The organism is Paenibacillus sp. DS2015 (assembly GCF_050433705.1).
Taxonomy (GTDB): Bacteria; Bacillota; Bacilli; order Paenibacillales; family Paenibacillaceae; genus Paenibacillus_AQ.
The window spans coordinates 1-115,343 of record NZ_JBNPWS010000012.1 but is presented as its reverse complement, the minus strand read 5'-3'; the positions used below and the strand labels follow the sequence as shown (position 1 = coordinate 115,343).

Annotated in this window: 88 protein-coding genes, 1 tRNA gene and 3 pseudogenes (1 of these 92 running past the window's edge); 12 read left to right on the top strand and 80 right to left on the bottom strand. The window is 40.2% G+C overall.

Features of this window, described 5'->3' with window-relative positions:
• Positions 1-465 carry the 5' portion of a CPBP family intramembrane glutamic endopeptidase gene (locus J2T13_RS12640; RefSeq protein ID WP_429371711.1) on the bottom strand. It extends 147 nt beyond the left edge of the window, so only the first 465 of its 612 coding nucleotides appear in the window; it begins with the start codon at positions 463-465; the stop codon falls past the left edge of the window.
• A gap of 315 nt (positions 466-780) precedes the next feature.
• On the opposite strand from J2T13_RS12640, the gene J2T13_RS12635 reads away from it, so the two are divergent.
• Both J2T13_RS12635 and J2T13_RS12630 read left to right on the top strand, forming a co-directional pair.
• Positions 781-2,022 carry a hypothetical protein gene (locus J2T13_RS12635; protein WP_429371709.1) on the top strand — a complete coding sequence of 414 codons (1,242 nt, stop codon included), beginning with the start codon at positions 781-783 and terminating at the stop codon, positions 2,020-2,022.
• Positions 2,023-2,222: 200 nt separating this feature from the next.
• Positions 2,223-4,028 carry an LTA synthase family protein gene (locus J2T13_RS12630; RefSeq protein WP_429371707.1) on the top strand — a complete coding sequence of 602 codons (1,806 nt, stop codon included), beginning with the start codon at positions 2,223-2,225 and terminating at the stop codon, positions 4,026-4,028.
• Positions 4,029-4,362: 334 nt separating this feature from the next.
• Here the strand turns inward: J2T13_RS12630 and J2T13_RS12625 are convergent, their stop codons facing one another.
• The 3 genes from J2T13_RS12625 to J2T13_RS12615 all read right to left on the bottom strand — a co-directional run bounded on the left by J2T13_RS12625 (position 4,363) and on the right by J2T13_RS12615 (position 8,753).
• Positions 4,363-6,648, bottom strand: a complete 2,286-nt coding sequence (locus J2T13_RS12625) for a sulfatase-like hydrolase/transferase (RefSeq protein ID WP_429371705.1) — start codon at positions 6,646-6,648, stop codon at positions 4,363-4,365.
• Positions 6,649-6,687: 39 nt separating this feature from the next.
• Positions 6,688-7,641 carry a formylglycine-generating enzyme family protein gene (locus J2T13_RS12620; protein WP_429371703.1) on the bottom strand — a complete coding sequence of 318 codons (954 nt, stop codon included), beginning with the start codon at positions 7,639-7,641 and terminating at the stop codon, positions 6,688-6,690.
• Positions 7,642-7,856: 215 nt separating this feature from the next.
• Entirely contained in the window at positions 7,857-8,753 is an 897-nt protein-coding gene (locus J2T13_RS12615) for a TauD/TfdA dioxygenase family protein (RefSeq protein WP_429371701.1), read from the bottom strand.
• Positions 8,754-9,366: 613 nt separating this feature from the next.
• Between J2T13_RS12615 and J2T13_RS12610 the strand changes: the two genes are divergently transcribed.
• Together J2T13_RS12610 and J2T13_RS12605 are read left to right on the top strand one after the other, a co-directional pair.
• On the top strand, positions 9,367-10,134 hold the full coding sequence (locus J2T13_RS12610) for an ABC transporter ATP-binding protein (protein ID WP_429371699.1): 768 nt from the start codon (positions 9,367-9,369) through the stop codon (positions 10,132-10,134).
• 35 nt (positions 10,135-10,169) lie between these two features.
• A complete protein-coding gene (locus J2T13_RS12605; protein WP_429371697.1) occupies positions 10,170-11,000 on the top strand; it encodes an ABC transporter permease in 831 nt (276 codons plus the stop codon).
• 60 nt (positions 11,001-11,060) lie between these two features.
• On the opposite strand, the pseudogene J2T13_RS12600 reads toward J2T13_RS12605, so the two are convergent.
• From J2T13_RS12600 to J2T13_RS12540, 13 genes and pseudogenes are all read right to left on the bottom strand, one after another.
• Positions 11,061-12,619, bottom strand: a pseudogene (locus J2T13_RS12600) (IS3 family transposase).
• Between the two features lie 309 nt (positions 12,620-12,928).
• Positions 12,929-13,561, bottom strand: coding sequence for a DUF6037 family protein (locus J2T13_RS12595; RefSeq protein WP_429371695.1), 633 nt, complete (start codon positions 13,559-13,561; stop codon positions 12,929-12,931).
• A 331-nt stretch (positions 13,562-13,892) separates the two neighbouring features.
• Complete coding sequence (locus J2T13_RS12590; RefSeq protein ID WP_429371693.1) at positions 13,893-14,801, bottom strand: AlbA family DNA-binding domain-containing protein; 909 nt, start codon at positions 14,799-14,801, stop codon at positions 13,893-13,895.
• Positions 14,798-17,902, bottom strand: a complete 3,105-nt coding sequence (locus J2T13_RS12585; RefSeq protein WP_429371691.1) for a sacsin N-terminal ATP-binding-like domain-containing protein — start codon at positions 17,900-17,902, stop codon at positions 14,798-14,800. The genes J2T13_RS12590 and J2T13_RS12585 overlap by 4 nt, the downstream gene beginning before the upstream one ends.
• 32 nt (positions 17,903-17,934) lie before the next feature.
• A complete protein-coding gene (locus J2T13_RS12580; RefSeq protein ID WP_429371690.1) occupies positions 17,935-19,833 on the bottom strand; it encodes a hypothetical protein in 1,899 nt (632 codons plus the stop codon).
• Positions 19,833-20,336: an ABC-three component system middle component 2 gene (locus J2T13_RS12575; protein ID WP_429371689.1), complete on the bottom strand. Its 504-nt coding sequence runs from the start codon at positions 20,334-20,336 to the stop codon at positions 19,833-19,835. Before J2T13_RS12575 ends, J2T13_RS12580 begins: the two co-directional genes overlap by 1 nt.
• The gene (locus J2T13_RS12570; protein WP_429371687.1) at positions 20,333-21,427 is read right to left on the bottom strand and encodes an ABC-three component system protein; all 1,095 of its coding nucleotides are present in this window, start codon (positions 21,425-21,427) and stop codon (positions 20,333-20,335) included. The genes J2T13_RS12575 and J2T13_RS12570 overlap by 4 nt, the downstream gene beginning before the upstream one ends.
• A gap of 698 nt (positions 21,428-22,125) precedes the next feature.
• Positions 22,126-22,389, bottom strand: a complete 264-nt coding sequence (locus J2T13_RS12565; protein ID WP_429371685.1) for a hypothetical protein — start codon at positions 22,387-22,389, stop codon at positions 22,126-22,128.
• A gap of 278 nt (positions 22,390-22,667) precedes the next feature.
• Positions 22,668-22,847 (bottom strand): hypothetical protein, encoded by a 180-nt coding sequence (locus J2T13_RS12560; protein ID WP_429371683.1) that lies wholly within the window; start codon positions 22,845-22,847, stop codon positions 22,668-22,670.
• A gap of 213 nt (positions 22,848-23,060) precedes the next feature.
• Positions 23,061-23,345, bottom strand: coding sequence for a hypothetical protein (locus J2T13_RS12555; RefSeq protein WP_429371681.1), 285 nt, complete (start codon positions 23,343-23,345; stop codon positions 23,061-23,063).
• A gap of 112 nt (positions 23,346-23,457) precedes the next feature.
• Complete coding sequence (locus J2T13_RS12550; protein ID WP_429371791.1) at positions 23,458-23,769, bottom strand: DUF305 domain-containing protein; 312 nt, start codon at positions 23,767-23,769, stop codon at positions 23,458-23,460.
• A gap of 137 nt (positions 23,770-23,906) precedes the next feature.
• Entirely contained in the window at positions 23,907-24,902 is a 996-nt protein-coding gene (locus J2T13_RS12545) for an aliphatic sulfonate ABC transporter substrate-binding protein (protein ID WP_429371679.1), read from the bottom strand.
• Between the two features lie 40 nt (positions 24,903-24,942).
• Positions 24,943-27,180: a sulfatase-like hydrolase/transferase gene (locus tag J2T13_RS12540; RefSeq protein ID WP_429371677.1), complete on the bottom strand. Its 2,238-nt coding sequence runs from the start codon at positions 27,178-27,180 to the stop codon at positions 24,943-24,945.
• Positions 27,181-27,868: 688 nt separating this feature from the next.
• On the opposite strand from J2T13_RS12540, the gene sstT reads away from it, so the two are divergent.
• Positions 27,869-29,101 (top strand): serine/threonine transporter SstT, encoded by a 1,233-nt coding sequence (gene sstT / locus J2T13_RS12535; RefSeq protein WP_429371675.1) that lies wholly within the window; start codon positions 27,869-27,871, stop codon positions 29,099-29,101.
• Positions 29,102-29,434: 333 nt separating this feature from the next.
• On the opposite strand, the gene J2T13_RS12530 is transcribed toward sstT, so the two are convergent.
• The 6 genes from J2T13_RS12530 to J2T13_RS12505 form a co-directional block, all read right to left on the bottom strand.
• A complete protein-coding gene (locus J2T13_RS12530) occupies positions 29,435-30,310 on the bottom strand; it encodes an amidohydrolase family protein (protein ID WP_429371673.1) in 876 nt (291 codons plus the stop codon).
• Positions 30,297-33,467 (bottom strand): GNAT family N-acetyltransferase, encoded by a 3,171-nt coding sequence (locus J2T13_RS12525; protein WP_429371671.1) that lies wholly within the window; start codon positions 33,465-33,467, stop codon positions 30,297-30,299. Before J2T13_RS12525 ends, J2T13_RS12530 begins: the two co-directional genes overlap by 14 nt.
• A gap of 298 nt (positions 33,468-33,765) precedes the next feature.
• Entirely contained in the window at positions 33,766-34,884 is a 1,119-nt protein-coding gene (locus J2T13_RS12520; RefSeq protein WP_429371789.1) for a sugar ABC transporter permease, read from the bottom strand.
• Between the two features lie 69 nt (positions 34,885-34,953).
• On the bottom strand, positions 34,954-36,474 hold the full coding sequence (locus J2T13_RS12515) for an ATP-binding cassette domain-containing protein (protein ID WP_429371669.1): 1,521 nt from the start codon (positions 36,472-36,474) through the stop codon (positions 34,954-34,956).
• Positions 36,475-36,570: 96 nt separating this feature from the next.
• Positions 36,571-37,638 (bottom strand): sugar ABC transporter substrate-binding protein, encoded by a 1,068-nt coding sequence (locus J2T13_RS12510; RefSeq protein ID WP_429371787.1) that lies wholly within the window; start codon positions 37,636-37,638, stop codon positions 36,571-36,573.
• A gap of 251 nt (positions 37,639-37,889) precedes the next feature.
• Positions 37,890-39,362 carry a stalk domain-containing protein gene (locus J2T13_RS12505; protein WP_429371667.1) on the bottom strand — a complete coding sequence of 491 codons (1,473 nt, stop codon included), beginning with the start codon at positions 39,360-39,362 and terminating at the stop codon, positions 37,890-37,892.
• 493 nt (positions 39,363-39,855) lie between these two features.
• Between J2T13_RS12505 and J2T13_RS12500 the strand changes: the two genes are divergently transcribed.
• Positions 39,856-40,479 (top strand): M23 family metallopeptidase, encoded by a 624-nt coding sequence (locus tag J2T13_RS12500; protein ID WP_429371666.1) that lies wholly within the window; start codon positions 39,856-39,858, stop codon positions 40,477-40,479.
• 125 nt (positions 40,480-40,604) lie between these two features.
• On the opposite strand, the gene J2T13_RS12495 is transcribed toward J2T13_RS12500, so the two are convergent.
• The 6 genes and pseudogenes from J2T13_RS12495 to J2T13_RS12470 all read right to left on the bottom strand — a co-directional run bounded on the left by J2T13_RS12495 (position 40,605) and on the right by J2T13_RS12470 (position 45,109).
• On the bottom strand, positions 40,605-41,063 hold the full coding sequence (locus tag J2T13_RS12495) for a hypothetical protein (protein WP_429371664.1): 459 nt from the start codon (positions 41,061-41,063) through the stop codon (positions 40,605-40,607).
• A gap of 400 nt (positions 41,064-41,463) precedes the next feature.
• The gene (locus J2T13_RS12490; RefSeq protein ID WP_429371662.1) at positions 41,464-41,934 is read right to left on the bottom strand and encodes a GNAT family N-acetyltransferase; all 471 of its coding nucleotides are present in this window, start codon (positions 41,932-41,934) and stop codon (positions 41,464-41,466) included.
• A 50-nt stretch (positions 41,935-41,984) separates the two neighbouring features.
• Positions 41,985-43,001 (bottom strand): phosphotransferase, encoded by a 1,017-nt coding sequence (locus J2T13_RS12485; RefSeq protein ID WP_429371660.1) that lies wholly within the window; start codon positions 42,999-43,001, stop codon positions 41,985-41,987.
• Positions 43,002-43,278: 277 nt separating this feature from the next.
• Positions 43,279-43,753, bottom strand: a pseudogene (locus tag J2T13_RS12480) (EVE domain-containing protein).
• A 38-nt stretch (positions 43,754-43,791) separates the two neighbouring features.
• Positions 43,792-44,334 (bottom strand): DinB family protein, encoded by a 543-nt coding sequence (locus J2T13_RS12475; RefSeq protein ID WP_429371785.1) that lies wholly within the window; start codon positions 44,332-44,334, stop codon positions 43,792-43,794.
• A gap of 238 nt (positions 44,335-44,572) precedes the next feature.
• Positions 44,573-45,109, bottom strand: a complete 537-nt coding sequence (locus J2T13_RS12470) for a PadR family transcriptional regulator (RefSeq protein WP_429371658.1) — start codon at positions 45,107-45,109, stop codon at positions 44,573-44,575.
• Between the two features lie 226 nt (positions 45,110-45,335).
• On the opposite strand from J2T13_RS12470, the gene baiCD reads away from it, so the two are divergent.
• The gene (gene baiCD / locus J2T13_RS12465) at positions 45,336-47,261 is read left to right on the top strand and encodes a bile acid Fe-S flavoenzyme BaiCD (RefSeq protein WP_429371656.1); all 1,926 of its coding nucleotides are present in this window, start codon (positions 45,336-45,338) and stop codon (positions 47,259-47,261) included.
• A gap of 203 nt (positions 47,262-47,464) precedes the next feature.
• On the opposite strand, the gene J2T13_RS12460 is transcribed toward baiCD, so the two are convergent.
• The 7 genes and pseudogenes from J2T13_RS12460 to J2T13_RS12430 form a co-directional block, all read right to left on the bottom strand.
• Complete coding sequence (locus J2T13_RS12460) at positions 47,465-48,442, bottom strand: ring-cleaving dioxygenase (protein WP_429371654.1); 978 nt, start codon at positions 48,440-48,442, stop codon at positions 47,465-47,467.
• A gap of 179 nt (positions 48,443-48,621) precedes the next feature.
• Positions 48,622-48,816 (bottom strand): hypothetical protein, encoded by a 195-nt coding sequence (locus J2T13_RS12455; protein WP_429371652.1) that lies wholly within the window; start codon positions 48,814-48,816, stop codon positions 48,622-48,624.
• 91 nt (positions 48,817-48,907) lie between these two features.
• Positions 48,908-49,147, bottom strand: coding sequence for a hypothetical protein (locus J2T13_RS12450; protein WP_429371651.1), 240 nt, complete (start codon positions 49,145-49,147; stop codon positions 48,908-48,910).
• Between the two features lie 947 nt (positions 49,148-50,094).
• Positions 50,095-50,382 carry a hypothetical protein gene (locus tag J2T13_RS12445; protein ID WP_429371649.1) on the bottom strand — a complete coding sequence of 96 codons (288 nt, stop codon included), beginning with the start codon at positions 50,380-50,382 and terminating at the stop codon, positions 50,095-50,097.
• Between the two features lie 14 nt (positions 50,383-50,396).
• A complete protein-coding gene (locus tag J2T13_RS12440; RefSeq protein ID WP_429371647.1) occupies positions 50,397-50,645 on the bottom strand; it encodes a hypothetical protein in 249 nt (82 codons plus the stop codon).
• 10 nt (positions 50,646-50,655) lie between these two features.
• Positions 50,656-51,303 carry a hypothetical protein gene (locus J2T13_RS12435; RefSeq protein ID WP_429371645.1) on the bottom strand — a complete coding sequence of 216 codons (648 nt, stop codon included), beginning with the start codon at positions 51,301-51,303 and terminating at the stop codon, positions 50,656-50,658.
• 189 nt (positions 51,304-51,492) lie between these two features.
• Positions 51,493-52,290: pseudogene (locus J2T13_RS12430) on the bottom strand (YeiH family protein); the annotation flags it as partial.
• A 196-nt stretch (positions 52,291-52,486) separates the two neighbouring features.
• On the opposite strand from J2T13_RS12430, the gene J2T13_RS12425 reads away from it, so the two are divergent.
• The gene (locus J2T13_RS12425; RefSeq protein WP_429371643.1) at positions 52,487-53,386 is read left to right on the top strand and encodes a LysR family transcriptional regulator; all 900 of its coding nucleotides are present in this window, start codon (positions 52,487-52,489) and stop codon (positions 53,384-53,386) included.
• Positions 53,387-53,599: 213 nt separating this feature from the next.
• Here J2T13_RS12425 and J2T13_RS12420 read toward each other — a convergent pair whose 3' ends face one another.
• The 7 genes from J2T13_RS12420 to J2T13_RS12390 form a co-directional block, all read right to left on the bottom strand.
• Complete coding sequence (locus J2T13_RS12420; protein ID WP_429371641.1) at positions 53,600-53,857, bottom strand: hypothetical protein; 258 nt, start codon at positions 53,855-53,857, stop codon at positions 53,600-53,602.
• Positions 53,858-53,921: 64 nt separating this feature from the next.
• The gene (locus J2T13_RS12415) at positions 53,922-55,145 is read right to left on the bottom strand and encodes a hypothetical protein (protein ID WP_429371639.1); all 1,224 of its coding nucleotides are present in this window, start codon (positions 55,143-55,145) and stop codon (positions 53,922-53,924) included.
• Between the two features lie 8 nt (positions 55,146-55,153).
• On the bottom strand, positions 55,154-55,981 hold the full coding sequence (locus J2T13_RS12410) for a hypothetical protein (RefSeq protein WP_429371637.1): 828 nt from the start codon (positions 55,979-55,981) through the stop codon (positions 55,154-55,156).
• Entirely contained in the window at positions 55,978-56,667 is a 690-nt protein-coding gene (locus J2T13_RS12405) for an ATP-binding cassette domain-containing protein (protein ID WP_429371635.1), read from the bottom strand. Before J2T13_RS12405 ends, J2T13_RS12410 begins: the two co-directional genes overlap by 4 nt.
• On the bottom strand, positions 56,660-57,091 hold the full coding sequence (locus tag J2T13_RS12400) for a GntR family transcriptional regulator (protein WP_429371633.1): 432 nt from the start codon (positions 57,089-57,091) through the stop codon (positions 56,660-56,662). Before J2T13_RS12400 ends, J2T13_RS12405 begins: the two co-directional genes overlap by 8 nt.
• Positions 57,092-57,303: 212 nt before the next feature.
• Complete coding sequence (locus tag J2T13_RS12395; protein WP_429371632.1) at positions 57,304-58,830, bottom strand: prenyltransferase; 1,527 nt, start codon at positions 58,828-58,830, stop codon at positions 57,304-57,306.
• 298 nt (positions 58,831-59,128) lie between these two features.
• Positions 59,129-60,262 carry a polysaccharide deacetylase family protein gene (locus tag J2T13_RS12390; protein ID WP_429371630.1) on the bottom strand — a complete coding sequence of 378 codons (1,134 nt, stop codon included), beginning with the start codon at positions 60,260-60,262 and terminating at the stop codon, positions 59,129-59,131.
• A gap of 438 nt (positions 60,263-60,700) precedes the next feature.
• On the opposite strand from J2T13_RS12390, the gene J2T13_RS12385 reads away from it, so the two are divergent.
• The gene (locus tag J2T13_RS12385) at positions 60,701-60,853 is read left to right on the top strand and encodes a DUF1540 domain-containing protein (RefSeq protein WP_082063047.1); all 153 of its coding nucleotides are present in this window, start codon (positions 60,701-60,703) and stop codon (positions 60,851-60,853) included.
• Positions 60,854-61,028: 175 nt separating this feature from the next.
• On the opposite strand, the gene J2T13_RS12380 is transcribed toward J2T13_RS12385, so the two are convergent.
• Positions 61,029-63,044: a methyl-accepting chemotaxis protein gene (locus J2T13_RS12380; RefSeq protein WP_429371627.1), complete on the bottom strand. Its 2,016-nt coding sequence runs from the start codon at positions 63,042-63,044 to the stop codon at positions 61,029-61,031.
• A 639-nt stretch (positions 63,045-63,683) separates the two neighbouring features.
• Positions 63,684-65,177, bottom strand: a complete 1,494-nt coding sequence (gene araA / locus J2T13_RS12375) for an L-arabinose isomerase (RefSeq protein ID WP_429371626.1) — start codon at positions 65,175-65,177, stop codon at positions 63,684-63,686.
• 324 nt (positions 65,178-65,501) lie between these two features.
• Here araA and J2T13_RS12370 point away from each other — a divergent pair, with 324 nt between their 5' ends.
• Positions 65,502-66,365, top strand: a complete 864-nt coding sequence (locus J2T13_RS12370; protein WP_429371624.1) for a class I SAM-dependent methyltransferase — start codon at positions 65,502-65,504, stop codon at positions 66,363-66,365.
• Positions 66,366-66,542: 177 nt separating this feature from the next.
• Here J2T13_RS12370 and J2T13_RS12365 read toward each other — a convergent pair whose 3' ends face one another.
• From J2T13_RS12365 to J2T13_RS12350, 4 genes are all read right to left on the bottom strand, one after another.
• On the bottom strand, positions 66,543-66,761 hold the full coding sequence (locus tag J2T13_RS12365) for a hypothetical protein (protein WP_429371622.1): 219 nt from the start codon (positions 66,759-66,761) through the stop codon (positions 66,543-66,545).
• 61 nt (positions 66,762-66,822) lie between these two features.
• A complete protein-coding gene (locus tag J2T13_RS12360; RefSeq protein WP_429371620.1) occupies positions 66,823-67,575 on the bottom strand; it encodes a hypothetical protein in 753 nt (250 codons plus the stop codon).
• Positions 67,576-67,900: 325 nt separating this feature from the next.
• On the bottom strand, positions 67,901-69,559 hold the full coding sequence (locus J2T13_RS12355) for a DUF4179 domain-containing protein (protein ID WP_429371619.1): 1,659 nt from the start codon (positions 69,557-69,559) through the stop codon (positions 67,901-67,903).
• A complete protein-coding gene (locus J2T13_RS12350; RefSeq protein WP_429371617.1) occupies positions 69,516-70,073 on the bottom strand; it encodes an RNA polymerase sigma factor in 558 nt (185 codons plus the stop codon). The genes J2T13_RS12355 and J2T13_RS12350 overlap by 44 nt, the downstream gene beginning before the upstream one ends.
• Before the next feature lie 245 nt (positions 70,074-70,318).
• On the opposite strand from J2T13_RS12350, the gene J2T13_RS12345 reads away from it, so the two are divergent.
• Positions 70,319-70,525 carry a hypothetical protein gene (locus tag J2T13_RS12345; RefSeq protein ID WP_429371615.1) on the top strand — a complete coding sequence of 69 codons (207 nt, stop codon included), beginning with the start codon at positions 70,319-70,321 and terminating at the stop codon, positions 70,523-70,525.
• Positions 70,526-70,632: 107 nt separating this feature from the next.
• Here J2T13_RS12345 and J2T13_RS12340 read toward each other — a convergent pair whose 3' ends face one another.
• The 7 genes from J2T13_RS12340 to J2T13_RS12310 all read right to left on the bottom strand — a co-directional run bounded on the left by J2T13_RS12340 (position 70,633) and on the right by J2T13_RS12310 (position 79,889).
• Positions 70,633-71,853, bottom strand: coding sequence for an MFS transporter (locus J2T13_RS12340; RefSeq protein WP_429371613.1), 1,221 nt, complete (start codon positions 71,851-71,853; stop codon positions 70,633-70,635).
• A 76-nt stretch (positions 71,854-71,929) separates the two neighbouring features.
• Positions 71,930-72,340 (bottom strand): MarR family winged helix-turn-helix transcriptional regulator, encoded by a 411-nt coding sequence (locus J2T13_RS12335; RefSeq protein ID WP_429371611.1) that lies wholly within the window; start codon positions 72,338-72,340, stop codon positions 71,930-71,932.
• A 202-nt stretch (positions 72,341-72,542) separates the two neighbouring features.
• On the bottom strand, positions 72,543-74,975 hold the full coding sequence (parC, locus tag J2T13_RS12330) for a DNA topoisomerase IV subunit A (RefSeq protein WP_429371609.1): 2,433 nt from the start codon (positions 74,973-74,975) through the stop codon (positions 72,543-72,545).
• Between the two features lie 11 nt (positions 74,976-74,986).
• Positions 74,987-76,969 (bottom strand): DNA topoisomerase IV subunit B, encoded by a 1,983-nt coding sequence (parE, locus tag J2T13_RS12325; RefSeq protein WP_429371607.1) that lies wholly within the window; start codon positions 76,967-76,969, stop codon positions 74,987-74,989.
• Between the two features lie 80 nt (positions 76,970-77,049).
• Complete coding sequence (locus J2T13_RS12320; RefSeq protein WP_429371605.1) at positions 77,050-78,039, bottom strand: ABC transporter permease; 990 nt, start codon at positions 78,037-78,039, stop codon at positions 77,050-77,052.
• A complete protein-coding gene (locus J2T13_RS12315) occupies positions 78,032-79,000 on the bottom strand; it encodes an ABC transporter ATP-binding protein (RefSeq protein WP_429371603.1) in 969 nt (322 codons plus the stop codon). Before J2T13_RS12315 ends, J2T13_RS12320 begins: the two co-directional genes overlap by 8 nt.
• A gap of 28 nt (positions 79,001-79,028) precedes the next feature.
• A complete protein-coding gene (locus J2T13_RS12310) occupies positions 79,029-79,889 on the bottom strand; it encodes a GDSL-type esterase/lipase family protein (RefSeq protein WP_429371602.1) in 861 nt (286 codons plus the stop codon).
• Positions 79,890-80,110: 221 nt separating this feature from the next.
• Between J2T13_RS12310 and J2T13_RS12305 the strand changes: the two genes are divergently transcribed.
• Positions 80,111-80,183, top strand: a tRNA-Lys gene (locus J2T13_RS12305).
• Positions 80,184-80,378: 195 nt separating this feature from the next.
• Here J2T13_RS12305 and J2T13_RS12300 read toward each other — a convergent pair.
• The 24 genes from J2T13_RS12300 to J2T13_RS12185 form a co-directional block, all read right to left on the bottom strand.
• Positions 80,379-81,185: a CAP domain-containing protein gene (locus J2T13_RS12300; RefSeq protein WP_429371783.1), complete on the bottom strand. Its 807-nt coding sequence runs from the start codon at positions 81,183-81,185 to the stop codon at positions 80,379-80,381.
• Positions 81,186-81,432: 247 nt separating this feature from the next.
• Entirely contained in the window at positions 81,433-82,479 is a 1,047-nt protein-coding gene (locus J2T13_RS12295) for a galactose ABC transporter substrate-binding protein (protein WP_429371600.1), read from the bottom strand.
• 180 nt (positions 82,480-82,659) lie between these two features.
• Positions 82,660-83,637, bottom strand: a complete 978-nt coding sequence (locus tag J2T13_RS12290) for a substrate-binding domain-containing protein (RefSeq protein WP_429371598.1) — start codon at positions 83,635-83,637, stop codon at positions 82,660-82,662.
• Between the two features lie 26 nt (positions 83,638-83,663).
• Positions 83,664-85,355, bottom strand: coding sequence for a histidine kinase (locus J2T13_RS12285; RefSeq protein WP_429371781.1), 1,692 nt, complete (start codon positions 85,353-85,355; stop codon positions 83,664-83,666).
• A gap of 79 nt (positions 85,356-85,434) precedes the next feature.
• Entirely contained in the window at positions 85,435-87,129 is a 1,695-nt protein-coding gene (locus tag J2T13_RS12280) for a response regulator (protein WP_429371596.1), read from the bottom strand.
• A 271-nt stretch (positions 87,130-87,400) separates the two neighbouring features.
• Positions 87,401-87,859: a GNAT family N-acetyltransferase gene (locus tag J2T13_RS12275; protein ID WP_429371594.1), complete on the bottom strand. Its 459-nt coding sequence runs from the start codon at positions 87,857-87,859 to the stop codon at positions 87,401-87,403.
• On the bottom strand, positions 87,852-89,039 hold the full coding sequence (gene purT / locus J2T13_RS12270; RefSeq protein WP_429371779.1) for a formate-dependent phosphoribosylglycinamide formyltransferase: 1,188 nt from the start codon (positions 89,037-89,039) through the stop codon (positions 87,852-87,854). The genes J2T13_RS12275 and purT overlap by 8 nt, the downstream gene beginning before the upstream one ends.
• A 181-nt stretch (positions 89,040-89,220) precedes the next feature.
• Positions 89,221-91,041 carry an ABC transporter ATP-binding protein gene (locus J2T13_RS12265; protein ID WP_429371777.1) on the bottom strand — a complete coding sequence of 607 codons (1,821 nt, stop codon included), beginning with the start codon at positions 91,039-91,041 and terminating at the stop codon, positions 89,221-89,223.
• A gap of 32 nt (positions 91,042-91,073) precedes the next feature.
• Entirely contained in the window at positions 91,074-92,846 is a 1,773-nt protein-coding gene (locus tag J2T13_RS12260) for an ABC transporter ATP-binding protein (RefSeq protein ID WP_429371592.1), read from the bottom strand.
• A 415-nt stretch (positions 92,847-93,261) separates the two neighbouring features.
• Positions 93,262-96,912 carry a dynamin family protein gene (locus J2T13_RS12255; protein WP_429371590.1) on the bottom strand — a complete coding sequence of 1,217 codons (3,651 nt, stop codon included), beginning with the start codon at positions 96,910-96,912 and terminating at the stop codon, positions 93,262-93,264.
• 361 nt (positions 96,913-97,273) lie between these two features.
• Positions 97,274-98,521, bottom strand: a complete 1,248-nt coding sequence (locus J2T13_RS12250) for a stalk domain-containing protein (RefSeq protein ID WP_429371589.1) — start codon at positions 98,519-98,521, stop codon at positions 97,274-97,276.
• A 260-nt stretch (positions 98,522-98,781) separates the two neighbouring features.
• Positions 98,782-99,648: a copper amine oxidase N-terminal domain-containing protein gene (locus J2T13_RS12245; RefSeq protein WP_429371587.1), complete on the bottom strand. Its 867-nt coding sequence runs from the start codon at positions 99,646-99,648 to the stop codon at positions 98,782-98,784.
• Between the two features lie 488 nt (positions 99,649-100,136).
• Complete coding sequence (locus J2T13_RS12240) at positions 100,137-100,409, bottom strand: NAD/NADP transhydrogenase alpha subunit (protein WP_429371775.1); 273 nt, start codon at positions 100,407-100,409, stop codon at positions 100,137-100,139.
• Between the two features lie 34 nt (positions 100,410-100,443).
• The gene (gene nth / locus J2T13_RS12235) at positions 100,444-101,118 is read right to left on the bottom strand and encodes an endonuclease III (protein WP_429371585.1); all 675 of its coding nucleotides are present in this window, start codon (positions 101,116-101,118) and stop codon (positions 100,444-100,446) included.
• An 85-nt stretch (positions 101,119-101,203) separates the two neighbouring features.
• A complete protein-coding gene (locus tag J2T13_RS12230) occupies positions 101,204-103,879 on the bottom strand; it encodes an S-layer homology domain-containing protein (RefSeq protein ID WP_429371583.1) in 2,676 nt (891 codons plus the stop codon).
• Positions 103,880-104,012: 133 nt separating this feature from the next.
• Positions 104,013-104,696: a GerMN domain-containing protein gene (locus J2T13_RS12225; RefSeq protein WP_429371581.1), complete on the bottom strand. Its 684-nt coding sequence runs from the start codon at positions 104,694-104,696 to the stop codon at positions 104,013-104,015.
• A gap of 26 nt (positions 104,697-104,722) precedes the next feature.
• Positions 104,723-106,108, bottom strand: coding sequence for an N-acetylmuramoyl-L-alanine amidase (locus J2T13_RS12220; protein ID WP_429371773.1), 1,386 nt, complete (start codon positions 106,106-106,108; stop codon positions 104,723-104,725).
• Positions 106,109-106,436: 328 nt separating this feature from the next.
• Positions 106,437-107,147: a GerMN domain-containing protein gene (locus J2T13_RS12215; protein ID WP_429371579.1), complete on the bottom strand. Its 711-nt coding sequence runs from the start codon at positions 107,145-107,147 to the stop codon at positions 106,437-106,439.
• Positions 107,148-108,572: an N-acetylmuramoyl-L-alanine amidase gene (locus tag J2T13_RS12210; RefSeq protein WP_429371577.1), complete on the bottom strand. Its 1,425-nt coding sequence runs from the start codon at positions 108,570-108,572 to the stop codon at positions 107,148-107,150.
• Between the two features lie 371 nt (positions 108,573-108,943).
• The gene (locus J2T13_RS12205) at positions 108,944-109,972 is read right to left on the bottom strand and encodes an ABC transporter substrate-binding protein (RefSeq protein ID WP_429371575.1); all 1,029 of its coding nucleotides are present in this window, start codon (positions 109,970-109,972) and stop codon (positions 108,944-108,946) included.
• 303 nt (positions 109,973-110,275) lie between these two features.
• Positions 110,276-110,878: a 3-isopropylmalate dehydratase small subunit gene (gene leuD / locus J2T13_RS12200; RefSeq protein WP_429371573.1), complete on the bottom strand. Its 603-nt coding sequence runs from the start codon at positions 110,876-110,878 to the stop codon at positions 110,276-110,278.
• Between the two features lie 26 nt (positions 110,879-110,904).
• A complete protein-coding gene (gene leuC, locus J2T13_RS12195) occupies positions 110,905-112,326 on the bottom strand; it encodes a 3-isopropylmalate dehydratase large subunit (protein WP_429371571.1) in 1,422 nt (473 codons plus the stop codon).
• Between the two features lie 166 nt (positions 112,327-112,492).
• Entirely contained in the window at positions 112,493-114,325 is a 1,833-nt protein-coding gene (locus tag J2T13_RS12190; protein ID WP_429371569.1) for an alpha/beta fold hydrolase, read from the bottom strand.
• A gap of 67 nt (positions 114,326-114,392) precedes the next feature.
• Positions 114,393-114,968 carry a TetR/AcrR family transcriptional regulator gene (locus tag J2T13_RS12185; RefSeq protein ID WP_429371567.1) on the bottom strand — a complete coding sequence of 192 codons (576 nt, stop codon included), beginning with the start codon at positions 114,966-114,968 and terminating at the stop codon, positions 114,393-114,395.
• Positions 114,969-115,343: the final 375 nt, after the last annotated feature.

Below are 115,343 nucleotides of genomic sequence, written 5' to 3'. Positions count from 1 at the left end.
CATAGCACCCAATAATCCTGCTACGGATAGAAACATTAACCCATGCATAAGCCCAAACAATAAACCCTGTATCCCATTACCGATTTGAAAGCCAAACTTATGTACCAACCTTTTGGTCAAAAAACCTCTAAAAAACAATTCTTCAGAAAAACCAGTTTGTAAAAAACCGTATATCAAAGCTGGAATGAATGCAGACATTCCTTGCCCAATAAATTGGGACGTTGCCATCGCAGATTTATCTACAAAAAGTGGAACTATTGTAAATGATGGTATTAACAAAAGAATCATCGTAGCTACAAAAGTAATTGAATATTTAGTTTTATTCTTAACCACAGGTCTTTTTAAGCCTAACCAGTTCAAAAAGCTAGATTCTTTTCTGCCACTAATCAACCACCAAACCATGGGAATCGTTGCGAGTAGTATGGCTTGTAAAATGGCGCTAAATAGTAAATTGATAGTTTGCATATTAACCGCCCTTTCTCCTATCAGACACCACCCAATATACCGTGAATGCTCCGAACCAATAAACTTGAAATATTAGCTATATCATATCTAGAGGCACTCCCCCTCCTATGCAACCATCATATTCAACCACAATTTCCCATATTGCATTAATCCAATGGTATAATATTTCTTTCGGAAATTGCAATGATATTCATCAATAGGGTAACTTATAGGTACTACGCAACAATACACGCCTCTCTTACGTTAAAACATAAGAAGGAATTTGATATATGTAACAGGCTATTATTGATTCCGATTATAAGTGGGGGTGTTTCAATGCGAATGGGATGGATGATCTATCTTATAATCATGACTATTCTAGTATCTGGGTGCAATAATACAACACAAGAAAATGATTATACACTTCTAAATCCACCGGTAGAGATAGATGAAAATGATGATCAGATGTTAGAGGATATAACAAACCATAAATTGATTGTTCACAGCAGAGGTAACATTGAAGCTGAGTATGAACCATACCACGTGATATTAGATCCAGAGTCGGTAGCAACAGTCCATCGAATCATCAATCAAGGCAACTGGACGAAAGTGAAATTCGAGATGTCCAGACCCGCTGATTATCGTATTTCCTTTCAACCTACACAAGGTCCTCACACAGAGAAAATATCCTATGAAGTTTGGATAACCAATGGTTATGCAGAACTATATATTCAGGAGCTCCAATCTTACAAGAAGTTAGCTAAGATAGATTCAGATGTTTTGAGCACCATCATGATCCAATCGATTTCTTCGGCGAAGGAATATACAGCGCTTCTATCAGCCACCCTCCCTTCACTCACTACAGCACAAGCTGATATTAAACTTATGGAATTGGAGGAGTTCTACCGAATAGATCTACGTAAAGTTCATGCCTCCTTTCTGGATGAAAGCACAATATCCGCATTCAAACATCTCCAGAACCCGATAACTTTGGAAGTTGTAGCGCAAGTTCCCGATCATGACGCTAAACAGTTGGCCATGGATGCATTTGAAGGTAAATATAAGCTCATAGAGGGGGAAGGTGTCGTAGTTCCGATTATCGACTATCGCGCGCTTCTAAGTTATACCAGCCGCTTGAGTCCAGCTATGGTTGCGTATTTAGAACTCATGGCAGTAGGGTCTGATAACCCAATGAAAGCCGATGGTGGTATTATTATTGAATGGGATGAGATAGCCCGCAGGGCATTACAGGCCGAAGCTTATTTAACAACTTATCCTCAGTCTCCACGTTATGATCAGGTTGAATTGGAATTTCACAAAAACTTGCTTAGTTTCTTTATCGGTTCAAGCAATACCCAAATATTCGAATCTGATAGGACTCTTAGACCCGACGTGAGGACGGCATTCGATCAAGTTATCGCTACTCACGGGGATAAGTTAACAGGTAAGCTAACAGAAAAATTTTCTGTGTTATTGGAGCGCCTCACCAAAGAATATCCGGCAGCAGAAGACGTATTTAAAGACCCGTTTTATGAAGAGATAAGCAAGTTTATCGATGCATTGGAAGAGCGGCTTTAGCGTATCATAAGGCCGCGTCTATCCTGTCTATCCTTAAGCGCTTCATTTACACATTTTGTATTTCTCTCCCAAGTCTAGTTGATTTCCAACGCTTATATGTACTAAAATGAATGAAATAATAACTAAAAGGATGCGTAGAAATAATGCCGTTCACCTCACGCACATCCAGTAAAAAGTCTATACTACTTTTTTCGCTAATCATGTTAGCAAAAAGTTATTTTGTTTGGTATTTTCTATTCGAAGACGGACCCTCTTGGACCATATTGCTTAAAGAAATCCCTTTTGTTCTACTAGTCTTTTGTTTGATTGAATGGTTCGCTACGAAACGAAAAATAGCGATTTATATGTTTGTCAATCTATTGATTACTATTTTGTTCTTCTCATTAATTGTATATCATAATCATTTTGGCATTATTGCTACCTCTAAGGTATTAGAGCAGGTCAAACAAGTTGGAGCAGTAAAGAAAAGTATATTTTCGGCCATTCACCCGCAATATATGTTTATGTTTGTGGACATCATTATCATTAGCTTTATCATGTTCAGACGTCAGATGGCACTCAATTGGAAGAGCTCCATGTCGCTGAAGGCGAACCGTAAAGCAGTTACGGCCTTATTCTGTATCTCCATCGTGCTTTGTTCGTTTAATATTTTTCCTAACCGAGCAAGCATGAATGAAACAATTAAAGCTGAACAAATGGGGATTCTCAATTACGAAGCCTACAGTCTGCTGGCGGGTCAAGCGGAAGAACCGATTAATGCTTATGAAATTACACAGGTAGCTATTGATGAAACCAAGGGAATTCAAGCTTCGGTTAATCCAGTCTTATTGGGATCAGCCAAAGGAAAGAACCTGATCATCATTCAAATGGAGTCTTTCCAGAACTTCTTAATGAATCTATCCATTGATGGACAAGAAGTAACCCCTAATATGAACAAGCTCGCAGGGAGCAGCTTCTATTTCCCTCGTTTCTACCAGCAAGTCGGGCAAGGAAACACATCCGATGCCGAATTTATTGTGAACACTTCGTTCTATGTTCCGCCGGATGGTCCAGCTACTCAGATTTACGCAGCCAAGGAGCTTCCAAGCTTACCGAAGTTGCTACAAGAGCAAGGCTACGACACCGCCACGTTCCATACAAATGAGGTTGACTTCTGGAATCGTGGTGAACTTTACCGTGCATTAGATTTTAATCGTTACTATGACAAAACTTACTTCGGCGAAGATGATACCGTATTCTATGGAGCGTCGGATGAAGTTCTATACGAAAAGACTGCTGCAGAGCTAGCGAGAATGGATCAGAATGATCAACCTTTCTATTCACACGTGATCTCGATGTCATCTCACAATCCGTTTTCGATTCCAGAAAACAAATACAAAATGACACTCCCTGAGCGATTTGAAGGAACGTTTGTCGGCAATTATATTCGTGCTCAGAATTACGCTGATTATGCGCTTGGCCTCTTTATCGATGAACTCAAACAAAACGGTGTATGGGATAACAGCTTAATCGTACTGTATGGTGATCATCGTGGACTACCTATCTTCTCTCTCGAAGATGATGACCAAGTGTTAATGGAAGAGATTCTCGGTCATGAATATTCGGAACGCGAGTTAATTAATATTCCATTGATCATTTCATCAACGGGTGTTACGACTTCAAGCGTGAAGGAGCAGTTAGGCGGTCAAGTTGATATTTTGCCTACGGTATCTAATTTACTAGGTGTGTCGCTTAATGATCATATTCATTTCGGACAGGACCTACTGAATCAGACGACTTATAACTTACTCCCTCAACGCTATTACTTGCCGACTGGATCATTCGTAAACAACGAAGAGCTCTTCTTGTCAGGTAGTGGATTCGAGGATGGCCAGCATTTTACGTTAGCTGGTGATGGTGTCAAACCACTCAAAGCAACAGAAAATGAATTCGAACGTGCTCTAGCACTCCTTCACTTGTCAGATAGTTACGTAACACAATTACCAGATAGAGAAGTCGAGGAATAAGTTATGTTGTGACATCCCTAGGTATCAAGATCAAATATGTACTCCACACAACAAATAAGCTGGAGCGCTGCAATATGCGCTCCAGCTTATTTGTGTTATAACTCAACAAGATTTTGAACAATACGCTCTATTTTCGGGATGTGCGGGCTATGTTGATTATGACAAACCAACCCGCAGTGACAACCTGATAAGAGGAGTAAACATAGTATCTTCCTAATTGAAAAAACTCAGATGAAGTATATAACCCGCAAGGATATGGGACCCATTCTCAACTCGAGTTGGGTTCCATATCCCCGCCATCACTCGTTATTTATATGGTTATAGTCTTTCTTCATCACTCCGTAGCTAATTCTGCTATCAGTCGACTCTCTTGATCTTGGCCACCTTGTGGCTGTTCGAACCGGACATGATTCAACTTTCCTGTGAATGGGAAAGGAGCTTCATATTCTGGACTCACCGCGGTATGAATATCTTCACCTATTGTGAAGTATCCCGGAGCATCAAGCGCTGGCACAATTCTATCAATATCGCCTTCCCCCACTTTCTCTCCATTGATATAGAGTACTCCGGTCCCTTGTAGATTTCCTTTAGGTACAAATTCGAATTTCAATTGAGCTGGACCTACTGGTATTGTCGATGTAGAACGTATTGAATAATGCTTTTCACCGAAATAGCTGTAATGAAATACTAAATGCTTATCTTTAACGTATAATGCAAATCCTCCGAATCGACCGCCTTGTGCAAATAATACCCCTTCATCTGCTTCCCAGCTTATGTTTACGTCAGCAGTTACAATCAGTGGCTTATTCTTAAGGCTAATTTTACTATCGAAGGTATTAATTCTAAAATTACGTGTTGGATAGAACGTATATTCTTTTTGTGGTTCCTCAGACTTCTGCTGGATTACAGACATATCATCAAGTGGAAATACATCATATTTAATAGCGAGTTCTTCCCAATTTTGTTTTAACTCCTCTAGCTTTTCCGGGTTAGTCTGCGCTAGATCATGATTTTCCGAGAAATCTTCATCTACATGATAGAGTTCCCATTGGTCAGATTCATAAGGTTCACCACTCAGATGAATCGCAACGGCCTTCCATCCTTCTTTCCAGATCGCTCGGTGGCCCCATAACTCAAAGTGCTGTACTGTTCTTTTGGACTTTTCATTAGGTTGATCGAATGAATATGCCAGACTGATCCCTGCAAAAGGAATTTGTGGGGTCCCCTTGATCTCTTCGGGCTGCTGAACACCTATAATCTCTAATATAGTTGGCGCAATATCGCTGACAAAATGGAATTGTTCCCGAATACCTCCACCCGTCTTAATCCCGTTAGGATAATGAATAATAAGTGGATCTTTCACTCCACCCGCATGCACATATGTTTTGTACCATTTTAATGGCGTATTTCCAGTCTGAGCCCAGCCTGTAGGATAATGATTGTAAGTCAGCGGTGAGCCTAATTGGTCGATATGAGACAATTCTTCTTCAAATGCACTGGCTTCCAATCCTTCTTCAAACATCCCTGCATTCGGTAGATTGAAGTTTTTCCACTCATTCCATGTTCCATGATATCCACCTTCACGGCTTGCACCATTATCCGACAGTAGGACGATAACTGTGTTATCCAGTTGACCCGTTTCCTCTAGATAATCAATCACTCTTCCAATTTGATCATCGGTATGATCTAGAAATGCAGCAAAAACTTCTTGCATTCTTGCGTATAATCTCTTTTGATCATTTGAAAGATCTTCCCAAGCTGTAACACCAGGATTAAGAGGAGCTAATTGTGTATTCTCAGGAATAATACCCAGTTCTTTTTGACGATTGAACCATTCTTTGCGTATTTCATCCCATCCTTTATCATATCGCCCCTTGTATTTATCAATATAGGATGCGGGGGCATGATGCGGAGCATGCGTAGCCCCTAAGGCAAGATAGCCAAAGAAAGGCTTATGATGTGTTGTTGATATTTGATTACCTATATACTCTATCGCCTTATCCACTAAGTCTTCTGTCAGATGGTAACCTTCTTCAGGAGTCTTAGGTTGTACGATTCTGTCATTTCCCAGTATGAGGTCAGGTGTGTACTGATTCGTCTCTCCATTCATAAATCCGTAGAAATGTTCAAATCCTCTTGAGAGCGGCCATTGGTCAAATGGTCCGGCAAACGTATTATCCGTTGTCGGGGATAGATGCCATTTCCCAACTGCAAATGTACTATAGCCCTCTTTGATTAAAACTTCACTTAATAATGCAGTCTCTTTACCAACATAACCTCGTTTATTAGGGAATCCGTTCGCAAAATCCGTAACATTAGATACACCTGCCGTATGAGGATTCTGACCTGTCAGTAGAGAAGCTCTTGTCGGTGAGCAAATAGCTGTCGTATGAAAGTTGTTATAACGAAGACCACCGTTCGCTAATCGGTCGATATTGGCTGTGTCAATATCTGATCCATAACTCCCTAAATGTGAGAAACCCATGTCATCCAATACTACAAATAGTACATTAGGTGCTCCTTCTGGGACTTCCTTCTCGTTGGGACTATGTAGTTCTGAGTCTGCGACAGTATAACCTATAACTCCTTTAAAGTTAGGATTCTTATTCCATTTACTCACTCGTAAACACCCCTTATCCTTAATGGTTGATGACTTCAATCATGATTCATTCGCCACACATCTAAAGCCCATATGTCCTGTTGAACTATCGATTGTATTGAAGGTTCGAGCAGATATTCGATATCGATTACAATATGAACGATGGCAAAGGTATGAACCACCTTTTATTAATTTGATGGATGGATCTAATAAGATGTTGGATGAATCTGAGGGTTGATTCGTGAACGTATCTTCACTCCACTCCCACACATTCCCCGACATATTGTAAAGACCGAATTCATTCGGTTCATAACTATCTACTGGAGCAGTACTTAAGTAACCATCATCTCCACGATTCGTATGAGGGAAATCACCTTGCCAAATATTACAATGATGTTCTTCATTCTGGTGTAGCTCAGTTCCCCAAGGGTATTTCCGATCTATTACGCCACTTGAAGCAGCGTACTCCCACTCTCCTTCGGTAGGCAATCGTTTACCTGCCCAAGCTGAATAAGCTTTAGCATCATTCCATGAAACATGGATAACAGGGTGGTTAAGCCGATTATCAATCGAAGAATTCCGCCCTTCAGGATATTTCCAACATGCCCCTTGGACCGCTACCCACCAAGGTGTCTCCTGAGGTGAACCTACAATATCTTGTTCCGCTAGATCGTTAACGAATAAATGAAACACATAAGACCACTCATATTTCTCAGCATCCGTTACATAACCGGTCTCTGTGATGAAACGTTCAAATTGCTCATTGGTTACAGCATACTTGTCCATGTGAAATGAATGGATGTTCACTTTCCTTCGATTCGTCTCTCCATCTTCTACAGAGCTTTCTTCATTCTCTGAGCCAAGTAGAAATTCTCCCGCAGGAATGTGGACCATATCTTTAGGATCGAATGAACGAGTACCTATATTGGTCGTTGCTATAATGTTCTTTTCTCTTAAATGCACGCCTTGATCTCTTGAAACAGAACAACAAGATTTAGTGTTCGATTGTTGCATCTTAATCACGCTCCATGATTGAATCTTAAGTAAAAACTGCCGAAGATTATTCGGCAGTCTGAAAGTATCTGTTGTCAACACCAATATCAGTGCTTGACAAATGTATCGAGTTGATTGATGACGCTACGCTTCACCAGGACAATTCCAGTATCGAAGCTACAATCAGAACAGGTTTCTATTTTCAGCAAGCACTGTTATGATTTAGAGCCTGTTTACTATTGTTTACTTACTATCTTACTTGCTTCATTCTGAAGGTTTACAGGTACGTCTTTTCCTACCGTTACCCGACGTACTACGCGTCGTTCTTCATAATCGGCGATCGCATAATGTTGTGTAGCTAAGTTATCCCAGATAACAACGTCACCTTCCGTCCATTGCCAACGCACTGAATTTTCTAGACGCTCAACATATGAGTTAAAAATACTAAGTAGATGCTCCGACTCGCTTGTTTTATATCCTTCTAACTTACTTACAAATCCACCTAATAAGAGATGTTTTTTTCCAGTCTCCGCATGTACATGGACTACAGGATGTCTAGTCTTAAATACAGTTGATGAAAAGGTAGAACGATATTTTTCTAACGCCTCCTTCTCTCCATCTGCATCAACGTTACTTGGCGTGAATGACGCATAATCATAATCATTTGTGTGAATCGCCCATAGTTCATCTGCTAATTTTTGTAATCCTTCTGGGAGATCTTCATACGCTGAGTTGGTATTCGCCCAGACCGTATCTCCACCCACGGATGGAATCGTCACACCTCTTAAAATCGAATATTTAGGTACTTCTGGTACAAATGTTACATCCGTATGCCAGTGGTTTGCCTTAGCACCATGTATAGAATCTAACTCTAATATGGCACTAGAATTAGCTCTTACAGGTACAGTTGGATGAGCGTATAGCTCTCCTAGTAGTTTAGAGAACTCTTCTTGCTCTGCATCATCTAAATGATTTTGACCTTTGAAGAATACCACCTTGTGCTCATTTAAAGCCTGTTGGATTTCATTGAAAATCTCTGGATCTAAATCTCCACGTAATTGAACCCCTTGAATTTCTGCTCCAATTCTGCCTGCTACCGGTACTACTTTCAATTGTTGTTTTTGTGTTGTCATGTGAACTACCTCCATTTTTTATTGTATTTTACTAAATCACGCTAACCACACCTGTCTGGTCTCTTTAGATAGAAAAGAAAAAGAGATCCAACAAAAAGTAACATGCATTACTTTTTATCGAATCTCTACACGGGTAGTCGATTCTTTTCATATTCAATTGACATCAACATGTTGCCATAATGATAAGCTTGAATGTAGGTGGCTGATGAATTGAATGTATCATAACAAGTACCTAAATCGTCTGTCAACACTTATTTTAACTATTCCAATGAATTTAGTATGAATTAGGTATTGATAATAATTTCTATCCATGATAAGTTGTTTACAAACAAGTAGAAACGTCTTCGCCATCCTTTTTTAAGGACGGCACACGTTTCAGCGGAAATATAAGGATTAGAGTATCAAGAATCAATTTCATAATTACGCAACCCGATTTAACTGCATCGGCGATTATGAAATTGATTCAAGTGAAACTTATACTTTCTTATATTTTAAACAATGGATTGAATCCACTAGACAACTAGAGATTCAGGAGAATGATGTTATTTGTCATTTTGCTGGGTCTCTTTTTTCATTTCAATTCACAAGAATTCAAAAGGGGAGAGAACATTCTATGGTATCTACGTTAGAAATCAATCAAGTAAGTAAAACCTTTAAGAATGATAATGGGAGTGTTCATGTATTAGATCAGTTAAACCTTTCCGTTAAAAATGGTGAATTCATAACCATCATCGGTCCGAGCGGCTGTGGGAAAAGCACTTTGCTAAAGTTAATTGCCGGCCTAGACTTAGACTTTCAAGGAAATATTCTTGTGGGGTCTGAAAAGGTCCATGGTCCATCCAAAGACAGAGGCTTTATTTTTCAAGAGCATCGATTGTTCCCATGGTTAACTACGGAGAAGAATATCGCAAGTAACCTCTCTTTAAAAGATCCCGACGTTCGTAAAAGAGTCGACGATTTAATTGAACTCGTGAACTTAAAAGGATTTGAAAAAGCTTATCCTCGCCAATTATCTGGAGGAATGTCGCAGCGTGTAGCTATTGCTAGAGCATTACTGCGTAATCCCAAGGTCTTATTATTAGATGAACCTTTTGGTGCACTAGACGCCTTCACACGTGCTCACTTACAAGAAGCCTTGCATGAAATTTGGGAGAAAAACACAACAACGATGGTGTTAGTCACACATGATATTGATGAATCCGTGTTTCTATCTTCAAAAGTTGTTGTCATGGATGCTAAACCAGGCCGAATTAAAGCCATAGTTCCAATAGATATCCCTTATCCGAGAACAAGATCAAGCAAGTCCTTCCAAGAATTCAGGACCGTTATTCTAGAGCATCTAGATCATAAGATTAATGAGAAAGATGACTTCAGTATTTAATGTATACTATTCCCATTATAGAGAGGATCATATAAATGAACACCGTATCCGTGACGCAACCGAACGCTAAATCCATTAAGAAGAAAAAAGTAAAAGCAAACTCCAATAAAGGAACCATCTTATTCCGTGCCTTGTTTCTGCCCGCCTTGGTGCTGATCATCTGGGAAGTGTTAACTAGAATAGAGTTTTTACCTCCATTATTATTCTCATCTCCTTCTCTTATCCTATCCCGTACCATTGAATTAGCTGTCTCAGGCAGCCTATGGGATAATATGCAGATCAGTCTAATCCGAGCATTACTAGGTTTCCTATTAGGCGGAGGTCTGGGGTTACTCTTTGGGATTCTAGTTGGAATGAACAGCAAATCAGAACATTATTTAAACCCTACATTTCAAATGATTCGCACCGTTCCACTCTTAGCGATCACACCACTCTTTATTCTTTGGTTTGGGTTTGGGGAACTTTCGAAAGTGCTGTTAATATCACTCGGATCATTTTTCCCTCTGTACTTACAGGCCTTTCTAGGTGTACGAAATATAGATAATAAGTTGTTCGAAGTTGCCAAAGTCATGGAATATAATCGTTTTCATCAGATCACGAAACTCATGTTTCCCTCTGCCCTACCCAATATTCTATTGGGTGTCCGGTTGTCACTAAGCGTCGCATGGATGTGCTTAGTAGCCGCTGAATTATTAGGCGCAGATAAGGGAATCGGTTATATGATCCAAGATGCCCGTTCTTTCATGCAGACAGATACCGTATTCGTCGGCATCATCATCTTCGCCCTTGCTGGTAAATTCTCAGACTCATTCGTTCGTTTCTTAGAGCAACGCTTGCTGAAATGGCAGGATAACTTTAAGGCTTAATTCATTAGTCACGGTAGTTGTCAAGACAGTTGTCGCGATTCTATAGAACTTATGTAGTTATTAACTTTGTTTTTTATTAGCTTCGTTTTCCACTGTTTTCTCGGGGTTGAGCCATACCTGTTCCTTCAGATTCCAATCACGTATTTCTCTGGACCAACGACTAGGATACTTCGCTTTTGCTGCTTCATAGACCTGTTTTCTTTTTGCGAAAATCTTCTCAGATAGACCTTGATGTCTTTGGTTCGGAGTCAAGAATTTCAGTCCGCTATGGCGATGCGTAGTGTTATACCAATCGACAAATCGTAATGTCCATTCGCGTGCTTCATCTCTACTTTGAAAACCTTTAACAGGGAAATCCGGTCGATACTTGCACGTTCTAAAAATAGACTCAGCATACGGATTATCATTGCTCACTCGAGGTCTGCTTCTAGAAGGTGTAATTCCAAGACTGTATAGGGTTTCAAGCAAGGTTGAACCTTTCATTGGACTGCCATTATCTGAATGCAAAATGAGAGGGCTTTTTCGAATAACACATTGTTCTTTTAGCACGGTTCTCCGCATGAGTTGACTTGCATATTCAGAAGATTCTTCATCCCAAATCTCCCAACCTACAATTTTACGGCTAAATAAATCGAGAATAAGATAGAGATAAAAGAATATCCCTTTCACTGGACCTGGTATCCACGTAATATCCCACATCCATACTTGATTAGGTTTTGTGGCACAGTGACTGGTAAGAGGTTTCGAGCTAGGCTTCTGGCTACGTCCGCGATGATGTTGTTGCTTGTGTTGATGCATAACACGATAAAAGGTAGATTCTGAGGCGAGATAGATGCCTTGATCTGCGAGTCTAGGAACAATCTGACTGGGTGGTAAACTCTTGAATTCCGTTTGGTTAATGACTTCAAGGATGTGTTGTACTTCAGGTTCACTAAGTTTATGAGAAGGAGACCGCTTTACAACATGCGGGCGTTGATCTTCGAGAGGAGATTGGTCACTACGCCAGCGTTGTAAGGTTCGCTGGGTAATAGCAAGCTCACGACATGCCAGTCTCTCCCGTGCTCCAGCTTGTACAGCTTCCCCAATGAGTGTAATGGCGACTTGACGATCTGAGGCAGGAATTAGTCTTCCTCGGGGTCCCCCCAGATTGCTCGGGCCTTTTTTCGCAACACCAGTAGGGCTGCCGTTTCAGCTAATGCGGCATCTTTTCGTTTTAATTCACGGGTTAGTGTCTTCATCTCGCGTTCTTTGTTACGTAGTTCTTTTTGTAGTTTTGTAGCTTGTTCTGCAACACCTCCGTTGGCTTGCATGCAAGCATCACGCCAAGCTTCCACTTGCTCTACAAAAAGACCTTTCGTTCTACAGTACTCGGACAACTCAATTTCGCTTAACGTGGCTGTCTCTACAACAATGGAAAACTTATCTCGCGTGCTCCATTTCTCGGTTTCTTTTTCACCACCGGGTACAGCAACACCATTCGCTCGTGCTTCCTTTTGCCACTTATACAATGTGGCCTCTGCCAATCCACTATCTCTCGAAATCTGACTTACAGATTCATTATTAGGGGGCATCATCCGTAGCATAATCTGTTGTTTAAGTTCGTTACTATATCTAGCCATTGTCGATCCACCTCATTCTCTCTTTTTAACTACTGTACATTCTATTGAGAGGCACGACAACTATTGTGAACAGGGGGGTCATAACTGAACTGTACTTTGAAGGCATTGGCATTTATGTACAAGATAGCAAGACCAATAAACAAGGTGGGCCCCGTACTATTCTAATAGTACGGGACTCACCTTGTTTCCGTTTGAGGGATTATGTGAAAAAAAACTGAGCGAGTGCGGCACCCTCTCAATCCTTTTGTGTAACTTTTTTCCTTACCCTCTAACATCTCATCAATGACAGGTTTATGTGGGTCAATAACGTTAATTCTTATAATCTATTTTACCAGCCTTTATTTTTTCAGTATTTTCCCCAGAATCTGTTCCGTACATAATTGTTATATCCATATCTTTAGTTGCATTATATATGTCTGGATATAGTTCTTTAGTTTTTAATAAGTTTTTTGGAGTTCTATGATATTTATCTTCTGGTAATTCTGGATTCTTAGCATGGATAACTTCCCAGTTTTTGATACCTATGGGATAGATTCCATCACTCTCATTATCTAACTTATTATACTTTAGTATTGCTTTTCTCTTGTTATCGGATAGTCTGTATTCAGTGGGAATCTGCTTATCTAAATAATCAACAAAGTCTTTAATGCTGAATTGCCCTTTACCACTTCCAATTCCAAAATATTCAATGAGAGCATCATATTCTGCATTCCCGGTAATAGAAAAACGGTATCCTTTTTGAATTGGAACACATAGAACATTGCCACTTGCTCTTTTGATGAATGTTAGCTTCCACCCGCCTGAATCTCTAGTATCAAATATAGCATCTGATATAACATTATTGTATTTATGTTCGAAAGTTCCTATCTCCACATTAAGCTGACGCATAGAACTATAAAATGTTTTTAATCCATCTACCATGCCGCTATAAGAGTACCCCATATTTTCTACCTCCAATCCGTAGTTTTACTATTTTCTGGCGATCTGACTTTTCAAAAAATTAATGTAACCTTCAAAAACCACTCCGTAACCAGCAACACACAGCAAGTTCACCAGGTAATGTGCGTGTTGCCATGGTAACTTTTCCTTGGCTAATCTATTGGGTACTTTGTCAGTTGTCATGGGGCATCACTGGGGTTAGTTTACCCAAAAAGGTGGCGGAAGCTCGCAATAGTTAAAAAACATATCTAAGTACGTATACTTGTTTTCCAATAATATTTTGTCAAAATCCTATTGGTCATCTTTGGTGAATTTTAACAATCTCTCTTTCAAACTATGTTTCTTGTATTTTTACGCATATATGATAGAGGCATGTGAGTTTTCCCGAACGATTATGCGTCGTTGTCATGAATCTTATATCAGAGTATGAATAATCTTTATCAGCATTTGTATCAGAAGAGACAAGCATTACTGGATATTCACGTGTTTTAACGTAGTTACAATACCTATCCCAAAAAGACCCAAAGTCCTTAATTTTTACATATGACAAACATACATTGAATGCATTTCCTGTTGTATCGTAGGAATATATCTTGTCAAGATGAACATCAAGATAATTAGTATTTAAGCTATCTAAATTAAGGGCTTCGATAATAGTAAAAGGCATTCTATTATTTTCAACAAAAATATCAATTTCGCCAGATGATTTACCACTAGCAGAACTTCCGCGTCGAGTTTGGTCTTTTATATGATATCCATTTGTTTCAAGCAAGTCTGTAATAAAGTCATTACGCTCATCTTCTGTAGTGCTAACGTAAAGCTTACGTGCTTGAAGTTTGATGCATGCCAAGTAAAGATCACGAATAAATAAATCGGTTAGTGACTCTGTATTTTGTGGAATACTGAAGAAAATCTCATTTTCAACATTTATCACTTTTATTGCATAAATATTTTTACCTTCAATACTAAGTGGACCAAATTCTATTAGTGGTTGCTCGGATAACAAACTGAGTGCCCGTTTAATAGGTTCATCTAATATGAATCCATTACTTATTCCATTAATAGAGTAATTATTTGTATTTTTAATTACCCCGATTACAATATAACCATACCCCTCTGTCATGTTTGACAGGGCAGCAATAAACATAGCCAAATTTTGTGGTCTGAATTCTAAGTTTCTACAGATAAGATTTTTCGAATCAGGAGATTGCAGTAATTGCTTTACTTCATTAATATCAATCATTTCTCTCTTATGCTCCTAAGTGGAATCTTGTTAACACCAGTCAGCTTTAATATTTTCCCAAATGTAATTTTTTGCGGTTCGCTCTTATCATCTTCAACCCATAATTCACAATCTTTTTCATAGTCAAGCATATCCAACTCAGTACCATAATATAATATTATTTGACCATAATCAGATGGTCGAGTAATTAAATAAATATCAGTACCGTGTTTTTTTATTACGAAGATAGTATTACTAATTCTGATCGGATCTGAAACGTCATATTCTTTAACACCATTTTCGTTTTCTTTCTTTTCTAAAAATTCAATGATTTTATTCTTGGAGCGCTCAAGAATATCTTGGACATAGCTGAATAATTCTGAGTTGCGTTTAGAATCATGAATAAATTCTGGACCAAACACATTATTTTCCAGAGCTCGATTTAAATCTTCTTCTGTTGAAATACCCCATTGTGCAAGAATTTCCATTGAAATCTCCACCGTTTTACTTGAACTACTTTCAACATTTGAGCGAGATAATATCTGCTCTAATTCTTGCACTCCAGAAACACCATATTTCTCTAATATGTCGTTGTATTCTTCAATTTTTGACATATTCTCAGCAATATCATTATCATTATAAAACCAATGTATATTAGTTAATAATTCTTTGAAGCACTTTTTGACCGTTTCATTCGTTGAATTTTCTCTAAGCCAAAGATATGTTTTTTGAAATACTTCTTTCACATCAATATCGTTTTGCACAATACTGCTTTTATTCTCTTTCACATACTGTGTGATTTTCTCAGAAATGTCCTCTAGGTATACAGTTCTATTTTCAGGTAGCTCCAAAATAATGTCTTTTGATAACAATGTTTCACGTACATCATATCCAGCCTGTTTAGATGCATCTTTAAGGATTTCATCAATTTCACCTGAATCTTGTGATAATTCTGCTCTCATTTTGAAATTCCCATATTGATCAGGCAATATAGCAATCTGATCCAATAAACCCTCTTGCTCATATTTCACCAAAATTCGAATAAAATTTGACATCCACATGAGCGCCTCATGCTGACTAGTGAATCTAAAACTAGAGGAAAAGATTTTTATACTTTCATAGGAGCCTATGTCCTTGGTTATTTTTTCTCTCCAGAATTTCAAGGCCATTTTTAATAAATCTTGTGAATGTTTCGAAACACTATTCCTTATCCAGACATCTTTACCTTGCAATTCACAAACAAGATTTAAAAAGTCATTTTGTTCACTATTCTGTTTAGCTTGAAGAGAAATAATACTCTTATAAAAGTCTTGTACTGCAGGATGTGATCTATGCAATTTTTTTAGGATTTCTGAGAAAACATCATCTAACGTGAGTTTATTTATGTTAGTAAGAAATTTACTATTAATTTCTTTATTCAACAATTCAATTTTAAAATCCAAATTTAGTACGGTAGATATGTCTTTATATACTTCATCAATACCGCAATCAAGTGATACCTCATCTAAAGTACGAAACTCACCATATTGATTTGGCAAAATACGTGGACTTCTGCCAAGGTTGTTGGTATACGAATATTCATTAGAATAGAATAATGCCAATAATTCATTTAACCAGTCAGTTACATTAACATTAAGATGTTTCGATAACTCACTAATATTTTCAAATGCTTCTACTCGGTTAATTAAATCTAATAAACCGTAATTTCGGCATTCTTCCCATAAAGAATTGTACCAACACTCTAATTCTTCACGCTTTGTAATCATATCGGGAATCAGTTCGCTTGATAGTGTCCATACTTTTCCCCTGAGAGATTCATCTAAATCTTTTGGAATGAATACACATGTACCGCCCGATTCATCCATAAGAGGCATTTTTCCAACATTATGTGTAGAAATGAGAGGAATTGCTGTGATATGAGACTTTAATTTATTAATTATCTCTTGCTCAAACCATTCTTTAGATAGCCAATCCTTATCAAGCTGTTCAGAGATTTTAGTAATGTTATAAATCCCTTGGTATCCTTTTTCTAAAAAGTAGTCCACCATCTTAATATAAAGTTGTGAAGCCTCCATTAATATTTGCTTATTTTCTGTTATTTGTTTATGTTCTTTATTCGTTAAACGTATACCATTTCGTGGTTCTGTTGGATTAAACAGAGGACTATTTACAACTACAGGGAATGAAAAATCATTTGTTCCCAAGAGAGGAAAGTCACAAAATATCTTAGGTAGTTGAGGTTCGTACTTTGCTGTAAAATTATTATTTCCACACTGTTCAACTTCTACTGCAATAGATACATCATTCTTTCCCAAGACAAAAATATATTTATCCTTTGTTTCCCCATTTGTTGTAATTACAACATTTGTTAACTTTGCATCCTCAAGTTCAATTTCAATCATTTTACCGCGGCTAATTGTTTGAATATACTGACCACTTGTAACTGTGATGGAGCCTATCTTAGGAACAAATGCAAATACGTAAGGTGCAGCAATAAGTAGATTCCTCAGACCTTTCTTTGCTGTTGACACTCCAGACTCATCCAAATCATAGGTGAAGCAAGTATTGAAACCTTTATCGTCTATTATTTTGTCAATAACTATGGTAGTGTTCTTATCTAACTCCAAACAACTTTCTTGTATGGCATTAATTATTGATTGCTGATCCACACCTGATCGGTCTAAAACAACACTAAAAGAATACGGTGACTCACCAACATCCTGCAGATATCCAGAAACTCTAACTTTTTCTGAAAGCAAGTGAGTAGTTAAAAAACCCGTTCCAAATTTCCCTGTAGTATTTTTGCTTTTTTCATCAGTTATTGTGCGATCTTTTGTGGACACTTGTTCTATAAGAAAAACAACATTTTCAGTTGAGAACAGCTTCCCATTATGTTTGAATTCAACGCTATTATTGCCTTGGTCAAAGTTTATAGTTATGTCAACCATCCCACTTGTGTTAACAACGTCTTTCGCATTTTGTATGAGTTCCCAAATCCATCTATATGAGGTTGTTTCATCATTCTTCATTTTCAAATCATCTAGCATATCAATTATTTTATTTGCAGCTTGTGTCTCTTGAGCTTTATTTCGTAAATTACGTATTTTCTGCGAAAATTCCATTATTCCCACTACCACCCTAAACTTTTTAATTTTTATTTAATCTGATTACTGCTAACTGATTCAGAAATATTGTCAACTGGAATAAACCCATATCTTCCCACACCACTTAATTTGCTAAAGTGAATATAATTCATGTTATCCTGTACTTCTTTAATTGGGTCTATATTCTCAAAAATGATTACTTGGACATCATTTCGAAGTTCAGATAAATTATTAAAAAAAGCTTGCTTCATATCTAGTGATATATCTTCTTCACTGCTGCTTAGTGTTGTTTGATTCAGTCTTTCTTTATAAGTAGTTAACGGAGAATCTAAAATAATCAGTCCAGGATGCTTGAGTCCAACACTTCTTGTATATTTCATAATTGCAATAACAAAAGCAGCATTTAATATTGCTCGATAACCTTTTCCATGATTTTTTCTTTTCTTGCCCGAAACAATTAACTCCTGATCATCATAATCTATGCTAACACTTGTTAAATCAGGATAGTTCCATCCATCAAGTAACTCCTTCACTTCTGTAGCAAACTCATCATAGATTTCTGTTGTTATTTCATTAACGAATTTCATCTTCTGATTCTTTTTAGATAATTCCCTCATAATATCTAATTGGCTAGTTTGATACTCAGCAATACGACGTTCATTAAGTTCAATTTCTTGAAAAAATCTTTTTACGTTCAACAAATTATCCATTTTTTCTTTCGTTAATACTGCAACTGGCTTTAATTCACGCTGAATCATTAATTCGATTTCCTTAATTTGTTGACTTAGAAGTTTTACTTTTTTATTGTTTTCTTCATTCTCATTTTGTAGATTAGTTAATGTTTCTCTAAGATCAATTAGTTGAGCATTGATTTTATTACTTTCCTCAGAACACGCAATCTGTAAATCTTCTAAATAAAAATCATGATTATGCTCAGTAGTTTTTGAGTTGAAAGGATTATTGCAAACAGGACAATTTGAATCAAACAATTGTGAGATATAGTGATCCCCTTCGATAAGAAATTGAAGTCGATCTAAATCAGAGAGATAACTTTTTTCAAGCAATCTAAATCTTTCTAATAGTTCTTGGAGCATTAAAATTCTTGATTTTATTTCTTGTTCTTGAATCCATATTTCTTTCTTTTGTCCCATTCTAAAGTTAATTTCTTTGCTGTTACTTGATAATGCGCTCATCAATTTGTCAATCTCTAAAGTTAATTCTTGGGCATCATAGCCCTGGATTTGAGCATCGTTTCCTTTCAATTCCAACTTTAATGTCTGCAACAAAGAGTTTACAAACTCCAACTTTCCTTCAAGTCGGGTTCTGTATATCTTAGGATCATCTATCTCTTCCCCATGGCTATCATCTACACCTGTGAGAATAGTCTTAAATGCAGACTGTTCTGTCGTTTTATTTGTAGGTATACCGGAATAAATAGGAACTTCCTCTGATATAATTTTTTCTTCGTTTAGCATCATTAGAGCAACGATATTTCTGAAAGAAAAAGATATTTTGGTTCCTCTTGCATTTTTCCTTAAAAGCATATCTTTGATTCCCGTTAAGGATAAAAGAAATGTTGATATATTGTCTTTGTCATCCTTATCATGCTTAGCTTTTAGTTTCACACAATTCTGAAGAAGTAAAATATCATCAATTTTTGACTCATAGACAAAAATTGATGAATCACCAATTTCACGCTTTAATGTGTAGCATTCTCCTTCATATTTCTCAAGTTCAAGAAAAATAGTTGAATAACCAATACTTTCATCTATTTCTTTTGGTTCATCTTTACCACCAAACATATAGTTTATTAATTGAAATATGTAAGTCTTCCCAGTATCAGAAGCCCCTGAGATAACATTAAGCCCTTTTTTGAGTACGATACTAGCATTTCTCTTGTTTTTTCCTGTTAGTCGGATTTCCGAAATCAAAAAACCTTCTGTGCTCATTAATTGCCCCCCCTTACGAAAGCTTCTTTTACAAATTCTCCACCCCAACGATCAATATTTCTCATTATAAAAGTTTTGAGTTCTACGTCAGTATAATTAGAGAATTTGTCTATCAGTAATTTATTCACATCCAGAAGCCGTAGCATATAGTTAGCCTCAAAATGTTGAAGAAACGCTTTGGAGTAAGGTGTTGCCCTATACAAAATTCCACTTTTTCCATATTCGATGTTAATAAGATTTTTGCTAATCATTAAGTGAAGTCCTTGGTTTACTAAATCTCGCTTTATCAGTATTTCACCAGATCGAGATGGTGTTGAAGGATGTAGACTCTCCAATTCTGGCTCAACATCACCATAATGTGTTAATAAATAATCCAAATAAATCAGCCTTTGAATATCTATAGCTTTATTTTCCAATCCCGCTAAAATCACTAAGCACCGAAGCCCAGTTTCCAGTGGAGTATTGAATAGGTAGGTTTCTCTACTTAATTTTACCTCGTTCATTTTCTCACCCAGTTCAGAGAGTCATTGTTCGCTAATTGATGGCATATTCCACTTCTATCACTTCCATCAATATACCTAATTAAAACATTGCTTGTAATCTCTAATTTTCTAGCTTCTTTTATTGTTTCCTTAACACATACAAAGCCGTTAGCATGAGTATCCTCTGCAGTGTCTACTACTCCTCTATAAATTTCATCCTGTAACTTTTCAAAAGGCTCGTCATAAGGCAACTCATCTCTAGCAAATCGTCTGAGTGATTCTGCCTTATAATAGTCTTCCCGCTGCCTATTAAAATGCCGATACAGCGAGCTGTAATTATTCAACTCCTCAATACCACTCACCCTTTTTCCAAGATGATCTGAATATGCTTCAAATAGTTGTGAAACATACCTTACTTCTTCTGGTTTTATTGAAGGTCCCGGAGCCTCTGACTGGGGTCTAGGCTTATTTAGTCCGCCACCAAAACGATATTTGTAAAAAGGTGTAGTGCTGTACTGTTCTATTAATTTTTGAGGGGGACAGTGATTTATTATCGAAAAATCAAACTTTTGGATATATTCCAACAACTCATTAGTTAAGGTAACTTCACTTACATTCGTAATCTTTCTCTTGCATTTATCTTCCCAAGCTGAGATTAATTCATCATTTAGACGAGTCGGATACTCGATTAATTCAGATAAAGAAGTTCCCAAACCACGAGAAGAAATCAAAAAGTACTTTCTTGGAATTGTATATTCTTCAATAAATGTGTAATAGCATAGTTTTCCCAATTCTAACCATACATCACTTGGATAAAGCGGATGGTCATAATGTTTACATTGATAATTATCCCAGACATGATTCGGGGAATCATCATTTACAAATGCAACTATATCCCTTCCCTTATCACCAGCCGAGCCTGAGCGATACACAGATGTATACTCTTTTTTCAAATATCCATCGACCCATTCGCAAATCATGTCCTCAAATTGATCTGCTGAAAATGTTCGCAATCTATCTATAGGTGGGATAGGCAAACCAAAAAGAATGTCGTAATTATCCGGCTTTTGCGGTAATTTGAATGGTTCTAAGTCACTAAGAGTAGTTTCCATATAATCACCTTTCAACAAAAAATGATACTTTATTAACATATTCTACATTTTCCAAGCATTTCCTTTAAATTTCACAAAAAACCTAGTGACTAAGAACTATATCTAGCGCCACGTATTCATAAGAATTACAAACTAGGTAATTGATATTTTTAGAAAGAATAGATTAGACGCCCTCTTTCCCTTCAGCTGGAAAAATAGTCCCATTGTTCTCATTGTTATATCTATAAATATCAGGAAATGCCTCGTTCTTCTTTTTTGCATTATCACGACTCGCCTTTCCCCGATTAAAAATCCACTATAATTTAGCGGAAGCCATTTGATAAAGTACTACTGCCAAATGATTATCTAATTCGTCCACTCGTTTAGTAACAGGATCATTATATTTTAAGTAGTAAAAATCAATGACGTTGGAAACATTTTCATCTCAATCATAGTAAGGTATTATATGTATTTCTTATTCTTAGGAACTTCATCAACCAAATTTATTTCAACATTATTGCTGTTTTTTTCATTATATCTTTTATTCAATTCAATTCTGAAAATCATCCATGAGCATAGCTACCTCATATTTAAATACCTATCTAATATTATTCAAGTGTTAGGCACAGTACCATTTCCTCGAATATTAAGCTTAATAGTAATAGAACACTAAGCCTCTGGAAATAATTCCAGAGGCTTAGTGTTTAAGATGCTTTATTTTATTTCAGTATCCTATAACAAACCGTCAAAACCACCCGATTCCCTTCCCGATTATAAACAATCCGCTCCACAAGCTTCTTCAACGCCTGATTCTTCTCTTCACTCGTCACCGCATCGCTCCACAACTCCCTAAACTCACCCACCCGCTCATATATCTGCTCCACGGTCGGATAATTCCCTTCATCTATCACAACCTTCCGCAAATCCTTCGACTCTTCCCCCAGCTTCTGTATCTGCCTATATCGGATAGCTTTACGCTCCAAAAATACTTACTTCGTAAGCATGTCCTTTTCATACGATTCATACAGCTTGTCCAGCCCCGCTTCTGCTTTATAAATTCCTGCTCTTTGACCTCGATTATCACCTGAGTATCATTATACCGACTGCCATGCATTTCAATCTCCCGCAAAATGTTTGGATCAACATGGTTAATCCGACCATACAGAGCATTGAAAAAATCAACATCCATTACCTTGCCATGCTGTTCACATTTGCTGCCATCTTTGTATTGGTGATAGCACAATCCACTCCAATGCTGCCCTTACTTCTTGTTCTCAACTACTCGGGATCTCATCCGTGAACCGAACTTTTCACAATACAGCAAGCCGGACAATGGAAAAATAGTACGTCTTGAATTGGGGTTCAACATGCGATTCTTAAGTAGAGGCTCCATAATAACTTCATGGTCCTCCGGCGTTTTCAGCTTTTCATGTGTTCCCATGACTTTAATCCGCTCCTCTTCGAGTAAAAGCTCCACCTGACCACGCTTGGAACGGGTTTTGCCATAAGTGCTGTATAACCCATATGGATTTTGCTTGCCAGCAACCGTTGAACCGTAATGCTCGACCAGCCCTTGTACTTTCCATCCTGCTTAATGTTGTATGGCGTGGGTATCTTATTATGCGTCAACCAAATGGCGATTTAAGATATTTCTCTACAATCGCTCGGTAAATTGGACGCTTTGTTTCATCCACCAATACCGACCTAGTGCTTTTATCATAATGGTATATAGGTACATGGAGCGAAGCATCCTCACCTCTTCGACTGAGTCATCCGCAATCACTTGCTTAATGTCTGGGATCGTTTGGCTATTTGTTACTCCGAATTTATCCGCCATTACAAGATCTTCAGTCGCAAACTCTGTTTTCAAAAAATGATCATCGGTTGTCTGCTTCCCTTGTGCAGTTTCGAATGACAGCTTCTGAACATACTCCATCATTCCCTGAATTTAATCAAAAGGCCGCCATCAGTTAACCTTCCTCCTATTGAACTAAGATTTATTCATTACATTTTTCTAATTCAACAACATTCTATCCTTGCTAGCAGCTGTTTCATTTGTTTGATACCTCACCTATGGAGGTTATGATGGCATAAAGAATCGGCTTTAGCATTGGACAGGTATTGAATTGAAGTACGTTGTTTGACATGCGTACAACTCCCTCGTGATGCGGAATCATTTCTCTCACAAAATTTGCATTTACACCATTTGTAATATGGGCTGAACCCATTTCATAGAACATCATTTCAGTTATTCCCCTAAATCTATTCGTGTAATGTAATCGTTCATAATCAGAATTTGTTATTAAGCTACACTTCTGCTGTAAATCTTGCATATTCGCGATGTGATTATTTTCCTGTTTAATAGCTGCCTAAAAATCCCCCACTCATGATTCTCATAAATTTCATGAGAATCACAGTGAGAGACAATATAGTTCGTTACGCTTCTATTCAATTAAAACACTTGAATCACTTGAATCACTTAAATCACTTAAACAATCCTCTATTTCTTCAACCCCGTAATAAACGTATTATCCACAATCTCTTTCACATCTATTTTCTTAGTCAAATACTTTAGATCAGTCAAAATATCAGCCGATGATTGAAGCTCTTTTAATATTTCATCGGGGGTTGGAGAACTTTGATATTCAGCTTTCGATGCGGATGTTTCCACCTGGGAGCGATCCCGACCAGAACTCTTCGCTGCTAAATCAATGAATTCCTCATGATGTTCTTTTGCAAATTGATTAGCTTTCTCTATCACTTGCAGAAATACCTTCACGGCTTCGGGATGTTCCTTCGCAAACTCACCACGGGTGATATAGAAAGTTGGAGATGTTATATTCAGCGACTCACCTGAAGAAATCAGGATAGCACCATTAGTCTTCACTTCTATATCTGCAAAAGGGTCTGCTGTTATCCATGCATCTAATTGACCTGTCTGAAATGCAGGCTGTGCATCCATGATTGTTAAATTAACAATCTTAACATCTGATTGCTGAAGTCCAACAGAATCAAGAAGTTTCAGCAGAAACACATGATGTGACGTTCCTAAACTAACGCCTATTTGCTTTCCCTTCAGATCAATAGCAGTTTTAATTTCACTACCTTTTGGAGCAATAAGATAGTTAACACCATTCACTCCATCAGATAATAATGATATTAATTTGACATCAATGTTGTTAGCTGCCCCAGACAACACAGCGCCTTCCCCCAGTACAGCCAGATCGATACGCTTAGAGGCGATACCCTCATTAATGGGCGGCCCTGCAGGATGATTACTCCAAGCAACCGTAGCACCTAATTTAGTGAATTCTTCTTCAAACCAACCTTTCTCTTTGGCAACATTTAATATAGGTAATCCCATGTTAGCTATATTAATCGTGAACGATGATGCTTCCGACTTTCCTGATCCCGCTTCAGAAGTAGAACCACATGCAGATAATAACATCATAGATACAACTAGAATGAATAATATGAACTTCCTCTTTTGATTCATAACATAACCCCTTTTATAATCTATATATTTCTGATCCTTCTTAATCAACGGCTAATTCGATGGCTGTCTCTGCAGCAAGATCACGAACAAATTGTGGAATAATGACTCTAACTTCCTTCAATTCACCTGTGAATGCAAAAGGAGATTCATAATCTTCCGAGACCGGTGTCAATGCACTTTTGCCAATTGAAAGTACACCTGGACCTCCGATGTGAGCAACCCTCTCGATATCTCCTTCACCTACTAATTTGTTATTGATATATAGCTTCACAACACTGCCAAATCCCTCGTTAGCCTCATAATCGAACCGAACATGGACCTTTCCAAGCGGCAGTTCTTCATTAGATACGATGGAATAATGATGTTCACCGATATAATTGTTATGATATACAAGTCGGTTATACTTCACATAGAAGGCCCAGCCACCAAATCTCCCTCCATTCGCAATGAGCGCTCCTTCTTCTTGGATCGAAGAACGATTCAGATCAGCTTCAATAGAATGCGATAATTTGGAATCTAACAGAACATAATGATGGAATCCATCTTGATTGGGATAGTATTTATATGTCACCGTTCTCGGAACTTCGGTCTTACTATACTTATCTAACAACCCACGTCCATCAAGCGGTAATACACCATATTGTTCTGCTTGCACCCACCATAGATCTATCAGTTCTTTCAACTTCTCCGGTTCAGATTGTGCAAGATCTTGGTTCTCCGAGAAATCTTGATCTACGTGATATAGTTCCCATCGATCCTCATCGAACGACGATCCTGGAACATGGTAAGTGACAGCCTTCCAACCTTCATGATAGATTGCACGATTACCCAGCATTTCATAATATTGCGTCTTTCTTTGGCTTGGATCTAATTGATGATCGAAACTATAGGCCAAGCTAATTCCCTCTATTGATTTCTGCTCAGTACCCTTAACTATCGTTGGTTCATCAATACCTGCCAGTTCGAGAATTGTAGGAACGACATCTATGGCGTGATGATATTGACTTCGAATCCCACCAGCATCCTTTATTTTATCTGGATACGAAATAATAAATGGATCTTTAACACCACCCGCGTGCACAAAGGTTTTATACCATTTAAGCGGTGTATTCCCTACTTGCGCCCAGCCTGTTGGGTAGTGATTGTATGCATCTGGTGTACCGAGTTTATCAATATGTTGTATTTCTTGTTCCGCTTGCTCGGCTTTTCCATTGAAATTCTTGTATTCATTCCATGTGCCCACTTGTTGACCCTCTGGACTTGCACCATTATCTGATACCAGAACAATAATCGTATTGTCGTACTGTTCTATTTCTCTCAATGCAGTCAACAATCGCCCAATATGATAGTCTGTATGATCCAGGAATCCTGCGAATACTTCTTGCATTCTAGTAAACAACCGTTTCTCCGTTGGGTTCAAAGAATCCCAAGCTTTCACTCCAGGGTTACGTGCAGGAAGCACTGTATTTTCCGGAATAATACCTAATTCCTTCTGACGTGCGAACCATTGTTCGCGAGCTACATCCCAACCTTGATCGTATTTCCCGGCATATTTATGGATGAATTCTTCTGGTGCATGGTGAGGAGCATGCGTGGCACCATACGCAAGATATAAGAAGAATGGCTTATCAGGCGCTGCGCTCTTCTGTTCTCTAACATATTTTATGGCTTTATCTGTGAGATCTTCTGTTAAGTGATACCCTTCTTCAGCTGTTCTCGGTTGATCAATGTATTCGTTACCTGCCACTAAATCTGGATTCCACTGATTCGTCTCTCCACCCAAGAATCCATAATAGCGTTCAAATCCTCTAGATAATGGCCAGTGTTCAAAAGGTCCTGCTACAGAACGTTCGTCCGACGGGAGAAGATGCCATTTGCCAACCGCCAACGTGCTGTATCCTTCTTCTTGCAGAATCTCACTGAGTAATGCTGTTTCTTTACTAATCTTACCTCTCGCATTAGGAAACCCACTATTAGCATCAGCAAGAAACCCCATCCCCACAGAATGATGATTTCTTCCGGTTAACAAACAAGCACGAGTTGGAGAGCAGATGGCGGTTGTATGGAAATTCGTATAACGAAGCCCACCATTCGCTAATTTATCAATATTTGGAGTGGAGATATCTGACCCATAACATCCTAGGTGGGAATACCCCGTATCATCCAAAACAATATACACGACATTCGGTGCACCTTCTGGTGGACGTTTCGGACTAGGCCACCAAGGTTTACTATCCTCTACATATCGATTAATTTCTCCTTGAAAATCATTAGACATCTTCACAACTCCTATTCATATTTAATTCATCTGTTGATGTAGATACAGAAAAAAGAGACTCCATAAAGAAAGAATAATCCTTTCTTAACAGAATCTCTGGATGTCCAGTCGACTAGTAAATCGAATATTAAGTTTGATTGGTGCGCCTAACCCTTTTGAATATGAGTGAATAATATCAGCTACGAAGATTAGCTGTCAATCTTTATTTTATTAAACAGATGTAATTAGTCGGAATTATATATAATTGACCTCGTTTCCCTCCTTCTGTTTACCAATCTGTTGATACCAATCACCAGGATCTATCACGAACAAGATGGTGTCTATGGAGCGCCTAACATTAGATAAGAACTTCTTAAGCAACAACTCCAATTTAAAGTGAGTGAGACACGAGAAGAGCTCATCAGCTTGGGAATAAGCTAGCCCTTCTCGGCTAAAGTTTGTCCCTATGATAATGCACCCATTGAAAGCTTTCATGCTATATTAAAGAAAGAAATGGACTATCGAACTATATTTAGTTTTTTTTAGAATCTTAAATATAAACACCAATAATTATATCTTTCATTCACAATCGGGAATATACGTGATAAACTGACAACTAATATATACCATAAGTGAAAACAGGCACAATGCCGCGAAACAGCTGTACTCTATTTTGTTATGCTTCTATTATAATATCGGAGGGTTATGAATGAGTAATTTAATTAACAAGTGGAACCAAGTCAGCCTAGTAAAACGCATACTTTTGGGAATGATGATTGGTATTATCTTAGCTTTGACAATTCCTGATGCCGCACAATGGGTATCTATCTTCGGTTCATTGTTTGTAGGTGCATTAAAGGCCGTTGCCCCCATCCTAGTCTTGTTCTTGGTTATGAGTGCCATCTCTAAACATAGAAGTGGACATCAAACGAATATGAAATCGATTATTGTCCTTTATGGTTTAGGTACATTCCTAGCCGGATTAGTGGCCGTTGTAGCTAGTTTTCTATTTCCGGTTACATTAAGACTAACAACAAGTACCCAAGATCTTACACCTCCAGGTGGCATTCTGGAAGTTCTTGAGAAAATACTATTTAACATCGTTGCTAACCCGATAGATGCTCTGATAAGTGCCAATTATATTGGCATACTTGCTTGGGCTTTACTTCTTGGCATTACGTTAAGAAATGCTGCTGATTCTACCAAAAACATGCTTTCTAATTTCTCAGATGCTATATCTCAATTAGTGAAATGGGTTATCAATTTGGCGCCGATTGGTATTATGGGGCTAGTCTTTGATGCAATCGCAACAAGTGGACTCTCAACCTTGCTCGACTACGGGAAATTACTTTTAGTGCTCCTGGGATGTATGGTTTTTGTAGCTATTGTCGTTAATCCAATAATTGTATTCTTATATATTCGTAAAAATCCATATCCACTTGTCTTTAAATGCTTGAAGGAAAGTGGTATTACAGCATTCTTTACTCGGAGCTCAGCTGCAAACATCCCAGTAAATATGAGTTTATGTGAAAAACTAGGTTTAGATGAGGATACATATTCTGTTTCGATCCCATTAGGGGCTACCATTAATATGGCAGGTGCAGCTGTTACGATTTCTGTCTTAACCCTTGCTGCAGTTAACACTCTTGGCATTCAAGTCGATATGGGTACCGCGCTTATTCTTAGTGTCTTAGCAGCTGTATCAGCTGCAGGCGCTTCAGGTGTTGCCGGAGGATCTCTCCTGCTCATTCCTCTAGCATGTAGCTTATTCGGAATTTCGAATGAAATTGCTATGCAGGTCGTTGGAGTTGGTTTCATCATTGGTGTGTTGCAGGACTCTTGTGAAACTGCACTTAATTCATCTTCCGATGTCCTTTTTACAGCAACAGCTGAATATGCTAAAACGCGTAAGGAAGGTAAGGAAATTATTATTAATGCTTAGATACTAATTCTTATGATTTCGCACAAAATGTGGACAACCCCATTCACAAATTTAACATTTGTAAATGGGGTTGAATTTGTCAATCCCTTCCTATAGCGATTCTTTAGAATCCGATGATAATCTGTGGTATTATGATAAATTTACTGAACAGTAAAGAATAATATTTATCATAAGCTTTTACATGTAAGTATTGTAATTAGTCCTGCGCTGCAAGCTCATCAGCCTTTATCCATTGAAGAACAAAAACAAGCTATCACCTTGGCTCTATCTAAGGGGATAGCTTGTTTTCTTAAGCTTCAGTCCCTCGTACTTTACTACGCGTCACTGATGCACTCATAGCACTGCGATCCGCTCCTGGATACGTGGAAACAGCCTAAAGGCATTCTCATAGAATACCTTCTCATGATGTTGCTCCGGAACGAGCCGGCGGATGAATTCCGCATACAGGTCGATCGGTGCGAGCGGCCAGTCGGTTCCGAACAGCATTTTCTCGTAATGATCACAGTACACGAGGGCCCGGCGGAAATGGTCCATGAACAGCGGTTCGTTCATGAACCGTTCGAACTGGGGTCGATCACCGACGACAAGGCCGGATAAATCCGCGTAGACGTTAGGATTCTTAGCCACTACTTCCGCGGCGTCCATCACCCAAGGATCACCCAGATGGCAGATCATGAAATTCACGTTGCGGTGCTCATAGGCCAATTCATCTACGGTAAGCGGATGGGCGTACTTGAGCAATCCGTTCATCGAGTAGGTATCGCCAGTATGGATTACCACTGGCACACCGTACTTCGCGGCCAATTCATAGATCGGCGTGTAGATTTTGTCATAGACGTAATGATGATAGTACCCAGCATATAGCTTGATTCCCGCCACCTCGGGAGCTTGCAGCCGCGCTTCGATCCGGTCCAACTCCTCCAGAGCGTGCTTGCCAGTGAGCCTGTTCGGGTTGATACCGACACATTCCATTAGGAAAGGCGGAACACTGTCTTCCAAATCGAGACCCATTGGGTTGGGTGAACTGGAATCGGGGAAAGCTCCCTTTGTCTGCTCCGTGACCCCCATTCCAATACCTAGAATGATGTCGTTCTTGTCAAACTCCGTTTTGAGACCGGCGGCGGTGTAATCGACTTTGGACAGCTCGATCGCTGTTTGATGAAAGCTGTCGATGTCTGAGAGATGAATATGAATGTCAATAATTGGCATGTGCGGACTCCTTTTTGTTGGTAGGGCTGGCAAAGGTCAATTTCAGAAGGTCACGAACATCCTCTAGTTTCAGATTCATACCGCCCAAGACCAGAAAAGTCGGCTGTGTCCAGGTGGTTTCCCCGTTCTTAAGGGAAAGATGGTGATTCACGCCATGACAGAACACCTTGTTGTTCACATACGCTGATGAGTTCTGATTGGAATAACTATTCACTACATGCAGCATGTTCTGACGAGAAACCGCGCCGAGTCGTAAGAGTCCCTTGGACTGAAGATGGACTTCCAGCTTCCCGAGAAGGAACTTTCCCTCTCCTGGGGTTTCCACCCATCCTTCGGAGAAGACAGGCGAAGGCTTGAAGAAATTATCGTCCGAGATCGAATAATGCGGTAGAACCATGCCACTTTCGTTGGTCACTGAATGTAGCACACAGAGAACAGGAACACCGGGCAGCATAAGGTAATACTGGTTTATCGTGATCCCCCGATTCGCTTCCTGCTTCTCGATGACAGTGGTCATTCGGAGTCCCTTCCAGATGTTTCCGTGCACATCCGTCTGCTCCGCCCAAGTCGCACTTCTCGGCTCCTGCTGTCGGCTAAAGCCACCTATGCCGTGTATATCCACGCCAAGTCCGCCATACCAGGGATTCCACCAAGAACGCGGTGCTGCTTCCGGATATGAACTGTCCAGCCATTCTTCGCCTTGATGCTTCAGGGAATGCACGACGCTACTGAAGCCGGGGGCTGCCGCTATGGAGAGGACTCCGTTGTTCACCTCATACACGGGACCCGCCGCACCTTCCTCTATCTCGCAGACAACGCTTGCTTCCGTATGAGGAAACCATAGAGCCGGCCGCTCCTGAACCCGATCCTCACCGTGATAGACGGCCCGGACCTTACAACCGGATTCGACATTCCCCCAATCTTGCTTTTCCTCAGGGGAGAACTCAAAGCTTGCAGAACGAACGTCCTGCTCTCTTAACAGCTTCATGTCGGCAACCTTCCGCTCCGTTCCCTCACCGTTATGCACATAAAGTTCCAAGCTACCGGCGAGGGGGACCATCTTTCTTTCGATAAGTTCTGCCTTCAAAAGTCCCGCAAGGAACGGATTACCGCCGCCAAGCACCAGTTCGAGGTGATCGTCCAGCACTGGTACGACTGGGTTACACTGCTTCAGGGCGAAGGTGCGGAAATCCCACCACTTGGCGAAGGTATTCAGTGCAAACACAGTCGCCTTCGTTCGCACGACGGCACCGCCGGAAATCCGGCCAAGATCATGTTCCAGCCCAAGTGGGTATTCCGGACGAAGCAGCTTCAGGGAAGGGTCCCAACAGATACCGCAAGCGAAGTCCCTTTCCTTGTTGAACAGCCAGTTCTCGGTAATCTGGGCGCTATCCCAAAGATTCGGATCACTGGAATATGCCTCGCCCATATCCACATAATGGCCCTGATATGGCAAGATAAGTCGGTTGCCGAAGAAACCGAAATTCGTCAGGAGATACATATTCTCATCTAGCTCTATACTGCTTGTGTTGCAAATTTCATGATGAAATTCAGCGATGCCACTTGCGAATATCTTCGCTACTGACTTTATTTGCAGGTCGGGGAACTCTTCCGACTCGTAGAGGGCTTCAAGAACTTGGCTCTCCTCTTCCGAGTAGATCTTCACTTCTTTGGCCTGCTTCTTGGAGAATTCTTCTGCAAACGGTTTACCCAGCTTCGGATAGTTCCACCAGAAACTGTGGTTCGAGCCAGGATATTCGATCCACATGTTATTATCGAGCTTACCCAGATGGAGGGAGAATGCGCCATTCACGGCGACCCATTGTTCCCCGCGTTCCCCACCAAAGCGGCCATGCGTTCCCTTCATCAGGACGGACAACTTGCTTGTAAAGGAAACTGCCTGCCTATCAGCCGGAACGGCCGTCACGTCAACCTCCCGCGAATAGAGCCCGTAGGACCGCAAGATGAAGGATACCGGGATAGATGCTTTTCCCTTAGCTGGAACTGTGAAACGTACTGTAGGCTCGGTCCATTCCACGCATTCATCCTCTGGCCATTCAAAAGCGAACTCCGCTTCCGAAGCAAAATTGTTCTCCACGTTCAGATACAGCTCTGCCGGTATGTCCGGATAAAGCTCCTCAACTGGCAGTGCTATCTTCATCTTGACTGGGAATTTCGGAGCGATACCTATACGGAACTCGGCTTGTTTGCCACCGATAACCCATTGGCTCTTGACAACAGGATGGGTCTTCTTATCATGTTGCTCCTCCCGAACTGGGTCAAGCTCAAATTCCCCCTCCACGATGATCATTTCTCCCGGAGCAATCGTTTGGGTAGCATCCAGCGCAAATCGGATACTCTTGTCGTCCCGCCCCTTGATCTCAATCGCCAGCTCGGAAGCCAATTTGTTCTTGATGTGATAGCGAACCTTGTAGGCGCAACCGAACACAAGATCGTGATCGTCGATTTCGGTGGAGATTGTATAGTCAGGAGTGTCGAGAGCTGTCAGCCCGCGACCCGTCTTTTCGAATTCCGCTTGCACATAGAGATCTCCCTTACTCCATGTGTAATCAAAGTAATCGAAGCCGCGCTCCCGGCGACCATCCGGCTCGATAACGAGCTCGCGAGTGCTGTCTACATACCAATCCAGCTCCTCAAAATAAGGAGCGAGTACTTCGGTTTGCAATACGGTCGGAATGAAGTTCATCAGATGGACGTTATCTTCATTTTTTTCCCAGAAGAACCCGCATTTCTTATACATGGGTACGGCTTTAGTGTTGCCTGCCCATGTAAATAGATCCAGCCGTGGCCACCCCGCTTCCACTGTCTTGCGGACGGCATTCAAAATTAGATTACGACCGACCTTGTAACCGTGATAATCGGGTCTCACATTCAATAGAGGTACATACAGTGCCCCTTCGTCTTGACGGTAGTGGGCGAAACTGCAGAAACCAATAACCTCTTTGCCATCGACGGCGAGAAACACATGAAGATTGGACGAAATCTCCATCTCCCGGCGCACAGTCTCCTCCGTCCTCTGCTTGGTGCCGCCTCCCCAACTTTCGTTGCTAAGATTCCACATAACAGCGACCGCTCCCGCGTAGGAAGGATCGTATTCGATAATTCGGATTTGTTCTGCGGTATCATTTGTTGTCATGCTCTCATCTCCTGATCTTCATCTAAAGGTATGTACTTTTACATTTTTATACACGAAAGTCTCTTCTTTGGGTTAGCCGTCTTGCCATAGGTTATTCTGGTAGACTCTATAAGTAATACTCTTATCATACTATAAAATGGAATTATTGAACCACGGATAGATTACTTTAAAATAAAATCTACCACCTAGAAGCAGGAGCCAATTCAGCGCAGATCAACGAGTCATTCCATGACAAATACGCCAGGGCGCATGATACATGCGCTCTGGCGTATTATGTACAACTCACCAAATCCTACAACTATGCTCTTTGTTTACGAGTCATAACATCGAATATAACCGCCCCAGCTAACACACCACCGCGGATCATATACTGATAGGAAATCCCGACTCCGAGTAAATTCATACCGCTGGAAAGTGAGGCCATAACGATCGCCCCGATAATAGAACCCGTCACTTTACCTACTCCACCGGCAGCAGATACACCACCTACGTAAGCAGCTGCAATCGCATCGAGTTCAAATAAAGTACCTGCCGTCGTTGTAGCTGATTGCAAACGAGCAGTGAAAAGCAAACCTGATAGAGCCGACAGCAATCCCATAGAACAAAAAACAATGTACGTAATCTTCTTGACGCTAATCCCGCTTAAATGCGCAGCCTCTGGATTACTTCCGACTGCATAGATATGTCGACCAATGACCGTTGAAGACGTCAGAAAGTGATAGACCACGACGACGATCAGGACAATAATTATTGTCCAAGAAAATCCATTGTAGCCCGCTAGAATCCAAGTGATATAGGCAATAATCGCAGATATGAACACGATTTTCACTGCAAACATACTCTTCGATATCACTTCAAAATTGTATTTGAGTTTGTTATTACGCTTAGAAAACTCAAAGTAGATAAAGAGACCAATAATCAATACACCAATGATAAGCGAAAGTAAATTCAACCCACCTATTTTGGCGATTGCGGGTATAAATCCATTACCGATTGCGTTAAAATGTTCGTCTTTAATACTGATTGTTCCTGTTTTCTCAGTTACCTGTAGTAGAGCCCCTCTGAAAATCAACATAGCCGCTAAAGACGCAACAAACGAGGGTATTCCCATTTGAGCAACCAAGAATCCATTGAATAATCCGATCGCGATTCCCAACACTAATATAATCGGAATCGTAAGATAGAAGGGTATTCCCATCTGAGTAAGGAGGATCGCTGCAATGGCACCCATAAATCCTGCCGCAAATCCTACGGATAAGTCAATATGCCGAATGACAATGACGAGTGTCATCCCCACAGCTAAAACAGCAATGTAACCCGTAGCATTTAACAAGTTACTAATATTCCGGGATGACATAAACAGCCCATCCGTCATGATCGAAAAGGTCAACATAATGACGAACAAAGCAATATACATCCCATAATCCCGAATATTGACCCCAATCAATGATTTAGCTTCCTTAAGTAATTTCACCGGTTTTTCCTCCTATTGCGTTGCAAGCTTCATTATTTTTTCTTGATCTGCATCATCAACGGATAATTCACCTTTTATTTTGCCCTCAGCCATGACATAGACACGATCGCTCATACCTAATACTTCACTTAGCTCGGATGAAATCATGATGATGCTCATACCCTCGTTGATCAGCTTGTTCATAATCGTATAAATTTCAAATTTAGCTCCTACATCAATACCCCGTGTAGGTTCATCTAGAATAAGTAAAGTTGGATTAACGAATAACCACTTGCCCAAGGACACTTTCTGCTGGTTCCCACCACTTAGATTACCGACCAGTTGCTCAACCGAAGGCGCTTTAATGTTTAAAGACTTATGATACGCGTTGGAGATTTTCACTTCTTCATTGTTGTCAATGATCCCCTTCGACGCAATCTCATGAAGATTAGCTACGGAAATATTTTGCTTAATATCCTGAATCAAGAATAAGCCATCCCCTTTGCGATCTTCCGTCACATAGGCAATTCCTGCATTAATCGCGTCTTTGGGACTCTTAAATGACTTTTTGACTCCGTCCATCAATAATTCGCCACGTAATTTGTAGGATTTCGGATTACCGAATATACTCTGTGCCAATTCCGTTCGACCAGAACCCATCAACCCTGCAATACCGACGATTTCCCCTTTTTTCACATGAAGACTAACGTCTTTTACGACTTCTCGGCCTAGCTGGGGATCATATGCCGTCCAGTTTTGGATTTCAAGCACATTCCCGCCGATTTGTTTATGTTCTCTTTTTGGATAAATATCATCAATTTCCCGTCCGACCATGTTCTTAATGATCACGCTCTCGGAAATTTCATTTTTAGAAGCGTCTAACGTACAAATCGTCCGGCCATCGCGAAGAACGGTTACTTGATCCGCTATCGCTATCACTTCTTTCAGCTTATGAGAAATCATGATGCAAGTTATCCCTTGGTCTTTCAATTCCCTTAATAGTTGAAGTAAGTTTTCGCTATCGTTTTCATTGAGCGCAGCCGTGGGTTCATCTAGAATAAGTAGCTTAACATCTTTACTTAAAGCTTTAGCGATTTCTATAAGCTGCTGTTTACCTACGCCTAAATCTTTGATTAGAACCTCTGGATTCACATTAAGCTTCACTTTGTTAAGCATTTCTTTGGCTCTAACAATCGTTTGATTCCAATCTACCAATGAACCTTTTTTCACTTCATTCCCCACGAATATATTCTCATATACGGAGAGATCAGGAAACAATGCAAGTTCTTGATAAATAATAGCAATACCTGTTTTTACGCTATCACTAATTTTAGAGAAGTTTTGAACATTGCCTTCGTATACGATATCACCCGAGTAAGTTCCATGAGGATAGACGCCGCTAAGAACTTTCATTAATGTTGATTTACCAGCACCGTTCTCGCCGATCAAGCAATGGATTTCGCCTTTATTCACCTTGAAATTAACATTGGATAGCGCTTTTACGCCTGTGAATTCTTTGGAAATATTATTCATTTCTAAAATGTATGGATTCATAATTAGATTACGCTCCTTAACAAAACAAGTCGTAGAATAGCGGAAAAGTGATAGAGTTATCTATCACCATTCCGTCCAAACTATGTTTATGTGCGATTATAGACCCGTGAAATCTTTTTCTTCGTAATACTTGGAATCAATGAGTAGGGCTTTAACGTTCTCCTTATCAACTACGATAACGTCGTTTTGTTTAGTTGGTACTTCAACTTTACCGTTGTCGGTAGCGCCATCAGTCTCAGGCGTTTTGTCATCCAGAATGGATACTGCCATTCCGATTGAGCTTGTAACGAGATCACGAACATCTTTGAAGACAGTCATTGATTGTTGGCCATCAATGATGGATTGAATCGATGCTTTCTCAGCATCTTGCCCTGACACTACGAAACTAGTGATTGCCGTGTCCGAACCGAATACATCAGCGATCGAACGAGCCGTGCCGTCATTCGGAGCCAGAATGGCAACATCGCCTTTTTGGTCAGCTGTAGCAGCTGTCAAATGCGTTTGAGCCTTGTTTTTAGCATCACTCGGTTCCCAGTTTGTAGTAACCTGGCTAATGATTTTACTTTGTTGTTCACGAGATAATTCAGCTGTGTCCTGCAACATTATAGCTTCCGTGGAGTTGGCGACTTTGAAAGTACCATCTGCAATTTTCGGTTGAAGCACAGACCAAGCGCCTTCGAAGAACAAGAAAGCGTTGTTATCAGAAGCTGCGCCAGCGTATAAGTACAATGGCTGACCATTACCTTTAGTATGATCAACTAAGTATTGGGCTTGTGCTTTACCTACAGCGACGTTGTCAAACGTTACGTAGTAGTTGACAGCATCTGTATTCGTGATCAAACGGTCATAGGAAATGACTGTAATGCCTGCATCTTTAGCTGCTTTTACAGCACCTGCGGCTGCATCACCGTCTTGAGGACAAATGATCAGAACTTTGATGCCTTTAGCGATCAAGGCATCTACGTTTTCCTTCTCTTTAGCAGAAGAGCCTTGGCTAAACAATATCTCAGCAGAGTATTTCGTATCCTTCAGAGCATCTTTAAATCTTTGTTCATCTTGAACCCATCTAGGCTCATCTTTAGTAGGTAATACGATCCCCACTTCAACCTTACTACTTTTACCGCATGCTGAAACTACTACAGCGAGCATCATAACAATGAGCATGAGCGGGATTGCCTTCAGTACCTTTTTCACTTCTTAAAACCTCCCTTTAATTGGTGATATCTGTTAATTCATACATGATAGTATCATTTGCTTTACCATCTTAGAATAGAAAATTCTCACTTAAAACTTGAATATACTCATATGTACAACGAACATCATTTTTTTAGGTAAGCGGTAAAATAGTTGAATACATAATAAGAGCAGGCCCGCAGGCCTGCTCTTATTATGTATTCATCTCCAAAAGCCCCTGCTTATGCCCCTCCGAACACAACTTCGCCGGTTGTCTTGTTCCACTGCAATTCGATCCCCAAAGTTTCGCAGATCATTTCAAGCGGGAACATTGTTGTATTGGACATGCTTGGAATATTTACTATCTGGTCTGATCTCTTGCCATTCACGAACAACTCCGTGGGATTGCTAGCATTAATCACAAGAGTTGTGCCTCCGTAAGCGAATGTCCAGACAGAAAAGGTGCGGCCTTTGTGTTGGGTATCTGATTCAATCTCTCCACGCGTCACTTGGATAGCAAGCGCTTTAAACACACTTGTAAAAGGAACATACAGCTTCCCGTCAACGATACTTGAAGTACCGAAATAGCTGACACTCTGATTGTTAATGGTCCAGGAAAGCGACGGCTGGACATAAACCGTTTTCAGAGTCTTATCGGTCGTTAGAGTGCCGCTACCTGAAGCCATTCCAGCATAATATCCATCTCCCCAAGCCATGAGCCTACCATCCTTGCGTAGCGCAAAAGCGACCTGCCCTGTGCTTCCCCACAAATCGGTTATGCCTGTAAGATCTTTAACTTGAAACGGCTTGACCACCTGTCCGGTATTGTAGTTCCATTGCCAGATCGTGCCATTACTTTTAAGAGCATACAAACGTTTATAGCCTGTCTGAAGATTAGAAATTCCAGCCAACCCACTAACCGCTGCCACTTTCTTACTTTCTTCATTCCAGCGCACAATGGTACCCTTCTTCCGGAGCAGAAAAGCGTCTCTGCCGGAAGCAGCGATTTCGGAAATTGAAGAAGTGACTGGCTGAACAACCGGAATTTCACTTTCTGAACGATATCTTCCGTAAAAGGTATTATAGATGCTTAAAGAACTAACCACGCCACTACGGTCTTGAATCAATACCGTATAGTCTAGAATTACAGCCGAACTCGCGTTTGCAATCCCTTTTAGCGGCACATACTTAACACCCAACGTCATGGGTTCCACGGGATCATAAGTCGGATACCATAACGTTGCTGTCCCATCACTATGCACGGCTACTCCCGCAAACCCGTTCGTGTCCAAGCTGGTTACCTTCTTAAGCCCCTCCATTTTCTTAGGAAGTTCTCGCTTCTGGTATGGTAGAATAACATCTCCATATACGTACCGAGAATAGTTGTCCCCCCATGCCCACACTTCCCCCTCCTTGCTAAGCGCAAACGAGGTATCGCGAGCAGCGGCAACCTTAACGATATCAGACAGTCCGGCTATCACCTTCGGAATATATTGATCAATGCTCGTTCCGTCTCCAACTTGTCCGTGCTTGTTGTACCCCCAGCCGGTGACCGTACCGTCACTCCATGCTGCTACTCCATGCCCATTTCCGCCAGCGACACTAACCGGCTCTATCGTAGAATCAGCGAAAATTCCCTCTCCACTTACAAATGTACACATACCGGTAACAAGAGTAACCATCATCAGCTTACCTATCCTGATTAATAATTTCATGAATAATACCCCCATCCCACACTCTTATTGCAGGAATATAATACCATATTTCCCTTTGCAAAGACGAATTAGGAATGGTTTTAAATAAAATCAATACCCCTTGTAGCAACTAAAATGCACCTATAAATATATATTCCCGTCTATTTTTATGATGAAGATGATTGCTGCTCCTATCCATTTCGATTAGTATTTTAGTAACTTATTATACCTTTTAGGAGATTATATGAAAAATGTAATAAACAAGATTGGTTTTACGAATATGTCCCTGTGCCTATTAACTTTACTATCGTGGATAAGTGTTGTATGGATACACGGCCTACTGGGAGCCTATGCATGGTCCTTACTTAAATTTATGATACCTATATTAGGTTTCATAGGTATTGTATCTAATCTAATCTTGATTTTTCTTTGTCTTATCCAAAAGAAAAGCATATTTAGGAAGCTGTTGAGTCTAGTATTATGTGTTGTATTAGCCTCACATTTCCTTTTAACCATGAATATAGTCTCACTGGCGTATCCTGTCCATATTCGAAACAGTCAACCGTCGATCACTGTACAGTGGCCGTTCAATGAAGAAACCGTTGTAGGCTGGGGAGGTGACACCATCGAGAATAATCACCCTCATGTCATCTGGCCTTCTGAACGCTGGGCCTATGATTTGGTAATGGAACCCTACAATACAGGAAGTACAAATCTAGAGGATTACGGAATTTGGAACCGGGAAGTTCTCTCTCCTGTGGCTGGAACCGTTATTGCTGCTTATGACGACGAGTCTGATATAGTACCGGGAAGTGAAGATATTCTCTCCATGGAAGGAAATCACGTATATGTTCAAATCGATACAACGGGAACTTATCTCTTACTCAATCATTTAAAAAAAGACAGTGTCAACGTAAAGGTTGGGGATCACGTAAATGAAGGAGATATCATTGGACGCGTCGGAAATAGTGGCTCAACCTCAGAGCCGCATTTACATATCCATCATCAGCTCCAAGACCCTACCCAGACGTTGTATCCCATCTTGGCAGAAGGTCTGCCATTGTACTTTGAAGGTACCGATGCAGATGATATGCCGCAAAAGGGAACATTGGTAACTAAACTGTCCACGTTAAAATAGGAACAGTAAAAAAAGTGACTCTCTTGCGGGTCACTTTTTGTTTGATCCAATGATGAACAATAACGGAGAAGGAATAATCCACAACCACCAACTATTTCTCCATCATCTTCTAATATCCAACTTTTTCACCTGATTTGTAAATAGATTTTCCAACTTGCTTCAAGGTGTCCAATGGAAAACATCAATGCTGGGATAAGGAATATAAACGATTCAAGCCAAACCCCAAGAAATATAAAATATAATGCTGGAAATACGGCCATAGGGACAGGGATAAATCCTAAAGGCTTAAATAATTGAACATACTCTCTACCTTTTATAAAAAAACGAATCCAACGTACATAGTAAAGCAACAGGCTTGCACCCATTAGAACAACTATGAAATTTAGATCCTGTTCAGCTATTTGTTTACCAAACACAATAGGTAGAGCCGTGCACGCGACACGCCCTGTTTGTTCAATTATCGTTAATATCATCGATGTAGGTCGTAATTGGGTTGGAACATTCTGTGTTGGAAGAAATGCAAAAGTTACATTCGGCAGCAAAAGCAATACAATGACCCATATTCCTGCGAGATGAAATCCCATCTACAATTAACCTCCTTCAAATGCCTATAGATATTATTTTATGTATTTTGTATATTGAAATTTGATACTTTCTTTGCGTGAAACTTTTATCGCCTTTTTCTGACAACTAGCTGCGCACTTCATGCAAAACTGACAATTGAAACCGTGACGAAATACGCCATCAACGTTCTGAATATTTCTAATGGGACATTGCTTTTCACAAATGCCGCATCCTATACCCTTGTAGGAATCGTCTCTAGTCTAAACATAAGCCACATAGACAACCAAGGAAGCGGTGTTTTCCTCGATAATAATGAAGTTACTTTCGACCCTTTAGACTGGGATTCCCATGATAAATTACCTTTCATTGTATTTTGGATGAAACAGTCTTCGCTATGTTATACAGATTATAGAGGTGTGGTTACAAGTCTTTAATATACCATGCATCACAAGCAAAATGTTCTGAACCCTCCAGCGGAGCATCCAATAATTGAAAGCTATGCTTTTTATAGAAACGATTAGCCGCTTGCATCTCCTGCAGTGTTTCTAAATAGCACTGATTATAATGAATCTTGGCAAACTCTAAGGCTGTCTTTAGAAGTTTATAAGCACTCCCGGTTCCTCTAGCCTGCTGTGATAAGTACATTTTCTGTAATTCACAAACTTTATTTGAATTGGCAAAAGGAGCAATGCCACAACCACCCACGATTTCTCCATCATCTTCTAATATCCAATAAGCTCTTCCTTCATAATCATAGAATTCATATAGACTAGGTAAGCTATTATCAGCCCAAGCCAATCCTTCTCTATTTCCACCAAATTCTATTAATGACGCTCTGATTATTTGCTCAATAGCAGCGTTATCCTGCGGTTTAATTTCTCTGATTCTCATACCATGATGTCCCCCAGTTATCTAATAGACTTTAATTACGATTGGTCAGATCACATTGACAAGGGCTCATCCATTAGCGCCCTTAATTCCACTTCCATCCACGTCTGGCTATACTCCAACTGCTTAAGGTCAGCGGATAGCGACTGCACCTGTTGACGCAACACGTCTGGTTCATCTGTTCCATTAAAAAAGCGGCTCATAAAATGAAGAAATACATCCACTTTGCGTAGTATCATAAGTAACGGAATCGCAGTGACTTCTTCTGGGGATAGACGTACTCGACTGCCGAAGGCCCTACAAAATCGGCGAACCGCTACCATTTCTCCTTCATGACCAAGAAGCCCTGAGATGATCACAGCCGGCTCCATCGCCCTTACATCAAGTGTGCAAAATTCAAAATCGAGCAGCGCAGTCACTTGGCCTACATGATCCGGGTGAACAAGTAGGTTGGATTCGTTAAGATCACCGTGTACAAGCTGCTGCGGTAGTTCCTCCAGACCTGCAAGCGAATGACAGATATTCTCGTAATATGTACTCAATAATTGTATATCCTGATGCAGATCATGAAATGCTGTCGATGGATTATTGCAGAAATCCAAGACAACCTCTCGGCTACAATTCGGATACGCTTGGTGCAACTCATAATACGGCCGATAAGCAGGAGGTACCTCAGGAATGATCTTAGCAAGTGCAATGGAGAGTTCCCCTGTAGCTTCGCCGAACGAATTGGCTAAGATGGAATTTCCATTGTTCGGAGACACGCCTTCGATATATTCGAATAGACAGGCATACCTTCCACTGCCATCCTCAATTACTACAATCGTCTCCCCCGCCAATGTTGTGACTGGTGTAGGAACCTTAAAACTCAGCTGTACCTGCTGAAGCGATTCTAGTACGGCATGCTCAAATTCTATTTTTTCTCGGTCCCTATGTGTATTGTAAATTCGTAGCACGCAGCTTCGAACTTCATTTCGAATAAAATAAGTTGTGTTGTTCCACCCACCTGCTCCCTCTTGCAGGGTGCCGCTCCACTTGGGCCAGTAACGCGTCATCATTGCTGCAATCATACCTTCATTCCTTTCATAACACATGTTCAATCATCACGTGTTTAATTCAATGAATCGCCTACAATCTACACGCACAGCAATTATAACATGATTAAACCTATCAAAAGAGACCTGAAGAAACAGGCCAGAATATTCCGCAGCAAATGTGATCTAATGTCGAATAGCCCCTTCAACCTTATCGACTTTAGAACAACACGTGTCGAATCTCCCTCACTGATTTATAGTGAACATTGCTGACTGATTCGGAAATAATAGACATAAAAAAATGGGAGAACGATTACGCTCTCCCAACCCAATCATGCCATTCTATCTGCTCATTGCTCAGCATCGCACTGGAAATTGTCAAAAAGTCCTCCCGACCAATCTCAAAATGACCGTAACGAAAGGAATACCCCCAATTTGGGTTCCCTCGTGTGAAGCTAAGCTGTTCTAATAACTCTCTAATCTGTACTTCCTGGCATGAAATATAACGGATATTTCTGCGGAAAGGCACAAACGATCTGGACATCTGAAATTCGTAGACTCTATCATCAGCCACTTCCCCGATAGCGGTGAACGCTTGAAGGGGTGCACCTTTCGTCATGTCTGTACGCGGGGAATAGTAGATCAACCAATCGCCCGCTCGCATCTTACGTAAAGGTGCTGACTTGCCGTGACAGAGCTTTAGCGAATCCCCCCACCACTCCATACTTCACATGGGATGCGGATACGACACCAACCCAAAAGCTGCTTTGTTGGCTTATTTCATTCATTTTCACACCTCGAATTCCCTTCCTTTTTCAATAAATATTTACGTCGCATCCTGAACCAGTCCTTGTTTTAAGCGGTTCAGCTGCAGTAGATGATGACGGTAGTGCATTTCAACAAGCAGAAACCATTCCTCTGCACACAGTCTACCGAATGACGGATGGGACACAGTATTTTGTTTGGACGCTTTTTCAAGGGTAGGTTCAATCTCTTTCATTCTCTGGATGACAGTCTGTAACCCTTGAATTAGCTGCTCTTTGCTTTCCGGCTGCTCCGGCGAATATTGTGGGGAAGGCGGAACATGAATACGAATGGGTGGGAACCTTCCTTGAGCAAATATAGCCACACCAGTCTCTGTTTTTTCCGCTAGAGTAACCAGGGAATCTTGGCTTGGCACCAGGCATTGTTCAAGATTACGAAGCTGCATATACAGCGCCGAGCTAATGAGATGTTGAACCATCTCTCCGATTGACCAGTCGTTCTCACTTGGTTTTTGCTTCAGCTGCTCCAGATTGAATGGATCCAGTTCATGTATATAATGTATTGCAGTTTCCTCAAATCGTTGTAATGCTTCCTTGGTTGTAATCATCATTTATCATCGCCTTTAGTCATCTTTTTATCTAAGTATACAAAAATGCTACTGACACCATTATGTCAGTAGCATTTCAACGTTTATTCCAGTTCATTTCTAACCAGATGTCGGAAGAATTCCGGCTTAGCACAACCACTCCACTTCCCCAGCCGAGTACCCAATACAGCAATACCTTAGTCTGCAGAACGCAATGCAGCAATACCTCAGTTTGCCGAACGCAAAAGGTCACCCGTTACCCTTTCGCGTCATCAAGCTCCATCTTACGAGACAACGCTTGAATAAGCTCAATTTCACGCTCAATCATCCCTTGTGTATAGAAGTATAATTCTTGTGAATAGATCAGATCTTTACCGTCTCCAACGACAGCGGGTAATTGTTCCAAATGATTCATTCTTTCCTTCATATAGGCCTCTCTATAGCTAAACAATCTTTGGCGGGTTTCCATATTCAGAAGGTCATAATAGGCCAGACGAATAGACCATTCATCATCAATTCTAATGATCTCTGGTGTAAATTCTGTCAAGCTTTTATAAAACGTCTCTTTCCCCACATCCGTGATCGAATACACGCACCGATTTGGCCGCAGTTCCTGAAGTTCCACTTTACTGCTAACCAAATTTCGTTCTTCAAATTGTTTCAATTTAGGATACAACGAATTGTTGTTAATCATTTTTTTGTTACTCATTACATAAATGATATTCTTCTTGATTTCATAACCGTGCTTAGGACCTTTCATTAATTGAGCTAGAATTAGGACCTCAATATCCATAGTATTCCTCCGAACTACCGGATCACAACTCCAGTATATATATATTCCTTCATTTTACTCTAACTGATGCAACGTGCCAAATAACTTATGCAATTAAAATCCAAACAAACATAAACATAAGTCATCATATTGTGATTGAATTCACATTATTATTTGTGGTATTCTTTTAATATAGGTTAAAATAACCTAGTTAGTTATAACCTAATCATAGAGAGGATGTTGTATAATGGCATTCACACATTTATTCAGCAAAGGCACAATCGGAAACATGGAACTCAAAAATCGGGTAATTCTGCCAGCTATGGGTACGAAAATGAACGAACCTGGTGGCTTTGTCGGCCAACAGCTAATCGATTACCATGTTGCACGGGCGAAAGGTGGATGCGGCTTAAATACGGTAGAGGTGTCTACAGTGCACCCTACTGCTGCAACCGACGATTCACCAGGTATTTATGATGATACATTTATACCGGGTATGACAAATCTAGCACAGGCAATCCGAGATGCAGGCGGCAAAAGCTGTCTTCAGTTGTGGCACGGTGGTAAAGTAGCCAATAATCCGAATCAAGTCTCCTCTTCTCCTATTGCTTTCGATGGAGTTCCTTTTGCACCTAGAGCACTGGAGACCCATGAAGTCAGTGAAATGGTACAAGCTTATGCAGATGCAGCCCGACGCGCTCAAGTAGCTGGATTTGACAGTGTGGAGTTTCATGCGGGTCATGGATATTTACCTCAACAATTTTTGAGCCCTGCCATGAACTTTCGTCAAGATGAGTATGGCGGGTCTTGGGAGAACCGTACTCGTTTTGCGCTCGAGTGTATTCGTGCAATTCGTAGCGCTGTAGGAGATGGATACCCAATCTTAATGAGAATTTCCGCCATTGAAGATCTTCCTGGAGGCCTAACTTTGGAGGATATGAAAGCATTCTCGATATTGTCCGAACAAGCTGGAATCGATGCAATCAATGTATCCCGTGGTGTTCCTTCAGGTGCAGCCATTAAATACGAAGTTCCTCCCATCGATTTACCTGTAGGGTTCAATGTCGATAACGCATCACAAATTAAATCAGTTGTGACCATTCCTGTCATCGCCGTAGGTCGTATTAATGATCCTGCAATAGCGGATCGCGTCATTGCGGAAGGATTTGCTGATTTTATCGCCATTGGGCGGGCTCAACTTGCCGATCCAGAATTCTGTAACAAAGCAAACTCCGGACGCGAGCATACCATAGTCAAATGTGTAGGCTGTGATCAGGGCTGCTTCGATGCATTCGTAAATCCCAATATTCCCCATATCAGTTGTGTATTCAACCCTGCTACTGGACGTGAGAAAGAATATGAATTACACCAGACAAGGGTTCCAAAGAAAATTCTGATCGCAGGTGGAGGCCCTGGGGGTCTAGAAGCAGCAGTCACTCTAAAACGACGCGGTCATTTTCCAATTCTATGCGAGAAGAACGATATACTCGGTGGGCAACTGTATATAGCTGGCGCTGCACCACGGAAAGAAGAAATGGCTGCGGCCGCTCTTAATATGGGAGAGACTGCTAAGCGTGAAGGCGTGGACATCCGAATGAACACAGAAGTTACGCCTGCGTTAATCCGTGAGATTGCTCCAGACGAAGTGATTCTGGCCATCGGTTCCTCACCCATTATCCCACCCGTTGATGGTGTACACAGTAAACATGTTGTGAATTCACACGATGTGTTATGGGGTAAAGTGCAACCCGAAGGACGTATCGTTATCATCGGAGGAGGGCTGGTGGGTCTCGAGGTAGCAGAACTGCTAGTAGAACAAGGAAATCAAGTTACGGTAGTAGAAATGCAAGCCGACGTAGCTAATGATCTAGGTTTACTACGTAAAATTTGCGTGATGGAGAGTCTTTATGGTCATGGCGTAGAATTAATGACGAACAGCAAGTGTATAGCGATCGAACATGACATTGTAATTGTAGAAAAAGATGGAGAGCGTCATCATCTCCCTGCTGATTACGTCGTTATGGCCGTCGGATCACGTGCCGTCTATAAAGAAGAGCTCACTTTATTCCTTTCAGAAAACAACATCCCATGTCATGTCATCGGAGACGCCGTCCAAGCCCGCAGAGCGCTAAATGCGATTTGGGAAGGCGCTGAAGTTGCTAGAAAGATCTAATCGATAAAATAATAGATGATGCACATTTTACCCTATTCGTATTTACTGGACTCTTGATTATAAGAGTCCTTTTCGATGTCTATATTCATTATGTCTATATAGCATCCCCATCACCATAGTCATAGAAAGTCTAGTGACGCATGAAAAAGGAGGGATTTCTCCCCCCTTATATCCCACTTTATTAATACGCACTTATTTATGCATTATTCTTTTTCGAATTCTATTGTACTTCTTACCGTATTAATCGGACGAACTAATTGCTCAATTTGCTCCCGTTTAGGTTCTAAGAATGGAGGCAAAGATAACTTTTCCCCGAGTGTTTCATAAGATTCATCTCCCATGAATCCTGGGCCATCCGTTGCGAACTCAAACAGAATTTGTGGTGCAACTCTCGCGTATAACGACTCGAAAAAGTGACGATTAACATAGCCAGAAGTCTGGAATCCAAATTCTTGCATCCGTATAGTCCATTCATCTAGAACAGATCGATCTTCAACACGGAATGCTGTATGATGAACTGTTCCAAACCCTTGTCTAGCTTGAGGAAGAACCACATTATGCTCTACGACGACCTGCGCACCATTTCCTCCTTCGCCCATTTCAAACAAATGGAACGCTTCTGACTTATATATTTCTTTAAACAATAGCACCTTCTCCAGTACTTCTTTGAAATCATCAAAATTAGCGACGCGAATATGGATCGGTCCTAGACCCGTAATTGCATAATCCAAAGGGACCGGTCCCTTTTGCCATGGCGTACCTGCAGCAACGCCTTCATTATTCTTATCTGAAATCAATTGATATTGTTGGTCATCAAAATCAACGAAAGAAAGCGTCTTTTTACTAAATTGTTCCTTAATTCCAGTATGCTTCACATCTAATCGATCAAAACGTTTCAGCCAATAATCTAACGCTTCATCGCTTGGGACACGGAAAGAGGTTTTTGATATCTCATTTGTGCCATGTACACCTTTGGGTATACCCGGGAAGTCAAAGAAAGTCATATCCGTACCTGCACTACCTTCGTCATCAGCAAAGAATAAGTGGTACGTTTGAATGTCATCTTGATTTACCGTCTTTTTTACTAGTCTCATTCCTAACACATAAGTAAAAAATTCATAGTTCTTCTCTGCACTGCTGGTAATAGCGGTTACGTGGTGTATTCCTTTTAATTCATTCATTTTCAGTTCCTCCATTGAGTTCATAATCTGTGTTGATCTATTTGTTGACAACAATATCATCAGTTAGATATTTAACTTTAATTAATTAATCTTAATATAAAGATATTATAGCATGAATAATGATAAATGTCACTAGTAACATTATGTTCATAACAAAACCGAATCATTCTTGCATTATTTTAATTAAGTGAACAGAAAAAAAACGAACTACCAAGCCTACGCATGGCAGTTCGCTTTTTACGATCAGTATTATCCAAAGACCATAATAACCTTGAGAACCCGTACAAATTATCGAATCTCCGAAACTTCAGAAATTGATTGATTGCTTCATCATCCAACATCGTTATACGTCGGTATCCCTTTAAAAAAGCCACGAAATATGACCCTCCAATGTGTTAACTGTTTCAATTAACTTACCAATCTGTCTACATAGATGATAATTTCTACAAATGTCGAATTAAAACTTTATACAGGTTGTTCATTACTTTTCAATACAGAAGAGAGTAATGCCTTCCATAATACTTCTCCAGAATCAACTCCACATGCTTTAGCTATTGGGCATGCCGCAAGAATTACTCCACCACGCCTTGCTGGATCTCCAGCAACAAGCAAAGGTTGATTTATATATTTAGGTGTTTTTGCCTTCTCCACACTCGCATAAAAGAATTGCATATCGATCAACATTATTGTCTTCTGCTTTTTCATCACGGTTATCACCTCAAATAAATAGGAACGTTTGTTTGGCTGTATATTGTATTATACACCGAACGCATGTTCCTTATGCAAGTGGTATTTATTTGTTTTAATCAAACGATACTTTTACTTTTATCATGATATATCATATTTTGTTTTGTTTTATCTATATTAATTATCACTTGCAAAAGAATTTACAGATGATATGGAAGACTAAATTACAACGACTACTTCTTCACATATTGAGCTTCTATATGAACTATCTAGGACTGTTACAAGGAAGACATGACTATATTTGGAAAATAAAATGCGTTCGAATTAATCAATTTTATACTGATTACTCCAACTCGCTTCGCTCCTCCATTCTTATATCATATGTAACAAACTTAGAAAAAGATTTTTATTATTCATGAGGGTTTTCTTATGAACTCCGAATAATTCTTGTTAGTCAAAAGAACAAATCCTTATGAGGCAACTCGTACATCATAATAAAAAAACCTAACTAGTTAGGTTTCGATGTAAAAAAAATTCTCCGTCTAATAATATTCATGCAAATAAATAAAATTATGGTTAAGTTTGCGATTAACAAGCCTATATAAACATCCGACAACCTTACTCGATATACCCATATATTCACACCTTGACCTGTTACTCCCAATTTTGTTAAATAAGATTCCACTTCATTTGTACTAAGTCTATTAACGTAGAGTAGTGGTATATCTATAATATCGTTTGTCCCTATTTCGGGTGTGAATTCAACCCATAATTGTTTCGCCCATCTGTCATATTTATAACTAAAAATATTATCTGATTCACGTTGTTCCCATCTAAAACTCCCCAAAATAATTAATAAGCCAAGAGTAAATATGCTGATGAGTAAAATTTTACATTTCAAGATTTCACCTACTTTAAGTACAATAAGTATATCTAATTACCTAGACATACTTATTGTAAGAATATTATTCTTTCGTTAATTCTTCTTTAATATTTACGATAAATTCCTCAGTATCCATTGTTTTTAATTTTTGGAACACTTCAGCTTCTGATTTAGATTCAATATTTCCATTATTATCTTCTAGCCATATACCATCATCAAAGTTGTAAGACCAGAAGTATCCATCAGTTGTACTATGCAACATTAGAACAACCTTGTCATCTATCTTAATTTTATCATCTACTTCGGTTCTTTGTAAGTAAGTGATTTCCTTAGTTGTCATTTCACCTGAGATAACTTCTTCAATTTTCACTTTAACAGGAGAGACTAAATAAGATGTATCCACTTAGTGCTATTAATAAGACCCGTTTCTCTACGAACTGTAGGCAGTTCCTCTATTACTTTCCCCTTAATTATCAATTCTGGTTTAGATAATTCTTCGGCACTTGAAGAACTACTCTTAGAGCTTGCAAAATGAGTCTCAGTAATTGGTTCGCCTTGAATCCTTATTGAATTAAAATATCCCAAACCAACGCTTAATAGGATACATGATATCGTTATAACAAATTTTTTCATTATTACACCCCTAATAATTATTATTAATATCCGAGATATCTACTAGTGCAGGAGATGAGACCCAGTTATTATCATTAAACGTAGCTTGTTTCATAATGGAATCTACCCCTATTAAACCATTATGATGAATCGTAAAGACATGTCCAAGTTCATGAGCTACAATACCTCTCCTTCTGTCGGTTTTAGTCGCAGCAGAAGTAAGTAGACCGCCAGTACTTTTTTCATAATTAATATAAATTGCAGCATAACTTATGCTATTACTTGAATTGCAGTAGTTGGTAGTAATACCGGAATTACATTGAAAAGATCCATCATACAGTTGGGAAAAAGCGTAGGTATCATCTCCCCATCCATTGTTAAACCATTGCTCTTCACTTACTGCCATAATATCCACATTAGAGTTTGAAAAAGAAGTTGTGGATAAATTTAGATTTGTAGTTGCATTTTTCCAGTGACTAATGCCATTTGTTATATCTGTAGCAGTATATGAACCACCAGCTGCATATTGAGTGCTGATACCTAGTTTAAGTGCCCCTGTAGAGGTAAAAGTACTCTTCCATCTATATGATTCCATTTGTGCAAAAACAGTGGAACTTAGTATGAAGACTGCAAGGCAAACTGTGGAAAGACTAACTATAACCTTTTTACTATTTTTCACTTTAATACCTCCTATTTATTATATCAATTGAAATTTTGTATGCTGGCAACTTTACCAAATTAACACAAACTTTTAAAATTTATAATATTAAACTTTTTTTGATATATATCTTATTTAGTTTGTTTTAAACTAAATGAAAATTTTTAATAAATAATTTCTGTATTTCTTATCCCACTTTAATTAAGTTCTATAATAGGGAATAGGGATCTCTCTCCAACTCCCTTTGTTTTCATTACCGTTCTCCTTATGCTTTTGTTGACGACTTGTCCAAATACCGATCACTATAGCTACTGGAACCAACATAGCCACACGTGTTAGCTTAACAATAACAGCCAGATCAACAACCTCTTGCCCTCTTGGTGCAGCCGCCGCAATGACGTGAGCAATCTCGTGAAGCGTAGCTCCCGCAAAAATACCGTAACCTGTTGGACTTAAATGTAACAATGAATAGCCTACCGTATAGATCAAGGTGAATATCGTACCGAGGATGGCAACATTAGCAGCGGCAATCGCCGTTTCATCATCGTTAGCCTTTAATTGTGGCGAAATAGCAACTACAGCAGCCGCTCCGCAAATAGCAGTACCACTTGCCGTTAAGAGCCCTAGCTTTGTATTCACCTTTAGCCACTTGGATATTCCGTAGACGACAACAATCGCAACAATGATATTAATTACGGCAATAGCCAATACTTTAGGTCCTGCATGTACAATATCTATTAAATTAAGTCTCATACCCAGCAGAATAATGCCATATCTCAGAAGTTTCTTACTCGAGAATGAGATTCCAACAGTCGTAAACTCTGGCACGCCCATAAATCCTCTATAAGCGATACCAAGCACAATAGCGATCACAAGCTGTCCCATAATATTCAGAAATGGCAACATCGCCAAGTATTTAGCAGCCATGGCCAATAATAATGTCATGCCTACCCCTTGTGTGAATACCAACCCTCTATGATGTTTGAACTCCAATACATTTGCCTTCATCGTTATACTTACTCCCTATCCTGATGTCCTTATCCATGTCTATAGCATTCACTATAAAGTAGGAAGAACGGGATGAGAAATACCAATTTGCTATCTCAATCATTATAAATACTTATGATTAAACTTGTTCATACTCTTATTTGAAGGTAAAATGACAATATTAGTTATAAAATACACTTCGTCATGAGGGATTATTATGATTGTAGATGCACTTCGTGTTTTTGTTACGGTCACAGAACAAAGTCACTTCTCCAAAGCGGCCAAACTGCTAAACCTCTCTCAACCCGGGGTTAGTCTACATATTCGAAATCTAGAGAACGAATTTGGTGCTAAGCTTTTAAACCGATCATCCAAGCAGGTCAGGTTAACGGAAGCTGGGGAGATTTTATATAAACGTGCTAAGCAAATGTTGCTTCTCTATGAAGAAGCCAAAGAAGCTATTCATGTGCTTCAGGATGAGGTAACGGGTTCACTGCAGATCGGTGCCAGCTTTACGATTGGAGAATATATTTTGCCGAAGAGATTGGCCGAATTTGCTCATCAGTATCCACAAGTTGACATGCAGGTGACCATTGGTAATACAGAGGAAATCATTCATGGCGTTAGATCAGGCACATTGGATATCGGCATCATTGAGGGAGAGTCCCATGCAACCGACTTAGACGTCACCCCATATATGAAGGATAGGATGATCGTGATCGCTTCTAATGACCACCCACTCTCTTCGAACCGGGTCATTGAAGCGAGCAACCTGCAACAGCAGGTTTGGATTCTGAGAGAAGACGGATCGGGAACCCGTGCCTTCAGCAATCATTTTATTAAGGAACATAACCTTGACGTGAAACGTTCTTACATTTTTAATAGCAGTCAGGGTGTCAAAGAAGCTGTTGCGTCTGGATTGGGTATTGCGATTCTATCACGGTGGGTTGTCCGTAAAGAGCTTGAACGAGGTGAGATTGTTGAACTACGGATCAAGCACAACAAGTTAGAGCGGGAGTTTACTATCATTCTACATAGAGATAGATCCGTTACCATGGCTGTGGACGTGTTTATGAAATCACTACTTGCGGCAAATGCCTATCTGACGACGGATTAGTCCTTCCCCTTTAAGTGGAAGGTCGCAATCAGGTTCTCATTGGGAACATAACGATAACAAACCCTGCAGCAAACAATGCCGCAGGGTCCATATCATTATCAGATATTATAAATAGAACACATATCCAACAACATTCATCTTCATCTTAAGAGTTACAACTTACTCATCTACTGAAATGCAGAAATTCACCGAGAACAGCAGATAACTATACGATTAGATCGTTATTGAAGCATGACTCTGCCTCTTGATCAGTAATGATTCTCTTATTATCATTTTTCTCATCTTATCATGCTGGACCTCGACTGGCATTTTGTACAAGTCATCCTCCTGAGCTATTGCTAACAGTGTCATCTTCGTTGCATCAATAGCAAGATCCTCATCTTGAAGGATATAATGCGCCACCTGATAGCCATACGTTTCCAATCTTCGCAATGCTTCTATTGTTCTGTTAAAGTAATTTGTTGATTTCATTTCATTTACCTCGCATGCACGTTATGACGTGAAATTAGTGCTTACAGATGCTTTATCATGCCCACTATTCAACAATTTGCATATTTAACAATTGCACGTTTTCCAAATGTTCCTTACGTTCCGATTCATCACCATCAAAGACGACCTCACCTTTATATACAATGTCTCCATTCGTCTCATCTACAACAGTAGCCATAGGAATACCATTCTTGTGAAATAGAATATAAATCCGGCCTGCTTTCATTATGGCTCCTTTAATGGCATCCGCACCGATCTGCTGTGCAGTTAACGAGATGACATCATTGTCTGCTTTACCTGTTTCTATATTATAACGTGACATTGTAATAAGTTTCGGCTCAACCCTCAGGCTAGAAAAAAGGCTACCCTCTAAACGATAAAATCCATTCCCAGTGAGTCCTGTTCCCTTCTGTATATCCGACAGAGCCGTTAGTTTACCCGTCTTATATTCATAGGAGTAAGGATACTCATCAAATAATGTTCTCCCTTGGTTATCCTTTTCCAACTTTTTCTCCTCTAAGACTACTAATATTGCATGATCACTAGGTGCAGAAAAGGTATCATTCGTAATACCACTAAAATTAAGCTGCGTGTTGTCCTTAACTTTAAACCCACTAGTAAGATTTAGGTTGTTCATTAATGTTCCACTGTTCATATCCACAATATAATCATGATAATCAAAATTATCTCCGTCCCCTAAAGGATAGACCAAGGATAATACATGTATCTGATCATCAATTAATTGTACATCTGTAACAAAAGAATGCGTGACTTGTTCTTCTATAATCGGTTCAAAATGCCTAACCTTACCTGAACTCAGATTAAGAATATCAATATTTAGTACTACCTTCGAACTGGAAATATTACCGCTATTACCAACCGGTTCCGCATAAATAATCCATTCCTCATCCTTGTATAGGCTAGTATAGGAACCTTTACCCCGCATAAAAGACCGATGATCCTTGATGACCTCACGGATATCAGGCTGCGCGTATAGCCACGATCGTGCCGCACCTGACAATTCTTTACGATAAACAGATTGCCTGCTTGGATAATCGCTGCCCTCAGTAGTAACAGTTACGATTTCTGATCCTCTTCCGCCTATATAAGAGCCTTGAAGCTGAATCTTCGCCCCCTCTTTCACGTCACCCTCAATGGTTAATAGCTTATATTCCGGCAAACGATCCGTAGCGCCGTATACATAATACGTACCCAATCCTACAATAATGAACAAGCTTATTAGAATAGAAAACCAATAACGTCTCATCATGCTCCTCCTTACACGGTTATCTTTTTAGACAGAAGTCGAAAACCAAGCCACACTGACATCACAACAACCCCTACACACATGACTAGCTCAATTGTAAATATTTCATTGGGATACAGATAGCCATTCATATCATTTAGCCCCAAACCGATCAAAGGAAATAGAATAGCTAGTAAACATATTACTAGATACAAGATGGCATATAGAATGCCTACGCGGCGATAGCTTCTTTCTATCAGTATTGCTGTAAAAATAACCAGAACGGCTATAATACCTAATCCATAAGAAACTAGAAACTGATCGAAGTTCTTAGGGATAAGGAACGCCAAAGCTTGATTGGCAGCAATAATCTCTGAGAAATGGGAAGGCTCTCTCAGATCGGACGACACGATAAGATTGAAAACGAAATTTCCAACGGGCAATAATGCCAGCTGAAAAGAAACAAGCCCGAATACGAATATAAGAATAGCTGTACCTTTGGCTAAATAAATGTGCCGCCTAGCCGTTGGCAACATCAGTAACCGATATATAAAGGTGTTCTGACCTAACCAATCTCGGTACCAAATAAGAAATACATAGATAGCAAGGACCCCAATACTGAGCAGTATCGGAACGATAAACCACAATTGTGTGCTAGAGATCATATCCGCAAACGTAAGGTTACTAAACATCACTGAACTGCCATTCTGCCAAACTCCTGTTTTTCTTAGGGATAGTTGATTCGCTGTCCAGAAGATCATAGCTCCCAACTGACATAGTATGGTTAGACTCATTAGTCCTAGCAGTATGAATTTGAAGCGATTTACCTCCATATGTACTAGCTTTAAATAACTACTCACGCTTGATACACCTCCCTCATGACGTCAACAATGGATTTACCTTCTTCGCTGCGCATTTGTTCACAATCGAAATCTCGACATACGACTCCATTCTGCAACAGTACAGCTCTATCCATCAAATGCTCCATCTCTCCGATCTCGTGAGTGGTCAGGAGTACGCCACGATCTTCAATCAATTGGCTAGAGAATACGTCTGCAATCAAGCCTCGGCTGAACATATCAATGCCGGAGAACGGTTCATCCATCAGCACGTATGGTGTATCCTGTGCAAGGCCAATCGTCAAATTGAGTTTGGCGGCTGTACCCTTAGACAAGTTGCCAATTCTTTCTTTTCTATCCAAGTTAAAAAATTTCATAAGCTCCTCGGCTCTATTCTTATTCCAGTTCTGATAGAAATCCTCCATGAACTGGAGCGCTTCAGACAGCTTCATACCCGATGGCATCGTTAGGTGGTCCGGGATAAACGCTACCTTTTCGTACATGCTCTTGCACATGGACTGACCGTCAATCCGGATTGTGCCCTCTTTAAGAGGTGTTAAGCCCATAATCGCCTTAAGAATGGTTGACTTCCCCGCTCCGTTTGTACCGATAAGACATGTGATTTGTCCCTTCTCAGCCGTGAAGGAGGCGCCTTGTAGCACAGGTCGACCACGAAATCGCTTATGAATGTTTACAACCTCAATCATGCGAGTCTCCCCCTCCCTGTTCTTGAGTCTCTATCCTGTTTCTTTCAAGATACTTGCGTTTTACGATATCCAATAATTCTTCTACAGGGACATCAATTTTACGAACCGAACCCACAAAAGCATCCACAGCTTCGCTAATTAATTCGGCACGGATCGTACGCAGCACAGTATCATCAAGTGTGATTCGACTTGGTGAATTCCCCTCTGTTATAATCAACTGCTGTTCCTCCATTTCCTTATAAGCTTTCTGTGCCGTGTTAGGATTTATCTTCAGCATTGCTCCCAATTCCCTCCGCGAAGGAATGATCTGCCCAGCCTCCAGCCGACCTGTTGCAAGTTGTTCTTTGAAATGACGGACGACCTGCAAATACACCGGATCCCGGCCATTGAAAGCAACTTCCGTCCAGCCTTCATTCATTTTCATCCTGCTACCTCTCATTCTTCTCCAGTGTGTGTACTAAGTAGTTCATACACTTTAACTGTATTATGTCCATAATACAGTTATTTGTCAATATCATTTCATTCGTCATTTTAAGTTACTTATTCAGCCGTCCATTGTCTTTTTTCACACAAAAAAAGTGCCAGAGTCTTGATAGATCAAGAACTCTGGCACTTTTAATATGATAGAACCTAGAATTACTTTTTAAACGCTAATCTGAAGTCATTCATGACTTTTCTATGCCGTTCTATGTAATTCCATACCCAGAAGACGAGTATTAGAGAAGCTACTAAAAACAGAATAGGTAGAACAATCATAAGACTATCTAACAGAAAAGCAAAAACGAGTAGCAAACCATTGAACAAGTGATTTATCGCTGTATGCGCGTTGCTTGGGATAAGATCCACAGCTTTTTTATCATAGTTCTGCTGCGCATAACGGATCGCTTGTACTGCAAACGGAATGGATAGGAGAGAAAAATATAAAGAAAAGGATCCATAATCAAAGATCGGTAACAAAACGATGATTACATAACCTAGGATAAAACTACCGATTAGCACATTCTTCGCCTTCTTTTTACCAAGTCGAACGACCAATGTTTTTTTGTCAGAGTTAGCATCTGATTCCGAATCTTGGAACTGGTTAATGATCAGAACATTATTAATGAACAAGGCGACAGGAAACGAAATCAGGAATGCTTGAACCGAATAATGTCCAGTCTGCACATAGTAAGCACCCATCGTCATAAATACACCATAGGTCGTAGCGACAAGGAATTCAGCTACACCCGTTGCCATATTAATGAAAGATAGTTTCCCTTTTCCACTCGTATAAAAGACACCTGCAATCAGTCCATATAAGATGAGTGGGATCAGACCCAGTCCACTAGCGAACACTAAATATATCCCGATTAAAACAGCAGTGATTGATAGCGTTATCCCAAAGAAGCCCATATCAGCCCTGGAGATTAGACCCAACTGAATCATCCTTGAACCACCGGTGAATGGCCGGATTCCTGAAAGATTCTCGTTGTCACGTTCTGCATCTTTCCAGTCATTGATCATATTTGTCCCTGCCTGAATCATAATCGCTCCGAACAGAGTAAGTAAAAAGGTAAACAGGTTGATCTGATCCGTCTGCGACAAAGCTAGCGCTGCACCCAATAGAATCGGAACTAATGACGCTGTTAGCGACAACGGACGAACCGCTTCTTTCCATGCTCGCGCCTTACCTTTAACGTCATCCCAGACATTCACATTCTCCCGATTATGTTCGAATTCGAACACCGTTGGAGGTTCACCTTGAAGAATCTCCGGCACAAAGCGATACTTGACGGTGAATGGCTTAACACGAATAAACTCCAATCGATCGAGCGCACCAATACTATGAAATTGACCCACGATGGGTGAACGATTCACGAGTAGTTCAATCGCCTTATTTCGGTCCTTCTCATCCTTCAATAACTCTGCTCTTCCAATGACCTCACATTCTTCCATTTCTATGAATGTAGGCCCCTGATGGATTAATATTGCCGTTTCCGGTATGTTAATCCATTGGATCACCTTCGGGTCACCTTTCGTACTAGTTAAATAAAAATTGAATTCTTCATCCACTGCAAAATGCATCATTCTTTGTCGAGGCAACCCCATATTCGAAGTTCCCACTGCTGCGACCTCAGCTCTCTCTAGATACTCGAACACCTCTTGTTGACTGCGCTGTGCCATAATACATACCCCTCCATACCTTATCTTTTATAGTTAAATAATGCACATGATATCAGATATCTATAGACATATACCTATTTTCATATCTATCTATATTACTACAAAAGAGCTAGTCTACATACCCATAGTCTCGAAAATATAAATAGATTAAAGTTGAAAGAATAGATAAAAAAATTGGCACACCAAGGTTGATTACCTTAGCCTGCCAATTCATCTTGTACCTCAGTCTATTTTCCAGAAAAAAAGCAAACACCTCAGAAGAATGAATTCTTATAGAATTGTGCATCCTATACACGCTCTATCGCTTATCCCCCCAAAAATTCACGGGTGTCATACCTTTCGTAATCGCTTTAAACTCATATCCGTCCTTCTTAAGTTTCTGTAATAATTGCGGAAGTACTTTGAGCGTTGCCTTTTGATCATGCATTAGAATAATTGGTGTTACCTTCTTTAAGTGAACTTGATTCACCTGTTTTATAACACTATTGTAAATTTTCTGACTGTCATCTTTATATCTCCAGTCTTCAGAATCAACATTCCAATCCCACAAATGGTAGCCCTGAGCTAATACAACATCTCTATACCTTTTTTCAAAATAGGGTTTACTTCCATAGGGAGTTCTAATCAGACTTGTTTTAAGTCCTGTTACTTTAAATAGACTAGCATTGGTCTGATTCATTTCTTGTAAAGCATTGGTTGGTGATTTGTAAAATTTATTCTTAACATGAGTCATGCTATGTAACCCAAGGCCCTGACCTTCCTTAACCATACGTTTTAAAACTTGGGGGTAATTCGTTATGTTAGGACCCAACATGAAAAAAGTGGCTTTCGCGTCATATTTGGACAATATATTAAGTAATTCAGAAGTAGATGCTGTAGGTCCATCATCAAAAGTTAGATAAATGACCTTCTTATTCCCTTTAATATCACTGTCCTTCACTACTTTCGTAGACTCTGCTTGTTTCAACTTATCTTTATACAACTCTATGAATTGTTTATTACTTAATTTAGCAGATTTATCCGTAACTCTGAACATGAAATTCTCTGGTTGATAAGATAACGTATAGGAGAAACGCTCTGAAATGAACCTTAATAGAATCAGCATCTTATCTTGTCTCTCAATGAACTGTGTTGAATATTCACGTCCACCAGATGTCAATGCTATATTTTTTGATTTCAATAATGTTAAAGAGGTTTTTCCATGACTCAGAACGATTCGTTCTGCCGAACCTCCCATAGTTAGATTCATAGAGTTCGCAAAATCACGAACAGAAACATAGGATAACCCTTTATCTAAATATACAGTGACTTTTGACAGTTCGTCGTTGATCCCTAACTTATATTGATGATTTCCAGTTGCCTGGGCAGTGTTCGAGATGAATAAACAACATATAAATAGAACAAGAAACGACATTTTTTTGTATGATAACATTGACGTAAGACTCCTTGAATTGTGTATTTTTTCTATTAATGAATCCCGATCCTCCTTCTCTATATAAATTTAGATAGAATGTAACCCTTAGACATACAAATAATCATACTAGATCCTTTTCATAGACGGAGAACAAAAACGTAACCGATAAGTAACAATCATTTCACTTAATATGGAAACCATAGAATACCTTTTCGAACAATCACCTATATAATTACATCAAATGATTCCATAGTCATTCCTTCCTCAGTAACTTAAAAACAGTGGCGCCAAAAAAATTGCAAAAAAAAGACAATTAAGTTAAACTTAAAATGTTCATTTGAACAAAATACAAATACCCCCTTATGAAATAAGAGGGCGGGATCTGCAAGGTACAAGCTCCAACTTGTAATAGCAGATGCATATTTGTGTCACACTCTCAAAGGGAGGTGAAATATAATGGCAAAAGACGTACTATGCGAAGTAAACTCCTGCCGTCACTGGGCTAATGAAAACAGATGCAGTGCAACATCCATTTATATTGTTAGTAACAATGTAAAGGAAGCTCATACTTCTGCTGAAACTGACTGTAAAACTTTCGAAACAAAATAATGGCTGTATGACAGGAGAAACCTCAACGGGTTTCTTCTTCTTTTTGTATTCTACCAAGAATGATAATCTTTATCAAGTGTATTTTGTTTTTCTACTGTTTTTATGAGAATATCCCTGTTCATATCACACAAGAACCCTTATTGAAATAAGGATTCTTGTGTAAATAATAACTGAACTAGATTTTGAATTTCTGAACATCTTGCTTAACCTGTTCAGCTGTCTCCAATACGATACTCACTTGTTCGTTGATTCGCGTGATCGAAGTTTTTTGCGTCTGTGTCTCTTGAAGAGAATTCTGTGAACTCACAGAGTTGGAATTCGAAATACCTGACAATTCCTCAGCCGAGGAACTAATCTCCTGTGAACTTGCGGCTATCTCTTCTGATGTTGCACTTAAGTTCTGGATCTCACGATTAAGTTGCGACATATTATCCATAATGCCTGCGAATAATGTGTTAACAGTTGTACTCATTGTGATCCCATTACTCACTTCTTTTTTCACTTCTATAAGGGCATCTATTGATTTATTGGTTTTATCGTTAATGTCAGCAGTCAATCCACTGATTTTTTTGGCTGCCCCAGCAGACTGTGCTGATAGCTTCTTAACCTCATTAGCAACGACCGCGAATCCTTTACCTGTTTCACCTGCCCTAGCCGCCTCAATACTCGCATTTAAGGAGAGTAAGTTAGTCTCGGTAGCAATACTATTAATAATAATCGCTATCTCTCCAATTTCTTTCACCTTTTCCATTAAAGACTGAACGGCATCAGAGGAATTAGTAAGTGCTAGATCAATGGTATTCATTTGGTACAACGTTTGCACAACACTAGAACTTCCTTCATCGGCAGTTCTAAATGTTAAGTCAGATATATCACTAATCTCAGACGCATTGCTAGCGATGTTATTTATGCCGATGGCACTCTCTTGTACAGCACGTGAAATCTCTCTAGTGCCTTCCGCTTGAAGAATCGAACCATCCGTTACTTGCTTATTCACATCGTAGATACGAGTAGCAGCACCCGCTGTAGAAGTAATCTCTTCATTTAGCACGTCAGCGGCTTGATAGAGTCCCAAAGTGCTATTCGTTAAATTACTAATGAGCTGCCTGAACTGAACTGTCATGACTTGGAAAGCTCTAGATAAGTCACCTATTTCGTCTTTTGAATTTAAAGGGATTATCTCCTCGGAGAGATCTCCCGTTGCCATCTTCATAGCTACATGTGTTATCTGTTTAATAGGTTTAATAAAGAATCTATTTACGAAATAAAGAATGATAACTAGGAGTAATAAAGAACCTCCAATCGTCATCATAGTGTTCATAATGATCGGACCCTTTAGTTCATCCAATTCACTATCGTACAGTACACCCGCAATTTTCCAACCTGTTAATTCATTAGTCGTATAGATCAGTTTAGCTTCTTTTCCATTTACCGTTGTCTTTAATATGCCAGATTTAGTTGTATGTATAGAACTATATCCTGAATCCTTCCCTAAGTCCGTTCCAGCATCGAGCGTTGGATGAGAAAGGATCCTTTGTGTTTCATCCAATACAAAAGCGTAACCGTGAGATCCTATTTTTTGTGCAATAATCGTATCCGTTAAATATTCCTTGAGTGAAAAATCGATAGCCGCTACACTGTTATTACTTTTTATAGCTTTGGCTAGAGTAATCACTACGTTTCCTGACGACTCTGAAACATAAGGATCAGATATAATGACTTTCCCTTTATTACCCATCGCTTTAGAAAACCAGAGCTTAGTCCGTACGTTAAAACCATTCGCCATTTTCGACTGAGGTTCAATTGCATAAAGACCACTACTAGTAGCGAACCCGATAGTCTCTGTATCATCCATATGTGCTGATTTAAATTCTTTTAATCTGGATTGTACTTCAGGATTAGAAGAAATATTCATCTCCACAATGGGGTTCATGTCTAGGGCAGTCTTCGTTGATAAAGAATTAGCCAACACTTCCGTGTCTTTCATCACAGGTAATACAACTCTATCAATAAGCGTGTTAATGTTATCAACTTGACTGTTTGAAGAATCTAATAATTGCCTTTCCAGAGCGCTTACAGATTTCTGATATGAAAAATAACCTCCTACAACACTAGACATCAAAACAAGCAATAGAAATACAGAGAATAGCTTTTGTGTAATCTTTAACTTAAATAGATTCTTCATTTTCATCTAGTGATTTCCCCTCTCAATATTCAAAAATAAAAGTTACCCTATATAGATCAGCACTTTGAAACACAATTGTAAGTATCATACCTAGGAACTGTTTATATGAATATAATATCGGCATAAAGACTTAATTTATTTAGAATTTTATGTAACTAAAGAACTATTTTATTAATCTATCTTATATGCATATGTTCTACTACTTTTCATATTGATCTAACTAATCAAATTTAGCAACTAAAAACACCAAAAACACTTCAATACCTATTCTAGAACATAGTGTATTGAAATGAAATTGGTGCATTAGATAAGTCTGCTATCTACATTATTCTAAAGCTTAAATCTTAGGATTTTCCTTTTCTTACGGCTAACTCAATAATCATAATAATTAGTACAAGCAGTGAAATGAGCTGTTCTACTGTCATATCCGTCCGCCTCCATTGACATAAGGATGGCTCTATCGGACGGTTTCCCTCTCCATGCATCACGGACGTTCCCCATTACAACTATATTCTCCACTCTACATGATTATGTCAGTATCTTATTTGCCATTTAGGTACAACAAGAATAGAACCCTCACTTCCACTCTCGTTGTGGTGGTAAGGGTTCTATTTACACGTTGCCGGTAAAGACTAATAACTTATTTTAAGAATTCAACTTCCAGTACATATCGTTCCAACGCAACTCGTTCTTAAATAGCTGTGGAGTCGTATTCTTATCAATGATGACACATTCAATCCCAACCATCTCAGCCCAATCTACAAGCTGTTCCGTTGTTACTTTATAAGAGAATACGGTATGATGTGCTCCCCCTGCAAGAATCCATGATTCTGCAGATACAGGAAGTGATGGTTCAGGTTTCCACATCACGCGAGCAACAGGAAGTTTCGGCATATCTTGTTGTGCATTAACTGCATCTACCACGTTAATGATAAGACGGAAGCGATTCCCCATATCTACAAGAGAAGCAACTAGAGCCGGACCACTACGACTATCAAAAATCATACGAGCTGGATCTTGACGGTCTCCGATGGATAATGGATGAACCTCAATACGTGGCTTATCCGCTGCAATCGTTGGACATACTTCCAACATATGAGATCCTAGAATCATTTCGTTGCCTGGTTCAAAGTGGTATGTGTAATCTTCCATAAAGGAAGTTCCTTCATTACGAGCAATGATCTTCATGAGACGAAGTAAGGCAGATGTCTTCCAATCCCCTTCTCCACCAAATCCGTACCCTTGTTCCATTAAACGTTGAACAGCGAGTCCTGGTAATTGTTTCATCCCGTGCAGATCTTCGAAATTCGTAGTAAATGCTGAGAATTCCCCTTGTTCAAGGAATGCCTTCATCCCAAGCTCAATACGAGCTTGCTCAAGAATAGCTTCTTTTACTGGACCCGCAGCTTTCGCTTGCTCTGATAGTACATATTTCTGTGTATATTCTTCAAAAAGTGCATTAACAGCACCTTCGGAAACACCACTAATCACATCTACTAGATCTCCGATGCCGTAAGCTCTAACATCCCAACCTAACTTAATCTGTGCTTCAACTTTATCACCGTCTGTAACGGCTACATTACGCATGTTGTCTCCGAAACGAGCCAGTTTCAAGTGTTGACTTTCATTATATGCTGAAGCGGTTGCCATCCAGCTACCTATACGTTCAACAACTGCTGAATCATCCCAATAACCAACGACTACTTTACGAGGAATTCCCATACGAGCGCCGATAAAGCCAAATTCACGATCTCCATGTGCAGATTGATTCAAGTTCATGAAGTCCATATCGATCGCATCCCAAGGAATATCACGGTTAAATTGTGTGTGTAAGTGCAGAAGTGGCTTCTTCAATTGCAAAAGACCTGCAATCCACATCTTTGATGGAGAAAATGTGTGCATCCATGTAATAATCCCTGCACATTTCTCATCACTATTCGCATCGATACACAATCTGCGGATAGAATCTGGGTTCGTAAGCACAGGTTTATTGACAATTTCAAATGTCACATTGTCATGACGGTTAAGACCTTCAACTATTTTACGGGAATGCTCTTCCACTTGTTCAAGTGTTTCTGGACCATATAAATGTTGACTCCCGGTTACAAACCAGAATTGAAACGGTTTCACTTTTAACATGAATAAATCCTCCTCTAATAGCTTCAATAGAAATTTCATGCAAGCTGTACTTCTTTATGACAAGTTAACATTATATAATGTACGTACAACGACAAGTGTTAATATTACCTAATTAAAGGTAAACAAATGATTGAAAATACCTTCAACACTTAATCAATATTCATCTTGTACGTACAACTCATTACATCCCCATTTTACCCGTAACTCGTGAAGAATTCAAGTAAATAATTAAAAGCTTTTAACCCATAAGATGTATTGTGTTGGGCAAATGTTGTACAATATAAGCTAAATGACTTTTAGACTGAAATGAAGGATGGATTAAAGATGTATGTAGCACACGATTGGAAAGATTATGAATTATTGGACACTGGTGATGGAGACAAGCTTGAACGTTGGGGCGATGTCATCTTGCGGAGACCTGATCAACTCATTATTTGGCCTTTAAAAAATGAAACTGACGCATGGCGCAAAGCTCATGGCCATTATAAGCGTAACGCTGTGGGTGGCGGTCAATGGGATATGAAGAAGCCTATTCCTGAACGTTGGAGTATCTCTTATGATAAGTTGAAATTCCATATAAAACCAACAAATTTCAAACATACTGGACTATTTCCAGAACAAGCTATGAATTGGCGCTGGATGATGGATAAAATCGTGGGTGCTGACCGTCCTATCAAAGTGCTGAACCTGTTCGCTTACACTGGCGGAGCTACCGTTGCAGCAGCATATGCAGGTGCAGAAGTGGTGCATGTCGATGCATCCAAAGCTACGGTGCAGTGGGCCAAAGAGAATTTACAGCTTTCCGGTCTTGCTGACCGTCCTGTGCGCTTCATCACAGATGATGTATTTAAATTTGTGCAACGCGAACAACGTCGTGGCAATAAATACGATGCCATTATTATGGACCCTCCTTCCTATGGTCGTGGACCTAGCGGAGAAATGTGGAAGCTAGAATCCAGCTTGTATCCTTTCTTGGAGAGCTGTATGGAGCTTATGTCAGACAAGCCGCTCTTTATGCTCATTAATTCGTATACAACAGGTATTTCACCAACGGTACTGAGCAATATGCTAACGATGACCCTATCTCAGAAATATGGTGGAAACATATCATCCGGTGAGATTGGTTTACCTATTACTTCTTCAGGACTGACACTACCTTGTGGTATTTTAGGTCGCTGGGAGGCTTAAGTCTTCGCGTCATGAAAAAGCACCCCTTAGAATATAATTAGCTTCCCCTGGTGGGAGCCAATAACTATTCTAGGGGGTGCTTTTTTGCTCATCGAACATTCACTAGATAGTATCTATTGTCACTAGGAACATTGGCTGCAATTCAGTGTTCTGGCAAGCGAATTTATCATTATTTACTTAACGTACTTCCTCTGTGTAGACTTTTCCATTGACAGTTTCGATCGCCACATGATCACCCTTTTGCAGAACAAAATTAAGGAATTTACGTGAAATCTCTAAACCATTCAATTTCATTGTCTTCACATTCTCCAACTCCCAACCAAACTCATCATACAGATCCATGTCAAAAATGACGTCGTTTAACGTTTGCACGGTATCACCCTTCTGTTCGATCATGTTAGAAATCCTATATAACTCCTACTTCTTAAACTATCGTCATGCCTGAAGAAGAGTAGTATTAGTTACTATTCGAATACCTTTTCAGTTCCCATCTCCGATCATAATGACCATTGCTCAGCTTAACGTCAAGCCAACCTTCGTTAATTCCTTGATCGATGTAATTCTCAATGAATACATGACCCGTTTCCGTTCTAAATAACCTTGTTTCTTTTGGTTCCAATAGGATTGGCTGCAATTTAATGTCGGGTAAAGCTTCACCGGATGCTATATGAACCCTAGGAATCTCGAGCAAAGGTTGAACTTTAACGGTTGAGTTATTTTTGTTAATAAGCCTTAATTGACAGTGAGCCTTAAACTCCCCTTGTTCCAGTGTGTAAAAACATCTAGACTCATTCAGATCCACATCTACCGCATAGATACCAGAAGCCAAGTAACGTTCATAGCTCGTTGTAAGCCAGTTAGGTACCGTCGCTAAGAGGGTTAACAAAATGACAACGATTATGGTCCGCCCACGCTCAAGTGCATGATTAGCAGTAAACAATAAAATGATGAATAGTGCAAGAATGAATATGTTCGCATACTGAAATCCATTACCGTAACTTTGGGAAGTTACCGGCAGACCTATTGCTGTAAAGATACGTTCAATGATCGATGAAGAATCTGGAAATCGAAAGCTAAGTGTCATGATAAGTAGAAAAAGAACGACTGAAATGATCAACGAACGTCTACTATAAACCAATGGTGGCTTAGGAGCTTCTGGATTAACATACATGGGTTCACGAGCGGTACGGTTTCTATTATTCTTAAACATAAGAAAAAATCCCCCTTTTCCCAACCCTTTCTTATATAACGTTTCTATGACTGAAAAGTTACACCTAACAAGTAAAAACGGCAAGCCTTCTTTTTTCAAAGACGGCACTTTTCAGCGGAAATATAAGGAATAGAGTGTCAAGAATCAATTTCATAATTACTCAAATCGATTTAGATGCATCTGCGATTATGAAATTGATTCAAGTGAAACTTAACCTTTCTTATATTTTGAAAAATGGACTATTCATTCTCCCTCTTGTTAAGCTCTACTCAGCATAACTAGTTAAGAATGAATGTCCATACTATGAGTAAATGATAAGTTGAATTTATTTCAATTCAGGTAAAATTTCTATCCTCTCTACCTTATCTGGATCTTCAATATTATACATCCAGATGTACACCTCAGCATCGCTTCCCTTAAAGTCCTTATATACATCAATGGATTTGTTCTTACCATCACCAGCGAAATTAACAGTCACTGGCTTACCATAATTCCTCTTTCCATCTACTATTCTATAGGTCTGATTGATGCCTCCAAATTTCCGATCTGGACTTTCACTTTCCACGTAAAGATTACCGTCCTTTGTGTAATACGTCCAATTCACCGCGTATCCGTCCACTTTAGTCACTGTGGATTTCCTGTAATCTCCAATATTTTTCAGTAGAATTGGATCTGTTCCACCATCATGTGAAAGAACTTTATGTTTCTGTACCCATGTTACAGTAGTATCCTCCGTAATCCTCACCTGAGAAGGCAATTCGAAACGGAACGACGTTTCATTATCCACATGATCGTTATCGTGCCAGGCGTCTCCGTCAAGCCGTGTACCATTTACATCCAGAAAATATTGCGAATAGGGAAGACGTAAGTATTTACCATTATGACTCATCTTGATTCTGACTTGTGTCGGAGTAACCACCATTTCCTTTAGCGCCGCACCGTCTGAGCCATAATTCAGTGGTATATTGATATTTCGTTTGAAAGTACCTGTTAACATTTGAGTTTTATCCAGCACTAGATCGAAATCCCATTGTTTGATTAATCGTTGTTCCTCGCGGGTGTAATTCAATTGATATGTTAAAGCTTCCTTCTTCAAATCACTCTGACGATAAAATTGCTGGCTCACATACTCATCTTGTTCCCCAGGAGTACCGTACACTCCATCCCCTAGATCATATATTGTTTGATCGCCATTCTTTACTTCGATCCATGGATATGCCCAAGCCTTCACTTCAGGTTGATTGTACGTAACAGCTGAAGAAATCACTGATGTATTCTTGTCTTGCACGAATGATTCAACGCTAACCTTTTCTATTCCATCCTGCTTGATATCAAACGATTGTATGCTATCATCAAGTGGATTATACAGAATATCTCGCTCTACACTTGAAAGAAATTGTAAATCACTCGCTATAAACTGCACTCTAGCTTCTTCCCGATCAGGCGTCCATTCTGTTTCGAAATAACCTGTAAACCGCTTATTCTGTTCATCCCATTGTTGGCTACTATATTGTCCTTCAATTACTACTCCCTGCTCATCTTGTAAAGTCATATTAGAGAATTTCCATAACTTATTGGGATGATCCCCCAAATCTAAACTATACAAAATAACCGTCCGGTTATCATCCACAATGGCCGTGTGCAGCGTCAATATAACCCCATCATGTGTTACTGACTTCTCAATAACTTGACCTAGACCTTGCTTCAATGCTGACTGAATGCCACTTCTACTTGACAGAATTTCGTTCCACTCAACATGTAGCGCGGCATATACAGGAGTTGCTAGAATGAGAACAACTACAGACGTAGTAATGACAGCTTTGCGAAATGTATACCTACTCCGTAGTTGTGTTGTAGTTACTGCATCAACATCAGAATGGTATCTGTCATTCTGTATACTACCCCACATGCCATCGAAGTCAGGATACTTTAGATCTTTATCATCGTTTAAGTGATGCAAGAGTATCTTCTCTACGTTTTCCATCTACCTTCTCCTCCTTAAAGTCTTCATAACCATTCTCTATTAATACTTTTCTCATCATTCTCATGCCTTTATGCAGCCTTGATTTAACTGTACCTAAAGGGATCTGCAATATTTCTGATATCTCAGTCAAACTGAAATCATTCACATATCTTAGAGATACCGCTACCCGAATCTTATACGGAAGTTGGCTCATAAACCCGCTCCATTCCTCGGCTGTTTCACGTTCCTCTATGACCGAATCAACAGTTTTCCATAAAGATTCACGTGAGAACCGTTGATTCATTTGCTCCTTCATTCTCAAACTACGACTTCTCTTCAAATGATTCAGGCACTGATTAACAGTGACTCTTATTAACCAAGTGTTGATATATTCGATTCGCCGCCAATCCTGCCTAAATACAGTAATAAATACATCGTGGCACACATCTTCTGCATCCGAGGCATTATGTAGCATGTAATAACAGGTCTTGTATACATCTTTGTTGTATTTTTGAAACAATTCATGATCTGTCAAATGTCTCCCTCCCTTTCAAGTTAGATATATATCATAAACAAATAAGCACAGAAAAAGGTTCATTCTATAAGATAACAAAAGCTGACTCCCATCAGCTAAAATTTCAAAGAAATGAGTAATAATTCATCAGAAAATAGCAGAAAATTATTACTTTCTACCTGCATGTTATGACAACGTTTTCAATAGTGAGATGGTATATTTGATCTGCACTTAGGCGAACTAAGTGTATAAACGGAGGGATTAATATGGGAGATTTAGAAAACGAAATCGTGATTGAAGATGAAGTAGTAGATGAAGTAGAAGCGTCTGAATTAAATGATCCAATTGCAGACGCTAGGGATGAAATAGCAGCAGCTGAGGAAGAAGAGGAAGAAGCTGAAGAGGCGGATGCTGATGAGGCTGAAGATGAAGAGGATGACGAAGAAGAAACAGAAGAAGAGGAATCCCTCTAAATTATATTGCTATTATAACTCCCTTCTCCTTGAACAAACATACGATACACAACCAACCTGTTCATTTATGAACAGGTTTTCATTTATGCTTTTATTCATTTTTTCATTTATTCATCTACTAGTTCCATTCCCTTTGTCTCTTTACCCAAGAAGAGTACCGCAGAAGCTCCTATGAGAATGACTACGAAGAACATCATAAAGATAACATTGATGCCAATGCCTCTAGAAACTAACAAACCTACTAGCAATGGTGCAATAACTCCTCCTACACGCCCCATAGCCGTGGCAAAACCAACTCCTGTTGTTCGAACTTTAGTAGGATATAGCTCTGGACTATAGGCGTACAATCCACCCCAAGCTCCCAGGTTAAAGAAGGATAAGAAAATACCGGACGTTATCAACATCCCTACAGACGTTGAATATCCGAACCATGCTGCACTAAGAGCCGTCATCACTAAATATGTCACTAGCACGAATTTGCGTCCATATTTCTCAATGAAATATGCGGCTGTGAAATACCCAGGTAATTGGGCTAAGGTCATAATTAGGACATATTCAAAACTCTTCACTAAACTAAACCCTTTCATAGTCATAACCGTAGGCAACCATAAGAACATGCCATAATAAGAAAATACAACGGTGAACCATAAGATCCACAACATAATCGTTGACCGCCGATACTCAATCGACCATACCTGTGCAACTTTCTCACGAACAGAAGCTTTCCGTATACCCTTTTGTTTCATAAATCGTGGTGGATCTTCAATCGCACGTCGTAGATAAAGCGCGTAAAATGCTGGAATAGCTCCAATGACGAACGCAGACTGCCAACCATATTTAGGAATAATAAAGTATGCAATGAGTGCAGCACAGATCCAACCTACCGCCCAGAAACTCTCTAGAAGCACTACAGCTCGTCCGCGGTCTTTGGCAGGCATCGATTCAGATACGAGTGTTGATGCTACGGGTAACTCTCCTCCGAGTCCAATACCCGATATAAATCGTAATAAACATAGAACACCGAAACCTGTAGCAAGGGCAGATAACCCACTTGCTATAGAAAATATTAATAAGGTCCACAATAAAATAGCCTTACGTCCATAACGATCTGCCATGACTCCCGCCATAGCAGCGCCAAGAACCATACCTAGGGAGCTTATACTTGTAAGAAAACCAACCTGACCCGCCGATAGGGTCCATTCCTCTCTAAGAACCGCAACGATAAATGAAATGATACCCACATCCATTGCGTCGAAAAGCCAGCTTAAACCCACTCCGAATAATAGCTTTCGTTGTTTGGGATGACGTAGTAGTTCCATCTTGCTCATAGTAATACTCCCTTTTCTGCACTGAGTTCATATTTCCCCAAGGATCATAGGAATCATCCTCTGTCGTAATCCTTATTCATGGGGTGGCTGTTATTTTGCCTAGAAGATAGATCAGTAACTGTTGATTATGCGATGAAATACGGTTTAACACCGTTGAAAGAAAAGCATTGCGAATTTGCATTCCGCGCTCTGCTTCCTGTTTTCCTTTATCCGAAATGTTCACCCAGACGATCCGTCGATCATGACTGTCTCTCTCTCGCTGTAGCAGTCCATTCTTCTCCATCCGGTCTATAAGCATGGTTACAGCCGCCGGGCTAGTCGTTAAATAAGGGATTAGATCTGAAGGCTTCATCGTGCCACGCTCCACAATGACTTCAAGAACAATAAGTTGAGATTCCGTTAGTACAGGTGCTAGCTCGCTCTCCATGTGCAATTTGTAATCTTTGCTCAGTTTGGACCATAATTTCGCGAAATCAGAAGTTTGCAACTGTATTCCTGCCTTTCTCCCACTCTATTTGATTGATAACAGTATTAGTTCATAACATTAATTTTCGCGATTTTTGTTCCATTTCCTTCCTACATCTCAAAAATACTTATGTCCTAGTCAATATAATCCTGTTTCACAAATAAGGCACCCTTGCTGAGAACCAGCCGGATGCCCTGCTATATCAACGAAAATATAATTAAGGTTACAACATAAATAAATCTGAAATGCTATCATTTTTTTCAAGATGAACTAATTGTTTACCTACAGATTTACGATCTGAGATAGGTGATTGTTCAGAAGAGAAGGTGTACGTACTTCCTACTAAACTAACCGCAATAATCTGTATGGCATCCTTACAATAGAATGCTCCTACTAAGTGGCTACCATTAGGACGAACTCGCTTACCTTCTTTGAATTCGAATGTTACTACACCCTTGCCACCACGACTCTGGGGAATATAATCGACTAGAAGTGAACGTTTGCCATAGCCAAGATCACTTAACGTTAGAATCTCACCTTCATCGTCTTTGACCCATAGTGCGGAAACAATTTCATCACCCTCACGTAACTGAATGCCTCGAACACCTGCGGACACCCGGCCCATTGGTTTTACTTCTTGTTCAGGGAAACGAATACTCATTCCTTCTTTACTGATCAGTAGGATGTCTTTACTACCATCGCTAATGTTCACAGAGAGTATTTCATCCCCTTCATTCACTTTACATGCCGCAACAGCACCAGACCTAGTCGTCGTATATTCCTTCAATTCGGTACGTTTCACTTGACCTTTTCTCGTCACGAATACGAGGCTCTTATCAGATTCCTCGATGTTAGATATCGGAATTACACCAATGATGACATCTTCCTTGGATAAGTGAATGACGTTAACGATGGCCGTCCCTGCATCCTTCCACTTAAACTCCGGAATTTGGTGAACAGGCAATAAGAAGTACTGTCCTTTTTGTGTGAAGACGAGTAGTTTCTCAAGGGTATTGATCTCAAGTACCCTCTTGATGTAATCGCCATCCTTAACACCCGAAGTCTCCCTCTCGCCACCAGATCGTGTAAATGACTGCATACTGGTACGCTTAATATAGCCATCTTTGGATAAAGTCACGAGAACATCTTCGCTATTCACCATGACTTCAAGGTTAACTTTGATCTCTTCAACTTCACCCTGAATAGCGGATCTACGATCAATGCCGTATTTCTCTCTGATCTCCATCAATTCTTTGCGAATGAGGGCAACAAGCTTCTTGTCACTCTCAATAATTGCACGTAGATTCGTAACCTTCTTATGAATCTCATCCATTTCTTTTTGCAATGTTGTAATTTCCAAGTTGGTAATCCGATAAAGCTGCAAAGTAAGAATGGAATCTGCTTGACGCTCTGTAAAGCCAAACATCCACTGTAAATTGTTCTGAGCATCCTGACGGTTCTTTGAAGCCTTAATTGCTGCTATGACTTCATCCAGAATGTTAAGAGCCTTTACAAGCCCTTCTAAGACATGTAAGCGATCTTCCGCCTTGTTTAAATCATACTGAGTTCTACGCGTCACTACTTCACGTTGATGGGCAATATAGGCCTCTAATATGGGTTTAAGCCCTAGCTGTTGAGGAGCTTTGTTTACAATAGCAACCATATTAAAGTTATACGTAATTTGTAAGTCTGTTTTTTTGAGCAAATATGCCAAAATCCCTTGCGCATCGGCATCCTTCTTAAGTTCCACTACAATACGTAAACCTTCTCGTCCACTCTCATCACGAACTTCGGCAATACCCTCTACCTTTTTCTCTAGACGGATATTCTCCATAGCTGTTACAAGTCGTGATTTAACAATCTGAAAAGGAATTTCTGTAATCACAATTTGCTGTTTACCACCACGCATAAATTCGATATCTGTCTTCGATCTTAAATAGATCCGACCTTTACCTGTACGATAGGCATCCATTATGCCTTCTCCACCCATAATGAGTCCACCGATCGGGAAATCAGGTCCTTTAATAAAAGTCATGAGCTCTTCCAGTTCAATCTCTGGTTTTTGCATAACCGCTATACAGGCATCAATGACTTCACGCAAGTTATGCGGAGGGATTTCTGTAGCAAATCCAGCAGAAATTCCACTTGCACCGTTTACGAGTAGATTCGGATAACGAGAAGGAAGAACGACAGGCTCTTGTGTTGTACTATCGAAATTATCCTTGAATTGAACGGTTCCTTTCTCGATATCACGTAACAATTCTAAAGCGATCGGAGACAAACGAGCCTCCGTATAACGCATCGCTGCAGCTGGATCATCATCGATAGATCCCCAGTTACCGTGACCATCAATAAGGCAATGCCCCATCTTCCAAGGTTGTGCCATCCGGACCATACCGTCATAAATAGATGAGTCTCCATGAGGGTGATAATTACCCATGACATCACCGACTGCCTTTGCCGATTTGCGGTAAGGCTTATCTGGTAAGTTGCCAGAGTCATACATCGAGTACAGAATACGCCGTTGTACAGGCTTCAGACCATCTCTAACGTCTGGAATTGCGCGATCTTGAATAATATATTTAGAGTACCGGCCAAAGCGATCGCCCACGACCTCTTCTAAATATGCCGGTAGATACTCTTCTGATAAGCTCACAAATTCACCTTCTATTCCACAACATCAGTAAAGTCCACGTTATCTATAATCCATCGTTTGCGGGGATCAACTTTGTCACCCATTAATGTCGAGACACGTCGCTCAGCCTTAGCTGCATCTACGATCTGCACTTTAAGTAACGTCCTCGATTCAGGATTCATTGTTGTCTCCCATAATTGCTCAGGATTCATCTCACCGAGTCCTTTATAACGTTGTAATTCAAATTTATCTCCGAATTCTTTCAAATAATTTTGTAGCTCTTCATCACTCCAAGCATAACGCATCGTCTCAAGTTTACCTGATTTACGTGTTATCTTGTACAGTGGAGGCTGAGCAATGAACACCCGACCAGCATCGATAAGCGGCTTCATATAGCGATAAAAGAATGTCAGTAACAGCACTTGAATATGTGCCCCATCTGTATCCGCATCCGTCATAATAATAACTTTAGAATAATTGCTATCTTCCACTTCGAAATCCGTTCCAATCCCTGCTCCAATAGCAGAGACGATAGCGCGATATTCTTCATTCTTCAGGACTTCTGCAAGTTTAGCTTTTTCGGGATTTAGCGGTTTACCTTTTAGAGGCAAAATAGCTTGAATCTTCGAATCACGACCCTGTTTAGCCGACCCACCAGCAGAATCTCCTTCCACGATGAAAAGCTCAGTGCGCGTGACGTCTTTAGACTGTGCTGGCGTAAGTTTACCATTCAGGTTAGAACTTTCACTCCGCTTCTTCCCGGTTCGCATATCATCACGAGCTTTACGTGCAGCTTCTCGCGCTTTCGATGCTTGGACCGATTTCTTAATGAGCGTCTGTGCCACCTGAGGATTCTCTTCTAAGAAAATTTGCATATTCTCCGAGACGATTGCATCCACCGTACTACGTGCAGATGCACTGCCTAGCTGATCTTTCGTCTGACCCACAAATTCGACATCAGACATTTTAACACTGATGACGGTCATCATACCTTCACGTAAGTCACTACCTTCGAGATTCTTGTCCTTCTCTTTGAGTAGGTTTGTTTTGCGTGCATAATCATTCATAACACGAGTGTAAGCTGTTTTAAAGCCTGTCTCATGCGTACCTCCACCCCGTGTTGGAATAGAGTTAACAAAGGACGCCAGCGTCTCTGTGTACCCTGCATTATACTGAAGGGCTACTTCAACCTCTACATCATCTTTTTCCGCATTGAAATGAATAACATCATGCAGTACATCTTTACCTTCATTGAGAAACTCTACGAATTGACTTGCGCCACCCTCGTAGAGGAATTCGTCTTGCTTATCAGAACGATTATCTTTAAGTGTAATTCGCAGACCTGAGTTCAAAAATGCGAGTTCCTGCAAACGTTCTGAAAGTGTCTCATAATTGAACACAATTCCGGTTTGAAACACGCGAATGTCAGGCTTAAATGTAATCTTTGATCCAGTCTTGTTGGTATTCCCTAGTTGTTCAAGTCCACCCACAGGTTCTCCAACATGCTCTATCCCTTTTTTATCCACCCAATATTCGAAACGTTGGCGGTGAATTTTACCTTCACGATAAATTTCAACCTCCAGCCATTCAGACAATGCATTCGTAACGGAGGCACCGACACCATGAAGACCCCCTGATTTCTTATAACCCGAACCACCAAATTTACCTCCTGCATGCAGGATTGTAAATACAACCTGTGGTGTTGGTATACCTGTTTTATGCATTCCTGTTGGAATTCCGCGACCATTATCTTGAACAGTCACTGATCCATCCTTGTGTAACGTTATATCAATTCTCGTGCAGTATTTGGCAAGATGTTCGTCCACGGCATTATCCACGATTTCCCATAACAGATGATGAAGTCCCGATGCACTCGTACTGCCAATATACATTCCTGGCCGTTTGCGTACTGCAACCAGACCTTCGAGCACTTGAATGTCGTCTACGTCATAACCAGTTTGGTCAGTAACACCGCCCTTAGATGACTGTGCAGACAAATCGATTTCCTCGACCATTCATGCTCCCCCTTTGTAACACTTTATGTAGAATAAAGAACATCCAAATACAAACAGATGTTTTGTTATCCTTGTCCATTTTAATTCAAGATATCCCTTTTCGTAAAGACGGTGAATGAAATAATGATGGAAGCGACCGCCCAAATACCTAGTACCATCAAGGAAAAATTAAGATTCATTCCTTCAATTGGAGCCGGAGTTCCAGATAAATAATCCGTAAGTTGTAAGTTTACCATAAAAAAGTACTTAGCGCTGGTCCATGAAGCGGCCATATTCGTGAGAATACTGCCTGCTATGAGCGCTGCCATCATTACAACAATACTGGCAGCAGTACTCTTAACCAATACCGATACCATGAAAGCAAGCATGGCCACAGTCACACTAACGAACCAGATCAACCCACATTGCATCACGATATAGAGCCACTGGGGCACGGCATGTACAGCGGACATATCTACGTCAGTGCCTTGAATCTGAAAGCCTGTAAACACCGGAACATTGAATCCCTTATATCCAAAAAATAATCCCGATACTAGATAAGTAATTATAAAAGTTGACAGCACAATTAAGGATACGAACATTAATAGCGTGATTAGTTTACTCAAGAGTACTTTCCATCTTTTCACCGGTCTTGTCAACAGCATCTTAATCGTGCCCGTGGTTCGCTCACCTGATACAATATCCGATGCAACCGCCATGATGAGTAAAGGAATAAATAAAGAAATCGAATTATTCATGAATTCTCTGGTAAATGTTACCCCATTAGGTTCTTTAGGATTCACATCATTATCTAAATAATATTGTAGTTGTTGCACAAAAATAAGTCTGTATTTCTTCCACTCTTCCGGAACACGACTACTGCCTAGAGAGTTCTCATTATCTGTAATTTGCTGCTGTATTTCTAATCTCCAGTCTCCGTTATAGTTTTTACGGCTATGCTCAGACGAACGCATTTGTGCATAAGTAAACATGGGGACCAGGATAAGCAAGATAAGTAAAATCACATAGAAACGCTTTTTCTTAATGATTTTGATGCACTCGTTCTGAATTAAAGGTAGCACCCTACTCAATGTTTTCACCTTCTGTCATTTTTAAGAATAGTTGCTCTAGTGTTGGATTAATCTTATTCACACCTGTCACCTGAACACCAGCAGATACTAATTTCGTGATAATTCCAGGAATAACCTCTTCACCGTTCTGAGTGACAATCGCCCCTGGGGCCATGCCCGCAATAATGGCATCGTCTAATAAGAGATCAACCTCTTCAACGACTTCAACACCGTCATATCGAGACAGAATGTCTATCCCAAGGTTTGCCGGCTCTAAGTCCCAGATCACATACTCTGCATTTTGGGATACCAATTCCTCCACATCACCTACGGCTAGTACACGTCCTTGACTGATTATTGCTACGCGATCACATAACAACTGAATTTCACTGAGTAAGTGACTCGATACGAGAACAGCTAACCCTTCCTCAGCTAGTTGCCGAATGAATACACGAAGTTCTTTGATTCCTTTAGGATCAAGTCCATTCGTTGGCTCGTCTAGTATTAGTAGCTTAGGTCGTCCAAGAAGCGCTTGCGCAATACCCAGGCGTTGTCGCATACCGAGTGAATACGTGCGGACTTTATCATGAATACGTTGGTCTAGTCTTACAATATCCACAACCTCTTGAATCCGGTCAGCATCCACACCCTGCTGCATCCGAGCAAAATGTTCTAAATTCTCCCATCCTGTTAAATAGGTATATACCTCTGGATTCTCAACTATAGAGCCTACATACTGCAACGCCTTTTCTTGATCCCGATTCACATCATGACCACATACTTTAATCAGTCCACTAGTCGGTTTAATTAAATCTACCAACATTCGAATCGTTGTGGTCTTTCCCGCTCCATTAGGCCCTAAGAATCCAAATATTTCTCCCTGTCTTACATCGAAAGTAATATCCTTAATAATCCATTTTCTTCCTATTTTCTTCTTCACATTCTCCACAGAAAGAATGATTTCATCCGCTCTAGTGATCATCGATTAGTCCGCTCCCTTCTCTTATCTTCTAACGAATACCTTGGACAATTCGATCTGCAATCTGTTGGTACCCTTCACCATTCGGATGGAAATGGTCACTAGCCAAATATAATTGTAAGTTATGTGTAAACAAATCGAAGGTCGGTACCAGCGTCATCTTCTCATATTTATTTATCAATGTTTGTGCTGAATTGTTCCAAGTTGCCACGGCATCATTACCTGCAATTTGTAGATCCTTCATATCTCCGAATGGGTTATATAACCCAATATAGATGATATAGGCATCTGGATTAATCTCCCTTAGCCTTTCTAGAATGCTCTTCAATTGACTCGAAGCTTGGGGCAATGCTGCCAAAAGTTGCTCAGGCGTAATTTCTGCTTGTCCTTCATTGGTAGTTGTTCCCACTGAATCGCTTGATTCACCACTACTGTCAGGTAACAGCTGCGATCCCTTAAATAAATCATTTGCCCCAATGGATAGCAGAATAATATCAGATCGTTTCAAGGCATACTGAGTGCCCTTTTCTTCTAACTTAGGCAACAGGCGAGCAGTCGTCAGACCGTTAATTCCCAAATTATTTAACAATGTCACTTTTTTACCTGTTATTGTAGTTAAACCTTCTATGCTTCTCCTAACAAACCCACTTCCTGTATTATCTCCTGTTCCTTTTGCTAAAGAATCACCCATCGCAGTTATCATAATTTCTTGCTTATCCTCTAAATTACCCTTCACAACCGCTTGAGGTTGTGACGATGGTTCGACAGCTTCTGTACTTGCTTGTGGCATATTCACATCACGGATGGCATAAATAAATCCAAAAATCAGTAATATGGTTGCCACAATGGAGACCGTACTCACAATACGCCATATCCATTTCGATGAGTTCAATCTTATCCCCCCACGATCTTTGTATTATCTTACTTTGTATTATCTTATGTAGTTTATTCATAAGAACCTAATCTTCATATGTACCATAACATAAACCTTCTACGATGTATTTTGCAAATCAGAGCACCTCAATGCCACTCTCAGAACAATTTTCGTCTATTTTGTGAACGAGCTGGTGTTTTAGTTGGTTATGTAGTAATATATATTTTGTTGATTGTTACGGGTTATTAGCTCAGCTGGTAGAGCATCCGACTCTTAATCGGCAGGTCGTAGGTTCGACCCCTACATAACCCATCATCGGTTTCAACTAAAAAGAAGCAAGGTTAGCATGCTAACCTTGCTTCTTTTTATGTTTTGTATGAGGTTACATTCTTATTTATTATCACATTATTTTCACTATCATCTGAAAACATATAAATGGCTCCGTCATCCACGAAAGGACGACGGAGCCGTTTAGTTTATATGGATATAGTGTAGGTATAGGGTCGATTAATTCCCGATAAATTCTTGAACCCAATAGCCATTATGAAAACCTACTCCAATTTGAGTAAAGTTGGCGCTCATAATGTTTTCGCGGTGGCCTGTACTGTTCATCCATGCTTTCATCACTTCAGCTGGAGTCTTCTGCCCTTGTGCAATGTTCTCACCAGCGTAGCTGTATGAGACACCATACTGCTTCATCATATCAAAAGGAGAACCATAAGTAGGTGAGTTATGATCAAAGTAATTGTTATTACTCATATCTTTTGCCTTATCCAACGCTACTGTAATTAAACCTGCATGAATCGTTAGCGGCTTCAACCCAGACTTAGCTCTTTCTTCATTCACTAAAGTAACCACTTGTGTAGCCACACTTGACTGATCATTCACAGCTGTATTGTTATCCGCTACTGGCGTCGTTGTGACTGGCTTTGTTGTTTCTGGCTTTTCAACCGTTTCTGGCTTGGTTGTCACTGGTTTCGTTGTGACTGGCTTTTCAACCGTTTCTGGCTTGGTTGTCACTGGTTTCGCTGTGACTGGCTTTTTAGCCGTTTCTGGCTTGGTTGTCACTGGTTTCGTTGTGACTGGCTTTTTAGCCGTTTCTGGCTTAGATACGGTTGGAATGGTGATGATTTGTGTATTCCATGTAAATTCGCTTCCGTTATTTTTAAGGAACTGATCCAAATAAGCTTTACAGTTCTTAAAATTAAGATCTTCCGCTTTCGTTGCAGACGCTGATCCTGGAAGGATTAAGCTTATAGACATAGCGGTTGCAAAGGCTCCACTCACCATCGTTTTTAGCAAGGTATTTTTCATCATTACATCCCCTTTTCGTTGTTTGTACCCAACTGATTCGGTTACATTTTTGTCATCTCTCGACAAATATTGTAACATGTCTGACATTACTTTTGTTCCCACAGATATTGGTAAGAGACTTAGGTGTCTATTAAAAGGGAAGATTTCAATACTAAATAGTTCTGAGTGCATCCACGACAAATAGAGCTAATCCCTCAGGTCTATATGACCTTCTAAGACAGCCCACTGTAGTCGAACTTATTAACACCTATTGTTTCGCGTCATCCATATTGTCCCTTGTAATCTTCTTATACTTAATCCATACGTATTGATTATCTGTAATTTCGGCACCTAAGTTGTCATTCGTAGGCGTTTCCCCATTGGCTAACAGGGATGCAAGTATAACTGAAGCTTTACCTTGATAATTCCCATCGTTAAACACCGTTCCAAGCATTGTTCCATCCCGGAGTGCTTCCAATGCATCTGCATTTGCATCTACACCTACAACCGGCATATATTTGTCTCCTTTGAAGTAACCCGCAGCTTTCAGCGCTTCAATCGCACCCAATGCCATATCGTCATTGTTGGCTAGGACTGCCTCAATGTTGTCTCCATGTGTTTCAAGGAATAGAGCCATCTTCTCTTGTCCCTTCTCCCGAACCCACATGGCTGTGTCTTCAGCTACCTTCTCCACCTTAATTCCGGCTGCTTCAATACCTTCTATTGAAGACTTTGTTCGTTGCTCAGCATCTTGATGTCCTGGCTCCCCTTTTAACATGACATATTGGAGAACGCCATCCCCGTTCTTATCTGCTTCAGGATGACTTTTCCAATAATCAGAGATGATCTCACCCGACATTGTGCCTGATTCTTCGGCTCTAGCCCCTACATAGTAAACCTTATCCCATTTCTTCATATCTTCAGCAAGCGGTTCCCGATTGAGGAATACAACCGGCGTATTAGCTGTTTTAGCCTTATCAATAATGACACCCGCCGCAGTCCGATCTACTGGATTAATTAAAAGTGCGTCTACTTGCTTAGTTATAAATAAATCGATCTTATCGTTTTGTGTAAGTTGGGAGTTCTTACTATCTATTATGTCTACCTTTGCTCTGCCCTCTGCATTGGTTTTGATGGAATTTCGTACACCCTTCATAAACGTATCTTCAAGTTTATAGATGGCTACGCCAATATGAGGCAACTTGTTGTCTCCCCCACTTTCTGTATCTTTCGAATTTGAACACCCTATAACAATAGAACTCAGAAGTACAGTTGCTAATAGAGCTGAGGTACTTGTTTTGATTGCTTTTTTCATAAGTGTCATAACCTCCCTTTACTTGTAGTCAGTCATATCTCTGTAGCTATTCTTTAATTATGTCGGAATGATACACAGATTCGAATATAAAATCCTCCTGTTTTATATAAACATTCTCATAAAATACCGCTAGGAACAATCTTCCTAACGGTTCGTTATGCCCTCTTATTATGAGAGTCACTACTTTACAAAAGGAAACAACTGTTTTTGGTTGTCTGGCCACAGCATATTATCTAGATCGATTAACTTAGAACCCGTATCCACACGTTCTGGTCCATCTATCCCTTCGATCGCTTCAACCGCATTCTGAACAGCTAAATAGCCATTGCTAAAAGGATTCTGAATGACCATCGCCTGCACAACGCCCTCTTGTAGCATCTCAATCACGGCGGGCGGACTATCGAAGGTAATTAGCTTCACCTGACGATCTAGTCCCAGGTTCTGTACTTCTTGGGCTACACCGACCGATGCTACTTCGTTCAAAGCGAGAATCCCCCGAAGGTCAGGATTCTCTTGCAACATCGTACGCGTCAGTTCTGCTGCTAGTTGCTCGTCCGAGCCACAATATACAATATCTACAAGTCGAACATTGGGGTAACGTGCAATATAGTCTTTCAGACCTTCTGCTCGTTCATCTGCGTTTTTGGCTCCTTCAACGAAACTAACTACACCCACAGCGCCTTTTTCACCTATAAGTTCTATCAGCCGCTTAGCGCCTTTCTGCCCAGCCTCATAATTATTTGTTCCTACATATGTCGTAATCCTAGCGGAAGCGACTTCAGAATCCATCGAGACGACTGGAATTTTATGCAAAGCTGCGCGATCTGTGACTTGAGCAAGCTTCATATAATCACTAGCTGCCAATATAATGGCGTCTACCCTCCGAGATATTGAATCATCCATCATCTTAATTTGTCCTTTGATATCCTTTTCACTTTCAGGACCGACGAATTTCAACTCCACATTAAACTCCTTTGCCGCAACTTCTGCTCCCATCTTAACCGTGTTCCAATAGTAGCCTTTATTCATTTTCACTATCATGTCTATATGTCTGACGTTATTTGTCTGGCGTAACCTTGATGATGAATCTGAACAAGAAACCGTAATGAGCGCTAGTATCGCCAAGATCAACATCATTCTTCTCATGGATATCGACATCAACCGATCCCTCTTTCCACACTCTCTTAATTATCCCTCTGTAGAGGAATAGTAATAGTAACGGTTGTTCCTTCCTCCAATTCACTTTGAAAGGTCAACCCATATGACATACCGTAATACAGTTGAATTCGCTCATGGACATTGTTCACTCCCACGCCAGAGCCATTAGCACTTTTAACCCCACCCTTTAATAATTGCTCCATCACTTGTGGACTCATCCCCAGTCCATCGTCCATGATTTGAATCACAACATCCGTACCCACAACCCTAACGGTAATAAGAATATTCCCCTCATCTTGCATATACTCAATGCCGTGATAGATCGCATTCTCTACAATCGGCTGAATGATAAGCTTTAACGTAGTACATTTCAGTGCTTCATCTTCCGCCTCTATCTTATAATTGAATTTCGTTTTATATCTGATTTTTTGAATAACTAAGTAGTTTCGGGCATGCTCCAACTCTTCTTCTACAGTAATGATGTTGTTACCTTTACTAAGACTAATTCGAAAAAACTTCGATAACGATGTAATTGCTGTTACCACATCCTCATTCTTGCCGCGCTCCACCATCCGAATGACAGAATTCAAGGTATTATATAAAAAATGGGGGTTTATTTGTGCCTGTAACACATCTAGTTCACTCTTACGCTTCGCTTCTTGCTCATAAATGCTCTCTCCCACAAGATGCCGGATACGATGCAACATGAAATTGAAACGCTTAGACAATTGTTCTACCTCATAAGCACCCTTAACATCAATAGGTGTATTGAAGTCACCTTGAGAAACCATTTTCACGGATTTTTCTAACCTACGAATAGGTTTGGATATAATAGCAGATACAAAAATAGCAATAAGCAAAACAACAATAATGACGATGCATAAGAACCAGAATACAAATTGATTCATATCTCTCTTCGTCGTTACAATCTCATCTGGATAAGCCACACCCACGATCTTCCAACCAATGGGCTCTACAGTTCTTATTGTAATGTAACGATCTTCTTCAGTAGAAGTATCCATATAACTCCCATACGCATACTCAAATACAGGTTCTAAATTCTCATATTTAAGTCCTGCATAAATCAGTTGTTGCTGTGGATGATAGACGATACTACCTAACTTATCGATAATATAGGCGTACCCTTTTTTACCAAGAATAACTTTACTACTCAGCTCATCCATCGTACGAAAATTAACATCTACTAGTAGAATACCTTTTTTGAGATTTCCTTCATCTCTATATTCGATCATTCGACTCAATGAAATCACCCATTTATACTGACCTTTATATAAGTTCTGTATATGGGGCTGAGAGAAGGAAATCTCCTCAGGCTGCTTTAAAGCGGACTGAAACCAACTCTGCTCCGTCAACTGTGTATTTCGACGCATATTAGCAGCTGGAATATCAAGTACTAATCCTCCATTTGGAGCAAAGAGAGCTATAGATACTAGATCTTCACGAGTTCGAATAAGTGTTGATAATTGCTCACGTAATATTGAATTATTGATGGTATCACTCTGCTTGATCTGCACTTCTGCTACCTCATAAATATCCTGCATACCTTTGACATATAACTCTAGATGAGAGTTAACCTGTTCGATAATTTGTTGAATATTAAGATAGGCGTTCTCCTCAGCTGATTTCGCGAACTTATTATAGAGCAGTAAACTAACCAGAAGTACGACAGCAACCGTAATCATGGTAAACGACAGCATAATAATAAATTGTATACTTCTGACATTGAAGAAGAGGGGTACTTTAGGTAATCGAGTACGTTTAAATCGTTGAGAACCTTTATATTCGATTTTCACCCCATGCTACCCCCTCATCCGAGTTATTTCTATACTCCTTAGGAGAGATACCAAATTTCTTACGGAAACAGAAGCTGAAATAATTGGGGTCTGCGAAACCCACCTTTTCGGCAATTTCGAAAGCTTTCATATCTGTAGAACGTAGCAGCACTTTAGCAGTTTCCATTCGGTGATGCATCAGATAGTTCACAAAGGTCATTTTCACTTCTTTTTTGAAAATACTACTGAAATACCCGGTGCTAATATGTAGATGGTTACACACTTTATTAATAGAAATATCGCTTTCATGATAATGAAGAAGAATATATTCTTTTGCTGATTCAACCAACTGATTGTAACTAGACTGACGACCTGCAAAGATGGTGTTCATCAGCTTCACACTTAACACCGTGATCCACATCTTTACTTCATTTAAATTATTGAATTTGTAGATTTCCGCGAAGGGAAGTTCATTCGATCCAAATATTTGCTCAAGCTCCACGTTAAATTCCTTAGCCACTTTCATGATTGAGGTTAGTATTTCTAGAACATAGACTTGATAGTCCTTCACAGAGAGTTGCTCAAGTTCAAGGCATTCAAATAAACTACCGACCGTATCACTAACTTCCTGAGCAGTGCCCAGTTTAATGGAACGTACTAACATTTGCTGCTTTATTTCATCGTAGTCTAGAGCGTCCTGACGGTATTCATCCTTCCTTAATTCCACATCGTCAATCCAGATCACTCGATTATTTCCGAGCATAAGTCGATAGTCCAGAGCCTGTATCGCTTCACGGTAACCCTGATGCACCCCTTCAAGGGAATGAATCAGTGAACTGACCCCGATCGTAACGGTCAATTTCAAATATTTCTGAACACTTTGCTTAATTTCTTCTAAAATTTCTAATGTCCTTTGTGGAGATGGGTCGGACTGTGTATCCGGAAGCATGGCTAGCATGACTACGTCATCTTGATGCAGGAAAACTTTACCCCACTGATATCTCTGAACCATTTCTTCTGCTATGTTAAGTACTGCAAATAATTGCAACTGACGATCTTCTGTCACTTCGAGAGAACCTTGAGTAAGCGAAGTTTCGTCACCATTATAGGCTTCATATTCTAAATGTCTATAATCCACTCTGATCACTGAGGCCATATAAGCAGTAGCCGCAAGATTCATGCCATAACTAACACTTTTCTCGCGAATTTCAGCTGAAGGAACTTGACGAGAAATTAGAGACGATAGAAATAGCTCTCGTAGAACAGGCAGACTTTTGCGATAATGCTGAATCAGATTCTGTAGATTTTCTTTATCCGCGGTTTCTTCATCCAACTGTTGCTTCACTTTTAACAGAATGTCTATGAGCTCACGAGCGGAAAAGGGCTTTAGCACATACTCATCGATCTGCAACTTAATCGCCTTCTGCGCATACTCGAACTCATCATACCCTGTTAAAATAATGATTTTTGTGTTCGGATATTTATTTTTAATCCAGTCACTCAGTTCAAGTCCGTTCATGAAGGGCATATGAATATCGGTAACGACTACATCGGGTAGATACTTCTCGATTAGATCAATCGCTTCCCGCCCATTCTCTGCTTTATCAACGACTTGAAATCCATGCTCTTCCCATGGAATTTCCTCTAGTAACCCTTCCCTCACATCTGATTCATCATCCACCAAAATAAGCTTATACATTATACATTCATCCCTTATTCCTATTGTAAACGCTTCTATTAGTTCCTCGGTATTGTATATCAAACCTTTTTATTTGTAAATATGATTCAATTTACCATATATAGTTACTCAACTATAGCATTCCATAGCAACAAGTTACAGGGTCATTGCCCTTAATGGGACGGTAACCCTTCTGATAGAAATATAATAAATGATAGTTGAAGCTCCTGCTTACTTTTATTCATTTAAAAGAACCCACCCCGGTACCCGGGATGGGTTCAAGAAACAGTTCTTACTTCAGTTTCTTACTGAAGCGATAGCCTGTCTTAGCAAAGCCTATATGTTCATAAAAAGCATGTGCGGGCGCACGTTCAACACGATTGCCACTCTTCAGGAATAGATTCGAACTCCCTTGATTCTTAGCCCAATCCTCTGCACTAAGAATCAATCTTTTGCCAATACCTTGTCCTTGATGTTCCCCAGACACAATGACTGCAGTAATCTGTGTATTATTCTCGGTACGCTCATATGCAACAACTTTATGCAAATGAATCATACCCACCACTTGCTCGTCAACCTCAGCAATCAAAGTACAATAGAGAGGACTTGATTCCATCTCTTCCATCCGTTCTCTCATCACACTTAGCGTTGTCGGATAGTTTAATTGACGCATCAAATGTGTAATAACTTCAAGATCGTCCCACCGAAAATTACGAATACACAGTACAGGAGTTGACAATTGACTAATCATGATCATATACCTCCACTTTTAAAAGGCTAGCAGCTTGTTTAGCTATCTTGCGAGCAGTCTCAACATCAGCAGCACTACTTAATGCAACAGCCATTCTACGACCTGGCTTAGTGTCTGGTTTACCAAACACTCTTACCTGAGTACGAGGAAGTGAAAGGGCCTCAGCCAAGCCACTCACCCCAAAATAAGAAGTCGAACCTTCGGCTTTCAATGTCGCTGATGCACCAGGTGTAAGCAAATGTACATGGTCAATCGGTAGTCCAAGGATAGCCCTAACATGAAGGGAAAATTCAGATAAATCTTGTGTAATCATGGTGACCATACCCGTGTCATGAGGTCGAGGTGATACCTCACTGAACAGAATCCCCTTAGAAGTTACGAACAGCTCAACGCCAAATAATCCGTATCCCCCAAGTTCGTCTGTGACAGCTTTGGCAATCTCCTGTGACTCTTTCAACTGAGCTTCGCTCATCGCATGCGGTTGCCACGACTCCACATAATCGCCATCCCTTTGGATATGGCCGATCGGTGGGCAGAAGAGCGTACCCGATACTGATCGTACTGTTAGCAGTGTAATTTCACTGTCAAATTGAACAAAGGATTCAATAATAACGCGAGTACTCTTAGCACGTCCACCTTCAAGAGCTGATGTCCAGCAAGCTTCCGCGTCCTCCTTGGTTCGACAGACACTTTGTCCTTTACCCGAGGAACTCATAATGGGCTTCACAACACACGGTGTTCCTAATTCAGATACCGCCACTTTCAGTTCATCTAGACTGTCGGCAAATCGATAAGTTGCTGTTGGAATACCTAATGTCTCCGCCGCTAAGCGACGAATGCCCTCTCGATCCATCGTCAGAGAAGTAGCTCTAGCCGTAGGAACGACGTGATAACCTTCCTTCTCTAACTCCAATAAGGCATGTGTTGCGATAGCTTCAATCTCAGGCACAATTACGTCTGGTTTTTCCTGACGAATAACTAATTTCAAAGCTTCTGCATCCAACATATCGATCACGTGAGACCTATGAGCAACCTGCATAGCTGGCGCGTCTTTATAGCGATCCACAGCAATGGTCTCTACACCCAAACGTTGGGCTTCAAGAACCACTTCTTTTCCCAATTCTCCACTACCTAGCAGTAGCATTTTTTTGGAATAAAAAGAAAAAGGAGCACCCCACACCACTTTCATCCCCCCTAGAGATCTATCACTTCCTATTTTCAGGGTTTAGAAAGAAGATTGCAAGCGTACTCCGATAATTTCCTACATTTTTCTCATATTTTTATTCAAAACATCTTCACATTAAAGAAAAACGCTGTTGAATTTTATAATAATTGGGTTATTAATGTAATTAAAGATTTTTTTACACAAAACGAAACTGTGCTTCGATCAATCCATGATATATGCCTTGCTGGTTTACCAGCTCCGTATGATTCCCTTCTTCTTTAATTTCCCCATGATCTAGAACGACGATTTTGTCTGCATGACGAATCGTAGAAAGACGATGGGCAACAATAAAGGAAGTTCTACCCTTCAATAGAATTTTTAAAGCATCTTGTATCTTCAGTTCTGTTTCTGTATCTATACTAGCCGTGGCCTCATCAAGGATAAGTATCCGTGGATTGGCAAGTAATGCTCGAGCAAAAGATAACAGCTGTCTTTGGCCCATCGAGAGTACATTTCCTCGTTCTTCAACTTCAGTCTCATATCCTCGTGGCAATTTCGAAATGAATTCATGCGCATTTACGGATTTACATACCGCTTCAATTTCTTCATCATTTGCATCCAGTCTTCCAAAACGAATATTATCCCGAATGGTCCCGGAGAAAATGAACGTATCTTGCAGAACGACCCCAATCTGACTGCGTAGGCTTTCAACTTGCACATCACGAATATCATATCCATCAATTAAAATTTGACCCTCCGTGATATCATAAAACCGACTTAATAGATTAATAATAGTACTTTTACCGGAACCGGTATGACCTACTAACGCAATCGTCTGACCTGCTTTGACATCCAGATCGATTCCCTTCAAGGCTTGGCGTCCTTTCTCATATTCAAAGACAATATTTTCAAAGCTAATATCTCCTATAATCTCTGGGATCGGCTTAGCGTTTGGTTTGTCATCAATACTTGGCTTCTCATCCATATATTCAAAGATTCGTTCAGACGAGGCCATCGCGACTAATAACTGATTGTACATTTGACCCAGACGGTTAATCGGGTCCCAGAAGTTACTTACATAACTTGAGAAAGCGACCAACAGACCTACTGTAAGTTGATCATGTTGAATGAGATAAGCTCCTAGTGAGAACAGAATTAATGTACCGAACCCACCGGTAATTTCAATAAGGGGTCCGAATCCTTGATTCATTGTCGTTGCCTTATCCCATGATTTCTTACTATCCTTATTCATCATATCGAAAAATTCCATGTTTTCTTTCTCTTGCGTATATGCTTGAGTTACACGAATCCCTTGAATAGATTCATTAAGGTGAGAGTTAATTCTAGAACTCTTCATCCGCACTTCCTGCCATGCACGTCGAATCTTCACCCGAAGCTTAGTAGAAATAAAGAACATGATTGGTACAGTAACGATCACTGCAAGCCCTAACTTCCAATTGATTAATAATAGAATAATCACGATACCCACTAGCTGAACACTGTCAATCATTAAGTTGACCACACCACTCGTGAATAACTCTTGTAGTGAATTGACATCATTCGTTACTCGGACGAGAACAGATCCTGCTGGTCTCTTATCAAAGAAATTAAAAGATAGCTTCTGAATATGCTTAAATAAATCTGTCCGAAGATCATAGATAACTCTCTGACCAATAATATTGGTGAACTTAATACGATACGTACTGGCCAACCATTGAACAATATAGAGAAATAATACACACCCTGCTAATATGTAGAGCAATTTAAGACTCGGTTCTGTAAATTCAGGGGAAATCGCCTTGTCTATCGCCATACTTGTTAGAAAAGGAACGGCTAACTTCGTAATTGTCCCCAGAATCATCATTAGACCAATTAACGGAAGCAATTGCTTGCTATACGGTTTCATATACGCAAACAATCTGCGAAACTGCCTCCAATCAAACGATTTATCAATAATATCGTCATCTTTGTATACAAAACGTTCTCCACCGTCACTCTTAGTCTTCTTCTGCTTCATGTCCGCCGCTTGGTTATGTTGCCTCTCCGTATTCATGATTTCACCTGCTTTTCTACTTCACTGGATATCCGAGTAATGTGATCTGCATATTGAATGTTGTAGACATCCTGATAAGGACCTGGAACAGCTATTAATTGCTCATGTTTTCCTTGTTGTACAACCTTACCCTGATCCAACACTAGAATTTCGTCAGCATGACGGAGAGACGAGATTCGATGAGCAATAATAAATGTTGTACGCCCTTTCATAACCTCTTGAAATCCAGATTGAATCTCATGTTCAGTCTCCATATCCACTGCACTCGTTGCATCATCTAGGATCAATATCTTAGGATTCTTAAGCAATGCACGTGCAATTGCGATACGCTGCTTCTGACCACCTGACAACCCCATACCTCGTTCTCCGACGACCGTATCATAACCCTCTGGCATTTCCATAATAAAGTCATGAGCTTTTGCCAGCTCAGCTGCGCGGATAATTTCTTCCATCGTAACGTCTTTGAGACCATAGGATATGTTGTTTTGAATGCTAGAAGAGAATAGGAATGTTTCTTGAAACACTGAAGCCATCTGACTACGCAAGCTATGAACCGTTATATCTCGAATATCTACCCCATCAAGCTTAATACTTCCTTCATTCACATTATAAGCATGCATGAGCAGTTGAATAATGGTTGATTTCCCTGAACCTGTGCCGCCTAGAAATCCAATAACAGCGCCTGGTGGTGTATCAAAGTTAACATCTGTAATCGCTGCCATTTTATTGCCATACGCAAATGTGACATGATCGAAAGTTACTCGACCCTTCACATCCTCTGCTTTTAGTTCAACCGCTCCCTCACGATCTTGTACATCAATCGGGTGGTTGAGTAGTTCCAACACACGTTCTCCCGAAGCTTCCGATTGGGTATAGTTGTTAATTAAGAAGCCAATGTTCCACATGGGGCCGATAATATACCAAATCAAGCTAAAAAAAGCCACTAGCTCACCTAAAGATAACGATTTATTAATAACAAAGGTGCCACCTACGGCAAGTAGGATAACGACACTAATCGATGCTACAAGCTCCATTAGAGGAAAAAAGCGACTCCACACAGTTGCGGTGAATATTTGATTCGTTTTGTACCTTTCGTTCCGAACCCCAAACTTCTCTACTTCATGAGGCTCCCGCGCAAATGACTTAATCGTCCGAACACCAGTAACATTCTCTTGTACAGATGTCGTTAGTGCACTAAGCGCCAAACGCATTTCTTGAAATGCTGGATGAATTCGGTTCTCGAATTTCAAGGCAATAAAAATTAGAAAGGGAACATTGATCAATGTGATCAGTGATAATTGCCAGCTAATCGACAACATCATAACCGACCCGAATACAACCATGAATACCGTATTAAGCATTTGCGGAAGCCCAAAACCGACAAAGTTACGAATAGCTTCCAAGTCCCCTGTTAGGCGCGACATCAAGTCTCCGGTCTTAGCGGTGTCATAATATCGAAAAGATAAAAATTGCAATTTCTCATAACAGGCATTACGTAAACGGTAAGCAAGGTGATTCCCTAGTCTTCCCCCAAGCATTCCACTTAAGAATTGCATGATTGCCTTTAAAATGACAACCACGATGACCGTAAGGGAAATGATCGGTACTTTCTCAAATTGCCTCGGCGAAATGACATCATCAATCAATATCCTCAGCAGATTTGGGGTAACTAGCCCTAGCGCAGTTGCGATAGCTAAACAGAGAATGGATAAGAACAGAAAACTTCGCTTATCCCAGAAGAAGCTCTGCAGTTGCTTGAGAACATTCATGTTACTCCTCCTTTTAGATAGATTGAACTAAAGACGAATCTCGACATCCTTTAGTTCATTCTATATCGATAGATTGAACTAGACGAATCTCGACATCCTTTAGTTCATTCTATATCGATAGATTGAACTAAAGACGAATCTCGGCATCCTTTAGTTCATTCTATATAGATGCATTTGATCTATGTAATTCATTCACAAACTTATGAACGTCATTGAAGTTTAACACCGACTTGACAAGGCGGCAAAGAGGATAAAGGAGCATAATCCGCCAGTTATCCGATGCATTTGGCAATAACTTGAGAGAATCTGGAACTCCTTATTAATTATTCGAATTTACTCCATATCCCTTGCAAACTTGATAAAAAGAAAAGAAACGCTGTAAAAGCGCTTCCTTTCTTTGGACGTTATTCCCATTTCACAGGATAATCTGTTCAAACTCTTCTAAATTTCGAGCTAATTTACGCCAACTTTCTGTAGCTTCTTGCGATTGTAATGAACTTTCCATCGCTCCAAGATTTTCTTCTAGTTGTTCTTTCAGAGCGTCTCTCTGTTGTAGTAAATATAAATGTAATTGATTAACATAAAAGTGAATGAGTAAAGGTTGCTGATGCAGAGAAGCTGCACTTAGACCTTCTTTCAGCGTGGGCTCCACAGCCAACTTTAGCTTCTCACGCCCATTCCCTTCAAAAAACAACTTCGGTCCTTTAAACATTGACCACATTGAACTCCAATTCACGGGCTCTACAAGCTTACTATCTTCTAATTCAGGTACAGACCATTCCTTTGTCTCTTTCAATGGGGTAAGGAGAAGGCTCTCATCCATTTCATTGATCTGGATTGTAAGTTTAAATGCTGCGTCTTGAACTATAGCTTTAGATTTTATTTCTAGTCGTAACGTCGTTGCCCATAGCTCTTGATCCAATTCACGTAGGAGTGAATTCTCCAGTTCACGTCCACAATCCGTGTAGATCTCTTTAAGCGAACCGATCCCATCTTTCAGCAAGGAAGGATGAAATGCTTCTTGGAAGAAAGAGCCTAAATTATACTGTATTCGTTGACGTACATGAAATAACAATTCCTTCGTCTCTTGTTCAATTTCTCGGTGCTGCTGATCCTCCGTATCCGTGAATGTTTCAAGCATTCCCATGACCTTACTCCGAATTTCAAATAGTTGCAGAAGTCGTTCACTTCGTGTGACCTCATCCTGTCTAGATAATTTATCCCACCCCTCAGCACGTTTCCGTGCTGCAACAATCTCTTGTTTAGCTGCTTGAATAGATAAACTGGGCAATTCCTTCCCTGCAAAATCAGCTAGGGTCTGTTCAAATGAACTAAACCCTGAGGATAAGAGTTGACCTCCATCCCCTCTTACCTTCGCATCTAAAGCATTCATACTTGACAGAGCGTAAAGGTGAGGCGATCGAATACCACTACTCTGTAAATTAGATTTCACATGTTGCTTCACTTGTTCCAACTCATCATCGGATGCGGCGAGATCCGCAGCATTAATAATAAAGAACATTTTATCTAATGCAAAACTATCTTTCACTCTCCCTAATTGAGCTAAAAACTGACGATCCCCTTTAGAGAAGGCATGATTATAATAAGTCACGAATACTAACGCATCCGCATGTTTCATATATTGAAAAGTTACACCGGTATGACGAGCATGAAGAGAATCTGCGCCTGGTGTATCCACGAGCACGATGCCCTGCTCCGTCAGATCACAGCTGTAGAATAGATCAATGCTCTCCACAAAGCAGGATTTAGATTCCTCTGCTACATAGGAACGGTATTGCCCTATATCCACAATCTGCGCAGTCCCTAATAATCCTTGCGCCGCTTCCCAACCCGTGGCAGCAGCCTTGAGGAAACCATAATGAGGCAAGCCAGCAGGATGAATGCCTTCTGAGGAAAGTGGCAAGATGACCTCACGCCAATTATCAATATCTGATCCACTCAAATGTAGCATGCCGAGCGAAAGTTTCAAATCCTCTGCAAAAGCCTCCCGCGACTTCATTGTAATCTTTGCTGTACCATGCAAAAAATCGCCATGCGGTGCCAAAATGCGATTAATCGCCGCTGTAGTCGGATGCGGCGATACAGGCAGTACATCTTCGCCCAGCAAGGCGTTGGCGAAAGAGGACTTCCCGGCGCTGAATGCTCCGAACAGCGCCAACGTGAACGCGCCGCCTTCGAGCGCAGCGGCGCGGCTCTGTAGCCCCCGCGCGGCCGATGCCATCGCGGGGTAGCCCGCGAGCAGCGCTGCCGCAGCTTGCAGCTGCGCGGCTGCGCCCGCAAGCCGCTGGCGGCGACCTCCAGTCGCGCCGCCATGCGGCAGGTCCGCCCCGCCGCGCGCAGCCGCGGGGCTCACTGTGGGCGCAACGCGTAGCGCGCCCACTTGAGCAGCAGCCGCCACCGCAGGTGCGGGCGGCTGTAGCGGACTCACCATCGGCAGGAGGCCGGGGGTGAGTCCGCGGCGCGGCGGCAGCAGCTCGGCTAGAGCTGCCGCGTGCGCGGTTTCCTCGCGCAGCAGCGAAGCGTAGCGCGAGGCGGCGGCCGATTGCTGTTGCAGCTCGGCCAACTGTATGCGCTGCTGCCCTTGTTGCTCCGTGCATCTCTCCGCTAGCTGCACCAACAACGGCTCCGTAAATTGCTGCACATTGCGACGGTATTGACCTTTAATGGTATTGGCGACATTTTTACAATAATTCAGCACATATTCACCTGATAACATCGCATCTATGTGTGCTGAACTTTCGAGAATATCAGAATGGATAACAGGCATCATCTCATCCATCATTTGCAGATGAGTGTCCTCCCATAACTGATGCTTTTCCGCCCAACGGGTTAACAGTACTCGAACATGCCATTCCACCTGAGAAGCAACTTGTTCCTGTAACCTATGTACAAGTCGATCCTGCCGCTGATTTTGTTCCAGCGCCGTCTTATTTCCTGAGAACCATAACCCTTTCTTAAATCCTGGCTTGCGACTTTCTAGATATTCCTGAGCCATCTCACGTAACTCAGCCGGCATAAGATTAGCATTATCTAATAAAATACTTAACTCTTCACGTAATGCCTCTCGTTCTTGTTGTGGAAACACCTCTAGTTGTTTGATCGACTCCTCTATTCTCGCGAGATCCGTCTGGAGCTTAAGTGCATGATCTTCTCCACCCATTTCTTCCAGAAGAGACTCTTTCTCAGTCTCATGAGAATCACAGAACTGCTGTGCTGCGTCCTCTACAACATGATGAACTGAGCAGGAGATGCTATATTCTAATAGCTCCTCCTTTTTCATTATCAGATTCCCTATTAAATCTTTGAGATCCTCAAATTGATTATAGAGATGATCCATATTTTTCAAAGAAGTAAAAACAAGTCCCTTATAAGTAACTTGCCAACGTGAAAAGGCAGCCTCTACTTCTTGCTGATATACAGACAGAGGCAACTCTTGATCACGATGCTTATCAATCTGATTCACAATAAGGTAGAGAGGTTTACCCCATTCGGACAAGCTCTTCGCAAAGACAAGATTGTTCTCTGATTGCACATGATTGTAATCCATCACATACAGGACCACATCCGCTAAATGAAGAGCCGAATGAGTTGCCTTCTGGTGTCCATCGTCTGTTGAATCCACACCTGGTGTATCCATTAACACACCCGAATCTCCAAGCCAAGGAATATCAGCCCATACGTTAATAGATAAATAATCTCCACCATTCGTACAGTATGCCTCAAGCTCATCCAAGGAGACCTCTCTAGTTGGACTCAAATCCGCTGGATATATAAGCGCACGTGGCTGTCCATTACGAATAGAGACAACATTAGCACTTGTCGGTATTGGACCCGAGGGAAGCACTTTTGTTCCGCATAATGTGTTAATTAGACTGGATTTACCTGCTGAGAAATGTCCGCACAAAGCGATCGTCAGCTCACCTGATGCTTTTTTATGTAATAGATCATCCATTAGCTTCACAGACTTCGAATCATTCCATCTTTCCAATTGAACCTTAAGCTCACTTACATCACTTACATCACTTCGTTGTGACTGCGCTACCATGAATGAATTCTCTCCTTATAAAATATTTATCTGCTAGCTATATATTTAGAAACAAATCATAATACTTAATCAGACTTCTCCAGTATAATAGCCGCAGGTGAAGATTCCCAATTAAAATAATCTAACATATTTTAACCCACCTCACACATTATAAATAGAATGCAGCAAATTTACATTATGAATGAGAAAAACAAATCAATATTTCTCTGTAATATTCATTAATCATTACTGGTTAGCTTATCAGAGTCATCTAAGCAGTCTATTGTCGCAGGTCTATACAACTTACGTTATTTTCTTAATTCAAACAGGCTACCTCTTGGGCAGCCTGTTTTGTTTATATGGACAATAAGATACAAATCTTCTACAGTTCCACTGATTTACTCATCTCATTCCAAGCAGGCTGTCCAATAATTCCTAACCGCCAGATTGCAATACCTTTTAGGTCATATCGTTTGGCAAGTCCAATCTTAGCATTAACGGAATCCTCATTCTCGCTATACACGGATATCCCAAGAATCAGCTTTTCCTTACTTACCTCCTGTAGAGCTAGTCGGATGCCCTCGTCCACTTTATTCATCGGTTCAGGACGGGACTCATCCTCATATGCGTAGCCCATAATGATCAGGTCATCCGCAAGTTTTCCAAGCGTTTTATAATCATAACCCTTATAAGAGCTGTTCAATGGATGAAGAATAACGGTTACCTTTAGTCCTACTGTACGAGCTTGTACAGATAATTTTTTGATAAAAGCATTATACTCGGCTTGCACTTTCGCCTTATCACCTGTGAGACCTAGCCCTTCCAGATCGAGCGCAATACCTTTAAATCCTTTTTGTGATGCCGTGTCAACAATTGCTGAGATCGTCTGCTCTTGAAGCTGCTTATCTTCCAGATTCTTCGTCAACTCCAGCTTACCATCCACCGAGTAGACCATCAGATAAGGATCTGTCCCCCCCGCAGCTGCATCACTAACAATAGATTCTGGTGTCACAGATCCAGCAGGCTTCGGCCATCTGAACTCATCTCCTGACGTAGTGAATTGCCCGCTACGATCAATCCGGCTCCATCCAAACGCAATCGCATCAAAGCTCGGAATCAGGGAAACCTCACCGTATGCGCCCTGCGCATAAAATCCCAAAGTGTACATATCCTTCTTCGGTGAAATGATGGATACCGTCTTTGACGCCTGGTTCCAAGACACCTCTGCACCAAACTGTCCGCTGAAGAAACTCAGAGGAATCATGGTTGTGCCACGAATACTTTGTGGTGCAACCGCCAACTTCACCGTTCCGCCATTCACAATGGCACTCTTACTTCCCATCGTTAAGACAACTTCTTTTTTACCCGCTGGATCTTCCTTGGATGCACTAATTTTCTTCGCAGCCTGATTCCACTCTACCTTAATCCCTAATGCTTCAGATATCGCCCGAAAAGGCACCATAGTGGTTCCTTTCATCACCACAGGTTCTACCGGGAAGGGTAGCGGATATCCGTCTAACATAATATGTACCCCGCTTGTTGCTGCCGCCTGTGTTGTATTCTCTTGTAAACTCACTACGCCGCCCACTGAAATCGCCAGACATAATAATATTTTACTGAATCGTTTCATTATAACCCTCCAAATCTATCATTATATGAATTCAAGTATAAGCCGCCCCTTAACTCTATCGTTATACTTTCGATTAGTCTACTAAACTAGTAATTAATAGTAAATGAAATAACCATTAACCTTTTTGAGCGATGTTAAGCACTTATTCTCCCAGTTCCTATAGGAAAATTGGGCACCTATGATGTTGTATAAATCTTAGTCAAGCGTAACACCAAAGAGGTAGTATTAGAACTACCAAAGCTCCATACTGCCTCTTTCATTCAATTATCTGCTTCGTTTTCATCCTGGATTGGATATAAATCATTTAAACTTTCAATATCTTTGCTTCCAAGTATCGTCTCTTTTCCATTAGTGGAGATGTACCCATACTGGGACTGCCCTGAATGTGCAGAGATGTTATAAAAAAATAACCGATCATTGATTATAGGTCGTTTTCCTACTTCACTTGATATACCGGCGTTTGTTAGAAACCAAATTTTATTCTGTGTTCCACCCATTTTTCCAATCCATGTTAGCCAAGCTGCGTTTGATTTAACCTCGTAATAATTGATAATACCGTTTCCTATCGTAAAAAATGAATTTGATTTTCCTTCAGGAAAAAACAATTGAAAGGAGCCCGCGCTGCTTTCTCCTGAAGTAAGTTCTTTTAAAGTAGAAATTTTCGGAATATTAATCGCAGCAACACGGGCCTTAGTTAAGTCTGCCGAATCCAAATTTGCTTTTGTCTTGTCATTTATCTTTGCTACATGGACAGTTTTTGTATTAGGATCCCAAGCTACATCACTATTAAAATTCTCAGCTATAAAGCGAATAGGGACCATTACGCGATTATTTCTAATTAGCGGTGACTCCGATTGATTTTGACTATTTACACGAAACGTCATTTGCTGGCTAGGGTCAGCAATTACAATTGTTTTAGTTTTGTTGTTCCAGCTTTTTATTGAAAGTCCTTCAATCTGTTCAATACTTCTCAACGGAACAAAAGTGGTGTCATTTTTCACAAAAGGAGCAACGTCTGTTTTAACGGTATTGCCATTAACAACTATTGATATAGGTGTGGCTGCTTGTACCGTTGACACTGCAAAAAACATGGCAAAACAAGTGAGAAAAAATGATTTCCATTTCAAACGGATCAACCTCCTTGGTTAATTTTGGTTTTTCCCTGCATTTAGTATAGACGCAATATAAATGTAAAAAGTTTCTTTTTTTGTAGATCGCAATTTATAATGACCTATGTATCAAATTCAGGTGTTTTGTTTGTTACCTATATATTAACTCCCCCGAATAAGGCTCTACAGGTGCATGATCTTATACGGCCTACATATGGTAAAGGCATAGTTCGTATTCGAACTATGCCTTAGCCTCATTCATATATTCTTTCCTAATATTGCCTTAGTTCTTTTCCGTAATGTTATCGTTAGTGTCCATCTAACTCAGATACCCATTGATTGATTTTATTAAATAGATACATCTGAACATGTTAAAAATCCCCGCCAAGGTCATTCGTTCCCCTCATAAAAACCTGAGGGGTACGAATGATTACTTAAAGGGGATTAGATAAGCCACATTCGGATTTGTAAAGGCTATTGATTATCAGTATTTCTGTTGCAAATAACTACGCTAATGAATTCTCAAGATCTGGAATCAGAATTTCAAATACGCTACCATGTTGAAGAATGGTTACGCCACGTGATTTATCTCTCATCACTACCACTTCAGGTTTTATAGACATACGTTCCAAATAATGTTCAGGTACTTCGCCAGAGTCGCTGACAGTAATACCAGCCACTTCCTTTTCTTCATTCTCGGCAAATTTTGTTTCTACAACATCTTCAAAAATGTCAGAAAACTGTTCAAAGTTATTTGTATATACGGATATGCACTTCATTTTATACCCCATCCTTCTCCACCTCTATTTTTCACTATCCAATATCTTCTTTATCTTTTCTGATTTGGGCCATCTTCATACGTTTTTTGCCTTCACGACATACATCAAGCAGCGGACAGACTTGGCATTGAGGGTTCTGTGCCTTGCAGTGATAGCGTCCAAAAAAAATAAGTCGATGATGAGTTTCTGTCCAATCTTCACGGGGAACTCTCTTCATTAATTTCTTCTCGACCTCAAGTACAGAGTCTTTCCAACCCGCAAGACCCAGACGTTTGGATACCCGCTCCACATGCGTGTCTACCGCAATAGCCGGTACTCCAAATGCATTGGATACAACGACATTAGCCGTCTTTCGACCTACTCCCGGAAGCAGAATTAATTGATCATGTTCATGAGGAACATCTCCATCATACTGCTCAATTAGAATTCTACACAAGTTCTGAATGTGCTTAGCCTTGTTTCGAAACAGACCAATACGACGAATATCTTGTTCCAATTCCTCCAGCGGCACGTCAACATAATCCTTGGGCGATGTATACTTTTGAAATAAATCCTTCGTTACCTTATTCACCATCTCGTCCGTACACTGCGCAGAGAGTAACACTGCAATCGTCAATTCGAACGCATTACGATGGTTCAATTCACAATGTGCATCTGGAAACATCTCGCGTATAGTGTTCAGAATATGTCGTACTGTTTCAGCATTCATGATGATGGCCTCCTGCAAAAAAAACGCCTTGATACAGGAAATTCCGTATCAAGACGGTGTATTTCTTGAACATTCCCAAAGCAGATTATTGTTTACGTATTTCCACAATTATATCATTGTTGAAATACACTACAATATTATCATTTTCTTTGAGAGATTGCACGGTAATTACAGTGTCACCTTGGTGAATATATGCATTTGGTGACAGTGCGAAACGGTTTTTTTCTGTTGTCGTCTGGATTTTCAAATACAATTCTCGTGATATACTATCATACTTCCAGAAATCTCGAGTCGTTGTACCCAACACTTTCAACGTTGTATATCCGTCTACACCCTTACGAATCTCAACGCGATCCGTAGGTAAGAGACTGTTCAAGTTTGTACTAATTTGGCCCTCACGTACAATTTTGAAGGAGCCCTGAACCTTATAGGTTTCTGTACTTCCATTATAATTCTTCACAGTAACATTCTGTGTCGCCGCATCTACAGCTACCACTTCTCCAGTCAACAATTTAACTACTTCTATTGTAGTAGGAGTATAACCATTGAAGGTTACATTAATGATATTCCCCACCTGTACATTAGAAAATTGTGAAATTTGTCCACCGTCACCCACGATCACAGCTTTATCCAAATACAATTGACTGTTCAGATTGTCTGCTTTAACTGTAACTCGACTAGTAGCCTGATCAACGGAAGTCACTTCGTACTGTTTAGATGATTTCACAAGAATACTTTTCACGCTATCTTGATTATCTGTCATCATAACCGTCACAGCAGTCCCTAATTTTACATCAGATATACTGGAACTGGCAATACCATAACTTTCAATAATCGGTGAGAGGTAAGGAATAGTCACCACTTGTCCGTTCGTTAACTGAAGAGTCAGTTTTTTAGCACTTGTATCCACTGCTGTTACAGTACCCTCATATTTATAGAGCACTTCAAGTGATAGCGCACGATTACTAATATAGCTAAGATTGATTCTACGATTATTGCTTAGTAAAGGCTCAATTCCCGCCAGTGTAGGCGTTGTCGTATTGTAAGCAAACTTAGTATTAGCATCCAAAGTAACAACAAACGGCTTTTTATTAGCATCCAGTATCGTTAGCAACTTATTCTTCACATCATATGATACGACTGTAGCATCAGGTTTCTGTTCCATCTGTCTACTAAGGACTGCAATCCTACTTACCTGTTCCTGTGGGTTAAGTGTTAACTCTACTTGATCCCCCGCCGTAGAATCGGCAATTAGATCGGCTAATACCGGCTTATCTATTCCTCCAATCACAATTTCAGGTTGATCCACCAGAAGCTTCACTTCTAGTGCCCCACCCTCCTTTTTATATGTGATTGTAGTCCCATTTGCTCCAAGTTCATAAATAGTGCCTCGAAGTGTATATTCTACAGCTTGTGTGACCTCTATACTCTGAATCACATTATTCTTCACCGTATATTTAATCTCCGAGCCATTCTTCAGCTCAGCTGGGGTCAAAATTTTGTTCTGATATCGAATAATTGAGCTTTCATCCCAACTATAACTCTCTAAAGATCCCGTTGCGTTCTTAATCGCCACCGTTTTGTTGTTCACATCAACGTTCTGCAACGTTCCATTGGAACTCTTATTTATTACGCCAGATTTAATCTGCACCACAAGTACATTTTTAGCTGCAGTCACGTTCTCCTGCTTAATCAGAATTCGACTTCCAGCAGTCAGTTCTGACGGCTCAATCTTGTTGTTATTCTGATCCAAGAAGACTGTATTGGCATCATATTTATAAGAATCAAAAGATGTATTATCCGATACACCTAGCATATTCCCAGGGAATATGCGCTCAAATGTCGTTTCAATCGTTTCTAATTGCTCTTTCGGGTCCGTAATTTCCACATAACTTGCTTTGCCCGTATTCTCAAGAACCATTACTTTCGTATACAACTTCACATCTGATAGCGCTACTTTAGTATCGGAAGTACTAGTGAAAAAGGCAGTATTATTGTCCAAAGAGAAGTTACGTATACTACCATTTACATATAAACCAAGAGTATTGTTACTAATACTCGTTACAATTCCTTCCGACGCGTTAGCATATACAGTGTTATTATAGGCTCCTGCACGACTGAAGAAAGTTGCCAATTGGGTACGCGTAACCGCACCTCGAGGATCGAATCGGTTACCTGTCGTGCCGGTTGTAAGACCTAACTCAACAGCTAAATTCACAAAGCCTAACTTGGAAGCAGAAATATTGCTATTATCAGCAAATGATGTTGCCTTATTAGCCGTAGACGCAGCTTCATTCTGCTTACCTATAGCACGCACTAAGATTTGGGTGATCCATTCCCGACTTGCTTGCTTCTGTCCCCAAGATGTTTTAAGCGTAGCATCGTCCATTTCAACGTTCTTCTCTAGCAAATTTTGTTTCAAAGCAAGCTCAACATACGATTTATAATAGTTACCTACTGTTAAATTAGTAGGAAGTTTGATGTCTTTGTCTGAATTTAATTGATCCTCGAGACCCATAAAGCGAATAGCCATCGTAATCGCTTCCTGCTGAGTTACAGAATCATTAGGACGGAATAATCCTTTATTACCAATAATAATTCCTTGTGAAGCCAATTTATAAATATGTTTTTCTGCCCAATATCCGTTCTTAACATCGCTGAACAAACTACTGGAAGTAACCGTTGCCGATGAAGTTGTTGGCGTTACTTCGTCGGCAAAAGCGGCTGTTCCCGAGCTCAAGGCCACCATACTAACCAGCATGGCAGAAACCACCTTTTGGGATTTTATATAATTGCTGCGTTTGGAGTGCATCTGATATTCCCCTCTCTTAATAAACAAATAAAGCCAACATATTAAATTCGACAAACGAGATAACAATCCTGCTTAAATTCTATTATTTCATCATCGGATGTTCAAGTTCGACATGTCCCATCAGACTTTCACCTTTTGCGCCATCCACCAATAATTCAATAGATTTCACTTCATCAAATTGAAACAACGTCTTTCTTAGTGCATCAATCGCAAATTGTTCTTCACCCGCACCTTGACGCGCTTCATCAGGAAGATGAATATCTAAAGTGATTGCGCCCTCTTTGATATCAAGTGATTTCAATTCTATTTTTGCCCACAGTGGAATCAACTCAGAATTTTCTGTACTTGTTAAAGCTTTAAACGCCGCTTCATATTTCTGAGTATCATTCTTATAGGTAATTTCTTGCTTAGATTTCATTAACTCCATGGCTTGAGGATCCGTAAAATAGACTTCAATCGTTTCCTTCTTAGCCGTCGTTTCTACTGAGTCTGGTGTGACTTCAGGAGTGACTTCAGGAGTTACCTGAGGAGTTACCTCTGGCGTCGGCTCAGGAGTAGTAGGAGTAATGATGATTCCCTCCTCTGATTCATTGTTATTTGATCCATCAGTACTCTCCTCAGGGGAAGTGACCGCGCCCTGTCCATCTGTTACCGAATTAGCTTTATCATTACTTGCACTGGGTTGAGTCGTAGGTTTCTGTCCACAAGCGACACCTACAACCATCACCAAGACAAGAAGTCCAATACACCATAATTTCTTATTCATGTTCCGCCTCCTTTGAGGATTCCAGCTTATTTAATTCCTAGGTACTCTTTGATCCCTTTAACGATACCTTCAGCAACGTTATTTTGTAATGCCTCGCTGAAAAGAGCTGATTCATCGCCTTTGTTACTAAGATATCCTACCTCCAAAAGAACAGCTGCCATTTTAGTCTCACGTATCACATGAAAGTTACCGTATTTAACACCACGGTCCTTAAGGCCCGTAGCTTTAACTAAGTACTTATGCATGATATTAGCAAATGACTTACTACTGTCCCGTTGATAATAAGTTTCGGTACCGGTGGCAACCGATGAGCCGCTCGCATTGGCATGTATAGATACAAATACATCTGCCTTCATATCATTTGCAATTTTAACCCGTTCCTTTAATTCAAGAAAGGTATCATTATTACGTGTCAGAACATATTGAATATTCGATTCTTTTTTAAGCAGGTTTCCAACTTTAAGTGCTACGGCTAGATTGAAATCTTTCTCTCTCTTACCTGTAACACCTACTGCGCCTGGATCTTGATTCCCATGACCTGCATCAATAACAACAATCTTCTTTCCATTATTGACAATGGGTACCTCTGGTTGAGGGTCTGCTTTGTCCATTTCTAAGGTATATAAGCCACCTTGATTACTAAGTGTGTAATGATTAGAATAGGGCATGTCTACAACAATTCTAACTGTAGATGGCGCATTATTGTAAAGCGAATATCGTATCTTGGATACATCTGGATACCCGTCTACCGCAAACTGTCCTTGTAAATTCTGATCAAGCGGTTGAACAAATGTATTCCCGAATTTAGCATTTGGAACATCAATCACGATACGATCAGGTGAAGTTAAGGTAGTTATTTTAGGTTGAATGCTACCTGTTGTTGCCATGAATAAACGATTTTCACTATAACTAAGACCATCAATTGTGGCAAGTCCCTCATTATTACTATCGTTACCAGGCGTTGTGTTTCCAGTTCCGTTATCTGGGGTAATAAGATTTACCCTTTTGGTTGCATTATCCCAATTCACTTGTAAACCCATTTCTTCACTTACAAATCGAATTGGAACTAATACAGTATCACTACGTAATAATGGGGAAGCTTCCAGCGTTACCTCATTACCATCGACAATCGCACTCTTCGAATCCACAACTAACTTAACAGTTTTACTATTACCCTGTATGGTTACCGTGCGCGTCTTTTTCTCCCATCCGACTTGAAACCCCAGATTCTCCACGACGACACGAATTGGAATCATGATATTACCATCGACATTTTCAATTTTAGCATTAGTTGTTATGGTTAATTCTTTACCATCCAAGAAAATATTAGAATTTGCCGTGGCGGCTTGTCCTTTACTTGGAAATACCATAACGAAGACTAGCACTAACAACAGAAAGCTAAGTTTCTTCATCATTCACCTCTACTATCCTAGTATAGTTAATACTTTGCTGACTCTTCTCACTGGTTCACTCCTCCCTTTCAACATCTATTTAGACGTCTTACGACTATAAAAGTTGCGTAAATCTTCCTTTTCTCATAAATTCCTTCCGTCTTTTTAACTATAACGATTGCGTATTTATGCACTTTGGATCATGAATATTAGGTTTATTATTCATATTTAGCACTTAAAGACACTCTAAACACACTATAAAAAGAAGAGAGGTAGAACAGAAATAAATCTCTGCACTCCCCCTCTTCTCATAAAAAACCAGCTATACTTTAGCTCTCAAAGGAATTATTTAGTTGCGAACCATAGGGTGCTCTAGCTCAACATGTCCCATTAGGCTCTCAGAAGACTCACCGTCTACGGTCAAATCAATAGACTTAACCTCTTTGAATTGGAACAAGGTATTCTGTAAAGCTTCCAGCGCGAACATTTCGCCCCCAGAGCCTAGACGTGCTTCATCTGGTAGATGGATGTCAATTGAAAGCTCGCCATTCGATGAAGTTAAAGATTTCAGCTCAACTTTACCCCACAAAGGAATGAATTCAGGATTGCTATCGATCTGTAATGTCTCGAATGCTGCTATATATTTCTCAATATCATTACTATATTGTATTTCTTGTTGTGATTTAACCAGTTCCATTGCCTGAGAATCAGTATAGTAAGAGGTAATCGTCTCACTTTGCTTATTCCCAGCTACTGTATCACCCTCCTGCGCTTCTTCTTTAGAGTCTGAATCCGTCGCTTTAGCTGGTGGAGTCGTCTCGATTACAGGCTCTGTACTATCTACCACAGTAGGATTTTCAATATCAGCATTTGTACTGTTGCCCTCTTTATTATCCGTAGCTATATTATTGGAACTATTGACAGTATTAGATGATGACTGAGAATCTGTGCCACTTAATGGCTTTTGTCCACATGCTACTGTAAACACTATAATAAGAGCTAGTGCAACTATACAGGTTACCCTTTTATTCACTTTGCCACGCCCTTCGTGAGGAATCACTTACTTGATTCCCAAATATTCTTTAATTCCATTTACAATCCCTTGTGCGACTTTATTTTGAAGCTCCTCCGTAAATAGCAACGCCTCATTATCGCTATTACTCAAGAAACCTACCTCCAATAATACTGCTGGCATTTTAGTCTTTTTAATTACAAAGAAACCATTCTCAGTAACTCCTCGATCCTTAAAACCCGTAGCTTTAATTAAATATTTGTGTATCACATTCGCAAATGCCTTACTATTTGTTCGTTGATAATAGAATGTTTGACTTCCATTAGCAGTTGGAGAAAAACTATCAGCATGTATAGATACAAATACGTCGGCATTCATATTATTTGCCAGATCTACACGGTCTTGCAATGTAGGATAAACATCCGAATTTCGTGTCATAATCAATTCAATAGCGGGCTCTTGCAAGAGTAGTTGTTCTACTTTTAGAGCAACTGCCAGAGTAAAATCTTTCTCCATCTTCTTAGATATACTGGTAGCGCCTGGATCCGAACCGCCATGTCCAGCATCAATCACGACTTTTTTACGTCCGTCATTAACAGCAGGTACGTTAGGAACAATTGGATCAATATTTACGCTATCTTCTTCACGTAGTTGAACAGTAATAAGAGTAGAATCCGTAGTCTCAGTTAATAGTGTATATTTCTTTGCAGAATTTAAGTCTATAACCACACGAACTGTAGAAGGGCTAGAACTAAACAGTGAATATCTTACACCTGATACGTCGGGATATCCACTCACTTCCAATCTACCATTTAATTTGTTATCTAGACCCTGTGAAGCTCTAAACGAATCTGAGAACATGGTATTTGGTAAATCTAACACGATTCTGTCAGGTCCAGTTAACCTAGAGATTTTGGGCTGAACACTCGCACTTAATGAAATTTTTAATTGATTTTCACTAAATTGAATAGTATTAACCTGAGATAACATAACTGATGGTTCCACTACGGGTGCTGTGGTCGGGGACGAAGTCCCACTTCCTGTAGTCGGTGGGACTTTAACGGGTTCTTTAATTGTAGGTTCTATGACTGGTGTAATCAAAGAAACAACTTTGTCTACATTATTCCAGTCTACTTCCATTCCCATCTGTTCACTAACAAACCGTATGGGCACGACAACGGATCCTTTACGCAATAATGGAGCAGCATTTAAACTTTCCTGTTTGCCATCCACTGTAGCCATTAGATCATTTACCACGAGTTGAACAACTTTATCCCGTTGTTCAATTTTAACACTTTGACTCTTCTGATTCCAAGTTACCTTGAACCCCAGATTCTCCACGACAACTCGAATAGGAATCATCACATTACCATCCAAATTCTCGATCTCAACTTTCTCGGGTAAGCTAAGCTCTTTACCATCTAGAAACAATCTTGATTCCGTGGCTGCATGACTTTGACCTGATAATAACATAAAAAAAACACACCATAGCAACATAAAACTAATACTGAATTTCTTCATTATCCACCTCGGTTGACAAATTTATGCTAAACAACTACCTAACGACGACAATATACCTTATAATTTTTTTATCCGTTAAGACAATATTCTCGCTTTAGGAACCACTATCCTGCTTATTCCTACAAATAATCATCATAAATTTTCCAAAAGGTGAAAGCTGAATCAAAACTCGGATAGTGTATAGAAGATAATTTCAGTTGAACTATGGACATTCACTAATTTCCATCCATGTTCAGTTTTTTTAACGAATCTGCTTTTGAACAATAACAAAGAAGGTATCCCCAGCCACCTTGGCTGCAGGATACCTTCTTTGTTGTTATTATCTAATTCACTAAGCTATTTACAATATTGTCGATTGTTTGTGAATTAGCAGTCGCTCCGTAATACAACCATGAGCTAGATTTCTCAAATTCAAACACGTTACCATTGACAACAGCCGGAATACTCTTCCAGACTGCATCCTGGAGGGCCTTGGAACCGTCTGCTTTGTCACTGTTGATGAGGAAAATATAATCCGCATCCATCTGAGCTATTTCCTCTTGTGAGATTGCGTTCCAGCTCCATTCAGAATCCGATAGCTTCTTCACTGTTTCTGGTACAGCTACTCCTAGATCCTCATACAGAACTGAACCACTCGACAATTTTTCACTAACTACAAAAAATTGATTACCAACCAGCCATATCGCTGCTGCCGACTTCGTTCCCCCAGTAACCCCCTGGATTTTCGCTTTTGCATCCGCTGCCTTAGCATTATAGTCATCAAGCGCCTTCTGCGCTTCCTCACTCTTATCAAGAACTTCTCCAATCTTCAGTAACGCTTGGCGCCAGTCATTGTTGATCTCATCTCCGAGCACGTACGTAGGGGCGATTTTGGCATATTGTGCGTATTTATCCCCTTCTACCATACTGCTTCCACCAAGAATAATTAGATCCGGGTTATGACTTGCAACGACTTCATAAGGTAAATCGGAAGGAATCGTAGGAATTCCAGTTAATTCATTCTGTAGGTAATCCTGAATCCCATTTGCCACTGACCATTGCGCCGCTGGTTTTACTCCTAAGGTAACCAGATAGTCTTCCAGGTAAGAAGCTATAATTCTCTCAGGATTCGCAGGAATTTTAACCTCATGTCCCAACGGATCTGTCAATGTTCTCTCTGTGCCCACAGCAGGTGTCTCTGTCACTGTTGGTGCTTCTTCTGCAGTATTAGCTCCACTAGTGTTACTTGTGTTTGTGTTACTTGTGTTTGTGTTACTTGCGTTGTTGCCTCCACCACATGCAACAAGAGTTAAGGACATAATAACTATACTTATAAACAAAACCATGAATTTATTTTTCTTTCCTAAAATCACTTTGTTTCCCCCTTGTAAGACCCTATTTAATTGGAAGTCTTATGTATTGTTCTATTTTAACACTGCTGATAATGATAACCATTATCATATTTGATGTCAATTTTTTTTCATATTTGAGTTGAACATTCTGATTTTACAGCCAAATTATTCAATAAATACTATTTAATGCATTATTCATTTGGATATATCATAGGAATTAGAATGTCTATCCACTTTCTATTATTAACGAACGAAACAAAAAACCTTCTAAGTCCTTGTGAACAAGAACTTAGAAGATCCAAATTAATCATTTACTAGTGAAGACTATACCAGTACTTGGCTAGCACGCTTTTGCTCGTATGCCGTAATCTCAGGCTCATGTTGTAGTGTTAAGCCGATATCATCCAATCCTTGTAACAAGAATTGACGACGGTGCTCATCAAGCACAAAATCGATATGCAGACCATAATCATCTGACAACGTGTTATTCTCCAGGTCAACATGCATCTTGTAGTCTTCATGTGCAGCAGTCCGCTGGAACACGTCTTCCACTTGCTCTTCTGACAATTTAAGCGGTAGAATACCATTCTTAAAACAGTTGTTATAGAAGATATCTGCAAATGAAGGTGCAATAACACATTTAAAACCATAGTCCATGATAGCCCAAGGAGCATGCTCACGTGATGATCCACAACCGAAGTTGGCTCTAGATACGAGTACTGATGCACCTTGATAACGAGGCTTATTTAATTCGAAGCTTTCGATGTCATTGCCTTCTTCATCGAAGCGCCATTCGTAAAATAAAAACTGTCCAAAACCTGTCCGTTCGATCCGTTTTAGAAATTGTTTAGGAATGATGGCATCTGTATCTACGTTAACCCGATCCACGGGTCCTACTATACCTGTTAATTTAGTGAATGCTTCCATATGGATTATCCCTCTCTTTCTTAGCTTTAGTTAACTACTTCAGTCTTAAAGTTCCAATCACGAACGTCAACGAAACGTCCTTCGATCGCTGCCGCCGCTGCCATAGCTGGGGATACAAGATGCGTCCGTCCACCACGTCCTTGGCGTCCTTCAAAGTTACGGTTCGATGTTGAAGCACAACGTTGGCCAGGCTGCAATACATCCGGATTCATGGCAAGACACATACTGCAACCTGCATCACGCCATTCAAATCCAGCCTCAGTAAATATTTTATCAAGCCCTTCTTCTTCGGCTTGTATCTTGACTCTCCCTGATCCCGGAACAACAATTGCTGTCACTTGCTCAGATACACTGTAACCTTTAGCTACTTCAGCTGCGGCACGTAAATCTTCAATCCGACCATTCGTACATGATCCAATAAATACATAATCTATTGTGATTTCAGTAATAGGTGTACCTGGTGTAAGTCCCATGTACTCCAATGCTTTCTCAGCTGCTTTACGTTCGTTCTCTGTAGGCAACTCTGACGGAACTGGAACTTTAGAAGTGATGTCTGTTCCCATACCTGGACTTGTTCCCCAGGTCACTTGCGGAATCAATGAATCTACATCAAATTCCAATATTAGATCATATGAAGCTCCTTCATCTGTCAACAACTGATTCCAGCCTTCAACAGCTTTATCAAACGCTACACCTTGCGGTACATGTTGGCGACCACGTAAATATTCAAATGTCGTCTCATCTGGAGCGATCATACCTGCTCTTGCTCCACCTTCGATGGACATGTTACATACCGTCATACGCTCTTCCATCGTTAGCGTTCTAATCGATTCGCCTGTATATTCAATAACATAACCTGTTGCGAAATCTGTGCCATACTTAGCGATTACGCCTAGAATCATATCTTTAGCCGTTACGCCAGCTTTACGATGACCAACAAAACGAATTTCCATTGTTTTAGCTTTGGATTGTTGTAAACATTGTGTTGCAAGTACGTGTTCAACTTCACTTGTACCAATTCCGAATGCCAATGCACCGAAAGCACCATGAGTCGAAGTATGGCTATCTCCACATACGATTGTTTTACCTGGATGTGTTAGTCCTAGCTCAGGACCCATAACGTGTACTACACCTTGATCGATTGAATCAAGATCATACAATTTAACACCGAAATCTCGACAGTTTTGTGAAAGTGTATCAATTTGTTGCTTAGAAATTGGGTCTTTAATGTTGAAACGATCTTGTGTTGGAACATTATGGTCCATCGTTGCAAAAGTTAGTTCAGGTCTACGAACTTGGCGTCCACTAAGACGAAGTCCTTCAAACGCTTGTGGAGATGTCACTTCATGAACGAGATGTAAATCAATATACAGAATACTAGGTTTACTCTCTTCTTGATGAATGACGTGATTTTCCCAAATTTTCTCAAACATTGTCTTTTTACTCATCATATTCACCCCATCTTGAATTCGAACTTTGGAAGATTTGCCTCACTAAGGCATCCCTTGATTGATATCAATGATACCATCAACGCTTTGATTGTTCCAAGATATAATTTCTATAAAAGCTATAGGTTTTAACTATAAGGTATTCTAAAATTTTTTTTTAACGTTATTAACGAACTATTTGTTGTAACCATTGCGCCGTCTCTTGCGGATGAGAGATTGGAAAATGATGACCATATGGCAACAGTTGGGTTTGCAAATGACGATATCGTTTCGGAATATGATATTTCAGATCGTGGTCCCCCCACAAAATACTAACTTTCTTTTGATCCCAGACCTCTGGATTCAGATGAAAGTTGTCTTTGTTAGTCACTTCAGACAAGGTCTCGGCAAGCGTCTTCCTAACTCGGGGGGACTTTAGATCGTCCAATACATATTGGATATAATCAGACGGAATTTGTGATACAGAGTCAAAGCAAGTCTGAGTAAGCAGAGATTTCTTAAAAGTAGCTTCGGTTATATAAGGTAGGATCATTTCTATTATACAACGATACTTGAACTGAGCAGGCGCCATATGAAAAATCGGCTGCATCAAATGTATGGAATGGATACGTTCCGGTATTCGTTCCATCACCTTGGCGGCAAGGAGTGCTCCATAGGAATGACCGATTAAGGTTACCGATGTATTATGCGTTACTATCGCGTCTATTAGTGCCTGTACATGACCCTCAATGACATTTGTTGTGTGATGATAAGGAGATCGTCCTATACCGGGGAGATCTACCAACCAAACCTTAGAGTCTTGAAAGTTCTGTGCAAGGGGTACAAGGCAATCCGCTCCGCTGAATGTTCCTGGCAGAAAGAGAATCGGATCTCCATCTTCACATCTGTTTTCTAAGGTCGCTAAGTTGCCTCTTCTAGTGAGATGATAATCAGCGTGATGAGCGGCCGAATGAGAAAAGCGAAAATCCAGGTCTGTGATGACGTGCGGTAAAGTGGATGAATTTACGACATAATCGAGATGATATTTAAGTTGGATTTGTCGGGCACTTTCAAGTGAAAATGACTCGTTAACAACAAAACTTAAGGACTCTTTTGGAATTCTTAGCTTTCTACCCAGACGATTACCTAACACTTTAGATAACAACGAAGGAGATAACGTGCCTAATGGTTTAGGAACACGAAGCTCTCGGTTAATTGTCGTGAGAAGCTGCATCATATTGGGGCTATCCTCTCTCGAATTAAGCAAATAATATGTTTTGTTCGCTGGGTTGTCCTCTAGGGTGAGCGCGGCGATAAACGAAGAAACATGGTCGAGATGGAAAAGGGGTAGCCAATATTCTTTTCCTCCAGGTACAATGGACATCATTTTTCTTCGCGCGGCATTCACCAATATACCTAGTCCACCAAGTTGCTCTGTGACTCCTGTTGCTGAATCACCAATGACGACACCCGGATGTACGACAGACAGTGGAAATCCCTTGTTCATGCTTTCCTGCCTAATATGGAGATCAGCCAGAAACTTTGCCTTTTCATAAGGCGCCTCTTGTTTCAGTGCCTCTAGAATCATTTCGGGGTTTGCCAAGTCTTCATCGCGAATAGGGCTTTTAAAGCCTACAATGTGGATAAAGTGCCGTAATGTTTGGGTAGAATGAATGAGTCCTGCCAACTCCGTCATATGTTCTGCTGCTTCAAGAAAAACTTGATGTGCTTGTTGATTATCGAGTTGAATATCCATCGGACCCCCAGCATGAATGATTATATTCGCCGTTATAACTCGTTCCCAATCCAATTCGCTCAAACCTAAGTGAGGTTTAGTCAAATCTCCTGAAACGGGAATAATAGACTCAAGGTGTTGCTTCAGTCCGCTCTGCCTCATGAGTTGATCAAACCGATCTATAGAACGCACTAGGACGGTCATTTGATCCCCTCTCCGCGCGATATCCTTAATTAGGCTCTGTCCAATAAACCCCGTACCCCCGGTAAGAAATAGATGTGCCATTTGTACCCTCCTCCCAACATGCTTATTCTACATTAGTACTACATGGTACTAAAAATAAGAAAAAAAATTACTTTAGCAAGATCGCTAAAGCTTGAACCGATTGTTTTACAATATCCTCATCTTGACTAGCATGACGCAAAAACAACGCCCCTTCAATCGTAGAAATAATCAGTGCTGAAATTGATTTTACAGGCAGATGAGCGTTGATTTCCTTCTTCTCGATTCCCTCTGCTAATAATTGTTCAATCATGGAACGTTGGTTTTGAAAAAAGTGACTGAACTGCTCCCTCATTTGTCCCGTATCTAGCGGAGCCTGTGTGTATAAAGTTAAGAAAGGACATCCCCCCAAGCAGTTAACATCTTGCTCAGTTAACAATTCGATAAGCTTATTCATACGCTCCATGACAGAAATTTCGGATTGTGTCGCTATATTCTTCATCATCCCGTCATATTGCACAATCATCCGTTCAATAATAGCTGACAATAACTCTTCTTTGCTTTTAAAGTAATAATAGATATTCGTTTTCGAAACTTTACTCTCAGTAACGATTTCATCCATGCTAGTAACCATATATCCCTTGCTTAGAAATAAATCCCTCGCAACTCGAAGGATAACTTCACGGTTAGAATGTTTAGTTTTCATACTAGTACTGTATAGTACTAGTATGATATTGTCAACAACTCTAAATAGTTCAATAAATAGGAGCTGTTCCTAGAGCATAAATTATCTGAATTCCTTGAATAATTGTTTTATAGCTCAACCAATATCCCATGCCTGATAATATTCGTGTTCCTTGGGTAGGAATTTCGCCTCCAGATTCCTTCACATTCCACCTCACGATAGACACCCTTGCTCTTGACTAGTGGTTGGTAACTACAAACCCCACAGTGGACTTTCACCACCTAGTTAATCGCCATGCGTGGCTAGAGTGAAGGACTGAATATTATTTCAGCCCCTCCTCATCAAACCGTACGTGAAGTTTTCCTTCATACGGCTTTCCGATGTTCTTCTTTCATG

Excerpts from the sequence above, each read along its gene's own strand:
- J2T13_RS12635 (WP_429371709.1), top strand. The coding sequence starts at position 781 with ATGCGAATGGGATGGATGATCTATCTTATAATCATGACTATTCTAGTA.
- J2T13_RS12630 (WP_429371707.1), top strand. The coding sequence starts at position 2,223 with ATGTTAGCAAAAAGTTATTTTGTTTGGTATTTTCTATTCGAAGACGGA.
- J2T13_RS12620 (WP_429371703.1), bottom strand. The coding sequence starts at position 7,641 with ATGCAACAATCGAACACTAAATCTTGTTGTTCTGTTTCAAGAGATCAA.
- J2T13_RS12615 (WP_429371701.1), bottom strand. The coding sequence starts at position 8,753 with ATGACAACACAAAAACAACAATTGAAAGTAGTACCGGTAGCAGGCAGA.
- J2T13_RS12610 (WP_429371699.1), top strand. The coding sequence starts at position 9,367 with ATGGTATCTACGTTAGAAATCAATCAAGTAAGTAAAACCTTTAAGAAT.
- J2T13_RS12605 (WP_429371697.1), top strand. The coding sequence starts at position 10,170 with ATGAACACCGTATCCGTGACGCAACCGAACGCTAAATCCATTAAGAAG.
- J2T13_RS12595 (WP_429371695.1), bottom strand. The coding sequence starts at position 13,561 with ATGGGGTACTCTTATAGCGGCATGGTAGATGGATTAAAAACATTTTAT.
- J2T13_RS12590 (WP_429371693.1), bottom strand. The coding sequence starts at position 14,801 with ATGATTGATATTAATGAAGTAAAGCAATTACTGCAATCTCCTGATTCG.
- J2T13_RS12585 (WP_429371691.1), bottom strand. The coding sequence starts at position 17,902 with ATGGAATTTTCGCAGAAAATACGTAATTTACGAAATAAAGCTCAAGAG.
- J2T13_RS12580 (WP_429371690.1), bottom strand. The coding sequence starts at position 19,833 with ATGAGCACAGAAGGTTTTTTGATTTCGGAAATCCGACTAACAGGAAAA.
- J2T13_RS12575 (WP_429371689.1), bottom strand. The coding sequence starts at position 20,336 with ATGAACGAGGTAAAATTAAGTAGAGAAACCTACCTATTCAATACTCCA.
- J2T13_RS12570 (WP_429371687.1), bottom strand. The coding sequence starts at position 21,427 with ATGGAAACTACTCTTAGTGACTTAGAACCATTCAAATTACCGCAAAAG.
- J2T13_RS12560 (WP_429371683.1), bottom strand. The coding sequence starts at position 22,847 with ATGGGAACACATGAAAAGCTGAAAACGCCGGAGGACCATGAAGTTATT.
- J2T13_RS12555 (WP_429371681.1), bottom strand. The coding sequence starts at position 23,345 with ATGATGGAGTATGTTCAGAAGCTGTCATTCGAAACTGCACAAGGGAAG.
- J2T13_RS12545 (WP_429371679.1), bottom strand. The coding sequence starts at position 24,902 with ATGAATCAAAAGAGGAAGTTCATATTATTCATTCTAGTTGTATCTATG.
- J2T13_RS12540 (WP_429371677.1), bottom strand. The coding sequence starts at position 27,180 with ATGTCTAATGATTTTCAAGGAGAAATTAATCGATATGTAGAGGATAGT.
- sstT (WP_429371675.1), top strand. The coding sequence starts at position 27,869 with ATGAGTAATTTAATTAACAAGTGGAACCAAGTCAGCCTAGTAAAACGC.
- J2T13_RS12530 (WP_429371673.1), bottom strand. The coding sequence starts at position 30,310 with ATGCCAATTATTGACATTCATATTCATCTCTCAGACATCGACAGCTTT.
- J2T13_RS12525 (WP_429371671.1), bottom strand. The coding sequence starts at position 33,467 with ATGACAACAAATGATACCGCAGAACAAATCCGAATTATCGAATACGAT.
- J2T13_RS12520 (WP_429371789.1), bottom strand. The coding sequence starts at position 34,884 with ATGTATATTGCTTTGTTCGTCATTATGTTGACCTTTTCGATCATGACG.
- J2T13_RS12515 (WP_429371669.1), bottom strand. The coding sequence starts at position 36,474 with ATGAATCCATACATTTTAGAAATGAATAATATTTCCAAAGAATTCACA.
- J2T13_RS12510 (WP_429371787.1), bottom strand. The coding sequence starts at position 37,638 with ATGCTCATTGTTATGATGCTCGCTGTAGTAGTTTCAGCATGCGGTAAA.
- J2T13_RS12505 (WP_429371667.1), bottom strand. The coding sequence starts at position 39,362 with ATGAAATTATTAATCAGGATAGGTAAGCTGATGATGGTTACTCTTGTT.
- J2T13_RS12500 (WP_429371666.1), top strand. The coding sequence starts at position 39,856 with ATGAATATAGTCTCACTGGCGTATCCTGTCCATATTCGAAACAGTCAA.
- J2T13_RS12495 (WP_429371664.1), bottom strand. The coding sequence starts at position 41,063 with ATGGGATTTCATCTCGCAGGAATATGGGTCATTGTATTGCTTTTGCTG.
- J2T13_RS12490 (WP_429371662.1), bottom strand. The coding sequence starts at position 41,934 with ATGAGAATCAGAGAAATTAAACCGCAGGATAACGCTGCTATTGAGCAA.
- J2T13_RS12485 (WP_429371660.1), bottom strand. The coding sequence starts at position 43,001 with ATGATTGCAGCAATGATGACGCGTTACTGGCCCAAGTGGAGCGGCACC.
- J2T13_RS12470 (WP_429371658.1), bottom strand. The coding sequence starts at position 45,109 with ATGGATATTGAGGTCCTAATTCTAGCTCAATTAATGAAAGGTCCTAAG.
- baiCD (WP_429371656.1), top strand. The coding sequence starts at position 45,336 with ATGGCATTCACACATTTATTCAGCAAAGGCACAATCGGAAACATGGAA.
- J2T13_RS12460 (WP_429371654.1), bottom strand. The coding sequence starts at position 48,442 with ATGAATGAATTAAAAGGAATACACCACGTAACCGCTATTACCAGCAGT.
- J2T13_RS12450 (WP_429371651.1), bottom strand. The coding sequence starts at position 49,147 with ATGAAAAAGCAGAAGACAATAATGTTGATCGATATGCAATTCTTTTAT.
- J2T13_RS12440 (WP_429371647.1), bottom strand. The coding sequence starts at position 50,645 with ATGAAAAAATTTGTTATAACGATATCATGTATCCTATTAAGCGTTGGT.
- J2T13_RS12425 (WP_429371643.1), top strand. The coding sequence starts at position 52,487 with ATGATTGTAGATGCACTTCGTGTTTTTGTTACGGTCACAGAACAAAGT.
- J2T13_RS12420 (WP_429371641.1), bottom strand. The coding sequence starts at position 53,857 with ATGAAATCAACAAATTACTTTAACAGAACAATAGAAGCATTGCGAAGA.
- J2T13_RS12415 (WP_429371639.1), bottom strand. The coding sequence starts at position 55,145 with ATGATGAGACGTTATTGGTTTTCTATTCTAATAAGCTTGTTCATTATT.
- J2T13_RS12405 (WP_429371635.1), bottom strand. The coding sequence starts at position 56,667 with ATGATTGAGGTTGTAAACATTCATAAGCGATTTCGTGGTCGACCTGTG.
- J2T13_RS12400 (WP_429371633.1), bottom strand. The coding sequence starts at position 57,091 with ATGAAAATGAATGAAGGCTGGACGGAAGTTGCTTTCAATGGCCGGGAT.
- J2T13_RS12395 (WP_429371632.1), bottom strand. The coding sequence starts at position 58,830 with ATGGCACAGCGCAGTCAACAAGAGGTGTTCGAGTATCTAGAGAGAGCT.
- J2T13_RS12390 (WP_429371630.1), bottom strand. The coding sequence starts at position 60,262 with ATGTTATCATACAAAAAAATGTCGTTTCTTGTTCTATTTATATGTTGT.
- J2T13_RS12385 (WP_082063047.1), top strand. The coding sequence starts at position 60,701 with ATGGCAAAAGACGTACTATGCGAAGTAAACTCCTGCCGTCACTGGGCT.
- J2T13_RS12380 (WP_429371627.1), bottom strand. The coding sequence starts at position 63,044 with ATGAAAATGAAGAATCTATTTAAGTTAAAGATTACACAAAAGCTATTC.
- araA (WP_429371626.1), bottom strand. The coding sequence starts at position 65,177 with ATGTTAAAAGTGAAACCGTTTCAATTCTGGTTTGTAACCGGGAGTCAA.
- J2T13_RS12370 (WP_429371624.1), top strand. The coding sequence starts at position 65,502 with ATGTATGTAGCACACGATTGGAAAGATTATGAATTATTGGACACTGGT.
- J2T13_RS12365 (WP_429371622.1), bottom strand. The coding sequence starts at position 66,761 with ATGATCGAACAGAAGGGTGATACCGTGCAAACGTTAAACGACGTCATT.
- J2T13_RS12360 (WP_429371620.1), bottom strand. The coding sequence starts at position 67,575 with ATGTTTAAGAATAATAGAAACCGTACCGCTCGTGAACCCATGTATGTT.
- J2T13_RS12355 (WP_429371619.1), bottom strand. The coding sequence starts at position 69,559 with ATGGAAAACGTAGAGAAGATACTCTTGCATCACTTAAACGATGATAAA.
- J2T13_RS12345 (WP_429371615.1), top strand. The coding sequence starts at position 70,319 with ATGGGAGATTTAGAAAACGAAATCGTGATTGAAGATGAAGTAGTAGAT.
- J2T13_RS12340 (WP_429371613.1), bottom strand. The coding sequence starts at position 71,853 with ATGAGCAAGATGGAACTACTACGTCATCCCAAACAACGAAAGCTATTA.
- parE (WP_429371607.1), bottom strand. The coding sequence starts at position 76,969 with ATGGTCGAGGAAATCGATTTGTCTGCACAGTCATCTAAGGGCGGTGTT.
- J2T13_RS12315 (WP_429371603.1), bottom strand. The coding sequence starts at position 79,000 with ATGATCACTAGAGCGGATGAAATCATTCTTTCTGTGGAGAATGTGAAG.
- J2T13_RS12300 (WP_429371783.1), bottom strand. The coding sequence starts at position 81,185 with ATGAAAAATACCTTGCTAAAAACGATGGTGAGTGGAGCCTTTGCAACC.
- J2T13_RS12295 (WP_429371600.1), bottom strand. The coding sequence starts at position 82,479 with ATGAAAAAAGCAATCAAAACAAGTACCTCAGCTCTATTAGCAACTGTA.
- J2T13_RS12290 (WP_429371598.1), bottom strand. The coding sequence starts at position 83,637 with ATGTCGATATCCATGAGAAGAATGATGTTGATCTTGGCGATACTAGCG.
- J2T13_RS12285 (WP_429371781.1), bottom strand. The coding sequence starts at position 85,355 with ATGCTGTCGTTTACCATGATTACGGTTGCTGTCGTACTTCTGGTTAGT.
- J2T13_RS12280 (WP_429371596.1), bottom strand. The coding sequence starts at position 87,129 with ATGTATAAGCTTATTTTGGTGGATGATGAATCAGATGTGAGGGAAGGG.
- J2T13_RS12275 (WP_429371594.1), bottom strand. The coding sequence starts at position 87,859 with ATGATTAGTCAATTGTCAACTCCTGTACTGTGTATTCGTAATTTTCGG.
- J2T13_RS12265 (WP_429371777.1), bottom strand. The coding sequence starts at position 91,041 with ATGAAGCAGAAGAAGACTAAGAGTGACGGTGGAGAACGTTTTGTATAC.
- J2T13_RS12260 (WP_429371592.1), bottom strand. The coding sequence starts at position 92,846 with ATGAATGTTCTCAAGCAACTGCAGAGCTTCTTCTGGGATAAGCGAAGT.
- J2T13_RS12255 (WP_429371590.1), bottom strand. The coding sequence starts at position 96,912 with ATGGTAGCGCAGTCACAACGAAGTGATGTAAGTGATGTAAGTGAGCTT.
- J2T13_RS12250 (WP_429371589.1), bottom strand. The coding sequence starts at position 98,521 with ATGAAACGATTCAGTAAAATATTATTATGTCTGGCGATTTCAGTGGGC.
- J2T13_RS12240 (WP_429371775.1), bottom strand. The coding sequence starts at position 100,409 with ATGAAGTGCATATCCGTATATACAAATAACTTTGAACAGTTTTCTGAC.
- nth (WP_429371585.1), bottom strand. The coding sequence starts at position 101,118 with ATGAATGCTGAAACAGTACGACATATTCTGAACACTATACGCGAGATG.
- J2T13_RS12230 (WP_429371583.1), bottom strand. The coding sequence starts at position 103,879 with ATGCTGGTTAGTATGGTGGCCTTGAGCTCGGGAACAGCCGCTTTTGCC.
- J2T13_RS12225 (WP_429371581.1), bottom strand. The coding sequence starts at position 104,696 with ATGAATAAGAAATTATGGTGTATTGGACTTCTTGTCTTGGTGATGGTT.
- J2T13_RS12220 (WP_429371773.1), bottom strand. The coding sequence starts at position 106,108 with ATGAAGAAACTTAGCTTTCTGTTGTTAGTGCTAGTCTTCGTTATGGTA.
- J2T13_RS12210 (WP_429371577.1), bottom strand. The coding sequence starts at position 108,572 with ATGTTATTATCAGGTCAAAGTCATGCAGCCACGGAATCAAGATTGTTT.
- leuD (WP_429371573.1), bottom strand. The coding sequence starts at position 110,878 with ATGGAAGCATTCACTAAATTAACAGGTATAGTAGGACCCGTGGATCGG.
- leuC (WP_429371571.1), bottom strand. The coding sequence starts at position 112,326 with ATGAGTAAAAAGACAATGTTTGAGAAAATTTGGGAAAATCACGTCATT.
- J2T13_RS12190 (WP_429371569.1), bottom strand. The coding sequence starts at position 114,325 with ATGGCACATCTATTTCTTACCGGGGGTACGGGGTTTATTGGACAGAGC.
- J2T13_RS12185 (WP_429371567.1), bottom strand. The coding sequence starts at position 114,968 with ATGAAAACTAAACATTCTAACCGTGAAGTTATCCTTCGAGTTGCGAGG.